General features: G+C 59.3%; 110 protein-coding genes (2 of these 110 cut by a window edge). 48 read left to right on the top strand and 62 right to left on the bottom strand.

Going from position 1 to position 112083, the window contains the following annotated elements; translation table 11 throughout:
* The 3 genes in view from K0B93_RS11305 to folE are tightly spaced (at most 24 nt apart) and all read right to left on the bottom strand, a layout consistent with a single transcriptional unit that may run on beyond the window.
* Positions 1-81, bottom strand: partial view of a CoA-binding protein gene (locus K0B93_RS11305; protein WP_219867307.1) — the 5' portion only. 351 nt of this gene lie to the left of the window's left edge; only the first 81 of its 432 coding nucleotides appear in the window; it begins with the start codon at positions 79-81; its stop codon lies off the left edge, out of view.
* A gap of 21 nt (positions 82-102) precedes the next feature.
* The gene (gene folX / locus K0B93_RS11300; RefSeq protein ID WP_219867306.1) at positions 103-477 is read right to left on the bottom strand and encodes a dihydroneopterin triphosphate 2'-epimerase; all 375 of its coding nucleotides are present in this window, start codon (positions 475-477) and stop codon (positions 103-105) included.
* A 24-nt stretch (positions 478-501) separates the two neighbouring features.
* On the bottom strand, positions 502-1071 hold the full coding sequence (gene folE / locus K0B93_RS11295; RefSeq protein ID WP_219867305.1) for a GTP cyclohydrolase I FolE: 570 nt from the start codon (positions 1069-1071) through the stop codon (positions 502-504).
* A gap of 195 nt (positions 1072-1266) precedes the next feature.
* Between folE and K0B93_RS11290 the strand changes: the two genes are divergently transcribed.
* On the top strand, positions 1267-2202 hold the full coding sequence (locus K0B93_RS11290) for an alpha/beta fold hydrolase (RefSeq protein ID WP_219867304.1): 936 nt from the start codon (positions 1267-1269) through the stop codon (positions 2200-2202).
* Here the strand turns inward: K0B93_RS11290 and K0B93_RS11285 are convergent.
* Complete coding sequence (locus K0B93_RS11285) at positions 2199-3269, bottom strand: GGDEF domain-containing protein (protein WP_219867303.1); 1071 nt, start codon at positions 3267-3269, stop codon at positions 2199-2201. The genes K0B93_RS11290 and K0B93_RS11285 overlap by 4 nt on opposite strands.
* A gap of 180 nt (positions 3270-3449) precedes the next feature.
* Here K0B93_RS11285 and K0B93_RS11280 point away from each other — a divergent pair, with 180 nt between their 5' ends.
* On the top strand, positions 3450-4532 hold the full coding sequence (locus tag K0B93_RS11280) for a patatin-like phospholipase family protein (RefSeq protein ID WP_219867302.1): 1083 nt from the start codon (positions 3450-3452) through the stop codon (positions 4530-4532).
* A 3-nt stretch (positions 4533-4535) separates the two neighbouring features.
* Here the strand turns inward: K0B93_RS11280 and arsJ are convergent, their stop codons facing one another.
* The 4 genes from arsJ to K0B93_RS11260 are packed head-to-tail and all read right to left on the bottom strand — an operon-like array spanning position 4536 to position 8167.
* Complete coding sequence (gene arsJ, locus K0B93_RS11275; protein WP_219867301.1) at positions 4536-5729, bottom strand: organoarsenical effux MFS transporter ArsJ; 1194 nt, start codon at positions 5727-5729, stop codon at positions 4536-4538.
* Between the two features lies 1 nt (position 5730).
* On the bottom strand, positions 5731-6735 hold the full coding sequence (locus K0B93_RS11270) for an ArsJ-associated glyceraldehyde-3-phosphate dehydrogenase (RefSeq protein WP_219867300.1): 1005 nt from the start codon (positions 6733-6735) through the stop codon (positions 5731-5733).
* On the bottom strand, positions 6732-7805 hold the full coding sequence (arsB, locus tag K0B93_RS11265) for an ACR3 family arsenite efflux transporter (RefSeq protein ID WP_219867299.1): 1074 nt from the start codon (positions 7803-7805) through the stop codon (positions 6732-6734). The genes K0B93_RS11270 and arsB overlap by 4 nt, the downstream gene beginning before the upstream one ends.
* Entirely contained in the window at positions 7805-8167 is a 363-nt protein-coding gene (locus K0B93_RS11260; protein WP_228743357.1) for an ArsR/SmtB family transcription factor, read from the bottom strand. Before K0B93_RS11260 ends, arsB begins: the two co-directional genes overlap by 1 nt.
* Positions 8168-8297: 130 nt before the next feature.
* On the opposite strand from K0B93_RS11260, the gene K0B93_RS11255 reads away from it, so the two are divergent.
* On the top strand, positions 8298-8546 hold the full coding sequence (locus K0B93_RS11255; RefSeq protein ID WP_219867297.1) for a CDGSH iron-sulfur domain-containing protein: 249 nt from the start codon (positions 8298-8300) through the stop codon (positions 8544-8546).
* Here K0B93_RS11255 and K0B93_RS11250 read toward each other — a convergent pair.
* The 12 genes from K0B93_RS11250 to pilG form a co-directional block, all read right to left on the bottom strand.
* On the bottom strand, positions 8543-9541 hold the full coding sequence (locus tag K0B93_RS11250; RefSeq protein WP_219867296.1) for a PAS domain-containing protein: 999 nt from the start codon (positions 9539-9541) through the stop codon (positions 8543-8545). The genes K0B93_RS11255 and K0B93_RS11250 overlap by 4 nt on opposite strands.
* A gap of 99 nt (positions 9542-9640) precedes the next feature.
* Positions 9641-10453: a metal ABC transporter permease gene (locus K0B93_RS11245; protein ID WP_219867295.1), complete on the bottom strand. Its 813-nt coding sequence runs from the start codon at positions 10451-10453 to the stop codon at positions 9641-9643.
* Positions 10440-11231 (bottom strand): zinc ABC transporter ATP-binding protein ZnuC, encoded by a 792-nt coding sequence (gene znuC / locus K0B93_RS11240; protein ID WP_219867294.1) that lies wholly within the window; start codon positions 11229-11231, stop codon positions 10440-10442. The genes K0B93_RS11245 and znuC overlap by 14 nt, the downstream gene beginning before the upstream one ends.
* The gene (locus K0B93_RS11235; protein ID WP_219867293.1) at positions 11224-11715 is read right to left on the bottom strand and encodes a Fur family transcriptional regulator; all 492 of its coding nucleotides are present in this window, start codon (positions 11713-11715) and stop codon (positions 11224-11226) included. The genes znuC and K0B93_RS11235 overlap by 8 nt, the downstream gene beginning before the upstream one ends.
* A 70-nt stretch (positions 11716-11785) precedes the next feature.
* Positions 11786-12247: a chemotaxis protein CheW gene (locus tag K0B93_RS11230; RefSeq protein WP_219867292.1), complete on the bottom strand. Its 462-nt coding sequence runs from the start codon at positions 12245-12247 to the stop codon at positions 11786-11788.
* Between the two features lie 11 nt (positions 12248-12258).
* Positions 12259-13311 (bottom strand): chemotaxis protein CheB, encoded by a 1053-nt coding sequence (locus K0B93_RS11225; protein ID WP_219867291.1) that lies wholly within the window; start codon positions 13309-13311, stop codon positions 12259-12261.
* Positions 13311-20873, bottom strand: coding sequence for an Hpt domain-containing protein (locus tag K0B93_RS11220; protein ID WP_219867290.1), 7563 nt, complete (start codon positions 20871-20873; stop codon positions 13311-13313). Before K0B93_RS11220 ends, K0B93_RS11225 begins: the two co-directional genes overlap by 1 nt.
* Positions 20874-20884: 11 nt before the next feature.
* Complete coding sequence (locus K0B93_RS11215; RefSeq protein ID WP_219867289.1) at positions 20885-21784, bottom strand: CheR family methyltransferase; 900 nt, start codon at positions 21782-21784, stop codon at positions 20885-20887.
* 27 nt (positions 21785-21811) lie between these two features.
* Positions 21812-23887 carry a methyl-accepting chemotaxis protein gene (locus tag K0B93_RS11210; protein ID WP_219867288.1) on the bottom strand — a complete coding sequence of 692 codons (2076 nt, stop codon included), beginning with the start codon at positions 23885-23887 and terminating at the stop codon, positions 21812-21814.
* A 91-nt stretch (positions 23888-23978) separates the two neighbouring features.
* Complete coding sequence (locus K0B93_RS11205) at positions 23979-24524, bottom strand: chemotaxis protein CheW (RefSeq protein WP_219867287.1); 546 nt, start codon at positions 24522-24524, stop codon at positions 23979-23981.
* A 20-nt stretch (positions 24525-24544) separates the two neighbouring features.
* Complete coding sequence (gene pilH, locus K0B93_RS11200; protein WP_008939836.1) at positions 24545-24907, bottom strand: twitching motility response regulator PilH; 363 nt, start codon at positions 24905-24907, stop codon at positions 24545-24547.
* Positions 24908-24939: 32 nt separating this feature from the next.
* A complete protein-coding gene (gene pilG / locus K0B93_RS11195) occupies positions 24940-25332 on the bottom strand; it encodes a twitching motility response regulator PilG (protein WP_008175635.1) in 393 nt (130 codons plus the stop codon).
* A 297-nt stretch (positions 25333-25629) separates the two neighbouring features.
* Between pilG and gshB the strand changes: the two genes are divergently transcribed.
* The 8 genes from gshB (at position 25630) to K0B93_RS11155 (ending at position 32627) form a co-directional block, all read left to right on the top strand.
* Positions 25630-26592, top strand: a complete 963-nt coding sequence (gene gshB, locus K0B93_RS11190) for a glutathione synthase (protein ID WP_219867286.1) — start codon at positions 25630-25632, stop codon at positions 26590-26592.
* A gap of 38 nt (positions 26593-26630) precedes the next feature.
* Positions 26631-27497, top strand: coding sequence for an energy transducer TonB (locus K0B93_RS11185; RefSeq protein ID WP_219867285.1), 867 nt, complete (start codon positions 26631-26633; stop codon positions 27495-27497).
* Positions 27494-28060, top strand: coding sequence for a YqgE/AlgH family protein (locus K0B93_RS11180; RefSeq protein ID WP_219867284.1), 567 nt, complete (start codon positions 27494-27496; stop codon positions 28058-28060). The genes K0B93_RS11185 and K0B93_RS11180 overlap by 4 nt, the downstream gene beginning before the upstream one ends.
* Positions 28053-28496, top strand: coding sequence for a Holliday junction resolvase RuvX (gene ruvX / locus K0B93_RS11175; protein WP_219867283.1), 444 nt, complete (start codon positions 28053-28055; stop codon positions 28494-28496). The genes K0B93_RS11180 and ruvX overlap by 8 nt, the downstream gene beginning before the upstream one ends.
* A gap of 32 nt (positions 28497-28528) precedes the next feature.
* The gene (gene pyrR / locus K0B93_RS11170; protein ID WP_219867282.1) at positions 28529-29038 is read left to right on the top strand and encodes a bifunctional pyr operon transcriptional regulator/uracil phosphoribosyltransferase PyrR; all 510 of its coding nucleotides are present in this window, start codon (positions 28529-28531) and stop codon (positions 29036-29038) included.
* 41 nt (positions 29039-29079) lie between these two features.
* Positions 29080-30093 (top strand): aspartate carbamoyltransferase catalytic subunit, encoded by a 1014-nt coding sequence (locus K0B93_RS11165; protein WP_219867281.1) that lies wholly within the window; start codon positions 29080-29082, stop codon positions 30091-30093.
* Complete coding sequence (locus K0B93_RS11160; protein WP_219867280.1) at positions 30090-31397, top strand: dihydroorotase; 1308 nt, start codon at positions 30090-30092, stop codon at positions 31395-31397. Before K0B93_RS11165 ends, K0B93_RS11160 begins: the two co-directional genes overlap by 4 nt.
* A gap of 243 nt (positions 31398-31640) precedes the next feature.
* Complete coding sequence (locus K0B93_RS11155; protein WP_228743497.1) at positions 31641-32627, top strand: putative solute-binding protein; 987 nt, start codon at positions 31641-31643, stop codon at positions 32625-32627.
* A 49-nt stretch (positions 32628-32676) separates the two neighbouring features.
* Here K0B93_RS11155 and K0B93_RS11150 read toward each other — a convergent pair whose 3' ends face one another.
* On the bottom strand, positions 32677-32949 hold the full coding sequence (locus K0B93_RS11150; RefSeq protein WP_219867278.1) for an HU family DNA-binding protein: 273 nt from the start codon (positions 32947-32949) through the stop codon (positions 32677-32679).
* Between the two features lie 297 nt (positions 32950-33246).
* Here K0B93_RS11150 and K0B93_RS11145 point away from each other — a divergent pair, with 297 nt between their 5' ends.
* Positions 33247-34311, top strand: coding sequence for a hypothetical protein (locus K0B93_RS11145; protein WP_228743356.1), 1065 nt, complete (start codon positions 33247-33249; stop codon positions 34309-34311).
* Positions 34312-34318: 7 nt separating this feature from the next.
* Positions 34319-36403, top strand: a complete 2085-nt coding sequence (locus tag K0B93_RS11140) for a TRAP transporter large permease subunit (RefSeq protein ID WP_219867277.1) — start codon at positions 34319-34321, stop codon at positions 36401-36403.
* A gap of 32 nt (positions 36404-36435) precedes the next feature.
* On the opposite strand, the gene K0B93_RS11135 is transcribed toward K0B93_RS11140, so the two are convergent.
* The 8 genes from K0B93_RS11135 to mutM all read right to left on the bottom strand — a co-directional run bounded on the left by K0B93_RS11135 (position 36436) and on the right by mutM (position 43004).
* The gene (locus tag K0B93_RS11135) at positions 36436-37239 is read right to left on the bottom strand and encodes a class I SAM-dependent methyltransferase (RefSeq protein WP_219867276.1); all 804 of its coding nucleotides are present in this window, start codon (positions 37237-37239) and stop codon (positions 36436-36438) included.
* A gap of 125 nt (positions 37240-37364) precedes the next feature.
* Entirely contained in the window at positions 37365-37643 is a 279-nt protein-coding gene (locus K0B93_RS11130; protein WP_219867275.1) for a hypothetical protein, read from the bottom strand.
* Between the two features lie 179 nt (positions 37644-37822).
* Complete coding sequence (locus tag K0B93_RS11125) at positions 37823-39355, bottom strand: phosphoenolpyruvate carboxykinase (RefSeq protein ID WP_219867274.1); 1533 nt, start codon at positions 39353-39355, stop codon at positions 37823-37825.
* Between the two features lie 173 nt (positions 39356-39528).
* A complete protein-coding gene (gene hslO / locus K0B93_RS11120; RefSeq protein WP_219867273.1) occupies positions 39529-40383 on the bottom strand; it encodes an Hsp33 family molecular chaperone HslO in 855 nt (284 codons plus the stop codon).
* A gap of 83 nt (positions 40384-40466) precedes the next feature.
* Positions 40467-40874 carry a ribosome-associated heat shock protein Hsp15 gene (hslR, locus tag K0B93_RS11115; RefSeq protein ID WP_219867272.1) on the bottom strand — a complete coding sequence of 136 codons (408 nt, stop codon included), beginning with the start codon at positions 40872-40874 and terminating at the stop codon, positions 40467-40469.
* Positions 40875-40915: 41 nt separating this feature from the next.
* Entirely contained in the window at positions 40916-41605 is a 690-nt protein-coding gene (gene yrfG / locus K0B93_RS11110) for a GMP/IMP nucleotidase (RefSeq protein WP_219867271.1), read from the bottom strand.
* An 84-nt stretch (positions 41606-41689) separates the two neighbouring features.
* Complete coding sequence (locus K0B93_RS11105) at positions 41690-42022, bottom strand: hypothetical protein (protein WP_218635932.1); 333 nt, start codon at positions 42020-42022, stop codon at positions 41690-41692.
* A 169-nt stretch (positions 42023-42191) separates the two neighbouring features.
* The gene (gene mutM / locus K0B93_RS11100) at positions 42192-43004 is read right to left on the bottom strand and encodes a bifunctional DNA-formamidopyrimidine glycosylase/DNA-(apurinic or apyrimidinic site) lyase (RefSeq protein ID WP_219867270.1); all 813 of its coding nucleotides are present in this window, start codon (positions 43002-43004) and stop codon (positions 42192-42194) included.
* Positions 43005-43234: 230 nt separating this feature from the next.
* Here mutM and K0B93_RS11095 point away from each other — a divergent pair, with 230 nt between their 5' ends.
* Positions 43235-44413, top strand: coding sequence for a fatty acid desaturase (locus tag K0B93_RS11095; protein WP_219867269.1), 1179 nt, complete (start codon positions 43235-43237; stop codon positions 44411-44413).
* Positions 44414-44469: 56 nt separating this feature from the next.
* Here K0B93_RS11095 and rsmD read toward each other — a convergent pair whose 3' ends face one another.
* Positions 44470-45120 carry a 16S rRNA (guanine(966)-N(2))-methyltransferase RsmD gene (rsmD, locus tag K0B93_RS11090; RefSeq protein ID WP_219867268.1) on the bottom strand — a complete coding sequence of 217 codons (651 nt, stop codon included), beginning with the start codon at positions 45118-45120 and terminating at the stop codon, positions 44470-44472.
* Positions 45121-45281: 161 nt separating this feature from the next.
* Here rsmD and ftsY point away from each other — a divergent pair, with 161 nt between their 5' ends.
* The 8 genes from ftsY (at position 45282) to K0B93_RS11050 (ending at position 53273) form a co-directional block, all read left to right on the top strand.
* The gene (gene ftsY, locus K0B93_RS11085; RefSeq protein ID WP_219867267.1) at positions 45282-46439 is read left to right on the top strand and encodes a signal recognition particle-docking protein FtsY; all 1158 of its coding nucleotides are present in this window, start codon (positions 45282-45284) and stop codon (positions 46437-46439) included.
* A gap of 30 nt (positions 46440-46469) precedes the next feature.
* Positions 46470-47159: a cell division ATP-binding protein FtsE gene (gene ftsE, locus K0B93_RS11080; protein ID WP_219867266.1), complete on the top strand. Its 690-nt coding sequence runs from the start codon at positions 46470-46472 to the stop codon at positions 47157-47159.
* The gene (ftsX, locus tag K0B93_RS11075) at positions 47149-48153 is read left to right on the top strand and encodes a permease-like cell division protein FtsX (protein ID WP_219867265.1); all 1005 of its coding nucleotides are present in this window, start codon (positions 47149-47151) and stop codon (positions 48151-48153) included. Before ftsE ends, ftsX begins: the two co-directional genes overlap by 11 nt.
* Positions 48154-48346: 193 nt before the next feature.
* Positions 48347-49207, top strand: a complete 861-nt coding sequence (gene rpoH / locus K0B93_RS11070) for an RNA polymerase sigma factor RpoH (RefSeq protein ID WP_219867264.1) — start codon at positions 48347-48349, stop codon at positions 49205-49207.
* A gap of 115 nt (positions 49208-49322) precedes the next feature.
* Complete coding sequence (locus tag K0B93_RS11065; RefSeq protein WP_219867263.1) at positions 49323-50234, top strand: NAD(P)-dependent oxidoreductase; 912 nt, start codon at positions 49323-49325, stop codon at positions 50232-50234.
* A gap of 3 nt (positions 50235-50237) precedes the next feature.
* A complete protein-coding gene (gene hyi / locus K0B93_RS11060; protein WP_219867262.1) occupies positions 50238-51029 on the top strand; it encodes a hydroxypyruvate isomerase in 792 nt (263 codons plus the stop codon).
* 95 nt (positions 51030-51124) lie between these two features.
* Positions 51125-51805 carry a response regulator transcription factor gene (locus K0B93_RS11055; protein ID WP_219867261.1) on the top strand — a complete coding sequence of 227 codons (681 nt, stop codon included), beginning with the start codon at positions 51125-51127 and terminating at the stop codon, positions 51803-51805.
* On the top strand, positions 51792-53273 hold the full coding sequence (locus K0B93_RS11050) for a HAMP domain-containing sensor histidine kinase (protein WP_219867260.1): 1482 nt from the start codon (positions 51792-51794) through the stop codon (positions 53271-53273). The genes K0B93_RS11055 and K0B93_RS11050 overlap by 14 nt, the downstream gene beginning before the upstream one ends.
* 2 nt (positions 53274-53275) lie before the next feature.
* Here the strand turns inward: K0B93_RS11050 and K0B93_RS11045 are convergent, their stop codons facing one another.
* Entirely contained in the window at positions 53276-53557 is a 282-nt protein-coding gene (locus tag K0B93_RS11045) for a hypothetical protein (protein WP_219867259.1), read from the bottom strand.
* 257 nt (positions 53558-53814) lie between these two features.
* The gene (gene greB, locus K0B93_RS11040) at positions 53815-54294 is read right to left on the bottom strand and encodes a transcription elongation factor GreB (RefSeq protein ID WP_219867258.1); all 480 of its coding nucleotides are present in this window, start codon (positions 54292-54294) and stop codon (positions 53815-53817) included.
* A gap of 371 nt (positions 54295-54665) precedes the next feature.
* On the opposite strand from greB, the gene K0B93_RS11035 reads away from it, so the two are divergent.
* The 7 genes from K0B93_RS11035 to K0B93_RS11005 are packed head-to-tail and all read left to right on the top strand — an operon-like array spanning position 54666 to position 62209.
* Positions 54666-55121: a YfiR family protein gene (locus K0B93_RS11035; RefSeq protein WP_219867257.1), complete on the top strand. Its 456-nt coding sequence runs from the start codon at positions 54666-54668 to the stop codon at positions 55119-55121.
* The gene (locus tag K0B93_RS11030; protein ID WP_219867256.1) at positions 55118-56575 is read left to right on the top strand and encodes an ATP-binding protein; all 1458 of its coding nucleotides are present in this window, start codon (positions 55118-55120) and stop codon (positions 56573-56575) included. Before K0B93_RS11035 ends, K0B93_RS11030 begins: the two co-directional genes overlap by 4 nt.
* A gap of 56 nt (positions 56576-56631) precedes the next feature.
* The gene (locus K0B93_RS11025; RefSeq protein WP_219867255.1) at positions 56632-57108 is read left to right on the top strand and encodes a response regulator; all 477 of its coding nucleotides are present in this window, start codon (positions 56632-56634) and stop codon (positions 57106-57108) included.
* On the top strand, positions 57101-58795 hold the full coding sequence (locus K0B93_RS11020) for a putative bifunctional diguanylate cyclase/phosphodiesterase (RefSeq protein WP_285366947.1): 1695 nt from the start codon (positions 57101-57103) through the stop codon (positions 58793-58795). Before K0B93_RS11025 ends, K0B93_RS11020 begins: the two co-directional genes overlap by 8 nt.
* A 54-nt stretch (positions 58796-58849) precedes the next feature.
* Positions 58850-60574, top strand: coding sequence for a thiamine pyrophosphate-binding protein (locus K0B93_RS11015; protein ID WP_219867254.1), 1725 nt, complete (start codon positions 58850-58852; stop codon positions 60572-60574).
* 13 nt (positions 60575-60587) lie between these two features.
* Positions 60588-61415, top strand: coding sequence for a citryl-CoA lyase (locus K0B93_RS11010; RefSeq protein WP_219867253.1), 828 nt, complete (start codon positions 60588-60590; stop codon positions 61413-61415).
* The gene (locus tag K0B93_RS11005; protein WP_219867252.1) at positions 61412-62209 is read left to right on the top strand and encodes a hypothetical protein; all 798 of its coding nucleotides are present in this window, start codon (positions 61412-61414) and stop codon (positions 62207-62209) included. The genes K0B93_RS11010 and K0B93_RS11005 overlap by 4 nt, the downstream gene beginning before the upstream one ends.
* On the opposite strand, the gene K0B93_RS11000 is transcribed toward K0B93_RS11005, so the two are convergent.
* Positions 62206-64305 (bottom strand): TonB-dependent receptor plug domain-containing protein, encoded by a 2100-nt coding sequence (locus tag K0B93_RS11000; protein WP_228743353.1) that lies wholly within the window; start codon positions 64303-64305, stop codon positions 62206-62208. The genes K0B93_RS11005 and K0B93_RS11000 overlap by 4 nt on opposite strands.
* A 260-nt stretch (positions 64306-64565) precedes the next feature.
* Between K0B93_RS11000 and K0B93_RS10995 the strand changes: the two genes are divergently transcribed.
* Positions 64566-65057 carry a hypothetical protein gene (locus K0B93_RS10995; RefSeq protein ID WP_228743352.1) on the top strand — a complete coding sequence of 164 codons (492 nt, stop codon included), beginning with the start codon at positions 64566-64568 and terminating at the stop codon, positions 65055-65057.
* Positions 65058-65073: 16 nt separating this feature from the next.
* On the opposite strand, the gene K0B93_RS10990 is transcribed toward K0B93_RS10995, so the two are convergent.
* Together K0B93_RS10990 and K0B93_RS10985 are read right to left on the bottom strand one after the other, a co-directional pair.
* The gene (locus K0B93_RS10990; protein WP_219867250.1) at positions 65074-65385 is read right to left on the bottom strand and encodes a site-specific integrase; all 312 of its coding nucleotides are present in this window, start codon (positions 65383-65385) and stop codon (positions 65074-65076) included.
* A gap of 130 nt (positions 65386-65515) precedes the next feature.
* Positions 65516-65776 (bottom strand): acyl-CoA-binding protein, encoded by a 261-nt coding sequence (locus K0B93_RS10985; RefSeq protein ID WP_219867249.1) that lies wholly within the window; start codon positions 65774-65776, stop codon positions 65516-65518.
* A gap of 152 nt (positions 65777-65928) precedes the next feature.
* On the opposite strand from K0B93_RS10985, the gene K0B93_RS10980 reads away from it, so the two are divergent.
* Positions 65929-66420 carry a DUF4442 domain-containing protein gene (locus tag K0B93_RS10980; RefSeq protein ID WP_219867248.1) on the top strand — a complete coding sequence of 164 codons (492 nt, stop codon included), beginning with the start codon at positions 65929-65931 and terminating at the stop codon, positions 66418-66420.
* A 105-nt stretch (positions 66421-66525) separates the two neighbouring features.
* Here K0B93_RS10980 and K0B93_RS10975 read toward each other — a convergent pair whose 3' ends face one another.
* The 9 genes from K0B93_RS10975 to K0B93_RS10940 form a co-directional block, all read right to left on the bottom strand.
* Positions 66526-66780, bottom strand: coding sequence for a sulfurtransferase TusA family protein (locus K0B93_RS10975; protein ID WP_285366953.1), 255 nt, complete (start codon positions 66778-66780; stop codon positions 66526-66528).
* Entirely contained in the window at positions 66758-66883 is a 126-nt protein-coding gene (locus K0B93_RS19355) for a hypothetical protein (protein WP_267460728.1), read from the bottom strand. The genes K0B93_RS10975 and K0B93_RS19355 overlap by 23 nt, the downstream gene beginning before the upstream one ends.
* Positions 66880-68052: a formate dehydrogenase subunit gamma gene (locus K0B93_RS10970; protein WP_219867246.1), complete on the bottom strand. Its 1173-nt coding sequence runs from the start codon at positions 68050-68052 to the stop codon at positions 66880-66882. Before K0B93_RS10970 ends, K0B93_RS19355 begins: the two co-directional genes overlap by 4 nt.
* 86 nt (positions 68053-68138) lie before the next feature.
* On the bottom strand, positions 68139-68747 hold the full coding sequence (fdh3B, locus tag K0B93_RS10965) for a formate dehydrogenase FDH3 subunit beta (RefSeq protein WP_219867245.1): 609 nt from the start codon (positions 68745-68747) through the stop codon (positions 68139-68141).
* 15 nt (positions 68748-68762) lie between these two features.
* A complete protein-coding gene (locus K0B93_RS10960; RefSeq protein ID WP_228743351.1) occupies positions 68763-71648 on the bottom strand; it encodes a formate dehydrogenase subunit alpha in 2886 nt (961 codons plus the stop codon).
* Between the two features lie 86 nt (positions 71649-71734).
* Positions 71735-71923, bottom strand: coding sequence for a twin-arginine translocation signal domain-containing protein (locus tag K0B93_RS10955; RefSeq protein ID WP_219867244.1), 189 nt, complete (start codon positions 71921-71923; stop codon positions 71735-71737).
* 41 nt (positions 71924-71964) lie between these two features.
* A complete protein-coding gene (locus K0B93_RS10950) occupies positions 71965-72576 on the bottom strand; it encodes a TorD/DmsD family molecular chaperone (protein WP_219867243.1) in 612 nt (203 codons plus the stop codon).
* A gap of 84 nt (positions 72577-72660) precedes the next feature.
* Positions 72661-73275 carry a DUF3306 domain-containing protein gene (locus K0B93_RS10945; RefSeq protein WP_219867242.1) on the bottom strand — a complete coding sequence of 205 codons (615 nt, stop codon included), beginning with the start codon at positions 73273-73275 and terminating at the stop codon, positions 72661-72663.
* Complete coding sequence (locus K0B93_RS10940; RefSeq protein ID WP_219867241.1) at positions 73275-73853, bottom strand: DUF3305 domain-containing protein; 579 nt, start codon at positions 73851-73853, stop codon at positions 73275-73277. Before K0B93_RS10940 ends, K0B93_RS10945 begins: the two co-directional genes overlap by 1 nt.
* Positions 73854-73990: 137 nt before the next feature.
* Here K0B93_RS10940 and K0B93_RS10935 point away from each other — a divergent pair, with 137 nt between their 5' ends.
* Genes K0B93_RS10935 through K0B93_RS10920 form a run of 4 tightly spaced genes read left to right on the top strand, consistent with a single transcriptional unit; the run spans position 73991 to position 78009 of the window.
* Complete coding sequence (locus K0B93_RS10935) at positions 73991-75970, top strand: 4Fe-4S binding protein (RefSeq protein ID WP_219867240.1); 1980 nt, start codon at positions 73991-73993, stop codon at positions 75968-75970.
* 19 nt (positions 75971-75989) lie between these two features.
* Positions 75990-76835 (top strand): Mrp/NBP35 family ATP-binding protein, encoded by an 846-nt coding sequence (locus tag K0B93_RS10930; protein WP_219867239.1) that lies wholly within the window; start codon positions 75990-75992, stop codon positions 76833-76835.
* Positions 76832-77536 (top strand): biotin/lipoate--protein ligase family protein, encoded by a 705-nt coding sequence (locus K0B93_RS10925; RefSeq protein WP_219867238.1) that lies wholly within the window; start codon positions 76832-76834, stop codon positions 77534-77536. Before K0B93_RS10930 ends, K0B93_RS10925 begins: the two co-directional genes overlap by 4 nt.
* Complete coding sequence (locus tag K0B93_RS10920; protein WP_219867237.1) at positions 77533-78009, top strand: DUF6505 family protein; 477 nt, start codon at positions 77533-77535, stop codon at positions 78007-78009. Before K0B93_RS10925 ends, K0B93_RS10920 begins: the two co-directional genes overlap by 4 nt.
* Here the strand turns inward: K0B93_RS10920 and K0B93_RS10915 are convergent, their stop codons facing one another.
* The 7 genes from K0B93_RS10915 to K0B93_RS10885 all read right to left on the bottom strand — a co-directional run bounded on the left by K0B93_RS10915 (position 78010) and on the right by K0B93_RS10885 (position 83517).
* Positions 78010-79257 (bottom strand): molybdopterin-binding protein, encoded by a 1248-nt coding sequence (locus tag K0B93_RS10915; RefSeq protein WP_219867236.1) that lies wholly within the window; start codon positions 79255-79257, stop codon positions 78010-78012.
* An 11-nt stretch (positions 79258-79268) separates the two neighbouring features.
* A complete protein-coding gene (gene mobB / locus K0B93_RS10910; RefSeq protein WP_219867235.1) occupies positions 79269-79760 on the bottom strand; it encodes a molybdopterin-guanine dinucleotide biosynthesis protein B in 492 nt (163 codons plus the stop codon).
* Positions 79757-80344, bottom strand: coding sequence for a molybdenum cofactor guanylyltransferase MobA (gene mobA / locus K0B93_RS10905; protein WP_219867234.1), 588 nt, complete (start codon positions 80342-80344; stop codon positions 79757-79759). The genes mobB and mobA overlap by 4 nt, the downstream gene beginning before the upstream one ends.
* Before the next feature lie 12 nt (positions 80345-80356).
* Positions 80357-81229, bottom strand: coding sequence for a formate dehydrogenase accessory sulfurtransferase FdhD (locus tag K0B93_RS10900; protein ID WP_228743350.1), 873 nt, complete (start codon positions 81227-81229; stop codon positions 80357-80359).
* An 82-nt stretch (positions 81230-81311) separates the two neighbouring features.
* Positions 81312-82109, bottom strand: a complete 798-nt coding sequence (locus tag K0B93_RS10895; protein WP_219867233.1) for a substrate-binding domain-containing protein — start codon at positions 82107-82109, stop codon at positions 81312-81314.
* Between the two features lie 9 nt (positions 82110-82118).
* On the bottom strand, positions 82119-82829 hold the full coding sequence (locus K0B93_RS10890) for an ATP-binding cassette domain-containing protein (RefSeq protein ID WP_219867232.1): 711 nt from the start codon (positions 82827-82829) through the stop codon (positions 82119-82121).
* Entirely contained in the window at positions 82822-83517 is a 696-nt protein-coding gene (locus K0B93_RS10885) for an ABC transporter permease (protein ID WP_219867231.1), read from the bottom strand. Before K0B93_RS10885 ends, K0B93_RS10890 begins: the two co-directional genes overlap by 8 nt.
* A gap of 458 nt (positions 83518-83975) precedes the next feature.
* Between K0B93_RS10885 and K0B93_RS10880 the strand changes: the two genes are divergently transcribed.
* The 4 genes from K0B93_RS10880 (at position 83976) to K0B93_RS10865 (ending at position 86913) form a co-directional block, all read left to right on the top strand.
* Entirely contained in the window at positions 83976-84887 is a 912-nt protein-coding gene (locus K0B93_RS10880) for an esterase/lipase family protein (RefSeq protein WP_219867230.1), read from the top strand.
* Positions 84884-85198 (top strand): hypothetical protein, encoded by a 315-nt coding sequence (locus tag K0B93_RS10875; protein WP_219867229.1) that lies wholly within the window; start codon positions 84884-84886, stop codon positions 85196-85198. Before K0B93_RS10880 ends, K0B93_RS10875 begins: the two co-directional genes overlap by 4 nt.
* 61 nt (positions 85199-85259) lie before the next feature.
* The gene (locus tag K0B93_RS10870; protein ID WP_219867228.1) at positions 85260-85517 is read left to right on the top strand and encodes a YdcH family protein; all 258 of its coding nucleotides are present in this window, start codon (positions 85260-85262) and stop codon (positions 85515-85517) included.
* A 100-nt stretch (positions 85518-85617) separates the two neighbouring features.
* Positions 85618-86913, top strand: coding sequence for a glycerophosphodiester phosphodiesterase family protein (locus tag K0B93_RS10865; protein WP_219867227.1), 1296 nt, complete (start codon positions 85618-85620; stop codon positions 86911-86913).
* Between the two features lie 102 nt (positions 86914-87015).
* On the opposite strand, the gene cysK is transcribed toward K0B93_RS10865, so the two are convergent.
* The 4 genes from cysK to K0B93_RS10845 form a co-directional block, all read right to left on the bottom strand.
* Positions 87016-87987, bottom strand: a complete 972-nt coding sequence (cysK, locus tag K0B93_RS10860) for a cysteine synthase A (protein ID WP_219867226.1) — start codon at positions 87985-87987, stop codon at positions 87016-87018.
* A 39-nt stretch (positions 87988-88026) separates the two neighbouring features.
* Positions 88027-90951 carry a transporter substrate-binding domain-containing protein gene (locus K0B93_RS10855; RefSeq protein ID WP_219867225.1) on the bottom strand — a complete coding sequence of 975 codons (2925 nt, stop codon included), beginning with the start codon at positions 90949-90951 and terminating at the stop codon, positions 88027-88029.
* A gap of 79 nt (positions 90952-91030) precedes the next feature.
* Complete coding sequence (gene trxC / locus K0B93_RS10850; RefSeq protein WP_219867224.1) at positions 91031-91468, bottom strand: thioredoxin TrxC; 438 nt, start codon at positions 91466-91468, stop codon at positions 91031-91033.
* A gap of 77 nt (positions 91469-91545) precedes the next feature.
* The gene (locus tag K0B93_RS10845; RefSeq protein ID WP_219867223.1) at positions 91546-91989 is read right to left on the bottom strand and encodes a methylglyoxal synthase; all 444 of its coding nucleotides are present in this window, start codon (positions 91987-91989) and stop codon (positions 91546-91548) included.
* Positions 91990-92074: 85 nt separating this feature from the next.
* Here K0B93_RS10845 and K0B93_RS10840 point away from each other — a divergent pair, with 85 nt between their 5' ends.
* Positions 92075-92863, top strand: coding sequence for an ATP-binding protein (locus tag K0B93_RS10840; RefSeq protein ID WP_219867222.1), 789 nt, complete (start codon positions 92075-92077; stop codon positions 92861-92863).
* Between the two features lie 2 nt (positions 92864-92865).
* On the opposite strand, the gene K0B93_RS10835 is transcribed toward K0B93_RS10840, so the two are convergent.
* The 3 genes from K0B93_RS10835 to pdsR are packed head-to-tail and all read right to left on the bottom strand — an operon-like array spanning position 92866 to position 96939.
* On the bottom strand, positions 92866-94173 hold the full coding sequence (locus tag K0B93_RS10835) for a DUF3422 family protein (protein ID WP_219867221.1): 1308 nt from the start codon (positions 94171-94173) through the stop codon (positions 92866-92868).
* A gap of 15 nt (positions 94174-94188) precedes the next feature.
* Positions 94189-96234 carry an ATP-binding protein gene (locus K0B93_RS10830; RefSeq protein WP_219867220.1) on the bottom strand — a complete coding sequence of 682 codons (2046 nt, stop codon included), beginning with the start codon at positions 96232-96234 and terminating at the stop codon, positions 94189-94191.
* A gap of 3 nt (positions 96235-96237) precedes the next feature.
* The gene (gene pdsR / locus K0B93_RS10825; protein WP_219867219.1) at positions 96238-96939 is read right to left on the bottom strand and encodes a proteobacterial dedicated sortase system response regulator; all 702 of its coding nucleotides are present in this window, start codon (positions 96937-96939) and stop codon (positions 96238-96240) included.
* A 191-nt stretch (positions 96940-97130) separates the two neighbouring features.
* On the opposite strand from pdsR, the gene K0B93_RS10820 reads away from it, so the two are divergent.
* The 5 genes from K0B93_RS10820 to K0B93_RS10800 all read left to right on the top strand — a co-directional run bounded on the left by K0B93_RS10820 (position 97131) and on the right by K0B93_RS10800 (position 101358).
* Entirely contained in the window at positions 97131-99257 is a 2127-nt protein-coding gene (locus tag K0B93_RS10820; protein ID WP_219867218.1) for a marine proteobacterial sortase target protein, read from the top strand.
* Entirely contained in the window at positions 99254-99856 is a 603-nt protein-coding gene (locus K0B93_RS10815) for a class GN sortase (protein ID WP_219867217.1), read from the top strand. Before K0B93_RS10820 ends, K0B93_RS10815 begins: the two co-directional genes overlap by 4 nt.
* A 48-nt stretch (positions 99857-99904) precedes the next feature.
* Positions 99905-100603: a lysophospholipid acyltransferase family protein gene (locus K0B93_RS10810; protein ID WP_219867216.1), complete on the top strand. Its 699-nt coding sequence runs from the start codon at positions 99905-99907 to the stop codon at positions 100601-100603.
* Positions 100604-100708: 105 nt separating this feature from the next.
* Positions 100709-100951 carry a GlsB/YeaQ/YmgE family stress response membrane protein gene (locus K0B93_RS10805; RefSeq protein WP_219867215.1) on the top strand — a complete coding sequence of 81 codons (243 nt, stop codon included), beginning with the start codon at positions 100709-100711 and terminating at the stop codon, positions 100949-100951.
* Between the two features lie 2 nt (positions 100952-100953).
* Complete coding sequence (locus K0B93_RS10800) at positions 100954-101358, top strand: MAPEG family protein (RefSeq protein WP_219867214.1); 405 nt, start codon at positions 100954-100956, stop codon at positions 101356-101358.
* A 55-nt stretch (positions 101359-101413) separates the two neighbouring features.
* Here the strand turns inward: K0B93_RS10800 and K0B93_RS10795 are convergent, their stop codons facing one another.
* Positions 101414-101860, bottom strand: coding sequence for an OmpA family protein (locus tag K0B93_RS10795; RefSeq protein WP_219867213.1), 447 nt, complete (start codon positions 101858-101860; stop codon positions 101414-101416).
* 303 nt (positions 101861-102163) lie between these two features.
* On the opposite strand from K0B93_RS10795, the gene K0B93_RS10790 reads away from it, so the two are divergent.
* The gene (locus K0B93_RS10790) at positions 102164-103609 is read left to right on the top strand and encodes a rhomboid family intramembrane serine protease (RefSeq protein WP_219867212.1); all 1446 of its coding nucleotides are present in this window, start codon (positions 102164-102166) and stop codon (positions 103607-103609) included.
* On the opposite strand, the gene K0B93_RS10785 is transcribed toward K0B93_RS10790, so the two are convergent.
* A complete protein-coding gene (locus tag K0B93_RS10785; protein WP_219867211.1) occupies positions 103606-105060 on the bottom strand; it encodes a hypothetical protein in 1455 nt (484 codons plus the stop codon). The genes K0B93_RS10790 and K0B93_RS10785 overlap by 4 nt on opposite strands.
* A gap of 176 nt (positions 105061-105236) precedes the next feature.
* On the opposite strand from K0B93_RS10785, the gene K0B93_RS10780 reads away from it, so the two are divergent.
* Together K0B93_RS10780 and acnA are read left to right on the top strand one after the other, a co-directional pair.
* A complete protein-coding gene (locus tag K0B93_RS10780; protein WP_416383208.1) occupies positions 105237-107030 on the top strand; it encodes an ABC transporter ATP-binding protein in 1794 nt (597 codons plus the stop codon).
* Positions 107031-107295: 265 nt separating this feature from the next.
* On the top strand, positions 107296-110055 hold the full coding sequence (gene acnA / locus K0B93_RS10775; RefSeq protein ID WP_219867210.1) for an aconitate hydratase AcnA: 2760 nt from the start codon (positions 107296-107298) through the stop codon (positions 110053-110055).
* Positions 110056-110099: 44 nt separating this feature from the next.
* Here the strand turns inward: acnA and K0B93_RS10770 are convergent, their stop codons facing one another.
* Both K0B93_RS10770 and K0B93_RS10765 read right to left on the bottom strand, forming a co-directional pair.
* Positions 110100-112043 (bottom strand): ATP-binding protein, encoded by a 1944-nt coding sequence (locus tag K0B93_RS10770; RefSeq protein ID WP_219867209.1) that lies wholly within the window; start codon positions 112041-112043, stop codon positions 110100-110102.
* 20 nt (positions 112044-112063) lie between these two features.
* Positions 112064-112083 carry the 3' portion of a PAS domain-containing protein gene (locus K0B93_RS10765; protein ID WP_219867208.1) on the bottom strand. The gene runs 2809 nt beyond the window's last position, so only the last 20 of its 2829 coding nucleotides appear in the window; its start codon lies beyond the right edge, outside the window; it ends in the stop codon at positions 112064-112066.

Here is a 112083-nt window from a genome sequence, read left to right as displayed (position 1 = left end):
TTTTTCACTGGCGCCGACAAGTGCGATGGAACGAACACTTTCCAGAATGGCTCGAAGTTGTTCCGGGGAGTTGCTGGGCATGGACAAAAACACCTGATTGGTTTATCGATGTGCCTCGAGGCAGACAGACACGGATTCGGCGTAGCGTAACGCGTGGGGTTTGTCGATTTCCACCTGCGCCCACTGCACGGCTTCATGTTCCATCACGATACTGAGCACCTCGTGGGTAAGGCGCTCGAGCAGGGCAAACCGGTTGCCGTCGACGTGGTGGATAATCTGTTTGGTGATGGTCCGGTAGTTCAGCGCCGCCGAGATTTCATTTTCATTAATGGCGTCGTTGGCGTCGTAGGTCAGACTCACGTTGATCAACACATCCTGCTGGTTGTTGATCTCCTCATCCTTGATGCCGATGTAGGCACGCAGCAACAAATCCTTGATGCGAACCCGGGCCTGGTGATTCCCGATTACGTCTGTCATAGCGTCTCCGTTATCCGGGGTGGATCAGCGGTTATGGCCAATCAGATTGAGGAACTCCGTGCGGGTTGCCTGGGACTTGCGGAACTGTCCCAGCATCATTGAGGTCTTCATCCGAGAGTTCTGCTTTTCCACACCGCGCATCATCATGCACATGTGCTGGGCTTCGATGACCACGGCAACGCCCTTGGCGTTGGTGACGCTCTCGATGGCCTCGGCAATCTGGCGAGTCAGGTTCTCCTGAATCTGCAGGCGGCGGGCGTACATGTCCACGATGCGAGCGAACTTGGACAGGCCCAACACCCGCCCCTGGGGCAGATAGGCGATGTGGCATTTACCGATGAACGGCAGCATGTGATGCTCGCACATGCTGTACAGCTCGATGTCCTGAACCACCACCATCTCATCCATGGCAGATTCGAACACGGCATTATTAACCAGGTCGTCGAGGCTTTGCTGGTATCCCTGGGTGAGGAACTGCATCGCTTTGGCAGCTCGCATCGGAGTGTCCTGCAGACCTTCGCGGCCGGTATCTTCGCCCAGTCCATTAATAATGGCGCTGTAGTGGCCCGCAAGGTCGTCAAGGAGTTTGGTCATAGTCAATTCCGGTCTGCTGTGTCTTACAAGGGCCAAAGCTTAAGGCAATTTGCCCGTCATCTCTACGCTTTACGACCCGGACCCGGGAAAAGACCACTTTGACGCTGGTGCCGCATCTTGACTGCCGGAGGGCTATGGCAGGCACGGCTGGATTGTTTTACAGTCAGGGGTTGGGAGAGTCGCCGAGGATAAAGGATGGAACAGGTGATAGCCGATGCTCGAAACGCCGTGTCTGCCGGTCGCGAGTCCGGCACCCTTGAGGGTTGGCAGCAGGGAGGCAAATGGTTCAGCTACGAAGGCCATGCCATTTTCAGTCGCATGGCCGGGCAGGGCGAACCTCTGGTTCTGATTCACGGCTTCCCGACTGCCAGTTGGGACTGGAGCCGCGTCTGGCCAATGCTGACGCCGCAGTACAGTGTGCTGGCGTTGGACATGCTGGGGTTTGGTTTTTCCGATAAACCGGTGCCTTACCCCTACAGTATCGAAGATCAGGCCGACCTCATGCAGGGCTGGGTAGCTGGGCTGGGCTTGCCGGCCATACACCTGATTGCCCACGACTATGGCTGCAGTGTGGTGCAGGAGTTACTGGCCAGGGAGCAGGAGGGTGTGCTGCCGTTCGATATTGCCAGTGTCTGTTTCCTGAACGGCGCCCTGTTTCCCGAAGTTCACAATCCGCTGCTGATTCAGAAGCTCTTGCGGAGCCCCCTGGGCGGGCTGATCAGCCGCGGCTTGACCCGCCGCACGTTCGAACGGAATTTCCGTCGCCTTTTCGGCAGCCAGAACCCGCCGGACCAACAGGACATGGAAGACTTCTGGCAACTGCTGACCTACAACAACGGCCGGGGGATCCTGCACCACCTGATCCAGTTTATGGAGGAACGGCGCTGCCATCGCAATCGTTGGGTCGGGGCGCTGCAGAAGGCGACTCAGCCGATGCGGTTGATTTCCGGGACGGCGGACCCGGTTTCCGGTGCCGCCATGGCCCGGCGTTATCGTGAGTTGATCGCCAACCCGGACGTCGTGAGCCTGCGAAATACCGGGCATTACCCCCACTTTGAATGTCCTTGGGATGTGTTCAGCGCGTACCGGGATTTCCGAAAGCGGATCGGGTCCGGGAATCCGGAGTACTAGTTGCCGACAGCCGGGTCCACGAGTTCGGGGGCGTCAATTACCCCCGCTGGTGTTGCTCTCCGGGCATTGACCACCTGATTGCGACCCCGGGACTTTGCTTCGTACAGAGCTTGATCCGCCCGATTCAGCCAGACCGACCAGGTCTCCCCTTGACACACTTCCGCCACACTGGCGCTTGCCGTTATTTTGATGTCATCAAGGAACGGGGTTGAGCCGATACCGGTTAACAGTTGGTGGGCCAGGGTGTCCGCATCTTTCTGTCGGGTTTCCGGCAGCACGATCATGAATTCCTCACCGCCTATCCGGAACAGCTGATCGCTCTCCCGAAGGCGCTTGCGAATGCGCATCGCCATCTCTTTCAGAACCCGGTCGCCTGCCAGATGGCCCCATTGATCATTGATAACCTTGAAATAATCCAGATCGAACAGGATCAGGCTGGATACCCGCTCATAGCGCTCCCGCATCTGAATCTGATGGTTCAGAATGTCCGCAAGCTGAGACCGGTTCAGACACCCGGTCAGCGGATCGGTGGTGGCCAACCGGGTCAGTTCCTGCTGGAGTTTGCCTACCAGCCAGGCAAACACCATGGCAAACACGCAGGTCAGCCCCAGCGAGAAGGTGATGCGCCAGAAGTCGGCTTCCGGAAACTTGAGGAAAGAAACAACGGCCATAACGGTCACGAAAACGACGTTGCTCACGGTCGCCTCCCTCAGGGGCAGCAGGAAAAACAGGGCAGTGGCCGCCGGGTATGCCCAGTAGAGCCCGGCGTGCCCGTTTATGCTGGTGGAGTACGCGGCGCAGACCACAGCCAGTAGCGGGAACATGCGCCCCTTCAGGAAGTAGGTGTTGCGGTAATGCAGGAAGGCGATCACCAGCAGCGCGTTGGCACAGAACAGTATCAGCAGCCCGGATAGCAGCTGGTGGTCCTGGTTCCATTGCACCAGGATCAGTGGAGCAACCGCCACAAAGGCCCAGAAATGAAGGTGAAAAACCAGCTGCCGCTTGAACCCGAGGACAGCAAGGGTCGGGTTGGTGGCTAGAGAATCGGGTGGGGCAAAAACATTCACAGCAAACTCCTGCTGCCAAGGAAAATCGGTCCGCTTCCGATGCCGGACTGACGAAAGTCTAGCATGAGCCGCCTGATAGTGAAGCCCATACTGCAATTTATGACCTCTATAAGTTTTCTTCAGTTGGCCGGGCTTCTTCCGCTTGGTTAAACTCCGCCGATTCAAAACAGGGAGTTCGTCATGACCGCAATTCATACCCGGGCACCGGCACTGACCATCCGCGCAGGTCGCCGTGCGTTGGAGCGGCTGAAAGCCCGGCCTCTGACGCCAGCCGATGTCCACGTCGTGCCCGGCGCTGCAGGTGGGCCAAAGGCCCTGGGGATCAGTGGCCTGGACAAGGCCATCTTCGGGGACTGGCTACCCCGGGCTCCACAGGAGCGCTCGCTGATTGGCTCGTCCATTGGCAGTTGGCGGTTTGCGGCGGTGGCTTCGTCGGATAAACCGAAGGAACAGCTTGCGAGGCTGGCCGAGCTATACACGTCGCAGCGATTTGCCAAGGGGGTCAGCCCTGCCGAAGTCAGTCGCAAGAGCGTACTGTTCCTGGAAGAGCTGTTGGGCGGACGTGAAGATTACATTCTCAACCACCCCTGGTATCGGCTCAACGTGGTGGTGGTTCGCAGCCGCGGCATGCTGGAGCACGATACCCGGGGGCGCCTCAGCCTCGGTCTGATGAACGCCATCAGCGCCAACATGGTAAGCCGTCGCCATCTGGGCCGGTTCATGGAACGGGGCATCATTCACGATGCCCGCCTGAAAGCGCCGGTGGCGAAACTGGTCGACTTCCCCAGTCACGAGGTGGCGCTGACCCGCGATAATCTGCTGTCGGCGCTTCTGGCCTCCGCTTCCATTCCCATGGTGATGGCCGGTGTCCGTAACATCCCGGGCGCGCCGGAAGGGGTGTACCGTGACGGAGGGCTGTTGGACTATCACCTGGACCTGCCGTACGAACAGCCCGGAGTCATTCTCTATCCGCATTTCACCGATAAGGTGGTACCCGGCTGGTTCGACAAGACCCTGCCCTGGCGCCGGGGCGACGCCACCCGCTTACAGGATGTTGTACTCGTGGCCCCCTCCAAGGATTACCTTGAGTCCCTGCCGGACCGCAAGCTGCCGGACCGGAAAGATTTCGAGAAATACCTTAACGACGATGATGGCCGGGAGCGCTCCTGGCGCAAGGCCATTGCCGAAAGCGACCGGCTGGGCGATGAGTTCCTGGAACTGACCGAAAGCGGAAAACTTGCGGACGTCATTCGCCCGCTCTGACGTTCAGGCGGGAGTTGAATTACGCTCTGGCAGACCGGTCGCAAACAGGGCGGCAACGGCCACCATGGCGGAGGACGTCCACAGACACGCCTCCAGGCCAAAGGTCTGGTAGATCCAGCCGGAAAGCAGGGTGCCGAGCAGGCGTCCCGCGGCGTTGGACATGTAGTAGAAACCCACGTCCAGAGATACGCCGTCCGAGCGTGCGTAGCTGACAATCAGGTAGCTGTGCAGCGAGGAATTGACGGCAAACAGCCCGCCGAACAGCAACAACCCGATAACCACGGTCAGTTGTGGCGGGATTGGGGTCGCCAGGCCGATCGCGATGGCCGCTGGCACAACGGCAAGCGCCCAGGCCCAGAGTATCGCCGGTGTCTTGCCCGACAGGTCGCCGGTGATCCTGGGGGCCTGGGTCTGGATAACGCCGTAGCCGATGATCCAGCAGGCCATGAAGCCACCCACTTGCCAGAAATCCCAGCCAAACACGGTGTGGAGGTATACGGGCAGGGCGACGACGAACCAGACATCCCGGGCGCCGAACAGGAACAGGCGGGCTGCTGAAAGGATATTGATCGGCCGGCTCTTGGACAGCATATCGGTGAACTTGGGTTTGGCCTTGCTCTTGCCGAGTTCCCGCTTCAGCAGGAACAGGCTGGACAGCCAGATCAGAGTCAGGGCGGCGGCCATGGTGATGACGGCGCCCTTGAAGCCAGCCGTCATGAGCAGAACGCCGCCCAGGAAAAAGCCCACGCCCTTCAGGGTATTCTTGGAGCCGGTCAGCACCGCGACCCATTTGTAGAGCTTGCCCTGTTCGGTATCCGGCACAAGCAGCTTGATGCCACTCTTGGCCGACATCTTGTTCAGGTCCTTGGCGATTCCCGACAGCGCCTGGGCCGCCATGACCCAGGGCACCGTCAGCGCTGCCGCGGGTACGGCCAGCATGGCCAGCGCCACGATCTGCAACAGCAGGCCCAGATTCATGGTGCGGTTCAGCCCCATCCGGGCTCCGAGGTAACCGCCGACAAGATTGGTCACGACGCCGAAGAACTCGTAGAAGACGAAGAGCAGCGCAATGTCCAGGGGCGCATAGCCAAGCTGATGAAAATGCAGCACCACCAGCATTCTCAGGGCACCGTCGGTCAGGGTGAAGGCCCAGTAGTTGCCGGTGATGACCAGGTACTGGCGGATGGCTGCCGTCATATCAGGAAGCGCCAACCTTGCGCATCAGTTCGGCGGTGCGATTGGCGTAGCCCCACTCGTTGTCGTACCAGGCGTAGAGCTTCACCTGGGTGCCGTTGACCACCATTGTGGACAGGGCATCGATGATGGCGGATCGGGGATCGGTCTTATAGTCAATCGAGACCAGCGGGCGTTCCTCGTAGCCCAGAATGCCCTCCAGCTCCCCCTCGGCAGCCTCTTTCAGAAGCTGGTTGACCGTCTCTCGGTCGGTGGGGGTGTCCACTTCAAAGACACAGTCAGTGAGTGAGGCGTTGGTCAGCGGGACCCGCACGGCGTGACCGTCGAGCCGGCCCTTCAGCTCCGGGAAGATCTCGATGATGGCGGTGGCGGAACCGGTGGTGGTCGGGATCAGAGAGCTGCCGCAGGCCCGGGCCCGGCGCAGGTCCTTGTGCGGGGCGTCGAGGATGGTCTGCGTGTTGGTCAGGCTGTGGATGGTGGTGATTGATCCGTGGCGGATGCCCAGCTTCTCGTGAATCACTTTCACCACCGGTGCCAGGCAGTTGGTGGTGCAGGAGGCCGCCGTGACAATCCGGTCCGTAGCGGGGTCGAACAAATGGTCGTTTACGCCCATCACCAGGTTCCGGGCACCGGCTTCCTTGACCGGGGCGGTGACCACCACCCGTTTCACGCCCTGGTCCAGGTAGGCCTGGAGCACGTCCACCTTTCGCATATGGCCACTGGCCTCGATGACCACGTCGCAACCGGACCAGTCGGTTTCGCCGATGGTCCGGTTGTGGGTCACCCGGATGCGGTGGCCGTTGATGACCAGAGCGGTGCCATCGAAGCCGGCCTCCTGGTTCCAGCGGCCATGAACGCTGTCGAAGTTCAGCAGGTGTGCCAGGGTGGCGGCGTCTGCGCCGGGGTCATTGACCGCCACGAATTCGACGTCGGGCCATTCCCAGGCCACGCGCAGCGCGAGCCTGCCGATGCGGCCGAAGCCATTGATGCCTACTTTGATCGTGCTCATTGCGGGTACCTCCCCTCGTTTTCCGGGGTTGTCGAAAGGGTGTCAGGAGAGCCGACGGCCGGAAACCAGCGTCGGGTCCGGTTGGCGAACGCGACCAGCGACAGCATCACCGGGACTTCCACCAGAACACCGACGACCGTAGCCAGGGCTGCCCCGGAGGTGAGTCCGAACAGGCTGATGGCGACGGCAACGGCCAACTCGAAGAAGTTTGACGTGCCGATCAGGCTCGCCGGGGCGGCGATGTCGTGGGGCAGTCTCATTCTCCGGGCCATAAAGTAGGCGATGAAAAAGATGCCGTAGCTCTGGATCAACAGCGGGACGGCGATCAGGGCAATGGCGAACGGGTTGTCCAGGATCCGGTCTGCTTGTAGGCCAAACAGCAGGGCCACGGTCGCCAGCAGGCCCATGATGGTGGTTGGCTTGCTGTGTTGCAGCCAGGCGTCCAGACGCGACTGGCCCTGGCGCAGCAGGTAGCGCCGGGTCAGGACCCCGGCCACGAGCGGCGCAACCACGTAGAGCACCACCGAGAGCAACAGGGTTTCCCAGGGCACCGTAATGGTGGAAAGGCCCAGCAGGAAGGCGGCAATCGGCGCAAAGGCAAACACCATGATGAGGTCGTTTACCGACACCTGAACCAGGGTGTAGGCGGAATTGCCCCGGGTAAGCTGGCTCCAGACGAAGACCATTGCGGTGCAGGGGGCGACCCCGAGGAGAATCATGCCGGCGATGTATTCCGTGGCCGTGGTCGGGTCCACCAGGTCCGCAAACAGCAATTTGAAGAATAGCCAGCCCAAAGCCGCCATGGTGAACGGCTTGATCAGCCAGTTGATGAACAGGGTCAGGATCAGTCCCCGGGGTTCGCGGCGGACATTCCGGATGGCGGTGAAATCCACCTGAACCATCATCGGATAGATCATGGCCCAGATGAACACCGCCACCACAAGGTTCACGTGGGCGTACGTCAGGTTGGCGATGGTGTGGTACACCCCCGGTAGCAGGGTGCCGGTGGTCATTCCGAGTGCGATGGCGAGGGCCACCCACAGGCTGAGGTAGCGTTCGAAGGTTCCCATCAGCTGCAGTCCACACTGACGGGGCGGTCGGGCAGGGCATCCAGCCGCTGGCTGATGGGCGCCAGCAGGCCCGCGCAGGCCTCGGAGGACCTGCCGAGTATTGACTGGACCCATTCGGGCAGCTCCGGATGCAGTCGATAGTACACCCACTGCCCCCGGCGCTCATCCTGCAACAGGTTGTGCTCCCGGAGGTACGCCAGATGGCGACTGACCCGGGGCTGGGACAGATTCAGGGCGGCGGTGAGTTCGCACACGCACAGCTCGGTCTGCTGCCGGATCAACAGCAGGATGGTCAGTCGGTTCTCGTCGCCCAGCGCCTTGAACACGCGAACGGGGTGGTAGTCAGCGTTGGTGGCAATCAATATCTGATTTTCCATATATGCAGAAAAGCGGATGTAAATGTACGGATTCTTGGCGCATGAGGCAAGTCGGGCATGAGGAATTGTCTATACTGCGGGTACTTTTATGCCGAATTGTTTTCCGGGAGGTTCTATGAGTGATGCCAAAGCCCGTGTGGCGAGGACAACGCCGTATTCTGTCCTGGTCGAGGCGGGCAAGAATTACCTGTGGTGCGCCTGTGGCCGGAGTCAGACTCAGCCGTTCTGCGACGGATCCCACAAGGGCACGGGGTTCAAGCCGGTAAAGTACACCGCCGAGAAAAAGGAATGGGTCTGGTTCTGTGGTTGTAAGCAGACGGGAACACCGCCGCTGTGTGACGGCACCCATAAATCACTTACCTAGTGCCCGTTCTGGGCAAAGGCACCGAGCCGGTACCCGCTCAGTCCGTGCACCGGATCCTGGAGTGCCAGAATTCGGATGGCGACATTGAGTACGGTCTCTTCGTCGCGGTGCAGCAATGGTAAATCAATGCGTTCGATGGAGTGGTCCGCTCGCGCGGCCGTAAGGGCCCGCCGGAAGTTCTCCCGTGAGTCGGGCTCGATCAGCCGTTCGAACGGCTCTCCGATCAGGTCGGCGGGGGCCCGTGCCAGCAGTTCTGCAACCTGAGGGGAAATGAAACCGATAAGGCCCATTTCGTCCAGTTCGCTGATGATGGCGCCGGACAGGGCGATCAGATCCCGGCTGCGCTGTTCGCTGTCATTCAGGGCCTGACGCAGTATGGATTTTTCCACCTGAAGGTTGGTGATGTGCTGATCGGCCCCGGTTCCCCTGCGTTCCAGATCAACGATCTGCAGGGACTGCCCATGGAGCCTTCGGCACTGGAACAGGGCCAGGAGCGTCGCCACGAGGGTTAGCGTCCCGCCGGCGAGCCAGACGTTCCTGTGGGCGCTGTTGGCCGATTGTTCCAGCAGGGACCGGGAAGGCACCGTCGTCAGCATCCAGCTGAAGTCGCCGTAGTTCACCTCGGTCCGCAGGGCTCGCGTGGGATCGATCGAGCCCTGCGTGCGGATCTGGAGCAATGGCCGCTTGGTGTGGCGTGAGAGGGTATCGACCCGAACCCCCAGGCTTGGTGGCAACGCCTCATCGAAAACGGAATGCAGCCATTCCTGGGTTGAGGCATTTTCAGACGCCCGTGTTGGCACCCGGGCCAGCAACAGATTGACCAGTGCCTGGTGTTGGGCCTGGTAATGAGCCTCGGCCAGTTCGCTGGCCCGGCTGGATTCGAAGTGGGCCATGGTCGCCGTCGCCGTCAGTCCGACGATCAGTATGACCAGGGGAACCCACAGGCCGGGCCAGAGGCCGGTCTGCCCGGGCGAACGGGGTTTTGAGCTGTCCATGCAGGCCTTCCCGAGTGATGACGGTTTAGCGCCATGCTCATTAAGTGGTGTCCCCTCACTTTAGACCAGGCAGTCGCTTCAGGGAAATCCTCATGCCCCTCATGCCCGGGCCTTGCCGGCGCCTCCGTAGACCAGCAGAAAGGTCAGGAAGGCGGTGACCACCGCCGACGGCCCGGCCGGTGTGTCCAGGTACCATGACAGGCTCAGGCCGCCGCTCACCGCAATAAAGCCGAACACCATCGCCAGACCCACCATATGTTCCGGGTTGTGGGCCAGGCGCCTGGCTGTTGCCGCAGGAATGATCAGCAGGGCGGTAATCAGCAGAACCCCGACAATTTTCATGGCGACGGCGATCACCAGTGAAAACATCAGCACCAGTACCAGCCGCAGCCGTTCTACCGGCAGGCCTTCCACCAGCGCCAGCTCCTGGTGAATCGTGCTCATCAGCAAGCCATTCCACAAGGTCGCCAGCAGAGTCAGGATCACCGCGGCACCGCCGTAGATCCAGATCAGATCGTTACGGCTCATGGCCAGCAGGTCACCGAACAGCAGACCGGTCAGGTCGACCCGTACATCGGGCATGAAACTGAGTGTGACCAGGCCAATGGCGAGGGCGCTGTGGGCGAGTATGCCCAGAAGGGTGTCCGTGGCCAGGGCTCGGGTCCGGGAGAACAGCACCAGAGCCACGGCCAGCACGACGCAGGTCAGTACCACGCCAACGTGCAATGGCACACTGATCAGGAAGCTCAGGGCGATACCCAGCAGCGCCGAGTGGGCGAGGGTGTCCCCGAAATAGGCCATCCGCCGCCAGACCACAAAACAGCCCAGCGGGCCGGCTACCAACGCCACTCCCAGGCCACCGATCATCGCCCGCCAGAAGAAGTCATCGAGAACAGCATCAATGATGGGCATGGCCGGAGCACTCCTGATGGCCGGAAGGTGAAGCGACTGAGGTGTCTTCGACCACATCGCCGTGGAGATCGTGGCTGTGGTTATGGCGGTGGTGGTAGACCGCGAGGGACTCGGCGACCTGGGTACCAAAGGTCTCGATGAAGGCCGGATCGTGGGAAATGTCGGCCGGGTGCCCACTGCAGCAGATATGCTGGTTCAGGCATATGACCTGGTCGGTTGCTGCCATCACCAGATGAAGGTCGTGGGAGATCATGATCACCCCGCAGTTGAGTTCGTCCCGGAGCTGGCGGATCAGTTCGTACAGCGAGGCCTGGCCATTGATGTCGACTCCCTGGGCGGGTTCGTCGAGCACCAGCAGGTCCGGTTTCCTCACCAGGGCCCGGGCCAGCAGCAGTCGCTGTTTTTCGCCTCCGGACAGGTGGTGTACCGAGGCATTGAACAGGTGTCCGACACCGGTTTTCGACAAGGCCGCCTGACAGTCGGGCTCCGAGCGTCCGGTAAGCATCATGAAACGCTTGACGCTCAGAGGCAGGGTTGATTCCAGGGTCAGGTGCTGGGGAACATAGCCGATCACCAGCTTGCGGGCCAGGCTGACAACGCCACGGGTGGGCTTTTGCAGGCCCAGCACGGCTTTGATCAGGGTGGTTTTACCCGCACCGTTCGGTCCGATGATAGTGAGGATGTCGCCCCGATGAACCTTCAGATTGACGTGATCCACCACGGGACGATCGTCAAACGCCACGGTGAGATCGTCCAGAGTGACCAACAGTTCATTCATGGCCGGAGTCCTTCTGGCACCGTGGGCAGAGCCCGGCAATTTCGAGGGTGATGTCATCCAGTTCGAAGGATTCCGCGTCTGCCGCTGCCTGCACGGCCCCCGAGACAGACGGAGCCGTCAGCTCAAGCACATTGCCGCAGGCCCGGCAGATAAGGAACATGCCAGTATGGTGCTCACCGGCGTGAGCGCAGCCAATGAAGGCGTTGAGCGAGGCAATACGATGAACCAATCCGTTCTGTTGCAGGAAATCCAGCGCCCGATAGACCGTTGGTGGTGCAGCATTGTGGCCGTCCTCGGCGAGCTGTGCCAGCACGTCATAGGCACCCAGAGGTTTATGGGATTGCCAGATCAGTTCAAGCACTCGCTCCCGGGTGGGCGTCAGGCGCGCACTGCGTTGCTGGCAGATGTCCCGGGCGTCGGCGAGGGCCTGGGTGACACAGGCGTCGTGATTGTGCGGGCGATAGGGCAGAGCGCGGGCAGGCATGGCGGGAATCCTGGGAAATTTGCAACATTATAACATTTGCATAAATCCCTGCCACGGCCCCGCCGTGGGTTTAGCTGTGGGACTGGTTCGCCAGCGATTCCAGATATTCCAGATTGGGAATCCAGGCGCTTTCGCCGTCCACCTCAACTTGCATGATATCGGCCGGGCCGGCCTCTCCGTCTTTCTGGCTGATCTGATCTTCGGTCAGTCGGGTCTGGCTCGGAATACCCTGGGTAACCAGTGCCATGAAGGGCACCTGCTCGTGGTGTTCACCAATGGTGTTCAACACCACGATGCGACCCCGGTTATCACCGGGCACACTGAGGCTGCCGCCGTTGGCGGCGTCGTAGGAAATCACCGGGAGTGTCAGTCCACGCCAGTCCAGATAGCCGACCAGCCAGTCGGGGGTGTTGGCCCCGGCCTCGGAGCTGGCAAAATCCACCACTTCGGCAATGGTGACGTTCGGCAGCAACAGTTGCCGCTCGCTCATGGGAATCATAACGCAGGAGAGAGTCTGGCTTTTGTCTTTCATTGCATGTGTCCTCAGGCGGAGTCCCGTTTCTGCCGGCTCTTGAGCAAGCAGGATTTTTCAATGGTTTTGACCAGTTCCCGGGCCAGTTCTTCCGGGGTTCCACACAGGGTGGAGCAACCGGTTGCCGCGACGGAGTCTGGCATGGAACTGTTCCCGCAGCTGCTGCTTTCCTGAACCCAGATTCGACTGCCATAGGCCTTCAGTATGGGGGCGGCAATTGCGCCATCGTTGCCCATGCCGGAGAACAGGATAGCATGGCAGCGCCGGCCGTAATGGTCGGCGACGTTGAGCAGGACCTGGTCGATGGAAGGGCCGTAAGGCCCGGGCCAGGGCGTATTGAGTTCGGTCAGTGTCCCGGTCTCACTGACTTTCCATTCGTGCTCGACTGGCAGCAGTACTACGTCGCCGTTATTGACCCGGAGGCCCTCTTCCGCGCGTCGGAGCTGGTAGTGGGCGTGACGGCCGAGCACCCGGGTCAGCACGTCGGTGAAATTGCCATCAATGTGCTGGGCATAGATAAAGCCGACCGGCAGCCCCGGGGGCAGGTGATCGAGAAACGTCTTGACGGCCGCCGGCCCCCCGAGCGAGGCACCGAGAATCCAGACCTCTTCGGCTACGGAGCCCGGCGTAGCGGGTGGAATCCAGTGGGGGAGCGTCGTGGTTGGCGGGCTTGCAGGGCGCTGTTCCTCAAGTTCCTGGATGCTGGCTTCGGAATCGAGCTCCTCAAGGCTGCCAAGCTGCTGCTCCAGCTTGCCCAGCAATCGACGTTCCCAGCGGAAATAGTCCGTTCCCCCCGGTTTGGGTGCCTGATCAAGGCCGAACAGAACCGGAGATTCGGTGTTTTCAAACAGGTGGTCGAACAGCATTGGATGATCGGCTTCATCTGCCAGGGTGACCAGCCAGAGCCCGGCATCCGGAAAGTCCGGGTAGCCGAGAAGGCGCTCGGGATCCCCGGAAAAGCAGACGTCGAGACCGACCTTTGCCGTTGCAGCCTGCAGCCGGTGACGCTGGAGCACAACATCCGAGACAATCCCGACGCTGGGCCGGCCACATTGGCCGGCCATCACCGGTTACCGGTTAGCCGTTCGATGGTTTCAAGAAGCTCGGTTTCCTGGAAAGGCTTGCCGAGATACTCGTTCACACCGATGGCCATGGCCCGTTCCCGGTGTTTCTCACCGGTCCGCGACGTGATCATGCAGATGGGCGTTTCCGACAGGTTGTCGTCGTGCCGCACGAAACTTGCCACCTCGAAACCATCCATCCGCGGCATCTCGATATCCAGCAGGATTACGTCCGGTTTGTGGTCCTGTAGCTGGGCGACCGCATCCAGGCCGTCTTTCGCCAGAATGACCTCCATGCCGTTGCGTTCAAGCAGTCGCGAGGTAACCTTCCGTACCGTAACCGAGTCGTCCACCACCATAACCGTGGTGATCTGCTCCTCGTACCGGGCTGCTTCCCGGGCTTTCTCCAGGCTGGCCAGCCGCTGACGCTCGGACAGGATGTCGGAGCGGATCATCGCCGGCAGGTCGAGAATCACGACCACGTTACCGTCACCCAGGATGGTCGCACCGGAGACGCCGCGTACGGAACCGAATTGCGGGCCGAGGGATTTAACCACGATTTCCCGGCTACCCATCAGGTTGTCGACCTGAAGCGCCATGGGCTGCTCCGCGCCACGCACCAGAATGACTGGCAAGGGCAGAGCCTGACCCTGGAGTTTCGGCTGGTGGTCGCTGTTCAGCAGGCTGCCAAGGTACTGCAGGCGGTATTCCTGGCCGGCGTATTCGTACAACGGCGCATCCGGCTTGTAATACTCTTCGAGTTCGTAGGTGCTGACCCGGACAATACCCTCGATGGTGTTGAGCGGGATGGCGTAGAAGTCCTCGCCGGTGGACACCATCAGGGCCCTGTTTACGGATACGGTAAACGGCAGGCGCACCGTGAAGGTCGAGCCGCGTCCGAGCGCCGAATCAATGTCCAGACTGCCGCCAAGCTGTTTGATCTCGCTGGCGACCACGTCCATGCCCACGCCACGTCCGGAAATCTGTGTCACCTGTTGGGCGGTAGAGAATCCGGGCTGAAGGATGAACTGCAGGATCTCCCGTTCGGTCAGATCCTCATTCTCCCGCATCATGCCCTGACGGATGGCCTTGTCGCGAATGACGTTGGAGGGGATGCCTTTACCATCGTCCATCATCCGCAGAACCACGTCACCGCCCTCTCGGGTCAGGGACAGCACGACTTCCCCGGTTTCAGGCTTGCCCGCAGCGTTCCGGTCCGCCGGTGCTTCAATGCCGTGGTCGAGTGCGTTCCGGAGCATGTGCTCCAGCGGCGCGATCATCCGCTCAAGGATGTTGCGATCCATCTCGCCTTCGGCGTTGCGGACATCAAAGTCCACTTTCTTGCCGAGTTCGCCGCTGATCTGGCGAACAATCCGACGCAGGCGGGGGACCATGGAGGAAAACGGAATCATCCGGGTCTTCATCAGACCTTCTTGAAGTTCCGTGTTGATCCGGGATTGCTGAACAAGCAGCGTCTCCGTATCCCGTACCCGGTCAGACAGGGTTTCCCGCAGGTCTGCAAGGTCAGAGGAGGACTCGGTCAAGGCCCGCGACAGCTGCTGGATCGAGGAGTACCGGTCCATTTCCAGCGGGTCAAAGTCTTCCCCGTAGTCCGGACCGTGTTCCTTCTCGGCACTGAACAGGATTTGCGCCTCGGTTTCGATATCCATCCGTCGCAACTGTTCACGCAGACGCTCGATGGTTGCAGCCATTTCGTCCAGGGTATGGCCGAAATCACTGGTCTGGGTCTCCAGCCGGCCACGGGTGATACTGGTTTCCCCGGCGAGGTTAACCAGTTCGTCCAGCAGCGGTGCCGAGACCCGGATGGTTTCCTGGGCCGCGCGCTGGTTGTCTTTGGCCTTGGTCCGGCTCTTGGCAGCTGACTTGGCGGGCGGCTTGGCCGGCTTGGGTTCAGGCGCAGCCGGTTTTTCTGCCACAGGGGCCGGGGCTGCGGGTTCCGTCGGCTCTTCAGTCCTGGCTTCCGGTTGTGCTTCCGGCTGCGGTGACGGGGCCTGGGTCGGCTCCGACATCGCGTCACCGGATTCGTAGCGCTTCCGGATGTCGGCCACCATGGCGATGATGGCGTCGTGGTCTTCGGTGATGCTCTGCCACTGGGTCTTGTCCGGGGCGTTGCCACCCAGGTCAATCAGCCGGGTCTCGAAAGCGTGCGCCTTGTCTCCCAGCTGCGTCAGTTGCGACAGGCGTGCGCCGCCTTTCAGGGTGTGCAGGGCGCGCTGTGCCTCCTGATTGAAGCCGTGATTGGTCGGCTCCTTGCGCCAGTCATCAAGCAGCTGCTCCAGCTGATCCATAATTTCGCCGGCTTCCTCGAGGAAAATCTCAAGAACTTCCGGGTCTACCTGATCGGCTGCCGGCGCAGGCTCCGACGGTTGCGCGTCGGTTGCGGCCGAGTCGTGGGCCGTTTTCAGGGCATCGACCAGTTCTGTGTCGCCTTCCGGCTTGTTGCCCTCTTCCAGGCTGGCGAGCATCGCCTTCAATGAGCCCAGGGCCTTGGTGCTCAGCGCCAGTAGCGTCTGCTGGTTACTGGCGCCAGCAATCAATGGGTCCAGTGCGTCCGACCAGGCTTCGGCCAGATCGGCGATCGGATCGACATCAGACAGTCGGGCTCCACCCTTGAGGGTATGGAGCTCCTGTTGGAGCTGGGTGACGCCGGTCAACTCGTCGGGCTCGTCGCGCCACTGGGCCAGACACTCGCTGACGGCGGCGTAAATCTCGAGTCCTTCATCGAGGAAAATGCCGATCAGGTCATCATCACTGGCACCGGCCAGGGCGTCGGCCAGACCGGGGCTGGCTTCAACCGTGGCCCGGGCAACGTCCTGTTCCGGCTCATCCTGAACCGGTTTCCCGGTCAGGGGCTTGCCGCGCAGGATGGCCTGAACCTCCGCCACCAGGTCCCTGGCGGGCGGGCAGGGCTTCTGGGTTGCTACCTGTTCAACCATCTGGGCCAGACGGTCATGGCACGCGAACAGCAGATTGTTCATGTCCTCGCTGGCGTCCAGCTGACCTTCCGCCACCTTCTCGAACAAATCCTCGAGAACGTGAGTCAGGTCACCGATGGCTTCGACGCCGGCCATGCGCGCACCGCCCTTGAGGGTGTGTACATCTCGCTGCAGTTCCGCGGCCACCGCCCGGTCGGACGGATCCTCGCTCCAAGTGTGGAGCGCGCTGCCGGTAGAGTTGATCAGGTCATAAGCTTCTTCCAGGAAGATGCCAACCAGCTCGGGATCGAGATGGGAGAGGTCGGTGACGTGGTCTTCCTGTGGTTCGTCCTCAGCCGGTGCCGGTTCAGCCGCCTCGTCCAGTTCCGGAATGGGCAGGGCGTCTTCCTCCGGCTCGTCCGGGGCTTCGGGTTCCCCGGCTGGGCTGACATCGGTGACCGGGCGGATGCCGGTTGCACCGTTCATGTAAGCCTGGATCTCACCGATCAGATCCGGTGCCGGACGCGGTGTTTCCTGGGCCTCGAGGGCCTCGACCATGCCGGCGAGGCGATCGTGGGAACGGAACAGCAGGTCGGACAGCTCATCGCTGATCGACAGACGCTGTTCCGTGAGGCCTTCAAACAGCGTCTCCAGTTCGTGGGAAAGATCACCGATCGACGGAATATCGGCGAGGCGTGCCCCCCCTTTCAGGGTGTGAAGGTCCCGCTGCAACAAACGCAGAATATCGAGGTTGTGCGTGTTTTCGCTCCAGTTCTGAAGCGCATCGGCGGTGCTGTCGATCAGGTCGCGGGCTTCCTCGAGGAAAATCTCGGCAAGCTCCTGGTCCATGTCATCGTCGGATTCATCGGTTTCCGGCAATGCTGGCGGCTCTGGTGTCTCGTCTTCCTTTGTGGCCTCGGGCTCGCCCGTTTCGATCCCGTCCATGTCAAAGCTAAGATCGATGGCTTCGAGGTCCTCGGTAAATTCCTGGTCGAATGCGTTCGGTTCGGCAGCCTCGGTCGGGTGCTGGCCCAGCGCTTCGAGTCGGCTCAGGATATCGTCACTGGATTCGGTCGCCAGCCCGGCGGCAACCTGGTCCATCATGTTGATCAGCTGCTCGTGGGCGTCACGTACGGTATCGAAGAAGTGTTGGTCGGGTGCGCTCTCGCTGGCTGCGGCCGAACGGTAGGCGTCCTTAAGGGCTCCGGACAGTGACGACACGTCGGACAGACCAGCGTCCGCGGCACCTTCGTTGAGCTGTGCCAGTTCATCGCGGAGTTTGTCGAGGGACTCGGTCTGTTCCGGATTGCTGGCCCATTGATCCAGAATGCGGTCGGCGTCTAGGACGATATCCAGACCTTCATTCAGGAACAGCTGGACCAGTTGTGGTGGCGCTTCCGGGGCAGGCTGCTCATCGCCGGTGGTTTCCCGGTGGCCGCGCAGAGTCTGCTGGGAGATCCGGTCGAGCTTCTCAAGGAACTCATCCGTACCCGGCAGCGATGCCTGCGGATTTTTCCGGATCTGGGCCAGCCCCTGGGTCAGGAAATTACAGGCGTCTTCGATGCACGACAGTATTTCGCGATCGGCGCGCTTGTTCTGGCCCCGGGATTCCTTGACGAAGCGTTCAAGCGGGGTAATGACCGCAGCGATCGGCGCTATACCGGCGGTGTGGGCGCTCCCCTTGAGGGTGTGCAGAGCCCGGGACAGGTCATCGGTGTAGGAGATGGCGGTCTTGTCACCGGCTGCCGCGAGATAATCGTTCAGGGTTTGCAGGTGCGTTTCGGTTTCACTCTCAAAGATATCGAGAAGAACCGGATCGACGCCGCTGTCCTCGGCGAACACCTCGGCGGTGTCGCCACTCTCGCTGGAATCGGGCTTAGCAAATGAGTCGCTATCGGCAGAGGGCATGCTGCTGGCGTTGGGGATCTCGCCATTGGCGAGGGCGTTGGCGCGCGCTTCCAGAGTTGAGGTGTCCAGGCTCGGGTCGCGTCGTTTCTCGAAGTCCTCGACCAGGGCCGGCAACGCGCCGGTCACATCGTCCAGCAGATTGGCGATGTCGTCGTTCATGAAAATGCTGCCGTCGATAACCCGGTTCAGCATATTCTCTACCGACCACGCCAGTTCTCCGACGATCAGTGCGCCCACCATCCGGCCACTGCCTTTCAGAGTGTGGAAGGCACGGCGCACTTCGGACAGGGCACTCCGGTCGTCGTGCTGGCGCAGCAACATCGGGAGGTATTCCCGAATGGTTTCGAGCACTTCGCCCGCTTCCTCGATGAAGATCTCGAGGATTTCATCGTCGATCAGGTCGTCGTCCTGGGCCGACCCGGTCTGTGCCTGTTCCTGAACGGCGGGCTCGGAGGCTTCGGAAGAGGCGGTGTCTTCTTCCGGGGCCTCGACGTCCGACTGGGGCTCAGCGGGCGCTTCGTCACCGTCGGAGCGGCGGGTGGTCGCCATGGCTTCGGCGCGCTCAATCAGCGCACTGACGTCGCCACCGGAGTGGCCGTCCCGGAATTCTCGAATCAGCGACGGAATGCGGGTGTTGACCTCATCGATAAGCGAGAATAGGTCATCGTTGGGCTTGATGGTCTGGTCAATCACCCGGTTCAGCAGGTTCTCCACCGACCATGCCAGCTCGCCCAGGCTGGTGGCACCCACCATACGGCCACTACCCTTGAGGGTATGGAAGGCGCGCCGTACTTCGGTCAGGGCCTCGCGGTCGTCGTGATTCTGGCGCAGTTGCGGATAGAAGTCGTGGATGGTTTCCAGGACTTCCTCGGCTTCCTCGACGAAGATCGACAGGATTTCATCATCCAGCAGTTCGTCGTCGGTCGCCTTGTCGGTTTCCACCGCGGCCGGGGTAACCTCCTCGGTGGGCGGTTCCATGACCGGTATGTCTGCCCCGGCCTCGGTCCAGGTGGGCTCGGCGCCAACCGGGAAGCCGAGGGAAGCCAGACTTTCTTCGGCGACCTTCAGCACGGATTCGTTTTCACCGATGCCCTCGGCCAGGCGCTCAAGATAGTACTCGATACTGGTGACCGCATCGGCCAGGGTGTCGAGTTGTTTCCAGTCCGGAACCTGTTTGCCACCCAACAGGACGTCAGTGATGTAACGTTCGGCGGAAGCCAGCATGTCGGCAACGCGATCCAGGGGAATCAGGCCGAGACCGCCACGAATGCTGTGGAGCAGACCCGGCACGTGTTCGATTTCGCGGGTATCCCACTGTGACGCAATGAAATTCACAATGGCTGTTTTGACCTGTTCGAGGGTGTTTCTGGACTCCCTCAAGAGTGCGCTGCTGGCTTCTCCCAGCTCCCGGGAGCCCAGGTTGACCGGTTTGCTGTCGTCGCCCTCGGCGCTGCTCTCATGCTGGCGGTCGCTGTCGAATCCGGCCAGGCTGGCTTCCACGTACAGCAAAGCGCCGGCGATATCCATCATGGTGCCGTCGTCGACCAGATCGCTCTGTTTGCTCAGCTTCTCAACCAGTTCGATTTGCTCGGTCACGACTTTGCGCGGGATTCCCAGGCCCAGCACCGCCAGGGTGTTGGCGACCTGGCGCATGCCGGGTAGCAATTCTTCCAGCTCGCCGTTCTGGCGGAGTTCGGCCCGAACGAACAGGTCGAGCTGATCCTTCAGTTTGGCCAGCTCCTCGTTGAGGGCGCTAACCACCGAATGAATGGCCTCGCGGCCGGGGCCGGAGACCCGGGTACGGGCGGCGTCAACATCGTCCTCGGACGGCAGTGCCTGGTCCAGCTGGTATTCGCTTCTCAGGGCCTGGACCTGTGGCGTATCGAGATCACGGGCCCGGGCGACGTAATAGAGCAGATGCTTAAAGAGGGCTTCCGGTGCCGGTTGCTGAAGGATGTCGGCGTGTTCGTCGGTCAGCCGTCGAATCTCGCTATCCAGTTCACGCAGCAGGGATTTGACCGCTGCGTTGACCGGGTTTATGTGCGCCTGGAGCGTTTCGACAAATGCACTGGCGGCTTTCCAGAGTTCACCCCGCGGTGTTTTCTGGCACAGCCGGGTGAGACGCAGAATGACTTTCTGCATGTAATCAAAGTGGGCGTCCAGATTTTCCTCACGCACGATCCCGGCGAGGGCAAACTGGTACATCTGGCGGAGTTTCCGGATATGGCCCAGAACCTTGGGGTCCTGCAGGCGCTGGGAGGTCTTGTCACTGACCTGAAGCTGGGAACGGCTCAGATCCGGCTTGAACAGGGACGTGTCGGACAGGAGGGCTTCACCACGGGCCGCCCGCAGATCGTTCAGCAGGGGTAGCAGCACCATCGGAAAATCGTCCTGGCTGGTGGCCAGGTGTTCCAGATACTGGGGCAGTTGCAGGATGGCCTGCATCAGGACTTCGACAGCCTCGTCGACGTTGGCAATAGTGTCGTTGAGCACCGCCTGGGTGAGCTTTTCCATCTCTTCGGTCAGCAAAGCCGCGCCGTAAAGCTCAACCATCTGCAGGGTGCCATGCACCTGATGGAGGTAATTCAGGCAGAAGCGCAGGCGCGCGGTGTCGTCACGGTTTTCGACATACGCTTCCAGTGCATGCTGACCCTGGGTCAACGTGTCCTGTATCTCGCCCCGAACCCAGTCGAGGGCGATGCTGTCATGGTGATTGCCCATAACCACTCCGGTTATTCTTCGTCGGTCTGGCGTTTGATCCACGCCAGCACATGTTCCGAGGGTACCCTCTGCAGGCCTGGAGGCTGCCAATCGGTCAGCTCTCCCTGGCCCAGCACCAGCAACCCCCCGGGCGCCAGCCGCTCTGCAAGTCGCTTGACAATTTCCCGCCGGCGCCAGCGGCGGAAATAGATCAGCAGATTCTGGCAGAAGATAATGTTCATCCCGTGCATGGGTGCCTTATCGAGATCCAGTACGTTCAGTCTGGTAAAGCACACCCTGTCCCGGATGTTTTTCACTATTTCTACGGTATTCCGCTCGGCCGGGCGGAAATACCGGGACTTCATCTCTTCGTCCATTCCCATCAGTTTGCGGGGATTGAACTGGCCGACATGGGCCTTTTCGATCGCGGGCTTGCTGATGTCGGAGCCGGTGATGCCGAACAGCGGCTGCAATTCCAGCTGGGTCATGCATTCATTCAGCACCATGGCGAGGGTGTAGGGCTCTTCACCACTTGAACACCCGACGCTCCAGGCTTCCAGGGGGCGTTTTTTCAACAGCTCCCTCGGTCGTGTCAGCACATAATCGGCCACCAGGCGAAACGCATCCGGGTCCCGGAAAAACCGGGTTTCCTGGACCGTGAGTCGATCCACCAGTGTTGACCACTCCCTGATGGCGTCAGGCCCAGATACGATTTTCTCGTAGTAGGCCTGATAGCTGCTGCAGCCGATTTCCCGCATCCGGATCCCGAGATTGGTTTCCAGGAACGAGCGACGCTCAGCCGACAGGGTTATGCCGGTACGATGTTCCAGCAGAGTCTGCCACTGGTTGAACTGCACCTCGTCCATATCGGGGAGTCGGCGCAGCGACCAGATACCTTCGGCGGGTGACAGGTTGTTATGCATCTGTGCCATAAACCGTCAACTGCCCGGGCCGGAAAATCAGCCCACCACCGGAACGTCGGTGTCTTCCTCTTCTTCCTGCTCTGCTGCGTCTTCTTCCGGCAGGGTAAAGCCGGCAACGGAGGAGCGCAGCTCAGACGCCATTTCTGCCAGGTTACCGATAGACTTCGCCGTGGCGTTGGTACCGGACGAGGTCTGGGAGGTGATTTCCTGGATGACGTTCATGGTGTTCGAGATGTGTGCCGCAGACGACGACTGCTGTCGTGCCGCGTTGGAGATGTTCTGGATCAGTTCCGCCAGACTCATGGATACGTTCTCGATTTCCTCGAGCGCGATACCCGCGTCCTGGGCCAGACGGGCACCCCGTACCACCTCAGCGGTGGTGTGTTCCATGGAGATAACCGCTTCGTTGGTATCGGACTGGATCGTCTTAACCAGCGCTTCAATCTGCTTGGTTGCCGCAGAGGAACGTTCCGCGAGGCGCTGAACCTCGTCCGCGACCACCGCGAAGCCTCGACCCGCGTCACCGGCCATGGAGGCCTGGATTGCGGCGTTCAGGGACAGGATGTTGGTCTGGTCGGCGATGTCGTTGATCAGGGATACGATGTCACCGATTTCCTGGGAAGATTCACCCAGACGCTTGATCCGTTTGGAGGTTTCCTGAATCTGCTCCCGGATGTTGTCCATGCCGCGGATGGTGTTCTGTACCACTTCCGCGCCTTTCTTCGCGATCGCAACCGACCGCTCCGCAACCGCCGAGGATTCTGCGGCGTTAGAGGATACCTGGTCGATGGACACCGCCATCTCGTTAACAGCGGCAGAGGCGCCGGCAATTTCCTGGGCCTGGTGCTCGGAGGCGTCGGCCAGGTGCATGGCCGTGGCCTGCGTTTCCTGGGCCGCCGAAGATACTCGAACCGCGGTGCCACGAATCGACTGAACCAGTCCGCGCATCTGGTCGATCGCGTAGTTGATAGAGTCGGCGATGGCGCCGGTGAAGTCCTCGGTAACCGTGGCCTCGGTGGTCAAGTCACCATCCGCCAGGTCGGCGAGTTCGTCCAGCAGTCGCAGGATCGCATTCTGGTTCTGCTCGTTCTGCTCCTGGGTCGTGGACAGGCGCTGCTGCGCTTCCCGGTACAGGGCCAGACCGATGAAGACCACGATGGCAACCATGGCCGCCAGGAAGATAAAGGCCAGGGTCGGGCTGATCAGGCGGGAGCCGGACTGGTTCCGGAAGCCATCTGCCAGTATGGACAGTTCTGACAGCAGAAGCTCGGAGTTCTGGAAGATATCGCTGGCCGCAGTACGCACTTTGAAGAGGTCGGGAGAGGCTTCAAGGATGGCGTCTACGTTCTGGGAAACGAACTCGAACAGTTCGGCAACGGCTTCGAGACCGTAAATGGCGTCTTCATCGTTGACCTTTGAAATGCCCATGGCCTGGTTGCCATTGAGCTGGCCTTCGAGTACCCGGCCGAACAGGCTGGCGTCGCGACCGAACCGGTCGGCGGCGATCACCGCATCTTCGTCACCGGACAGTACGTTGTTGACCGAGCGGACAATCCGTTCCGCGAGCAGCGACTGGCGCTGTGCCAGGGCGATCTGCTCGGCCGGAGCGCCGTTATCCAGCAGGATTTGTACGATGTCATCGTATTCCACCTGCAACTGCGGAATGGTTTCGTTCAGGGTCCGTGCCACTTCGTGCAGGCCCAGTACGGCGTCCTGGGTGGAGAGGATGCTGTCGGCGTTTTCACGCACGGTATTCCAGTTTTCCTGAACGCCGCTCTGCTGAGCCAGTTCGCTGGGCGGGAGGCCGGTTTCGGGGTTGCCCTCAGTGACGTTGCTCCAGAGCTGCTGGAACTCATCCCGTGACCGCCGTAGCTGGTTGAAAGCCTCGGCAGTACCGCCGGCAGCCTCGGTGGCGTTCTTCGCAATGGCCTGCGAGAGAACCCTCAGCTCGGCGGTGTTGGCGATGTACTCCTGATCGTTCTGGCTGTCTTTGTTAATAATAAACAGGACCACAACGAGCAGGACGGTGAGTGCAATCAGTGCGGCGATCAGACCGGCAACGAGCTTGTTGCCTCCCTGTCCCATACTGAGTCTTCCGGCTCTGTTTTTCATTTTCTGGCTCCCGGCCTCTTCATAAAGATTGGCAAGTTTGTTTTTGCGGGTATCAGGCGGTCAGGGTGATGTTCCTGCCAGTTCCACACCCTTACCACTGTGCGACGTCAAGAAAGCGTTCGTCATCGAGCAGGTCGACGGCAGAAAAGACTTTCCAGACTTCCTCGTTGCGTTCGTAGCCGCCTGTGACAAACGGTCGAACGTTTTCAGGTACACCTTCCGGTGAGTCCTTGAAACTGTCTGATGCGAAGTACTGCATGCCCAGCACGTTATCGACCACCAATCCGCTGAAAATGTCTCCCTCTTCGACCACGAGCACGCGTCGTTCACGCAGACTGCGCGACGAGCGGGGGATGTCGAAGAAGCTGGCGAGATCAACCAGGGGGAGGAGGCGACCACGGACGTTGGCGGCACCGAGAAGAAAGGGACGAACCCCCGGAATGTGGGTAAACCGGGGGACATGGAGAATTTCTGTGACTTCGCCCATGGGCGCCACATAACGCTCACCGGCCAGAACAAATCCAATGCCGTTCCACAGCTCAACGGCTTGCTGCTGCTCCGGCAAGCCAGCCGCCATGGACCGGCTGCGCTGGGCGATATCCGTCAGAACGGCATAGGGGGCGGTCTGGGCGGACATGCTTACTCCACGGTTGGGGATCAGGCAATCAGACTGTTGATTGTTTTGATCAGATCGTCTTCGTTAACCGGCTTGACCAGATAACCTTTGGCGCCCTGACGGGTACCCCAGACACGGTCAGTTTCCTGATCCTTGGTGGTGACAATCACCACGGGAATGGAAGCGGTCTCCGGAGCGCGGGTCAGCTGGCGGGTTGCCTGGAACCCGTTCAGGCCAGGCATGACTACATCCATCAGCACCAGGTCCGGCGTTTCGGCTCGGGCTTTGGCAACACCGTCTGCGCCGTTGTCGGCGGTCAGAACTTCGTGCTGGTGCTTTTCCAGAATGGTGGAGATCTTCTTCACCTCGGTGGGGGAGTCGTCAACAATGAGAATGCGAGCCATGGGTTCCTCGATGGTTCTGGGTTTCAGCAGGTTTACTGTTCCGCCTGGGGGACATACTGGCGGATAGTGTTAAGCAGCTCATCCTTGCTGAACGGTTTGGTCAGGTACTGGTCGGAGCCGACAATACGGCCCTTCGCCTTGTCGAACAGGCCGTCCTTGCTGGAGAGCATAATAACCGGCGTCTTCTTAAAAGAGGAATTGTTCTTGATGAGTGCGCAGGTCTGGTAGCCATCCAATCGGGGCATCATGATATCGACAAAAATGATGTCCGGCTGGGAATCGGCAATCTTGGCCAGAGCGTCAAAGCCGTCAGTTGCGGTGATGACCTCACAGCCGACCTTTTTCAGAAGGGTTTCTGCGGTGCGACGAATGGTTTTACTATCGTCGATCACCATGATCTTCAGATTCTCGAAGTTGTCATCCATTGTCCAACTGCCTTGCGCTCAGCGACTGTCATTATTTTCAAACGGGGATTTTTAACACAAACGTTAAGGTTGTTCTATAAACCCCGCTTATTTATAGAGTATCAATGGCTGGATAAAAAGTATTACTTTGTGACCAAATGTACTTGTGCCTGCAACTTCACGTAATCGGCTGAGGATTTCTGCGGATGCATTCGGGGCTCGGGTACAATACCATTCAATGTCTCAGCATAGCACTTATCATCCGGCTCACTCTGCTGACCGGTTCGTGTTTTTAACCCTTGGAGCTCAAGAGACACTATGACAGTCCGACTCGGGATCGTGATGGATCCGATTGAGGATATCCATTTCAAGAAAGACAGTTCCCTGGCGATGTTGCTGGCGGCGCAGAAACGCGGCTGGGAGATCGAGTACATGGAGCTGCCGGACATGTATCTGGATGGCGGCAAGGCCATGGCTCACACCCGGGACCTGACGGTGCACATGGACCCGGAGAACTGGTACAGCTTCGGCCCAAGCCAGGACCGGGCCCTGGGTGAGCTGGACGTGATTCTGATGCGCAAGGATCCGCCGGTGGACCGGGAATTTCTGATGGCGACCTACATTCTCGAGGCGGCCGAGCAGCAGGGCGCACTGGTGGTCAATCCAGCGGCCACCCTGAGGGACTGCAACGAGAAGCTGTTTGCCGCCCAGTTCGAGGATCTCACGCCGCCGTTGCTGGTCAGTCGGTCGGCCACCCGGTTTCGGGAATTCTACGCCCGGCATGGCGATGTCATCATGAAGCCCGTCGATGGCATGGGCGGGCATTCCATTTTTCGCATCAAGGAAAATGACTTCAACCTGGGCGTAATTATCGAGACGCTCACCAACTATGGCCAGCATCAGGCCATGGCCCAGAAATACATCCCGGAAATCGCGGACGGCGATAAGCGCATCCTTCTGATTGAAGGTGAGCCCGTGCCCTATTCCCTTGCGCGTATTCCTTCCCAGGGCGAAAATCGCGGCAACCTGGCAGCAGGTGGCCGGGGCGAAGGCCGTGAACTGACGCCCCGTGATCGGGAGATCTGTAAACGGGTTGCACCGGTGATCAAGGAAAAAGGGCTAATGTTTGTCGGTCTGGACGTCATTGGTGACTATCTCACGGAAATTAACGTAACCAGCCCCACGTGCATCCGGGAACTCGATACCGCGTTCGGGATCGATATTGCCGGTAAGCTGATGGAGGCAGTCGCCCGCCGTCTGGATGGGCGCAAGCGGGCCTAATGCCCGCCTCGGGGCCAACGATTTAACCAGGATCAGGAATGGCAGTTCAGGTAAGCGACTTCGACCGGTTTTCCTTTACCCTCTTTATGGCACTGGCGTTCCACGCCATGGTCGTGCTGGGTATAACCTTCGCACCGGAGTCGCCGCGTTCCTCGGCTCAGACCATGGAAATCACCCTGTCGCAGTTTGAAGACGAAGAAGCGCCTGAAGAGGCCGATTTCCTGGCTCAAACCAATCAGAAGGGCAGCGGCAGTGAAGAGCAGGCCCGGGAAATGACGACCCCGCAGCCGGCAGAGGTCAGTCAGCCCAAGGTTGCCCAGGTACAGCCCGAGCCTCCGTCCCAGACCGCGCCCCAGCCCCGCCAGGAAAAGCAGGTGGTGCAGACCCAAAGCAGCGCCCGCGAGAAAGTCCAGAAACCCAAGGAGCGCACGGAACCGGTGGAAAAGCCGGCCCCGGTCCGCAACAAGAAAAGCCTGATGGAGCGCAGCCTGGAAATCGCCAGTCTGGAGGCGCGCTTTGATGCCCAACAGCAGGCCTACGCCCGGAAGCCCCGGGTGATGCGGGTGACCGCCGCGTCCACGCTGAAATCCACAAATGCCTGGTACGTGCAGAACTGGGTCAGCAAGGTCACGCGGGTCGGCAACATCAATTATCCGACCGAAGCACGGCGTTCCGGTATTTATGGCACGCTGCGAATGCTGGTTTCCCTCAAGAAAGATGGCACAATCAAGGAAGTGGCCGTTCTGCAGTCTTCCGGCAGTACGGTACTCGATGACGCCGCCATCCGTATCGTCCGAATGGCGGCACCGTTTGCACCGTTCCCGGACGAGATGCGGGAAAATGTGGACGAATTGGAAATCATACGAACCTGGTCTTTCCAGCGGCGGGGGCTGACATCCGGATGACAGCATCAAAGCACTCTCCCCACAGCTTGCGACATCATTTCCTGGTGGCGTCCCCCTATCTGGCGGACCCACGGTTTCATGGTGGGGTCATCTATCTGTGCGAACACTCCGACGAGGGCGCACTCGGATTGATGATCAACCAACCCCTGGATATCCACCTCGGGGAAATCCTGGAGCAGCTCGATATGCATGGCGGTGAACTGGATCTTCCGGTCTTCAGCGGAGGTCCTGTCGAGCCCGAACGAGGGTTTGTCCTGCACCCGCCGGGAACCAGTTGGCAGAATACCGCTCAGGTGACCGACGACGTGCTGCTCACCACGTCCCGGGACATTCTGGCCGGTATTGGTAAAAGTGAAGGACCTGAGGAGTTCCTCGTGGCGCTGGGTTACTCCGGCTGGAGCGAGGGTCAGCTCGAGCAGGAGCTGGGAAGCAACTCCTGGCTGACCTGTCCTGCGTCCTCCGACATTCTGTTCCGAACGCCCTGGGAGGATCGCTACAAGGCGGTGCTCAAGAAAATTGGCGTTGATCTGAACCAGCTAAGCGAGTCCATTGGTCATGCCTGAGAAGGGCAACCGACGGGTCCTGGCCTTTGATTACGGAACTCGACGAATCGGTGTGGCATCCGGTCAGGAGATTCTGGGCACCGGACAACCGGTGGCCATGATACCTGCCCGGGACGGCATTCCCGACTGGAGCCAGTTGGAGGCACTGTTGCAGGAGTGGCGCCCGGATCTGGTTGTGGTGGGACTGCCGTTGAATATGGACGATTCCGAGAACGAAATGTGTGCCCGGGCCCGGAAGTTCGGCAACCGCCTGCACGGGCGCTACCATGTACCGGTGGAAATGGTGGACGAGCGTCTCACCAGCTTCGAAGCCAAGGGCGATGTGATGGCCGCCGGAGGCAGCCGGGATTTTGGTCGCCATGGAGTCGATGACCGGGCCGCGGTCCTGATTCTGGAAACCTGGTTTGGTCTACAGGACGAGCGCGCCGGCGAGTGACCGATACCGGCTCTTAAGACAGCGAGGAAGTAATGACCGCACTGCTTGATATGGATCAGTTGCTGAACGAACTGGAAGCTGGCCTGCGCCGGGTGCTGGAAGACCGTGGCGTGGAGAAGCCGGCTTTGATCGGTATTCGTACCGGCGGGGTCTGGCTCGCGGATGTCCTCAGCAAGCGTCTGGGGCTGGAGGAACCGTTCGGCGAGCTGGACATCTCCTTCTACCGAGACGATTTCAGCCGCATCGGATTGAACCCGAAGGTGAAGCCGTCCAGTCTGCCCTTCGATACCGAAGGTCGGGACATCATCCTGATTGACGATGTCATCATGAGCGGGCGGACCATTCGGGCCGCGATGAATGAAATTTTCGATTATGGCCGTCCAGCCAGTATCATATTGGCCACTCTTATTGATCTCGGTGCCCGGGAACTGCCTATCCAGCCCGATGTGACTGGCCGGAGCCTGGCCCTGGAATCGCACCAGCGGGTCAAGCTGCGCGGCCCTGAGCCCCTGCACATCGAGTTTCAGGAAACCGGGCACTGATTCGGCAATAAAAACACCGCAGAACGGCAAACAGGCGACCCATGACCGCAAACGACCCTTCCCCGAACCACTTGCAGCTGACCCGGGACGGTCAGTTGCGGCATTTTCTGACTTTGGACGGACTCGACCGAGCGTTGCTCACGGACATTCTGGATACAGCCGATTCGTTCATCGAAGTGGGGGAGCGCACCATCAAGAAGGTGCCCTTGTTGCGGGGGCGGACGGTGGTCAACCTGTTCTTCGAATCCAGCACCCGAACCCGGAGCACCTTTGAGCTGGCGGCCAAGCGGCTGTCGGCTGACGTGCTCAACCTGGACATCAGCACGTCCGCCACCTCCAAGGGCGAATCGCTCTCCGATACCTTGCTGAACCTGGAAGCCATGGCCAGTGACATGTTCGTGGTACGCCATTCCCAGAGCGGCGCTCCCCATTTCATCGCCGAGAGCGTGACCCCGGGCGTGGCCATCATCAACGCCGGGGACGGCCGTCACGCGCACCCGACCCAGGCGATGCTGGATATGCTCACCATTCGTCAGCACAAGGGCCGCTTTGAGGGGCTGAAAGTGGCTATCGTGGGGGATGTCCTGCACTCGCGGGTGGCTCGCTCGCAGATTCGGGCGCTGAATGTGCTTGGGGTCGACGAGGTCCGGGTGATTGCGCCGGGTACCCTGCTGCCGAAGGATGTGGAGAGTCTCGGCTGTACCGTGGAGTATGACATGGCAAGGGGCATGAAGGATCTGGATGTGGTCATCATGTTGCGGCTGCAGAAAGAGCGCATGGAGGGCGCGTTGCTGCCCAGTGAACGCGAGTTCTACCGCCTGTACGGGCTGAACCAGGACAAGCTGTCACTGGCCCAGCCCGATTGCATCGTGATGCACCCGGGTCCGATCAACCGTGGCGTTGAAATTGAGTCGGCGGTGGCGGACGGCCCCCAGTCGGTGATTCTCAATCAGGTAACCAACGGCATTGCCGTCCGGATGGCGGTGATGTCCATGGCCATGGGCGGGCAGGTTGCCGAGCGTCAACAGAAACAGAGCAAGGGGGCGCAGGCATGAGCATAACGGAAGCAACCAGCGGCGCCAGTCTGAAGATCGTGGGTGGCCGTCTCCTGGATGGCCAGGGCGGTGAGATGGCCAACACCGCGCTGCTGATCCGGGACGGCAGAATTGCCGGCCTTGGTGAGGCCGCGAGCCAGGTCAGCGCCGATGAAACCCTGAATGCCGACGGCTGGGTCATCGCGCCCGGCTTTATCGATCTGCACTGCAACCTTCGCGAGCCGGGTAATGGGCAAAAGGGCAACATCGCCTCGGAAACCCGTGCCGCCGCTCACGGCGGATTCACCACCGTCTGTGCCTCACCGGAAACCTCGCCGGTCAATGATTCCGGCGCCGTCACCCATCTGATCCGGGATGTGGCGGCCAGTCGTTCCCCCATTCATGTCCTGCCGGTTGGCGCCGTCACCCGGGGCCTGGAAGGCGAACTGCTCAGTGATATGGCCGGACTGGCTGCCGCCGGTTGCGTTGCCGTTGGCAACGGCGCCAGAGGGGTGCGCAATTCCCGCATCCTGCGCCGGTGCATGGCCTATGCCCAGACCTTTGGACTGACGGTCATGTTCAGTCCAGAGAACCAGGCCCTGGCCGCGGACGGCTATGCCCACGACGGCCTGGTGACCTCCCGCCTGGGCCTGCTGGGGATACCGGAAGTGGCGGAAACCACGGCGGTCATGGAGATGATCCTGCTGGCAGAGGAAACCGGTGCGCGCCTGCACCTGAGCCAGCTCTCGTGCGCCCGCAGTGTCGAAATGCTGGCCGAGGCCCGCCGCCGGGGCATTGCGGTCACTGCTGATGTCGCCATGCACCAGCTGTTATTCACGGAAGAGGCCCTGGCCGGCTTTGACAGCCGCTTCCATGTACGTCCGCCGCTGCGTAGCGAACGGGACCGCAAGGCCCTGATTGCCGGCATTCGCGAAGGGGTCATCGATGCCATTGTCAGTCAGCACCAGCCTCATGACTCCGCCGCCAAGCAAGCTCCCCTGGCGGCCACTGAACCGGGCCTTTCCACAGTGGAAAGCGTGCTGTCACTGGGGCTTGAACTGGTGGAGCGCAACGAACTGAGTCTGTCCGAGCTGGTGCGTGCGCTGACAGCAGGGCCGGCCTCGGTACTGGGCCGACAGGCGCGGGTGGCGGAGGGCGAAATGGCCGACCTGTGCCTGTTTGATCCGAAGCAACGCTGGACGCCGGATCACACCACGCTGGTCTCGGTCGGGCGCCATGCTCCGATCGCCGGGCGTGAATTGCCGGGCGTTGTTCGTCTCACCCTGGCCGCAGGCAAAGTGGCCTGGCAGCAGCCGGCCAACTGATTACCGGTTGTGGTCAAAATGCGGCAGAGGTGGCGGAACCTCTGTCGACACCATCACAGAATCCCCCCGTATTGCTGAAAAGCCCTTGATGACAGGCACCTGTGCCAACGTATTCTAATAGGTGACGGCCTAACGTCGGCCAAGGAAAGCGGGTCAATCGATACACATGGACGTATCAGGATCCGACAATAATAAATCAGGAGTCATCCCGTGAAATCAGCAACTTTCCCGAAACGGGTGGCCATGGCTGCCACCCTCTGTGCCAGTCTTCTGTTCCCCTCCCTGAGCCAGGCGCAGAATGAGCCGCTGGAACGCAGTTTCTGCGTTTTCGATCCGGTGGGCGCCAATGGCCCCCTGTTCGCCATCACCAAAACCTTCCAGCCCGTTGCCCTGAAACAGGGGATCAAGCTGAATCTGCGTGCCTACACCGATGAAAAGGTTGCGGCTGAAGATTTCAAAGCGGGGCAATGCGATGCGGTCCTGCTGACCGGTACCCGCGCCCGCGAGTTCAACAAATTCACCGGCAGCCTGGAAGCAATGGGCGCGGTCCCCGGAGAACAGGAGATGCGTCTTCTGTACAACACCCTCAGTCAGGCCAAGGCCCGGCCGTTCCTGATCGACGGTCCCTACGAAGTGGCAGGGGTTTTCCCGGGTGGCGCCATTTACCTGCATACCCGAGACCGCAGTATTGATTCGGTGGAAAAACTGCAGGGCAAGCGCATTGCGACCCTGGATTATGACCAGGCCTCCGTGCGCATGGTTCGGCACGTGGGAGCGTCAGTGGTGGGCTCCAATTCCGCCAATTTTGCGGGCAAGTTCAACAATGGCAGTGTCGATCTGGCGTACGCGCCGGCTGTTGCCTACACACCGCTGGAACTCTACAAAGGCGTTGAACCTGACGGCGCCGTGGTGAAATACGCCATTGGTTACATGAACTTCCAGGTCATTATTCACCGCGATCGTTTTCCCGACGAGGCGGCCCAGATGGTGCGGAACGAATCGATCAAGCGTATTGACGAGGCGTACGAAATCATCGCCCAGGCCGAAGCGGAAATTCCCAGGGATGTGTGGATGAATCTGCCTCAGGAAGACACCGCTGAGTACGACAAGATGCTACGCAAGGTGCGTCTGTCGCTGCTGGATGATGGGGTGTTTGACGAACGGGCAATCAAGCTGATGAAGGCGATCCGCTGCCGGGTGGATGCTACGCGTTCGGAGTGTGCTTCCTGATATCGCTGCGCAGTTAATGACGGGCCCGCTGAATGCGGGCCCGTTTGGCTCAGCCAATCTGTTCCTTGAGAGCCTTGCCGGCTTTAAAGCCAACCGTTTTGCTTGCGGGGATCCGGATGGTGGCGCCTGTTTGCGGGTTTCTGCCATCCCTCGCTTCCCGGGCGCGGATGTTGAAGGTGCCAAATCCGATCAGGGTGACATCTTCGCCTCGGGAAGCAGCCGCTGATACCTGGTCGGTAAAGGCGGTAATGACCTCGGCGGCCTTCTCGCGAGTGAGGCCGGTTCGATCAGCGATTGCAGCAGCGAGTTCGGGTTTGCGCATCGGGTACTCCTTTTTTTATTTCTGTTTTTTTGTATGAGTGCTGGCCGCAGGCCCATCGCCTTGCGGTTGCTTCCATCTATAGTGGCTTGGCGCTCATTGTGCAAACCACCGGGGAGCAGATAAGTGTGGTCATTGGCGTCATTTGCGGCGTCGGTCTCATAAAAACGGGATCTTGTAGGCCATAATGCGGATCTGGTTACAGACTGTAACAAATGTCGGTCGGTGATAAAGCAAGGCTGAATGGTGGCGCGACGAGCCCGGATAGCCCGAGAATAAAAAGCTGAAGGTGAAGTAGCTATGACACAGTCCCCGAATCCCTCCCTGAACCAACCCACCGCATGGCCCCGGCTGAAGGCACTGGCGACTGCGCTGATGGCGAGTGCCCTGTTAAGTGGCTGTGGTGTGGTCAACAATATGATTTACAAGACCACCGGCGACGTGATGCAGGGCTTCTCCCGGGATCACACGGTGCCTTACCTGATGGAGAGCAGCGATCTGGCCATGGGGTGCGCCATGAGCGAGGCCACCGCGCCCCTTTTGATGTCCTTTGGCCGGGTCACCTCGGAACCGGATCAACTGGCCGTGATGCTCTACCTCTCCGCCGGTGGCTGTGCCGAGGAAAAGGCCCGGGAATTTGAGTTGGATGGACTGGCGGCGATGCATGCAATGAACGCCAACGAAGCCGAAGACGCCCTGATCCGTCAGAAGCGAGCCTATGTCCTGGCTTCCGAGCGCTATTTCAAAAGCTGGAAGCACCATAACGCCTACTACGGCGAGCCCGGAACCGGTGAGTGTCCGGACTTTGAGGATGACAAGGACGAATTTATCTACATGGCGGGCCTGCTTTCGGGCCTGCAGGCGTTGAACGCACAGATCCAGTCCACTTCATCAATCGGCGTGCCTGCAAATGTCGGTTCGATCGTGGCCCGGGCCACCAGTTGTCTTGAGAACGATAAATGGTGGGGGGCGCCCATGGCACTGAGGGCAACTGTCTGGGCCATGATTCCCGGCGCACAGCCCCAGGGCGAAGATGCTTTTGAGCGTCTTGCCATTGCTGACGAGCAGGGCGAGGCCGCCGGCGTTCGTCTGCCGCACGTGTTCCATGCCATCGCTGCCATTAACAAGGGCGATCAGGACATGGTCAAGAGCGTAATCCGGGAGCATGCCCGGTCGCTGGAAGAAACGCCCGCCGATGCTGACTGGCGCTTTGTCGATGCCATGGCCACCAACATGATCGTCGCCATTTCCGACCGGATGTGGGTCGAGAATACCGGTCACCGAACGCCACTGGGTCAGCTTGGTACCTTCTGGGATGACCAGCGGGAAGAGGTGGAAACCATGAACCTGGACGATCTGCTGTAAGAATCCCATGTCCCAGAATGTCGCTGTATCCAAGGTAGGTTTTCATCGTAGCAGGCTGGAGTGGTTCTCCTCCCTTCCCGCCTGCCTGTTGCTGTTGGCGGTTGTTATCTTCTCCACGAGCAGTGACATCCATAACCAGATGCTGCGGGGTGGTGAACAGCTCTGGAGTGGTTACTACAAGTTGCGCATGGACCCGGTGTCGCCCACCTGCAATCCCAATCGCGACGTCGATGCCGCGGTTGCAGCCGAACTGGCGGAGACACCGGCCGACGATGATCCCATGGCCGCTCTGCTGGGCGCTGCTGAGGAGAAGGATCCCGCGGATGTCCGGCTGGCCATCGAGCGCGCCCTGGCCGACTGCCGGGCTGCCCACGCCAGTTATGAGAGCCTGCAAGGGCAGCTGACGCCCGGGGTAAAAGCTTACCGGGCGGCAGAACTGTTTATTGCCGATTTGATTGCCTTTGGGCTGTCTTCCCAGCGCTACATACTGGTGATTCTCGTGATGCTGTGTGCGGTCACCGCCACACTGACCCGTCATCACATTGCCATGCGCGCCATGGAAACCCGCCTCGACTACACCGTTTCCCACACCCTGCAAACCATAGCCAATGCGATGTTGCTCGGTTCCAGCGTCATTTTCCGCCAGTCGACGCTGGGGGCAGAGACCTCGGTGTCGTCCGAGGAATTATTGCTGCACAACTTCTGGATAACGGGGTTCGCCTGTCTGACCCTGGCGAGCCTGTACCGGCTGATCCGGGTGCCGGAGGACCTCCCTGACGGCGGCAGTTTGAACAAGGCGTTCCTGGCGGTGCCGCTGTACACCGTAATGTGCCTGATTTCCGGTACCTACTTTGCGCTGATTGGTCATGCCTCGGGTATTGGCATATACCTGGGAAAAATGATGGAACTAGCGGACATGTTCCTGAACGTCGGGCTGTATGTTTGGGTGGGCATGATGCTCAAGCAGACACGCCTGGCGACCCTGGTGTTCAATGTGTTCCGGCCCTGGCGCATGCCGCCGGAAATGCTGGCGGTTGTGGCGGTGTTGGTGGCCGCCATTCCAACCGCGTACACCGGCGCTTCCGGCATTTTCGTGATTGCAGCCGGTGCCGTGATCTACAGTGAGCTGCGGGCAGCCGGTGCGCGCCGTCAGTTGGCTCTGGCGGCCACAGCCATGTCGGGATCCCTGGGCGTGGTTCTGCGCCCGTGCCTGCTGGTGGTAGTGATTGCCTACCTGAACCGGGAAGTAACCACCGACGAACTGTTTGGCTGGGGTATCTGGGTGTTTGTCCTGACCGCCACCATGTTCACGCTGGTGGCGCTGGCGGTGAACCGGCAGAGCCGTTTTGATCTGGCGCCGTCGTCGGTGGCGTTCCCGGCCATGATCCGGGAGCTCAGGCCACTGGTTCCCTACGTATTGGTGATTGCCGCGGTCGTCCTGATGTACCGTTTCGCGCTGGACGTGAGCATGGATGAATTCTCCGCGCCACGTCTGCTACCGGTCATCATGCTGGCCATTCTGGTTTATGAGCACGTCAGCCTCAAGAGCTCCCACGGCAAGGCTTCCGGCGAACTCAACCATCAGGGCCTTGAACGAAGCCTCCGTGGGGCCACTAACGATACCACTGCCGAAATCGGGGCGTTGCTCCTGCTACTGGGCCTTTCAGTCAGCATTGGCGGCGTCATCGAGCGATCCCACATCATGCAGAGCTTCCCCCAGGCATTCGACAGTGCCTGGTCGGCCATGCTCCTGATGGTGGTGATACTGGTCATTCTCGGTATGATCATGGATGCTTTTGGTGCTGTGATTCTGGTGACAGCCACCGTGGCCACCATTGCCTATAGCAGTGGGATCCACCCCGTCCATTTCTGGATGGTTACCCTCGTTGCCTTTGAACTCGGGTATCTGAGCCCGCCAGTGGCCCTGAACCACCTGCTCACCCGGCAGGTTGTGGGTGAGGCGGAAGTCATGGCAGCGCAGCAGGAATCCGGAACCTTCTATCAGCGTCACGAGCGCATTATCATGCCGCTCATCGCAATGGGGATCTCGCTGCTGGTGGTGGCCTTTGTGCCATTGATGTTCTACGCCTGAGGGGGCTTGACTGGCGCCAGCGTTGCCACCGATCAGAATTTCTGGGCGCTGAGAACGTGGACAGGTACCTGGAACTCAACCATGCCGCTATCGGTGCAAAAGGGTTCAAGGGCGGCTTCAGCCTCCTCAACGACGGCATTGATGGTGGGTTCATCCAGATGGATATCGGCAAACGGAAACCAGCCCTTGATGTCGGCGAGCGCCATTTCCCGGACCCCGGGAAAGCGAGCGGTGGTTTCCAGCGTTCTGATGTCGGGTGCACTGATACCCGCACTGGCGAACAATGCCGAGAGTCGTCGGGTGTCGCCCAGCGCAAAGGGACCACGGAGTGCTTCACCGACCGCAGGGTCGACCATACGACCAAATACCGTCGACATTGCCTCGTACGCCGGTACGCGGTTGATCGAGTCAAACACTGCGACTACCAATCGGCCCTTGGGCCGTAGAACCCGATACATTTCCTGCAAAGCAAGCGTAGGGGAAGGGAACAGCATCAGCCCGAATTGGCTGACGACAACATCAAAAGACCGGTCTTTGAAGGGAAGCGCCTCTGCATCACCCTTCTGCCAGTCGATGCCCGGCGCTTTGCGTTGCGCCACGGCGAGCATGCCGGGGTTGAGATCCAGGCCAGTGACCGAGCCCAGGTTTTCGTACTGCCTTGTAATTGCTCGGGCGAGGATGCCTGTACCGCAGGCCACGTCGAGAACATCCTGTCCCGTGTGGACTTTAGCTGCCTCCGCCAGGTGCTTCGCGACATCCTGGAACAGAGCAGGCACGAGCCTCTCCTCGTAGGCCTTTGCCGTCTCTTCAGGTTCCGGTCTGCGCGAATGTTCCATGCCCGTCTCCTTATCCGAGACACGACATCAAAACGTGCATTCAGAATAACCTTTTATTCCACACCCAAATATTAGACAGATCGGAGGGTTTCCGGTTCCAGACAAGGCACCAAAGGTGCCGGGCTTTAGCGGTTGCCCCACATTCGGGAAACCGCGGCATCCGTCCCCAGAGTTCCAACGATTAACGAGAGACCGCCAATGCCCAGAAAGACCAGGACCGGAACAAGCGCGCCAAGCTGCCCTGTAAAGACCAGTGCGGCCGCTGAAACCGTCGAGAGCGTCAGGAACAGCGCGCCCACCACGTTGAGGATGGTTCGGTGAGAGGCTTTGTAATTGGGACCAACATCCCCTGACTCCAGCGGCTTGAGTATTGGCGAGCAAAGCTGTCGAAGGGTTTCTTTCATAGCATCACCGTGTTTTGAAATAATGAAGAAGCTGTCCGGCAATGTTCCACTGTGCCATAAACCTGCAGCCCAAGGGTATCGCCAGCTGTTCACTGATTGTGCTCGCCGCGTCGGATGTTCGCTGGCCATGAAAAAAGCGCCGGGCTCTCGCCGGGCGCTTTTCGGAATCAGACTCGGCCTCAGAGCTTCGGGCCAGCCTCAACAATCGCGTCAGAAACGTCGAACTTCTTGAAGTTGTCGACGAACTGGGCAATCAGCTCTTCCGCCTTGCCGTCGTAATAGTCCGGGCTTACCCAGGTATTGCGCGGGTTCAACAACGCGGAATCTACGCCCGGTACGTGCTTGGGAACGTCCAGGTTCAGCGCCGGCAGATGCTCGGTTTCTGCGTCATCGAGATCGCCGTTCTGGATCGCGGCAATGATCGCCCGCGTAGTCGGGATGCTGAATCGGCTGCCTTCGCCGTAAGGTCCGCCGGTCCAGCCGGTGTTGACCAGGAACACCTTGCTGCCGAATTCGTCCATCCGCTTCATCAGAAGCTCTGCGTAGACGCCGGCCGGACGCGGGAAGAACGGGGCGCCGAAGCAGGTGGAGAACGTGGACTTCAGCTTGGAGGACGAGCCCATCTCGGTGGAGCCCACCAGAGCGGTGTAACCGCTCAGGAAGTGGTAGGCCGCTGCTTCCTTGGACAAAATGGACACGGGAGGCAGTACGCCGGTCATGTCGCAGGTCAGGAAGACAATGTGTGACGGCTCACCGGCCCGGTTTTCGAGCACGCGCTTCTCGACGTGTTCGAGCGGGTAGGCGCAGCGGGAGTTCTCCGTGAGGGAGACGTCGGTGTAATCCGGCTCGCGGGTCTCCGGGTCGATGGCTACATTCTCAACGATCGCACCGAACCGGATGGCGTCCCAGATGATCGGCTCGTTCTTCCGGGAAAGATCAATGCACTTGGCGTAGCAGCCGCCTTCAATGTTGAAGACTGTGCCCGGGCCCCAGCCATGCTCATCGTCACCGATCAGGAAGCGGTGCGGATCCGCGGAGAGGGTGGTCTTTCCGGTGCCGGAGAGACCGAAAAACAGGCAGGTCTGGCCGTCTTCACCGACATTGGCCGAGCAGTGCATGGGCAGCACGTCTTTCTCGGGCAACAGGAAGTTCTGCACGGAGAACATCGCTTTCTTCATTTCGCCCGCGTAATGCATGCCGGCCAGCAGGACCTTGCGTTTGGCGAAGTTGATCATCACGCAGCCGTTGCTGTTGGTGCCGTCACGCTCCGGATCGCACTCAAAGTTGGCGGCGTTCAGAATCTGCCATTCCTGTTTGTCAGACGGATTGTAGCTGTCCGGGCGGATGAACAGGTTACGGCCAAAGAGGTTCTGCCAGGCGGTCTCGGTGGTCATCTTGACTGGCAGATAGTGCTCTGGATCTGAGCCGACGTGGACGTTGGAAACGAACTGGTCTTTTTCGGCGATGTAGGCTTCAACACGATCCCAGAGGGCGTCGAACTTGTCGGCGTCGAATGGGCGGTTGATTGGTCCCCAGTGAATATCGTCGGCGGTACTCGGTTCTTCGACGATATATCGGTCCATGGGAGACCGGCCAGTCCGCTCGCCGGTTTTCACAACCAGTGAGCCGTTGGAAGCCAATTGGCCTTCGTTACGTGCCAGTGCCAGCTCGACCAGTCGTGCTGTACTCAGATCATTATAAGTGTTGCTCACTTCGACCTCGCCCTTGGGAATGTCTTCGTGATTGCTCGGGCCGCCCCCCATTAACTTGGCGGAAATCTGAACAATCGGGTCAATTCAGGCGCGCTATTATGCCAGAGACGCCTATAAAAAACGATAACCTTAACGACCCGTCATGACTGGCTTTCGGGCCATCTGGAAAGCTTCTAGTGTAGCGTATGACCGGTGAAAAGATGGTCAATATCATTTCTATCGAAGCGATAGTGAGCGTGGCAGAACTGGCAGTCCATATCGATCTGGCCTTGCTCGTCGAGGATACTGTAGCACTCATCCTTGCCAATCGCCTCCAGGGCACCCAGGGTACGCTCCCGCGAGCAGCTGCAGCGGAACGCAACGGTTTCCGGATCAAACAGGCGTACGGTTTCCTCGTGGAACAGGCGGTGGAGCACGGTTTCGCTGTCCAGTTCCAGGAGTTCTGACTCTTCAACCGTGCGTGCCAGGTGGTTCACGCGATCCCAGAGGTCATTATCACCGTCGGTGGCGCCGGGAAGGCGCTGGAGCAAGAGCCCGGCTGCACGGTTTTCGTCGGCAAACAGGATCAGACTGGTGGAAATCTGTTCAGAGCGTTCGAAGTATTCCTCAAGGCAGCCGGCCAGGCTGCCCTCCTCCCGGGGAACCACGCCCTGATAACGGTTGCCCCTGTTGGGAGTGATGGTGATGGCCATCCGTCCCTCGCCCAGCAGGTTGTGAAAGTCTTCCTCGCTCATGGCGTGTTCATCGAACCGTGCCAAGCCCCGGATGTGGCGGTCGTGACTGCACTCTGCCATCAGGGTTCGAAGAGGTCCTTCCCCCTGTGCCTGAAGTGACAGGGTGCCTTCAAACTTCAGGGTGCTGCTCATCAGGACACTCGCAACGAGCGCCTCACCGAGCAAATCCCGGATCGATTCGGGGTAGGGTGCCTGGCTGCCGATCTCCCGGTAGCTTTCATCCAGCTGTACCCAGGCGCCCCGGACTTGGCTGTCCTCGAAGATAAAGCGCTGGAATTGGTCACGGGATGCCATGGTGTATCTCCTGAAATAATGCTGACTGCTGAATTCGATTCAATCGCGCACCCCGTGACGGTCGCGGGGCATTCTGAAAGGACTCAGATGTTGTTTTGCTCACGGAAGCGCTGGATGTCTCGACGGTCCTTCTTGGACGGTCGACGCGCTGGTGGTAACTGCGCGGCCTGCATCGTTTTCCGTTGCCAGGCCAGATCTTCGCGTTTTTTTACGCTGTCTTCGGTCTCGTGGTATAGCTTCTGGGCTTCGGGCGCAGCCCGGCGACGATCGCTGATGTCATCAATGATCACCACCTTTTCCTGCCAACCCAGCCGCAGGGTCACTCGGGCACCGGTTTCCACTACCTTGCCGGGTTTGCACCGTTGGCTGTTGTAGTGAACCTTACCGCCTTCGATGGCTTCTTTGGCCAGGGTGCGGGTTTTGTAAAAGCGTGCCGCCCAGAGCCATTTGTCGAGTCTTACACGTTGTTCGTCAGCGGTGGATGCCGTCATGTCTCCTCACCTGATGAGCGTATACTGTGATTATAACCCGCTCACTGGCCGGATGGCACAGATTGGCGCTCACGCAGCGCCGGAAGCAGTTCATCAAAGTGATATATGCCTGGAATCTCCGGATGATGTGCGTTTGCCTCCCGCTGGCTGTCTGGCGCCAAAACGGCAAGGCACTGGGCAATGCCGGCTCTGCGGGCGCTCTCCAGAACCGGGAAACTGTCGTCCACCATGAGGGTTGAGCTGGCCCGGTAGGGCACCCGCTGTTGCAGGTCGTGCCAGAATTCCGGGTGTTCCTTTGCCTTGCCCAAATGATGGCTGGATACGATAGCGTCGACGCGGCCATCCAGTCCGGTGCGTTCGAGTTTCAGTCGAAGTGGATCCGGGTGACAATTGGTGACAATCACCGAGTGCAGGCCGGACGCCTCCAGGGCGTCAAGGAAATCAACGACGTGCGGGCGATAGCCAATGCGGTCGCCGACCTCGGCCTTGAGACCGGTAATATCCAATGCGAGCCGGTCGCTCCAGTAGTCGGTGCAGTACCAGTTCAGGGAGCCGCGTTCGGCCATGATCATGGGGATCAGATGATCTTTCGCAGCCTGAGGTGCAAGGTCGTTTTGCTCGGCGTAACGCCTGGGCAGGTGTTCCAGCCAGAAGTAGTTGTCAAAGTGCAGATCAAGCAGTGTCCCGTCCATATCGAGGAACACAGTGTCGAGGGAAGACCAATCCACCATAACCAAAACAGCCTGAAGAATTTACTTCAGGCTGCCGGAGAAGCCCGGCCTTGGCAAGCCGGGATAGTACGGATCCGGGGCGGATCAGTTGCTGGTCTGTTCGACCGATTCCGGTTTGCGGCCAGTTCGGGAGCAGCCCAGGCAACGTACAAACGTCGCTTTGGCCGGGCCCATGACCAGCACTTCGCCCGCTTCACCGGCGTTGCCGCCCAACAGTGAAAACGGCAGGGATACCAGGTACACGGCACTGCCAATAATGGTGGTGGCAAACAGAACCGGGCGGGCGAAAATGGCATCACCGGTCATGGCCAGGGCCGAGGGGGTTTCGTCCACGGCGCGAGCGTGCCCAACGGAAGAGAATGCCATCAGGCAGGCGGCCAGCGTGGCCATCAATGTGCGGGAAATCTTGCGGGTCATTGTACTGTCTCCTGAACTAATCGGCCCTTGGGGTTCCGGCCGCGCCGGTTTGAGCGCTCAATATACTTGCCCAGTGTAAACGAGGGACATGATTTCTCTGTTAACTATGAATCATATTTACGTATTTTCAAACGGTTTTTCGTTGCAAATTGTGCGTTTGTGCCGAGTTTTACCGCTGACAGCGAGGGCAGTAGACGGTGGAGCGGTTGTTCATGCGAATTTCTTTTAGCGGTCTGAGGCACTCCCGACAGGGCTCATCGGGGCGGCCATACACCAGCAGGGACTGGGCAAAATAGCCGGGTTTGCCGTCGCTATTCACAAAATCCCGCAAGGTGGTTCCGCCCATGAGAATGGCGGCACTGAGGGTTTCGCGGATCGCGTCGGCAAGTCGGTGGTAACGGTCCAGGCTGATGCGCCCGGCCTTTCTTTTGGGGTGGATGCCGGCCTTGTACAGGGCCTCGTTGGCGTAGATGTTGCCCACCCCCACGACCACATGACTGTCCATGATAAAGGCCTTGACGGGTGTCTGTTTGCCTCGGGAGAGGCGGTACAGCAGCGGCCCGTTGAACTCGGGTGACAACGGTTCAGGCCCCAGGCTGGCAATCAGCGGATGGTGCTCCGCCGCATCGGCCCAAAGCCAGCATCCGAAGCGCCGTGGGTCATTGAACCGCAGAGTTACTCCCGAAGCTAAACCCAGTTCAACGTGGTCGTGGGCCAGGGGTGGGGTGTCCTCCGTAATCACGCGCAGGCTGCCGGACATGCCCAGGTGCACGATCACGGTGCCGCCGTCCAGGTTCAGGAACAGATACTTCGCCCGTCGGTCGACAGTGCGGATGATCTGGCCTTCCAGCCGTTGGACCAGATCGTCGGGTACCGGCCAGCGCAAGCTGGGATTGCGAACGGTAACCCGGGTAATGGTCTGGCCCTCGCAATGGGGGGCAATGCCACGTCGCGTGGTTTCAACTTCGGGTAATTCAGGCACTCGGCGGTACTCCGGGCGGAAAACGATCGTTGGTCAGCATGCTGGCCGTGGGGCAATAAACAGACTAAGTGTAATTAGTAACAAATTTGCAGCCAAATGCTGTTGTGGCAGCGAACAGGCGTACGCTAAAGTGACAGGGATGGTTTGTTATTTCAGTCGAAAGTCGAATAATCCCTTTCGTCGTGCCTTTCGAGGTGGTGCAAGCCGCTGAATTGAATTGAGGAATTTATATGTGGTTTAACGGTCTTCTTGACCTGTCGGTGATGCAGCTGATTCTTGTTGCCCTGGGCATGACCCATATCACCATCGTTAGTGTTACGCTTTATTTGCATCGCCATTCGGCCCACAATTCGCTGGACCTGCATCCGGTGCTCAAGCACTTCTTCCGGTTCTGGCTCTGGATGACCACCGCCCAGAACACCAAGGAGTGGACGGCCATCCACCGCAAACACCACGCCAAGTGCGAAACCGAGGAAGATCCCCACAGTCCTGTAGTTCTTGGGATCAGGAAGGTCTTGTTCGAAGGTGCCGAGCTCTACGCCACCGCCGCTACTCCGGAAACCCTGGAGCGTTACGGCCAGCGCACTCCGGAAGACTGGATCGAGCGCAACGTCTACAGCCGTTACAAGATGTTGGGTGTCATGTTGATGGCCGGGCTTGATCTGGCGCTGTTCGGTGTTAACGGCATCTGGATCTGGGCGCTTCAGATGATGTGGATTCCGGTCTGGGCTGCCGGTGTGGTTAATGGTATCGGCCACTGGTTCGGTTACCGTAATTTCGAATGCGCCGACAATGCCCGTAATATTTCACCGCTGGGCATCCTGATTGGCGGCGAGGAGCTGCACAACAACCACCACACCTACCCCAACTCCTCCAAGCTTTCCAGGCGCTGGTACGAATTCGATATCGGCTGGGGCTATATCCGCCTGTTCCAGCTGTTCGGTCTGGCCAAGCCCAAGGGTTATCGTCCGATTGCCCACCACGTGCCGGGCAAGCAGGATGTGGATGTGGAAACGGTGCAGGCCATCGCCAATAACCGGTTTGACATCATGCGGCAGTATCGCAAGCGGGTGATGGAACCGGCTCTGCGGCAGCAGAAGGCACTGATGGACGATGAGATCCGGCCCCGGTATCGCAAGCTGAAACAGCTGCTGTCCCGGGAGGTCTCCCTGATCCATCCGAAGGAGAAGGAGACCCTGGAGTCTGTGCTGGAGCGTAACGCCATGCTTCGCCAGCTGTATGAAAAGAGTCATGAACTTCAGGCGCTATGGCGTCAGCGAGGGCTCAAGCCCCAGGAAAAACTGAATGCGCTGATGAAATGGTGCAGGGAAGCGGAAGCCAGCGGCATCCGTTACCTGGAGGAGTTTGCCGAGCACCTTCGCGCCTACTCCCTCAGGCCTGCCGCCTGATTGAAAACCCCGCTTCGGCGGGGTTTTTTGTGGCTGGAGGGCTCATGCTGCGGCGTTTAGGCAGTAGTCTCCGGCTCGGCGGGCTGCACCCGGAACAGGCAGTAGGTGACCTGACCTGCGGTTTTCTCGCGATGAAGGTGCCAGTGGGCGGGCACCGCCGGTGTGGCAATGTCACTTTCGTGTTCGATGTAAATCCAGCCGCGCGGTTTTAGCCAACCCTGCTCATCCAGCAGTGGAAGAATTCGCTCCAGCCAACCCTGCCGGAATGGCGGGTCCATGAAAATGACGTCGAATGGCGGGCGGTCGCGATGAGTGAGGTAGGTGTCCACGCTGGCACAGACCACCTCTCCTTTATCCGATTTGAGCAGGCGAAGGTTGTCACGAAGGGCCCGGGCAAGGGCCGGGGTGTGGTCGACCAGGGTCGCGCTGCCGGCGCCGCGGGACAGAGCCTCCAGTCCCAGTGCGCCGGAACCGGCAAAAAGGTCAAGGCAGTCGGCCCCGGCAAGCTGGAACGACAGCCAGTTAAACAGGGTTTCACGGGTACGGGCGGGCGTTGGTCGCACGCCACCGGCGTCGGGAAACCGCAGTTTCCGGCTGCGCCAGTCACCACCGATGATGCGCAGCTCGCCTACGCCGGCCCCGGTACGGTCTGCTTCGCGGGAAGGCTTGTTCAAGGGGCCCCGGCTAACGGGTTTTCTGCGCGCCATGGTCTCAACTCCAGAAGCAGTTCGGATTCAGTGTTTCCGGACAGCATCTTAGCTGAAACGCTGCCGGGTGGGATAATTCCGATGGCCCTCACTTCAACGGGACAGTCTGCTAGAATGTCGGCTTTATTTGTCCCGCCCATTCAGACTGATGGTATGACTTTATGACGGCAGAGTGGATTTCAATCGGCCTCCTGGCCCTTCTTGTGCTCGTATTTGTTCTGGAGATTGCCGGCAACCGCAGTCGTGCGCCGCGTCCGAAACCGGTGCCCCAGCGCAAGCCAGAGGTGGCCGAGGGTCCAGCACCGGCCAAGCCGGCTGAGAGGGAAGTTCCTGAAGCCCAAGAGGTTGCGGCGGAACCGTCGCCTGCGGAAAAAGTTGAGCCCGCACCCGAGCCGGAGCCGCAGCTCAGCGTTGTCGAGCGCATCAAGCAGGGACTGGGCAAGACACGAGCAAGCCTGACCGGCGGCATGTCCGACCTGTTCTCATTGACCAAGAAAATCGATGAGGACCTGCTGGAGGAGATCGAGACCACCCTGCTCATGGCGGACGTGGGCGTAACGGCGACGTCGGAGATCATCGAATCTCTTACCGACAAACTTGAGCGCAATCAGCTCAAGGATGGTGAAGCCCTGCGCAAGGCCCTGAGGGGCGAGTTGCATGGTCTGCTGAAAGATGTCACCAAACCTCTGGAGATCGATACCGGCAAGCGGCCGTACGTGATCCTGATGGTAGGTGTGAATGGTGTCGGCAAAACCACCACCATCGGGAAGCTCACCAAAAAGTTCCAGAACGAAGGCAAGTCGGTCATGCTGGCGGCTGGCGACACTTTCCGTGCCGCGGCCGTCGAGCAGTTGCAGGTCTGGGGTGAGCGCAACGACGTTCCGGTCGTGGCTCAGCACTCGGGCGCGGACAGTGCCTCGGTCATTTTCGATGCCATCCAGTCCGCCAAGTCCCGGGAGGTCGACGTGGTGATCGCCGATACCGCCGGCCGGTTGCAGAACAAGGACAACCTCATGAACGAGCTGGAGAAGGTGGTCCGGGTGATGAAAAAGCTGGATGACACCGCGCCTCACGAGGTGATGTTGGTGCTGGATGCCGGGACCGGGCAGAACGCCCTGAGTCAGGCCCAGGTGTTCCAGCAGGCTGTGGGCGTGAGCGGGATCACTTTGACGAAGCTGGACGGCACCGCCAAAGGCGGTATCGTTTTCGCCATTGCCCGTCAGTTGCAGTTGCCCATCCGGTTCATCGGCGTTGGTGAGCAGGTGGATGATCTGCGCAGCTTCGATGCGGAAACCTTCGTGGATGCACTTTTTGACTAAACACCGGCTTTACCGGAGCAGTAGCCAGCCATGATCGAGTTTCGTCAGGTCACCAAACGATACGACAGTGATCACACGGCCCTGCGCCAGGTCAATTTCGGCCTTGATCGGGGTGAGCTGGCGTTTCTTACTGGCCATTCGGGCGCCGGGAAAAGCACCCTGCTGAAGCTGATCATGGTAATGGAGCGGCCCAGCGCCGGAGAACTGATCGTTGGCGGGCAGCTTCTGAACCGCCTGCCGCGCCGCCAGATTCCCTACATCCGTCGTCATATTGGCGTGGTGTTTCAGAACCACCAGTTACTGTTTGACCGTACCGTCTACGACAACGTCGCAATGCCCCTGGAAGTTATGGGGGCATCGCCCCGTGAGGCCGGTCGCCGGGTGCGGGCAGCGCTCGATAAGGTTGGGTTGCTGAGCAAGGAAAAAATGAACCCCATGCAGCTCTCCGGCGGTGAGCAGCAGCGTGTCGGGATTGCCCGGGCCGTGGTCAACAAACCGCCGGTACTGCTGGCGGACGAGCCCACCGGTAACCTGGACCCGGAACTGTCGGCCGACATCATGAATCTGTTCGGTCAGTTCAGTCAGGTTGGTGTCACCGTATTGATTGCGACCCACGATATTGCCCTGATTAATGAAATGGGTCGCCGTACCCTGACCCTTGATCACGGTCGGTTGGTCGCCGGCGGTACGCCGCTGGTCGGAGGTGCAAGTGGCCACTGACCCACGGCGAAAAGCCGACGCAACAAGGGGTGCCAAGACCTCCCGGGCAGCCTGGCGGCAGCAGGCGGAAAGTTACCTGACCCACCATCGCAAGGTGGCACGCGACAGTGCCGCGCGCCTGTGGCAAACGCCGGTGGCGAGTCTCATGACGTGGACCGTGATGGGTGTGGCGTTGGCTCTACCGGTCGCTCTGTTATTGTTGCTCACCAGTCTTGAGGGTGTCAGTGCGGGGTGGGAAAGCAGTGCCCGCCTGACCGCTTACCTGCAGCTGGAGGTACCCCTGGAAGATGCCCGCGAATTGCGTGAGGAAATCGGGGTCGACGGGCGGGTCGCCGAGGTGGAGCTGGTCAATCGGGAAGATGCGCTGACCGAATTTCGGGCGTCATCGGGGCTGGAGGACGCACTGGATTACCTTGAAGATAACCCGCTGCCCCACACCTTGCTCATCACGCCGGAGGAAAGTGCCCGTTCAGAGGCCGGCGTGGAGGGGCTGGTGCGCTTTGTCCAGGGTATGGAGGGCATTGAGCGCGTGCAGGTGGACCTCGGCTGGCTGCAGCGACTGAACGCCATGACCGATTTGCTGGCCCGAGCGGTCTGGGCGCTTTCTCTGTTGTTGGCTGCGGCCGTGGTGTTGGTAATCGGTAATACGGTCCGATTAGCGATCGAAAATCGGCGCGACGAGATTCTGGTTGCCAAGCTGGTGGGCGGAACGGATGCCTTTGTGCGTCGGCCATTTCTTTACACCGGTGCCTGGTTTGGATTGGGTGGTGGCGTCGTGGCGTGGGTGCTTCTGCAACTGTCGCTCTGGTGGTTGAGTGGGCCGATTGAACGTCTCGCCGGCCTCTATCGCAGTGAGTTCTCCCTGAATGGATTGAGTGTTGATGGTGCCTTGACGTTGATTATTGTTGCGATGCTGCTAGGCTGGCTAGGCGCCTGGGTCGCAGTAAAGCGGCATCTGGACGACATTGAGCCTGGCGAAATTGCCGGAGGATGATCCGGATTGCGGGAAAACCGTATTGAAAGTGCAGGTGGCCCTGGCGTAGTTTCGGGGTCAGAGAAAGCCACGGTGAATTTTTCAGATGGTTGATTTTAAACGTTTTACTGAGGAATTCGGGAACTTTTCAGGTTCTTGGCAGTCTAATTTTAAGTTGCTATATTAAACGGCTGTCAGGTTCGGAGGTTAAAGCATGGGTACGAGTTTACAGTTGATTGACAGACTGGTTCCGGGTGCCAATCTCGAGTCTTATATTCAGGCTGCGGGTCGCATTCCGGTTCTCACGGCGGATCAAGAGCGGGAGCTGGCCGAAAAGCTCCATTACGACGGTGATGTCGATGCCGCGCGTCAACTGGTTCTGTCTCACCTGCGATTCGTGATTCACATCGCCAGAAGCTATTCCGGCTACGGCTTGGCTCAGGCTGATCTTATTCAGGAAGGCAACGTTGGCCTGATGAAGGCGGTGAAGCGCTTCAACCCGGAATACGGGGTCCGGTTGGTATCCTTTGCGGTGCACTGGATCAAGGCAGAGATCCACGAGTTTATTCTGCGTAACTGGCGCATCGTGAAAGTGGCCACCACCAAGGCCCAGCGAAAGCTGTTCTTCAATCTCCGTAGTCAGAAGAAGAAGCTTGCCTGGCTGAATCACGATGAGCTGAAAGCGGTGGCCGCCGATCTTGGCGTTGAGCCGCGTGTTGTCCGTGAAATGGAAGGCCGGCTGGCCTCCCAAGACACCGCCTTTGATGGACCGATGGACGACGACGAGGATAACGCGTACCAGGCACCGGCCTATTACCTTGAAGATCGTCGCAGCGATCCGGCGACCCAGCTTGAAAACGCCGACTGGACCGAGGATTCCAACGGTCGTCTGATGGAGGCGTTGGACGGTCTGGATGATCGCAGTCAGGATATCCTGCGTGAGCGCTGGCTTTCCGACAGCAAGTCCACGCTGCATGAATTGGCAGCCCGTTACGGCGTCTCTGCCGAGCGGATTCGCCAGCTTGAAAAGAACGCGATGAAGAAGATCCGGAACCAGATGGCCGAAGTGGCCTGAGTCCAAGGCTTCCAGCGAGGATCTCTCGAAACGCCACCACCGTTCCGGTTGGTGGCGTTTTTGTTTGTATAATCGATGGCACCACTCTTCAGACCACTGCATGGAATTTACGGGTATGATCTCAGCACGACCGCACATCGCATTTCTCGGGATTGGCCTGATGGGTGCACCCATGACGCGCAACCTGCTGGATGCCGGATTCCCGATGACTCTCTGGAATCGCACTGCCAGCAAATGCGAACCGTTTTCCGGTGAGGCCGAAATTGCCGACTCACCGTCAGAAGCGGTGCGCGATGCGGATGTGGTGGTTACCATGCTGGAGAACAGCGACGTCGTCGATCAGGTGCTGGTAGGACAGGGTACCCTGAACGCGCTCAAGCAGGACTCACTGTTGATTGATATGAGCTCGGTTCAGCCTTCCGTAGCCCGTCGCCATGCCGAGCTGGCTGCAGAACGGGGGGCTGGCTACGTTGATGCGCCGGTGTCCGGAGGCACGGTGGGGGCAGCGGAAGCCCGGTTGAGCATCATGGCCGGCGGTTCCGAGGATGACCTGACCCGCGCAGAGCCGATCTTCTCAACACTGGGAACCTGCACCAGAATCGGGCCGGTTGGGGCTGGCCAGTTGGCCAAATTGGCCAACCAGGCCATCGTGGGTATCACCATCGGTGCTGTGTCCGAAGCGCTGCTGCTGGCCGCCAAGGGCGGCGCTGATCCGGCGGCCGTCCGGGAGGCGCTGATGGGAGGCTTTGCCGGCAGCCGGATTCTGGAATTGCACGGGCAGAGAATGCTGGATCGGAACTTCTCACCGGGCGCGCCTGCGCGCATTCAGCTCAAGGACATGCGCATGATTCTGGACGAAGCCCGTACAGAGGGGCTCACCCTGCCGCTGTCCCAGCAGGTCCACAACGAATATCTGTCACTGGTCGCCAACGGCCACAGTGATGTCGATCACAGTGGTTTGCTGCTGGAACTGGAACACCTGAACGGTTCGCTTCTGGGTTCCCTTGGCCGCAGCCTGAAGGAGTAAGACATGCCACGTTTTGCCGCCAACCTGTCGATGCTGTTTACCGAGGTGGATTTTACCGAGCGATTTGCCCGTGCCCGCGCGGCCGGCTTTGCTGGTGTCGAATACCTGTTCCCTTATGCTTATCCCAAGGATCTGCTGGCCCGGGCCCTGAGTGACAATAACCTGACCCAGGTGTTGTTTAACCTGCCGCCGGGGAATTGGGATGCCGGTGAGCGGGGCATCGCCTGCTTGCCGGATCGGTTGGAGGAATTCCGGGCTGGTGTGGATCAGGGCATCGAGTACGCCAGGGCTCTGGGCTGCCGGCGACTGAACTGTCTGGCTGGACTGCGGCCCGATTCGGTGTCGGAGGATGTGGCCTGGCAGACATTGGTCGATAACGTGGCTTATGCTGCGGAAAAGCTTGCTGCTGAAGATATCACGTTGTGCCTGGAGGCAATCAACTCTCGGGTTGATATGCCCGGTTTTATCCTGGATACCTCAGGCAAGGTGCTCGCCTTGATCGAGGAAGTCGATGCCGATAACGTTCGCTTGCAGTACGACCTATACCACATGCAGATCATGGAAGGAGATCTGATCCGATCCATGGAATGCCTGTTACCATGGGTCGGTCACATTCAGTTTGCCGATAATCCCGGTCGACATGAGCCGGGGACAGGAGAGATTAACTTTTCGAATGTTTTCGAAGCGATCGACAGTATGGGTTATGAAGGCTGGGTAAGCGCGGAATACCGGCCCTCGGGAGAGACCGGTAGCAGTCTTGGGTGGTTTTCGAGCGGTGCTCGACCGTCGCCATAGGCGACACCCTCTTACAAGATCGTAACTGGCCCGTCCCCTGACTTCTTCGTACCCTTGTCGGTAATTAATGTAATCCGCTATCGGGAGGAAAACCGGTGAAAGCACTGGTAATCGAAGACGATCAGGATGTAGCAAACTATCTGGTAAAAGGACTGAGAGAGTCAGACTTCGTCGTGGACCATGCCGCGGACGGAAAAGACGGAATGCTCATGGCCGCCAGCGAGGACTACGACATCATGATCGTGGATCGTATGCTCCCGGGGATGGACGGACTGTCCATCATCAAAACGGTTCGGGCCACGGGTAACCAGGTGCCAGTGCTGATCCTCAGTGCGCTGGGTGATGTCGACGACCGGGTAGAGGGCCTGCGTGGCGGTGGCGATGACTATCTCACCAAGCCTTTCTCGTTCACGGAATTGCTGGCCCGGATCGAATCACTGGTTCGCCGTAACCGACAGACGGCCGAAACCGAAACGGTACTGCGCGTGGCGGATCTGGAAATGGACCTGCTGGCGCGTACCGTGAAGCGAGCCGGCCAAAGCATTGATGTCCAGCCCCGAGAGTTTCGCCTGCTTGAATACCTGATGCGCAATGCCGGCCAGGTGGTCACCCGCACGATGCTGCTCGAAAAGGTATGGGACTATCATTTTGATCCCCAGACCAACGTGATTGACGTGCACATCAGCCGCCTGCGGGCGAAGATCGACAAGGAATTCGATACACCCTTACTGCAGACCATCCGGGGTGCAGGGTACATGTTGCGTGAAACTGCTTAGTCAACTAAGAACTTCGTCCTTCCAGCTCGCTCTGCTGTACATGGTGGTTTTTGCCACCTCGGTATTTTTGTTACTGGCCTTTATCTACTGGCGTACTGCGGGCTTCATGACTGCCCAGACTGACGAAACCATCGAAGCGGAAATCGCCGGTCTGGCCGAGCAGTATCGCGGCCGGGGTGTGAACGGCCTGATTACCATCATTCGCGAGCGGGTCTCACGCGACCCCAACGCCAAGTCCATCTATCTCCTCACGACCGACGATTTTCTTAAACTCGCCGGTAACATCGAATCCTGGCCTCAAGGCTCCCGCTCCGACAGCGGCTGGATCAACTTCACGCTGGACGAGGCGGTTGGCTGGAATGGCCCGAAACGCCTGGCCCGTGCCCGGATTTTCGAGGTTCAGGGCGGCTTGCGTCTGTTGGTGGGCCGCGATGTCGACGAGCTGACCAACCTCAAGCGGGTAATTGAAACCGCCATCAACTGGGGGATGGGGATTACCCTGGCACTTGCCCTGCTTGGTGGTTTCCTGATGAGCCGAAGCACCACCCGGCGCATCGAAATAATCAACAACACCTCACGGCGGATCATGAACGGCCATCTGTCGCTACGGATTCCCACCCGAGGAACCGACGACGATTTCGATCAGTTGGCAGAGAACCTGAACCAGATGCTCGATCGCATTGTGTATCTGATGGAAGGTATCCGGCACGTGTCCGACAGTATTGCCCACGATTTGAGAACGCCCCTGACCCGACTCAGAAACCAGCTGGAAAGCACGCTGATGTCAGTGGATAACGACGAGGCCCGCGAGCAGGCCGGTCGTGCCGTGGCAGAGGCGGATCAGTTGCTGGCAACCTTCAATGCCCTGTTGCGCATCGCCCGCCTGGAAACCCGTGGCAACACTGCCGACATGAAGCCCGTTTCCCTCGATGAACTGGTGACCGACGCCTGCGAATTGTATGAAGCGCTGGCCGAAGACAAGGAACAGACGTTCGAGCAGCGACTGAACAAGGACGTATTCATTGAGGGCGACCGGGACCTGCTGTTCCAGATGATCAGTAACCTGATCGACAACGCAATCAAGTACACACCGGAACATGGAAAAATTGGAGTCGCTGTCCGAAGGGACGGGGCAGATGCCATCTTCGAGGTGCGGGACAGTGGGATCGGTATTCCCGACGAAGAAAAAGATCAGGTGTTCCAGCGCTTCTACCGGGTTGGCAAGAGTCGGTCTTTGCCGGGTAATGGGCTGGGACTTAGTCTGGTGAGTGCGGTGGCCGAAATCCACCAGGGGCACATTGTGCTGAGCGACACTTACCCGGGCAGCACCCCGCCCGGGCTGACCGTATCAATTCATATGCCGGCCTTCTCGGGTGTGAGCAAACGCATCAAGGCCACCCAGGCTGAGTTGCCTTCCAGTTCAGGCGAGGAGGGCTCCCACAACCCACCCAAGACCAGCGACGTCTGAATTCACTGGCCGGTACGGAACCGGTTGACCCGTTCGCGCACCGGGGCAATCAGCGCGTCGGCACGTGTTTCCAGAGTATGGGTGATGTGTTCGAATTGGGACCGGCGGCGACCCACTCTGGCCTGGATGCTGTCCCATTCACCTTCCAGATACTTCTGTTCCGCCATCAGATAGGCCGCAATGTTGTGGCGGTTGACCTTGCCGGTAATGCCCATCTGATCAAGGCGATAACCAAGAGTATCGATGCCTTCAAGGGCAAAGTTCAGCAATTTCTGAGTGTTCATTTGCAAGCTCCGTGACTGGAAATCGTGGTGGAATTCTTTGCCTGAAAACTAGCGCCAGGCCCTAGAGTGTGCAACCTAATTTTGTCCAGGCCGGTGCGCCCCTGCCCTGTCCAAAAGGTAATTCGCTGGCCACTCTGCTGTAATCCCGGCTGTGCAGAATGGAAGATGAAGATGTTGAGGCAAGTCTCAACCATAGCTTGCTTCTCCCTCCAGCACAGCGCTAGCCTTAACCCCGTTTTTACGGGGTTTTTTTTGGTTCAGGCCTTGTCCGTTTCATACCAGATCTGATCGACGTACCAGGTTTTCTCGCCTACCGGTGTGCGGACAATTACTTCATCATCCGCTTCTTTTTTAAGGCATGCACGGGCAATCGGAGCATCGATCGAGACATAGTCCTTTCGCTCATAGATTTCATCCGGGCCGACAATTCGGAAAGTCAGGGAGGTCTCATCGTCGACCAGCCTGACCCAGGCGCCAAAAAACACGCGGCCCTCCTGAAGCTCGGAATAATCCACGATTCGAACACTTTCAAGCCGTTTCCTGATGTGCCTGACCCTGCGGTCTATCTCGCGCAGGCGCCGCTTGTTGTACTGGTAGTCGGCATTTTCCGAGCGGTCACCGAGGCTCGCCGCCCAGGTCACTTTCCGGGTCACCTCGGGCCGCTCTTTGCGCCAGAGAAAATCCAGCTCTTCCTGCAGCTTGTCGAAACCTTCGCGGGTGATCAGATTTGTTTTCATAAAGTGAGCGATTTACCAGAGAAGCAAGGGGACATGTTGTTATAGAATCGCAAATCGATGGAGATACTGCCACAAGCGTCTCATCCGTAAGGGGTTAATTGGGATCGGTTTATTGACGAGACGGAAACCGGTGCTAACCTTTCGGGGAATATCGGGGGTGTTTGCCAGGGTGTCATGCAAGAGCCTCCGATACGCCAAATCTGGATCGTGATCAATCTAAACACTCCGGGCTAGCTTATCGGTTGCACACGACGTGCGGCCTTCAGGGTAAGGGTTCGATGAAATGGATAGCCGGGGGTTGCCCTTAGGTGTTTTTGAAATTCCTTGTCGCATCGCTTTTGTGCGCCGTCGTCGGAGCCTCCAGTGCTTCCGTGCGCTCGGAGTACGAGGTCAAAGCAGCCTTCCTCTATAATTTCACACGCTTCATCACTTGGGCAGATCCACTGTCGGATGTGCCTGACCTGAAGATCTGTGTTCTGGGGCAGGACCCCTTTGGTGACGTGCTGCAGCAACTGGATGGCCGTGTCTCGCAGGGGCGGCCTCTGGCATTGGGTTATCCGGAATCGCTTTCCGACAGTGACGACTGTCAGGTCCTGTTTGTCGGCAGTGCCAGATCCAGGGATTTGCCGGCCATCATCGGTTATGCACATGACCGTCAAATGCTAACGATCAGTGAGATTCCCGACTTTGTGGAGGATGGCGGGATCATCGGATACGTGAAGGAAGGCAATGTTATCCGGTTCGAGATTAACCTGAAGGCTGCCCAGAGCGCGGGCCTCCATGTCAATTCCCGATTGCTGGAACTTGCCGTGAGGGTCATCCGATGATGGACCGCTGGCGCTGGCAGTACTGGCCACTTAAAACCAAACTGCTCTTGCTCACGCTGTCGATCAGTACGCTGGGTATCCTGCTCGTTTGTACCAGTCTTGTGGTGGTTGAAAACGAGAACTATCAGGAGCAGCTCGAGTCGGAACTGCACGTCATCGCGGACATTCTGGCGGAGCAGTCCGCGGCTGCGCTTCTGTTCGAGGATGATCAGCAACTCAGCACCATAATTTCGAGCCTGCGCCAGATCGGAACCATCGAACAGGTGTGCGTGTATAACGTTGCGGGGCGAGTGGTGAGCGCATTGGACGAGTCGGATGATGCCAGCTGCCCGGCCCTTTCCGTTCCGCCAGAGGTTGGTTTTGTTGGCGACTATTATCGTCTTCTGGAGCCGGTAATGCTCGACGGTGACATCGTCGGTCAATTCTATCTGATGTCCCGGCTGGAGGTGTTGCGTGAGCATATCAGGGCTTTCATCCTGGTGACTTTCAGCATCGGGATTGTGATCCAGATGATTTTGGCCTGGGTCGCGTTGCGTTTGCAGCGACTGGTATCTGAGCCGATCTTTCAGCTCTCGGATGCCGCCGAGCGGATTGCCCGGGACCACGATTATTCCATCCGGGTGCCGGTCTATGGAAAAGACGAACTCGGACGGCTGGGCAGTGCCTTCAACGAGATGATTGGAACCGTCCAGCAGCAGAACCTGAAGATACTTCAGAGTCGTGACGAACTGGAGCGGACCGTGGCTGATCGCACCTCGGAGCTGAGTCTTGCCAACAGGGAACTGGAAGCCTTCAGTTTTTCGGTCTCCCATGACCTTCGGCAGCCGCTGCGGGCGATTGAGGGTTTCGGTCAGGCCCTCGAAGAGGACTGTGGGGACCAGCTAAACGAGACTGGACGGGATTACCTGTCCAGGATACGAACGGCCACCGTAAGAATGGGGGGGCTGATTGACGGGCTTCTGGTACTCTCCCGGGTCAGCCGTCAGGCGATGGAGATCAAACAGCTCGATCTCAGCGCCATGCTTGAGGAAATTGTGGAAGAGCTGAGGGAAACCACTGACCCCCTCCCGACGTATGTCCGGATACAACCGGGTATTCGGGTAGTGGGCGATGGTAGAATGATCCGCGTTGCTTTTCAGAATCTGCTCGAGAATGCCTGGAAGTACACGTCCAAGAACGGCGAGCGCCGCATAGCTGTGACGGCTTGTGAAGCTTCTGACAGTATTACCGTTGCAATTCGGGACAATGGTGTCGGGTTCGACATGAAATACGTGGACAAGCTGTTTGTCGCGTTTAATCGCTTGCACACCCCCTCGGAGTTCGTAGGGACGGGGCTGGGGCTGGCCACGGTTGACCGGGTTGTGCGGCGACACTTCGGTGAAATTTACGCTGACTCCTCAGTCGACAAGGGCGCCTGCTTCTATGTAAGGTTCCCTTCGTCAATACAAAAGTAAGGCATTGTGTATAGCGATGCCTTTGATATTCCAATGGAAATGGAGCGTGTATGGGTATGGATGACTATTCGATTCTGGTCGTGGAGGACAACCCGGATGATCAGGTTCTCACGATGCGCGCGCTCAGGAATGCGAGTAGATACAACCCCATAATCATGCTCGAAGACGGACAGGAAGCGCTAGATTTCCTTTTCGGAACCGAAACCCGTGAGCGCTCCGAGCAAGTCGAATCGATAGGCGTTGTATTGCTCGACTTCAAACTGCCCAAGGTGAGTGGCCTGGAAGTGCTACGTCGAATTCGGTCCTCGCCCAAGACCGACTGGATTCCGGTGGTCATGGTCACCTCGTCGGATGAGCCCCAGGAACTTCGCGAAGCCTACCGGTTAGGGGCCAACAGCTTCGTAACAAAGCAGATCGACTACAGTAAGTTCAGCGAACAGATGAGTTTGCTGGCTCGATACTGGTTAACCGTTAACAGAGTTCCCGTGATGGGAGTAACCCGATCGTTCCAAAAAGGTGGCGATGGTGAGTGAATTCAATGATCGCCTGCGAGTGTTGCTGGTCGAGGATTCGGAGGATGATGCCTTCCTCCTTCTGCGAACTCTGAAGAAGGGTGGGATTGAGCCGGATTACCAGATGGTGGACACGGAGAGCGCGATGGAGGCTGCGCTCACGACGTCGGAATGGGACCTTGTGATTACAGACCACAGTCTGCCGGGGTTTACGTCATTTCGTGTGCTTGAGCTGGCACGTCAGTTTGCCGCCGACCTGCCGGTGATCATCGTTTCTGGCCTTATCGGTGAAGACGTTGCGGTGAAGGCCATGAAGGCCGGTGCGCAAGATTACATAATGAAGAACAATCTTGCCCGGTTAATACCGGCGATCCATCGCGAAATGCGGGAAGTGACCGTCCGCCTTGCCAAGAAGGAGGCCGAATCGACACTCCAGCATATGGCCTACCATGACAGCCTTACAGATCTGGTTAATCGCCGTGAATTCGAGCGCCAGCTGGACGAGGCTCTCCATGATTCCCGGAAATCTGCCCGCGACTGCGTCCTGCTGTACCTGGACCTTGATCAGTTCAAGATCATCAATGATACCTGTGGCCACAGGGCCGGCGATGAGTTGTTGAAACAGTTAGCGAAACTGCTTGGCCAGAATTTGCGTGCGAACGATACCCTGGCACGCCTGGGGGGGGATGAGTTCGGGGTACTGCTTCGCGGTTGTGACGCCATCGATGCTCGCAAGGTTGCCGAGTCCCTGTGCGAGGAAGTCCGGGAATACCGGTTTGTCTGGGAGGGTAAGCCGTTTGCGGTCTCCTTGAGCGTGGGCATGGTTATCATCGGCAGTCGTTACAAGACGGCAAGCGAATTGCTCAGTCACGCAGATCTGGCCTGCTACGCGGCCAAGGATCGGGGGCGAAACAACGTCCAGGTCTACGAATCCAGCGACAAGGACATGCAGCAGCGCCAGCGGGATATGCAATGGACCAGTCGGCTGCAGGGCGCTTTGCAGACCGACGATTTCTTCCTGTGTCACCAGGAAATGATCTCGTTGCAGGAAGCGAGTAACGATGGATTCCGTACCGAATTCCTTGTCCGCTTGCGACAGGGCAACGAGGTTGTTCCGCCCGGAGCGTTCATTCCGGCCGCTGAGCGCTTTGGCTTGATGCCAAGAATCGATCGACGAGTCATCGAACTGGCGTTCGGCTATCTCGACCGCACCGGCTTGGGTCGCGAACCGACTGGCACCTTCTTCATTAACCTGTCTGGCGGATCGTTAAGCGATGGCGAGCTTTTCAGTTTCATCCGCAACAAGGTCGAGGAGTATTCAATTCTGCCAAATCGCGTGTGTTTTGAGATCACCGAAACGTCAGCGATTGCGAATCTGAACGACACCATCGGCTTCATTGAGCGGGCTCGCCACGACGGATTCCAATTCGCCCTGGACGATTTTGGTTCGGGCATGAGTTCCTTCTCCTACCTCAAAGCCCTACCCATTGATTACCTGAAAGTGGATGGCGGCTTCATTCGCAACATGACCGCGGACCCGATCGACATGGGCATCGTTGATGCCTGCAACCGGATTGGACACGCGGCCGGCTTGAAAACCATTGCCGAGTTTGTCGAGACGGACGAGGTAAAAGAATGCCTGCGCCAGCTCGGGCTCGATTACGCCCAGGGATACGGGATAGCGAAGCCAGTTCCCCTGGATCAGTAAACCGGACAGGCGCTGCTTTCACCGTATGCGCCAGCCACCTGTGATGAGTATCCAATGCTTGAGTGTGGTGATCTAATTCTGCGTTACCTGGAACGTCTGGGTGTTGAGTACGTTTTCGGGGTGCCGGGTGGCAGCATCGAGCCTTTTTACAATGCCCTCGCCCGAAGTGAGCGTCGCGGTGGAATCCGCATTGTAACCGCGCGCCATGAAACCGGCGCCGCCTTCATGGCTGACGGTTACGCCCGGGAATCCGGTCGACTCGGAGTGTGTTGTGCCACGGCGGGTCCGGGCGCAACCAATCTTCTCACCGGTGTGGCCACCGCCTACGCCGATAACACGCCAATGCTGGTCATATCTGCTCAGACCTCGCTGAACCGTTTCGGCCAGGGTGCCCTGCAGGAATCCTCCTGCACCAGCGTCAACACCATTGATATGTTCTCCAGTTGCACCCGCTACAACACGCTGGTGTCGCACCCGGAACAGCTAGTTCCGAAACTGCTTCACGCCATAGGCCATGCCATGGGCCATCAGCCGGGCCCGGTGCATCTATCCATTCCTCTGGACGTCATGCGCCACTGTGTTTCAGATGAAGCGGCTTACACTTCCCTGAATGCCTTTTTGGCGAACGAAGTGCTGCCAGCGCCTGAAACCATGCAAAGCCTGATCGGTCATCTTGAGGGCATACGCCGGGCGACGATCGTCCTGGGGGAGGGTGCCATCTCCGCGATATCTCAGCTGACAAAGCTTGCGGAAATCAAAGGCTGGCAGCTGGTGACGACCCCGCGGGCAAAGGGTGTGATTGACAGTTTTCACCCCCTGTACCGGGGTGTCTTCGGCTTTGCCGGACATCGCAGTGCGTCGGACGCCCTGAAACCTGAAAATGCCGACAGGATCATTGTGGTGGGTGCGGCGCTGGACGAGGTGTCGACGGCAGGTTGGGATCCGGACGGCATCCTGTCGGGACGATTGATCCATATCTCCAGAAATCCCGGCCATCTGACACGAGCCACCATGGCGCGCCTCGCCATTCTTGGCGAACCCCGATTGATTTTTGATCGGCTTCTGGACGCGCTGGGACACGACGCCAGCGCGGCGAGTTCGGCACGCTTAACCACCAGCGATGGGCTGGCAGCGATCATTGACGAGCGATTTCGCGAGGGGTGTTACGCCAGTTCCGGGCCAGTCAAACCGCAGGCACTGATGACGTATTTCAGCCGGGCCTGCCCGGAAACGACCCGCGCCCTGTTTGATAGCGGCAACAGTTTCCTGTGGGGAATACACCACTGGAACGTGCGACGGCCCGAGGCACTGGCTCCGGAAAAGAATCTGTTCCACATCGGCATTGGATTTGCGCCGATGGGGTGGGCCATCGGGGCATCGGTTGGCGTCGCCATGGCCGCGAAGGGTGCTCCGGTGTTGTGCGTCACCGGTGATGGCAGCTACCTGATGTCCGGGCAGGAGCTGACGACCGCGGCACAGGAAAATCAGAACCTCCTGATGGTGGTGCTTAACGATGCCTCATTGGGAATGGTTCGCCATGGCCAGGCCCTCGGCGGCGCAGAACTGATCGCCAATACTCTGCCCCGTGTGAATTATGCAAAGCTAGCTGAAGCATTAGGCGTTAAATCGTATAGAATCAATAGCATGGAAGAGCTCTATGCGCTCGATCTCGGGGCCATTTTTGCGCGTCCTGGCCCTTGCCTGCTCGACGTGCTGATTGATGCCGAGGAGGTGCCGCCCATGGGCGCGAGAATGAAGGTACTCACCGGAACTGAATAAACAGGACAACCCAATGGCTACAGAGTATCAGTACCACTCCAACATCTGGCTGGAAGAGCCGGAAGCTGAAAACCCTTTTGCGGCAAGGGCCTGCTACTGCCGTGGGTACGATGTCTACGGCGAAGTCGTCCGGAAGGCCGGTTGGTTCGAGTACCTCTTGCTTATGTTCAAGGGCGAGCGACCGGGCACGGGAGAGCCGGAGTTACTCGAGAAGCTCGCCTTGGTTATCGCGAACCCGGGGCCCCGGGAGGCCAGCGTCCGGGCGGCAATGAATGCAGGAGTGGCTGGGACCAATCACAGCTCCGCCTTGATGGCGGCACTTGCAGTTGGCGCCGGCCAGTACGGTGGTTCACAGGAACTCTCGGTGTGTATCGGGTTATGGCAAGAATGCCGTTTTGATTTTGATCGATGGTGCGCCCGGCTACTGAACCCTAGTGACGACGAACGGGCAGACATCTGGCTGCCCATGGAACATGCACCCGGCTTCGATCCGAATGGCGACGTAACTCCCACGCCCATTCTCCAATCGCTGGACCTGCTCGTCGGATTAGCGCCAGCCAACGGTGCACTCGCCTGGCTGAAAGCCAATCGGCAGGCCCTGGAGCAGCACGTCGGCTACCCTCTGGCAATGAGCGGGCTTGCGGCAGCCGCGCTGGTGGATCTCGGTATGGATCCGGATCAGGGCAGCATGTTGTACCTGATGCTCCGGCTGCCGGGGGCGGCAGCACACGCCCTGGAGCAGAAACAGATGGGCTGGAAAAAGTTCCCTTACTACGGCCCCGCGATCGAGCTTGATGAGAGCGGCTCCAACACGGATTCTCCGGAGGCGACCCGAAAATGAGTCACAAACGGCTTTTGGATACCGAGAAACGTTGGGTAACCCGCAAGGGCAAAGCCTACCTTTCCGACCGGGTTATTGTGCATGGCAAGGATTTGCATAAGGAGCTCGGCGATTACGACTGGATTCATCTATATCTATACGCCATTTTAGGGCGCGATCCGGGTGAAAATGTTGCGAAATTGCTGAGTTCATTCTGGGTTTCCACCAGTTATCCGGACGCTTCGATATGGCCTAACCACGTAACGGCATTGGCAGGGACCGTTCGCGCAACAGCATCACTGTCGTTAATGGCCGGACTGAGCATTTCGGAAGCGTCGATATATGGTCGCCGTCCTGAAGTGCGGGCGCTCGATTTTTTCTATCGAGCCGGTAAGCATCTTGACGCTGGCGGTGATCTCGGCGAGTTCGTTGAAAACGAGAAGTCGGCGGGTCGGACTATCTATGGTTATGGTCGTCCGCTGTCCAGGACCGACGAGCGAATCCCATTCATGTTGGACAAAGCCAGGGAGTTTGAATTGGATGGCGGCCGCTACTTGCAGATCGCACTTAATGTGCACAGCTATCTATATGAAAAGTATGGCTACTCAATGAACGTTGCGGCGGTGCATGCGGGCCTCGCCGCTGACATCGGCCTGAGTTGTCAGGAGTACCAGATTTTCGGGAGTCCGGCTTTTGTCACGGGCTTGGCACCATGCTATCAAGATGCGCGAGATAGGCCTGAGGGAAGTTTCTTTCCTGTGCGATGCAGTAACATCGTTTATGAAGGGCCCGCCAAGCGGAATTGGAGTGCCTAGAACTGGTATTGCGCTTCGACGTAGGCAGATCTCCCCGGCATGGGGAAGTCACCGGGAATCGCCGGTCTCGGGTCCGAATAGGGGCTAGGATCGCGAACGTCGGCATTGAATGCGTTTCTGACCGAAACTGCAATATCAAACCCACGCCACAGGCCGTTGGTGCGGGCAGTAAAGTCAACCGTCGTGTAGTCCGCTACCGGCTCCCTTGAGTCGGTAGCTGCCCGCTTTTGTTCCCCAACCCAGTTGGCTTGAGTGTTCAGGGCCCACGTCTGCGCAACCTGCCATTCAACGCGGGCATAGACCTGATGATTGGGCGCCTGCCCGACTGATTCCTTATTTTCATCATCCTCGGCGGATTGGTAAGCGTAGTTTGCTGTCAGATTGAGATTGTCGAGCGCCTGATACGTCACCTCCAGTTCTCCGCCATGACCTTTTCGCTTCCCTGAATTTTGATACTGGCTGGAAACTGGTCCCGACGTGGGCTCCGCAGTTATCAGGTCATCAATTTCGTAGTAAAAAACATTAAATCCGTAAAAGAGGCGTGAACTGGCCTGGTAGGAAAGAGCCAGTTCCAGAGTGTCAATCGTTTCCGGGTCAAGTTCATCATTACCCGCCGTGACCGGGTTGTTGTCAACATAGAGTTCATTCAAGGAGGGCGCTCGGAACGCACGGCCATAAAGAAACTTGGTAGTCAGATTGTTTGTGGTGGCCCAGACCAATGCTGCTCGCGGGTTAACCGTGTCCCCAAAGTCGGCGTAATAGTCGTAGCGAAGCCCGCTTACCAGTTGCCAGTTTTGGGCAAATTGCCATTCATCCTGTACGAACATGTAGTAATTCTTTCTATCTTCTTCCGGCATCCAGACCTGATCCGGATCGTCGGAAACGTCTTCCACTTGCCCCTTCGGGCTGAAGTCGGCATTGAAGTTTTTACGCTCGCTGACGTCGTATAAATCTGCCCAAAAGGCGCCAACGCCCGACAGAATGCGGTGGTTGTCAAAGCGACTGTAGATAGAGCTCAGATCGAGCCGTGCTTGCCGCTCTTTGTACCCCGGGCTACCAAGAAACCCATCAGGAAACGCACCACCAAAAGCCCCGGGCGGGTACAGAGCGATGTCGTTTTCAGGTTCTTGGGTAAGGTTGTAGTAGCTGATTCGCGACTCAATATCCAATCCATCGATTATTTCCAGCCAATGATAGCTGTAATCCAGGTTGATCCGCTGGGACTCGTAACGCCCTTCAGGGTCGAGTGCCTGTGCCAGGCCAGGACCCGTGGCAAGATTCCTTCGATCTTGCAAGCCGGCCCTCAACTGCCAGCGATCACCGCTGAAATCAATTCGAGCGTCGAAATGGTCTGCGGCCATATTTACCGGTCCAGGAGCCAGGGAGGCAGACGTACCGAATGCTTCGTCGAAGTTGGTTTGGGCATCACGATCGATAGTTTTGCGCCAGCCATCGGTGCTTTGCTGTTCGAGCACCAGACTGATATCGGTGCCATTCCATGCGGTGGAGCCCTCAATCCACGCAGCGTGGGTGTCGAAGCTTCCTGTACGCGCGCCGGCCACCACACCATCTATATCCTGCGCGCTCTTGGTGATGATGTTGATGACACCGGCGTAGGCATCCGCACCGTAGAGGGCTGATCCGGGGCCGCGAATTACCTCTATCCGCTTGATGGCCTTAACCGGCATGCCGCTCCATGCATTACCTCGATTACCGAACATCATTGAGGTGACAGGAACACCGTTGATCAACAGCAGAGCTTGGGGATTGAAGCTGGAGGTAATGCCGCGGAAAATATACTTGGGCGTGAAGCCCTGGTCAGAATGGTTAACATGAAGACCGGGAACGGTCTCCAAAACCTGATCCAGGTCCGTTGCCCCAATTGCAGCTATATCGTCGGCGCTAATGACCGAGGTAATGGCTGCAGCTTTGTCCAGCGGAGTTGCGGTCCCGGATGCGATCGAAACCACCCGGATCTGACCCAGTTCCTCGAGAGGGGTATCCCAGAGTGTGTCATCACTGGATGCTGCGTTTGCCGCCACGGGAATTAACAGCCAAACGAGGACTGAGATCCAGAGTTGCTGGCGGACTTTCAATATGCGCATCCTGTGACCGAGTTGAAAGAGCGTACCTAAGCGCGAGAATTGCTTACCAAACCGGAGTTTAGACGTATTTCTTGCTTAAGCAAACTTGAAAAGGGGAATGAGGCTGTCCTGACAATGCACCGAGCCCATGCTGCTATGTTTTGTGTTCCCGTGTTAGTGAAAAGCGTCACAGAATCGTCGACCAACTGCGCAAACCGTCTTTTTTGACGATAGACTGATCAAAAATTGTCATGTGCGTTTGGCATGGATGAATGAGTCAGCACAGGTTTGTGGTCATGGATATGTTTTCGGGGATTGGGATAGTCGGACGTTTGGTCGGTCGCTCGGTGAGGGGCGCGGGCAGTGTTGTGTTATTTGCGCTGCCGGCACTGGTTTCCGCCCAGAGCGAGGCCCCTGGCGAAGACGATGCCTTTGAATACGAAGAACGTTCTACGATTCACAACATTCCACTGCGCTCGATAGAAGAAGACGTTCTCGCCAATACGGTGATCGAGGGTGGGTTGTCTGCGCCGGCGGTCGGTGTGCCGGTCAAGCCTGCTACAGACGACGATTTTTACCTGGACCCGCTGGCTTTACAGCCTCGGGATAGCCGAACGGACCTGGGGCGCTCCGAAATTCCGGTGGAATTCCGCTTCAGTAATCCCAAGTCCATTCCCGGGCAGACGCACAGCAACAACTACGTTATCCGTCCGCCTGAAAACCGCAATTACGACGCCCTGAACGTCAACATGACTGGGCGTTAAACCACTGCTGCGGCACTCAGGCTGCAGCAGTTTCGCCCATGCTGGCTTTTCCAAGAACATCCTCATAGAAAAACGTCAGGGCCTGGCTGGCCTGGTTCAGCCGTGCACGTGAAATCTCGACGCGGTCGCTCAGATAGCTGAGGAACAGTTGGCGATCCTCGCCGGCGAGGGTTTCCGGGTCTTTCATATCGTGGAACAACACGAAGCGGGTAATCCAGTGCAGGTAATTCTGTTCGGCACGCTGGTTCAGGTGCTGGGTGCGAATGGCGTTTTTTACACGACCAACAAGGCCGGGCTGGGATTGTTCCAGCGCTTGGGTGATATCCATGAATAACTCTTCCGATAGGGTTCTTCTTGTTATGTTGGGCGCATCTTATGACAAACGTTTGAACGTCGCAAAACTTTCTAGGGGAAGAGTGACCCCGATCAACCTGACCGGAGTCCACAGGGAGGAATGCTTATTTCAGGGCGTTGAGCTTGTCGATGTACTTTTGCATGGCCTCGTCGCTGGAAGTGCCCTTGAGCTTGTCCCAGGCGTCGTACTTGGCGCGGCCAACAAAGTCCATCATGCCCGGGCGCTTGCCGGAAACATCGCCCTCAGTGGCCTGTTTGTAAAGCGCATAGAACTCCAGCTTCATCTCGTTGGACGGCTGAAAATCGCCCTCGGCGTTCTGGATGTATTTTACGGCTTCATCGAACTGGGTTTTCAGATCGCTCATCTTGCTCTCCTTGTTGGTATTCGTTGGGTCCTGAGAGGGATTGGGCCGAGTATAGCCAGCACAGGGCCCGTCGTCATTGACCAAACGTTCCTTTCCTTCGACGAATGGGGTATTGTCCCGAGCCGAAAAATTCGATAAGCGGAGAGTTGCCCATGGCCAGCACCAACAAGTTGTCTGGAATCGTAAATAAAATCAACCGACTGCCTGATTTTGCCCGTTCCAGAGCCCTGACCCTGTTCTTCGGAAAGGTCGTGCCGTTTACCGGTACCACCGGCATCCGTATTGAATCACTGGATCAGGCGCGGTGTGTCATCAGTCTGGCCAACAAGCGCCGTGTTCAGAACCACATCGGTGGCGTGCATGCGGTTGCCTCCCTGGTGCTGGCTGAGTCGGCAACCGGCTTTCTGGTTGGCCTGAACGTGCCGGACGACAAGGTGCCGGTGATCAAGACTGCCAAAGCGGAATATACCCGTCGTGCCAAGGGTGACATGACCGTTGAAGCCCACCTGACGGAAGAGCAGCGCGAGCGAATGCGTTCGGAAGAAAAAGGCGACGTTTCCGTCCCGGTCACCATTCGCGACAGTGAGGGCAAGGAGCCCATCGAAATCGAGATGGTGTGGGCGTGGACGCCTAAGCGGGGGTAACTGCGTTTGGGGCTATTTCCACAGATTGACCAAACCAATACATTCAGCCCTTGAACGTAAAACCGAAGTTTTTGGCGGAGGGCTAATAACCTTCTCGAATGCCCGCTATGCCAGACAGATGCGATAACGGAGAACGCCGGCGTTCTCCTCCCGGATCCATTCAATCCGGTGACCGGTTATTTCGCACAGCGCCTGCAAATCCCGACGGCCACTGGGGTCGTCGGCCAGAAATTCGACTTCGGTCCCGCTGGGTAAACCCTGGGTGCGTTTTTTAAACCGTAAAATAGGGAGCGGGCACACTAAACCGACGGCGTCGATTTGGTGTACCCCGGTCTGATCATTCAAGGCGTACGCTCTCACTGCTGGCTTGTTCGGCTGAGGACCAGCCGAACTGGTCAAGAACGACCGGGGCGAGCGAGGCAATCACCAAGGCTGCGACAAATGCGGAAATCATGACCTTCATGATGACTCTCCTTTGCCTTCTTTGGCCTCGACCTCAGCCACCCAGAGATCGTGGTGCTGGCGCGCCCACTCTACGTCAACATGACCGTTGCCCATGGCATCGAATGCCCCTTCCATACCGACCGAGCCGATGTAGATGTGGGCAATGATGGCCAGCATCATCACGAAGGCCACAATCGAATGCCAAATGTTGGCGTATTGCATTTCTTCGTGGGGTGCCAGGTCGGTCGGGAAACTGGTGCCCAGGACGCTGTTGATAACCCCAAAGGTATCGGCAAACATCGGCAATTGAAACGGGAACAGCAGGGACAGGCCGGACAGAGAGACCGAAAAGCCCAGCACCATCACGGTCCAGAAAATTATTTTCTGACCTGCGTTGAACTTCCTGGCTGAAGGGTGGCTCTTGGTAAAGATGCCGCCGCCCGCTTTAAGCCATTGCCAGTCCAGCTTGTTTGGGATGTTGTGCGCCACCCACATGCAGAACGTCATTACCAGCCCCAGCATGAAGGCCCACGAAACATTGTTGTGAAGCCACTTGGAGCCGGCAGCGATCGGCGCAAAGGCGTCGATCCCGATCACCGGGATCAGAAAACTGCGCCCCATCAACGTGACCAGCCCGGTTATACCCAAAACGATAAACGAGCCGGCCAGCAACCAATGGCCAAATCGTTCTACGGCCTTGAATCGCTCGATCGTGGTGCCGGCAGGACCGCCATCAATCATGATTTTGCCGCGAACGAAGTAAAACACCACCAGCAATGCCACGAAGCCAAGGATTGCACCGCCGCCGTAGGTGATCACCGGTCCCTCGCGCAGCTTGTACCAGGGCATGCCTTCGTCCTGAATCATTACGCCATTGGCCGGTCCGGGTGACTGAACGGTGGGATCAATCTTGTTGTAGCGGATAGAGCGCCAGACATCGGCATCAGAGCGCCCTCCCAGCGTGCCCAGTTGGCCACTGGCCGGCGCCGCATTTTCGGGATTACCGAGGTTTTCAGATCGAAAGGACTCATCGATCTCCAACTGTTCCTGACGGCGCATGATGTCTTCGAGGGTTTGAGCTCCCCCCGTGGCAGTTCGATCAACGGTCGAACCATCTTGCGCCCAGGCAGGATTAAACAGCAGTGTCGCCAGCGCAAGGACGGCGGCACTAAATAGTTTTGATTTCATGAGAGCACTCCAGCGGAATCGAAAAGAAGCATTCGTTGCCTTTCTGAATACCGGGGCCCGACGGGCCCCGGAACACTCAGGCCGGTTTATGCACCCTTCTTCTCGTAGGCTGTGCCCCATCCCCAGGCGCCGGAACCAAAACCACGGTTCACCACGCGCTGGCGATAGATATCCGCCACCTCGTTGCCATCACCGGCCAACAGGGCTTTGGTTGAGCACATTTCCGCACAAAGTGGCAATTTTCCCTCCGCAATGCGGTTGCGTCCGTACTTTGAGAACTCCGCTGTCGAGTTGTCTTCTTCAGGACCGCCAGCACAGAACGTGCATTTGTCCATCTTGCCCCGGCTGCCAAAGTTGCCCGCCTGTGGGAACTGAGGTGCGCCGAAGGGGCAAGCGTAGAAGCAATACCCACAGCCGATACACAGATCCTTGGAGTGCAACACTATGCCGTCCTCGGTCTGGTAGAAGCAGTCCACCGGACAGACGGCCATACAAGGCGCGTCAGAACAGTGCATGCAGGCTACCGAGATCGAGCGCTCGCCAGGCTTACCATCTTCGATGGTCACCACGCGTCGGCGGTTGATGCCCCAGGGGACTTCATTCTCATTCTTACAGGCCGTTACGCAGGCATTGCATTCGATGCAGCGTTCGGCGTCGCAAAGGAATTTTGCGCGTGCTTGTCCTTCAAGTGCCATGATCTACACCTCTCATCATGCCGGCATAATCGAACACAGGGTGGCCTTGGTCTCTTGCATCTGCGTGACCGAGTCATACCCGTATGTTTGAACAACATTGGTGGATTCACCCAAGACAATCGGGTCGGCCCCTTCGGGGTATTTGTCCCTCAGAGACTTGCCCTCCAGTTCTCCGCCGAAGTGGAACGGCATGAAGGCGACGCCTTCGCCAACCCGTTCGGTCACCATCGCCTTGACCTTGATGCGTCCGCCTTCCGGACCGGAAACCCAGACGTCGTTGCCGTCACGAATGTTCAGGTTGTTCGCATCGCGGGGATTCACCTCGATGAACATTTCCTGCTGCAATTCCGCCAGCCAGGGGTTCGAGCGTGTCTCGTCACCGCCACCCTCATATTCGACCAGGCGGCCGGAGGTGAGAATGATGGGGAACTCCTTGCTGAAGTCATTCTTCTGAATGGACTCGTACAAGGTCGGAACCCGCCAGAAGGTCTTGTCCTCGTAGGTAGGGTAATCTTTGACCAGATCCCGGCGCGTGGTGTAAAGCGGTTCACGGTGAATCGGCACGGGATCCGGGAAGTTCCAGACCACGGCCCGCGCTTTGGCGTTACCAAAGGGTGCGCACTCGTGCTTGATGGCCACCCGCTGGATACCGCCTGACAGATCGGTCTTCCAGTTGGTCTCGGGACCGGCAACTGTTTCAATGCTGGCGCGCTCTTCATCCGTGAGGTCGCCGTCCCAGCCCAGATCCATCAGCATCTGCATGGTGAATTCCGGGTAGCCGTCCTTAATCTCGGAATTCTTGGAGTAGACGCCTTCTGCAAGCAGGTTCTCGCCGTCGCGTTCGACACCGAACCGGGCCCGGAAGGTGAGGCCGCCCTTGGAGACCGGCAACGACATGTCGTACAGGTTGGGTGTTCCGGGATGATTCATCTCCGCTGTACCCCAGGAAGGCCACGGCAGCCCATAGACGTCACCATCGCAGGGGCCTCCGTTCGCTCGCAGAGTGGTCTTGTCGAAGTGGTGCTGGTACTGCATGTGTTTCTTGAGACGCTCGGGTGATTGACCGGTGTAACCGATGGTCCACATACCGCGATTGAATTCGCGGGTAATGTCCTCGATCGACGGCTCGTCGCCCTCAATGGCAATGTTGCGGAACATACGATCGGTGAAACCGAACTTGTCCGAGAACAGCTTCATGATTTCGTGGTCGACCTTGGAGTCGAACAGTGGCTCAATCACCTTTTCACGCCACTGGAGCGAGCGGTTCGAAGCAGTAACGGAACCGTAGGTCTCGAACTGGGTGGTCGTTGGCAGCAGGTAAGCGCCGTCTTTGCGATCGTGCAAAACTGCCGACACGGTGGGGAAGGGATCCACGACGACCAACAGGTCCAGCTTCTCCATGGCTTCCTTCATTTCGAGCATACGGGTCTGGGAGTTGGGCGCGTGGCCCCACAGAACCATGGCCCGGGTATTGTCGGGCTGCTCCAAGTTTTCCTTGGCCTCCAGAACACCATCGATCCAACGGGAAACCGGAATGCCTTTCTCGTTCATCATGGCTCTGGATTTGCCGTTTTTGTCCCACACGGCAAACCGACCTTTCAGCCAGTCCAGGTCCTCCTCCCAGACGCGCGCCCAATGAGCCCAGGAGCCGGCGGCCAGGCCATAATAGCCGGGCAGGGTGTCGGCCAGGACGCCCAGATCGGTGGCACCCTGAACGTTATCGTGACCACGGAAGATGTTGGTGCCGCCGCCAGAAACGCCCATGTTGCCCAGTGCCAGTTGCAGAATGCAGTAGGCGCGTGTGTTGTTGTTTCCGTTGGTGTGCTGGGTACCACCCATGCACCAGATGACGGTGCCCGGGCGGTTATTCGCCAGAGTACGGGCAACGCGCTCAAGCTGGGCTCCCGGTGCACCGGTAACCCGCTCGACTTCTTCAGGGTTCCAGCGTTTCACCTCGTTTCGGATCTCGTCCATTCCCCACACCCGGGTGCGGAGAAACTCCTTGTCTTCCCAGCCGTTCTCAAAGATGTGCCAGAGAATGCCCCAGACCAAAGCCACGTCTGAACCCGGCCGGAAGCGTACAAACTCATCGGCATGGGCGGCGGTGCGCGTGAAACGCGGATCGCAAACAATGAGCGGCGCGTTGTTTTCTTCCTTGGCTTTCAGAATGTGAAGCAACGACACCGGGTGCGCTTCGGCGGGGTTACCCCCGATCAGGAAAATCGCCTGGGATTTGTGGATGTCGTTGTACGAGTTCGTCATCGCCCCGTAGCCCCAGGTGTTGGCTACGCCCGCGACCGTGGTTGAGTGACAGATCCGGGCCTGGTGATCGACGTTGTTGGTGCCCCAGTAGGCAGCAAATTTACGGAAGAGGTACGCCTGTTCGTTGTTGAACTTGGCGCTGCCGAGCCAGTAGACGGAGTCGGGACCGCTCTCTTCGCGGATCTGCAGCATCTTGTCGCCGATCTCGTTGATGGCGGTTTCCCAGGAGATCTTCTGCCATTGGCCATCGACCATTTTCATAGGGGTCTTGAGGCGACGTTCGCCGTGCGCATGCTCGCGCACAGAGGCTCCTTTCGCACAGTGAGCGCCGAGATTGAATGGGCTGTCCCATCCCGGCTCCTGGCCGGTCCAGACGCCATTTTGCACTTCGGCCTCGACCGTGCAGCCGACGGAGCAATGCGTACATACTGATTTCTTGAGAACGACTTCCCCGCCTTCCGCCGACGGCGTTTCGGCCCGAACCCGCGTGGACGTCAGCGATAGAGCCGCCAGACCACCCACGGTGACACCGGAGGCCGCCAGAAACCCACGTCGGTCCAGAGTTTTTGCGGCGAGGGATGAAAGTAAAGATCCCGCACGGGAGCCTTTCGCTACCCCGTTGGTTTTCTTCCTTAACATGTCAGTTACCTCTGTTTTTTGTTCTCGTTTTTCCGGAGGTGTGATCATTCAGGAGCATCACGCAATCCTGAACGACGCACGCTTCCTCAAAAGCGAGCCGATTCGAAGTATTTCCTTGTGTGCTCAGTGTCACGCAGACCGCGGCTTTTCGGGGCGTCGTTAGCGACCTCGGCTGCGGCGTTCGGTGCAACTGCCATGGCAACGGCAGCTGGTGCTGCGGTTGCTGCCAGCTGCAAGAAACGGCGACGGCTGTTTTCATGTTTGGGGTTGTCCATCGGACACCTCCACCTGAGTTAAGGGATCGGGCAGATCCCGGTTACTGAATTGCAAAAGCATCAGCTTCTACGGTCATGAAAGCCCGACCCAACGAGCCCACAGGAGCGAAGAAGACTGCGCTTTGCGCTTCTTCCAAATCGGTAAAAAATAACGCCGCCCACTTTGCCAGGTGGGCGTCAAAAAAGGCTTTCTGTGAAGGCAAATCGCTGTCGCACTCGAACTCGCCCGTGATGATGCCCGCCATGATTTCGCACAGCGTGCTGATGTGATCTTCGGGCTCTTTAACGTCATCCCTCGATTTGATGCCCCTGACCATCAGATCGCTACGCAATTTCGCGAGGGGCTTCTCATTCAGAAAACCGGTGAGGTAGTAACTGGCGTAAGGCAGCAGTTCACCACGGCCGACGCCCACGAAAAGGTTGTTGTACTCGCGTTCGGCGTCATAAGGAGTAGTGCGTTCGGCAAGAGCTGCGAGATTCTTTGAGGCAGCCCCCAGCGGAGTGTCATCACCCTTTAGCGATGCCAATCCGGTGAGCAGCTCTTTGGAAGGTGGCCCCCCCAGCAAGACGCCCAGCAACTGATACATTTGGGCTCGCGCACGATCTTCGTCGTTGATCGAACGGGGGCATGGAACTTCTACAGCGTTGGCCAAGTTTTATCTCTCTTGTTGTTGTTTAAATTTCCATCACTATTCTATAGACCCGATTTAGCGCGGGAGCAACTTCGGCTTCAGCCGCTAATGGTCAAAACGCATCCTGGGACGATAGCGAGGTGTCGTTTCCAGCTCAGGCTCGGGAGCCACAGGTTCAGAGTGGCGGCTAGCGGTAAGGGGTTCTGCACGCATTTCGGATTCTGAATGGTCGACGATTTCTTCGGCGTCCTCCGCAGAGGAAATCGTTTCCGAAGCGTTGGCCTGTTCCTTAACCGGGATCTCGACTTGCTCATCCACCCTTGCGGTTTTATCAATTAAGCCCTGCCCAACTTTGTACAGGGTCTGCACGACGTTGCCTGCAGTGGCGGCGTCCGAGAAATCTTCGTCGTAGTCATTGAGTCCGTCCAGCACTGCCAGAACGGGGTTTGATTTCCACAGCGCGCGCAGGGCCTTACGACGGAGGAATTCGGGAATTTCTTTTCGCATGAACCCGGTAATGTCGGTGCCCAGCACGATGGTATCCGGGGCGGGCAGGTTGTACTTCTCCAGGATCTCATGCTCGGGCAAGGTCTCATTGATGACGAGTTCTTGCGCTTCGGGTGATGGTTCGGATTCGGCTGGCGAGGGAGGGGCGAGCTCCGCCTCTTTGCGAGCTTCGGCTTTCTGACGCGACCAGCGCTGCAGGCGTGACTCACTCATCAGTGCACCCTGGGTTTTTTGAGGTGGGAGGGAGCACGGTAGACGTCGCTCTGCTGACGGATACGTGGATCGCCTTTGCCCTCCTCGACAGCGTCAACACGGACCTCATCGCGACGGCGTTTTTTGAACGGCTCCTCGATGTAATGCATGTCGATAAACTCTTTGATCCAGGCCGCCAGCGACTCGGGGATCGGAACGGCTTCGACAATGCTTTCGCCACTGTCCAGGGCATCCAACGCCTCGTGGGCACTGGCGGTAATGGTGCTGACCACCCACCCTGAGGGAGAGCGACTGGTCTGGTCTTTATCCATGATGATCCAGACGGAGGGAACGGTCATGTTAAGGGACACAAGGTAACCTTCCACATCGGCGCGAAACAGTTCCATGGGAACGGTGCCTGCGTGAAAATCGACCACCTCGCCCTCGCGAACCAGCTCTTTCCAGAACGCCTCCGGTGCGCCCGGTATGACGGCCACTGGCTTCCAGATATCACGCGCCCACTGGGTCACTCCAGGGGAACGGCGGACGACGGCACCCACTTGTATCTCGCGTTTCCAATGCTCTGTGCGACTGCTCATGACTACATCTCTTTTTTTTAAAAGCTAGCAGAGCCCAAACAATTATCCAGTTGTCTAAAAAGAAAGGGCTGTGCCATGCTCTAACGGAGGCATGATCACGTATACGTATAACAACAACGAAAAGAGTCAAATTCCTGATGACGGCACACAAGACCCTACTGTTATGCACCTGCGATAAATCACAGTCGCTTGATCACAAGGCACTGCAAACGGCAGCGGCAGCTGAGCAGGTGATCGTTGTGGATCAACTGTGCGGCAACGATATGAAAACTGCTGCAGAGCATCTGGGCGGCAGTAGCGAAGTGCTCATTGCCTGCGGCCAACAAGCCGCCTTGTTCGAGCGTTTGAGCGAGGACATATACAGTGAAATTCAGCACTCCGCTCCGCTGAGTTCCATCGATATCAGGGATCGCGCGGGCTGGAGCGCACCGAACGCAAGCCCGAAGCGCATACACGCCAAACAGGCAGCCTTGATTGCCGCCGCACAGTTACCGGCTCCTATGGCGCCGGTGAAAACCATTCAGTCCAGCGGGGTGTGTTGCATTGTCGGTCCTACCGAGCAGGCCATCAGGATGGCTGAACTGGTGCAGGACGAGCTGGGGGTTACGTGCATCGTCAATGATTCGGGGCCGATACAGCTACCCTCCGCTGGCTACGACGTGGCCAGAGGTCAATTGACGGCGGCCCAAGGCGCGCTGGGCAACTTCAAACTGGAGTTTGTCCAACTGCAAACGCTGAATCCCGCGGGTCGTGGCGCCCTCGGTTTTGGCGAGATCAAAGCCACTGCCCGCAGTGAGTGCGACATCTTTATTGACCTGCGCGGTATTGGCCCCGCGTTTCCCAGTCATGAAAAGCGCAACGGCTATTTCTGGGCTGACCCGGCGAAAACCGAAGAGTTGGAACGTATCGCCTTGACCGCCAGGGATCGGGTCGGTGAGTTTGAGAAGACCGTGTTTTTCAGGCTGGAAGAATCACTGTGTGCGCATTCCCGGGCGAACCAGACGGGCTGTACGCGTTGTCTGGACGTCTGTCCGACCGAAGCTATTTTTTCCGCTGGCGACCACATACAAATCGATTCGGATATTTGCGCCGGCTGCGGATCCTGTGCGGCGGTCTGTCCGACGTCGGCCGTGACCATGAATGAAACCCCCTTCGAGGCCATCACCCAGTACCTGGAAGTCATGGCCCGGGTCTACCGCGAGCATACCAGCGAAGCTCCGCGTCTGGTTTTTCACACGTTGAGCGCTGGTGCGGAGGCCATTGTCTATCTGGCTCGATATGACGATGGGCTGGCTGATGATCTGATCCCGCTGGGACTGGAACATGTAGACCGGATCGGTCATGCGGAAATCATGGCCGCGTTCGGGGCGGGTTATGCAGAAGTTCTGATCCTGGCAGATAACGAGATAGACCGCCGGGCGGTTACGGCGGAAGTTGAGTTGGCGCAGGCCATGCTCAAAGGCACCCATAATTCACCCAGCCGGGTCCGGGTTATCGAAGCCATCGAACTCTGCGCCGCTGGTGATAACGCCGGACGGGTCAGTGAGCCGGTTTTGCTGGTTGGCGGTCGCCGTGACATCACCCGGGTCACCGTTGCCGCGATGGCGGACAGGATCGAAGCGCCGATTCCTCTGCCCGTGGGCGCCCCCTACGGTGCGATAGAAATCGATTCTGATAAATGCACACTCTGTCTGGCTTGTGTATCACTGTGTCCGACCGGTGCCCTTGGCGACCACCCTGACAGGCCGGAAGTCCAGTTCACGGAAAACGCCTGCGTTCAATGTGGCGTCTGTGATAGCACCTGTCCGGAAACGGCCATCACTCTGAAACCCCAGTTGGATGTGTCGAAGGATGCGTTGAGTGCCCGGGCATTGCATGGCGAAGAACCGTTCGAATGCATCAGTTGTGGAACGCCCTTTGGTGTCGCCAGCACCATTAACCGGATCGTTGAAAAACTGGAAAACCAGCACTGGATGTACACTAACGCTGACAATGTCCAGCTCATAAAGATGTGCGACGACTGTCGAGTGAAAGCCCAGTACCACACGGATAACTCACCCATGGCAGGGGGCGAGCGTCCTCGGGTTCGCACCAGGGACGACTACCTGGACAGTTAAAAACAAAACAGGACACAACATGGTTCAATACGTTGACGCGGGACAAGCCAATCTGATCGGCACCGACGCGCCCCGGCCCCAGGACAAAAATCCTAAGGGGATTGATCGCATCATCGCCATCGCCTCGGGTAAGGGTGGTGTGGGCAAGTCGACAGTGGCGTCCAATCTGGCGGTTGCGCTGGCCTCGAAAGGTCTCAAGGTGGGTCTGTTAGATGCGGATGTCTACGGGCCCAGCCAGCCCCGTATGCTGGGTGTTTCAGGTCGTCCGTCCAGTCCTGACGGGCATACCATATTGCCCCTGCGCAATCATGGCGTGACCCTGATGTCCCTGGGGCTGATGGCCCCGGACGACGAAGCCATCGTCTGGCGCGGACCCATGCTGATGGGCGCCCTGCAACAGATGATGAATCAGGTGGATTGGGGCAGGCTGGATGTGCTGCTGGTGGATCTTCCCCCGGGAACGGGTGACGTCCAGATGACCCTGAGTCAGAAATTCTTTGTGGCCGGCGCCGTTGTGGTCTCGACACCCCAGGACATCGCTTTGATGGATGCGCGCAAAGGCATCGATATGTTCAACCGGATGGAGGTGCCGCTGTTTGGTCTGATCGAAAACATGGCATCCTTCGTCTGTGACGGTTGCGGGAAAGAACACCACCCGTTCGGATCCGGCGGCGCCAGGGCTGAAGCACAAAAGCTTGGCGCGCCGTTTCTGGGCGAGATCCCGCTCGATCTGGATATCCGTGTGGGCTCGGACGGCGGCGTTCCGATTGTGGTGTCAAAGCCGGATAGCCCGCAGGCAAAGGCTTTCCAGCGTATTGCCGATGAAATTGTTGCTTCTGATGTCTACGCCCGGGCTATGCGATGATCGAGTCACCCCAGTTCCCGCCGCTACTCTCGGGCGAAGTGGTGCCCAAGCACACGGATCCCTTTGACAAGGCCGTCAGCCGAGCCATCGCCGGGGTCGATTCCGGGACGATTTTTTACTCCGACGCGGTCGACACCTTGCGGGCAGCTCTGGTGCTGGCACCGGAAACGAGCCTGGAAGAGGCGATTCAAGCCGTTTACGTGGCCCAGATAGGTCTGGCCGAGAGTCTGGGGGCACTGGCCCCGCCCGAAGTGCCTGTGCACTTTCAATGGCCCGATCGTATCAAGGTCAATGGCGCCCTCTGCGGTGTTGTTCGCTTTGCCGCAGATGTGTCTGATCCCAAAGCGCAACCTAACTGGCTGGTCATCGGCATCAATGTACCCTTCATGCATTTGAGCAACGAGCCAGGCAAAAACCCGAATCAAACCTGTCTGCACGAGGAGGGTTGTGTCGAGATCACCCCCATGGGGCTGCTGGAAAGCTGGTCCAAGCACACCTTGCTGTGGTTGACCTACTTCATGGACAGTGGGTTCGAACGCGTACATAGCGAGTGGCGACCACGTTGTGACACTCTGGGTAAAATGATCGACCAGCCAAAACCCGGAGTCTTTGTTGGTCTGGATGAAAAGGGCCGGATGCTATTGCGTCAGGACGTCATGACCGAGACAGTGAGTTTGATTGAATTCGCGGAGCACCTATGAAACTGGCCAGAACCCTGCGTCTGGATGTATCCGATGAAAATGTCTACGAGGTGCCGGCCCCCAGCGGCGAATGGGCGATCTCAGGCGGATTCGAGTTTTCGAACTGGCGCGAAGCGGATCTGACGGGCAAGGCCCGTCAGGCCTTCAGCAACGGCTGGTACAGTGTAGAGTCGGGTGGCCGCGCCAGTTTTGTTGGGGTCTGTGACATTACTGAAGCGGAACTGGAGCAGTTGTGCAGGACCCTCGCGCAAACTTTCGTTGAGCGCTACGGTGCGCCGGATATCGACGCGGCTTACCCCGTCGCCTGCGAAGAAATTGAGCAGATGCGTAGCATGTGTGAGGACTTCGAAGACAACACCCTGCTGATGGTCAGCCGCACGCTGACCGAGCTGGGAGTTGAGGAAACCTACCGCTCCCGGGCTCCACAAGATGCCTCACTGGAGGCCTTTGCCGTGCACGGCAGCGTCGAGTGATTACAACCCGAAGCTGCCGTAGGGGATGAACTGCACGGGGGTCCCGGGCTCGATTTGCTGCGCAGTCTCATCCAGTTCCACCAGACCCTCAGACCAGGCCAGCCCCGTAACCCGGCCCGAGCCTTCAGAGCCGAACACCTCAACCTGACCGTTACGGACCCGAGCGCGCAACATCTCGCTGCGCCCCGGCTTTTTGTTCTTGGTAAAACTGGCGGGCACGAGATAGCCCTGAGGTTCGAACCACTCCCCCCCTGCCAGCAGCGCCATCGCGGGCGCGCCGAAACGCAGCGCGCAGACCCAGGCGGCCACCGGATTGCCCGGCAACCCCACCACAGGCGTGCCACGGAACATGGCCAGCGCCAGCGGCCGCCCGGGCTTGATCGCGATGCGCCAGTTGCTGATGTCACCGTGGGCTTTCAGCGTTTTCGACACATGATCCTCGTCCCCGGCAGATATCCCGCCGCTGGTCAGGATCAGGTCGCATTGCTCGGCGCCACGCTCTAACGCTGCTTTGACGTCCGTAGCCCGGTCCAGTACATGGCCCAGGTCGACCAACTCGTAGCCAAGCTGTGCCACCAGGGCACTCAGCATCGGGCGGTTCGCGTCGTAAATCTGCCAGTCGGTGACCGCTGAACCGACTGGCTTCACTTCATCGCCCGTGGACAGGACGCCAACGCGCAGTCGCTGATACACATCCACCGACGCCACACCCACGCTGGCGAGGACTGAAACCTGGGTCGGCGTCAGGCGGGTTGCCGCCTTGAGGATGCGATCCTGCGCTTTGATGTCCTCACCCGCTTTTCGCCGATTGGCGCCTGCTTTTAACGTACCATTCAAATGCAGCTGGTCATCGACGACCTCGCAGTCCTCTTCCAGAACCACCGTATCAGTGCCAGCCGGCATCACCGCGCCGGTCAGGATCCGGATCGCGTGGCCTTCGGGCACCTGCCCCATGTAAGGTTCACCGGCGGCACTGCGGCCATCCACCAGGGGCAGGGCGCAGGGTACCCGGGTTAAAGGTCCTGCAAACGCATAGCCGTCGACCGCAGAATTGCTGCTGGGGGGATGGGCGCGAGGCGCATAGACATCGCTCGCCAGTATCCTCCCACTCACCTGTGACAGCGGAACAGCGCGCTCCACGCCCACCACGGGATGCAAACGTGAACGCAAGCGCTCCAGTGCCTCGTCTACGGGTGTCCAGTTTACCCCGGGGGGCAGGGCAAAACAGTCGTTACGAAGCTCGTTCATGATTCTCCCGTTTACGGCCCTCTTGGGCTCAGAATAAAGTCGGCTATCCCGGATACATCGTTCAAATCAAAGCCGGGGCCCGAAAACTCCGAAGGATAATCCGTTGCCACTGCAATAATGCTGGCGTCTTCCAGATGAAGCGGCGCACGGGAACACTCCTGCCTGTGCACTTCGATCTTGGGGTGTTTATGGGACTTGAACCCCTCAACCACGACCCAGTCGCAGGGGCCCAGACGGGCCAGCAACTCATCCATGGTCGGCTCGTTGGCGTCCCGAAGCTCGTGCATGATGGCGAAGCGTTGTCCACCCGCCAGGATGACCTCCCGGGCGCCGGCCTCGCGATGCCGGTAGCTGTCGGTGCCGGGCTGGTCGACATCCACTTTATGGTGGGCATGTTTGATCGAATTGACCGTTAAACCTCGGCTGGAAAGCTCACGGATCAGTGCGCTGGCCAGGGTGGTTTTTCCGCAGTTTTTCCAGCCGACAATACCAATGACATTCACTTCAGATGCTGCTCCGCCCAGGCCAGATCTTCTGGCGTGTTGATGTTGAAAAAGTCATCCTCACCGAAAATCACCAGGGTCTCGCCCTGGGTTTGTGTCCACTGACGAATCTTGCGCACGCCGTCGTTCAGGGCATCTCTCAAATCGTGACGCAATGCAACCCGCCAGCGGCCAAAGGTCGGTTGGGGCACTCGGCCGCGCTCCGGGTCCGGCGTCGCCGCCAATACCACCGGAGTATCGTATTCGGACAAACGCCGGGCCAGGTCTAGAGGGAAGGATGGGGTATCGGCGGCGACACTGATCAGCCAATCGTGGCCCTGTTCCGCCGCCCAATCCATTCCTGCCAGCACACCCGCCAGCGGGCCCGCGTAGCCGGTGACAGAGTCGGCCACCACGGGCAACCCCAAATCGTCGAAACGACTCAGATCCCCATTGGCGTTCAACACCACGGCGTCGACCTGCGGCGTGATTCGATCAATGACACGCTGGATCAACGACCGATCGCCCAGCAACAATCGTCCCTTGTCACCGCCGCCCATGCGGTTTGCCTGGCCACCGGCCAGAATGACTGCGCACTCAGTCATGCTCCGCCTCCGTCAATCACGCTGAGCACCTTTACGGCGCATTTTCTTGTCCTCATCGGGAACCTGCGACAAGTCCTGATCGTAGACCAGACGGTGCTGGCCACTGAGGCAGGTGAATTTCTTGCCGCGCATCCGGCCAATCAGCGTCAACCCGACCTGCCGGGCAATATCGACGCCCCAGGCAGTGAAGCCGGACCGGCTGATGAGGGTAGGAATGCCCATCAGGGCGGTCTTGATCACCATCTCGGAGGTCAGGCGGCCTGTAGTGTAAAGAACTTTATCGGCCGCCTGGATGTCGTTCAAGTGCATCCAGCCAGCGATCTTGTCGACCGCATTGTGACGTCCGACATCCTCCATATAGGCCAGGACCTGAAGCCCCTGACACAGGGCCGTGCCGTGAATGGCGCCGGTTTCCATGTACAGGCTGGGCGTGTGATTAATCTGGTAGGAGAGGTCGTAGAAGGTGCTGGTATGAACCGGTGTGTCCGGTAAGGACAGCCCTTCAAGTCCCGCCATCATGTCTCCAAACACAGTGCCCACGGCGCAGCCTGAGGTCCGGGTTTTCTTTTCCAGCTTGTCTTCCACGTCTGTGACACCCGCGGTGCGAACCACAGCGACTTCCAGCTCTTCGTCAAAATCGATCTTCGTGACCCGGTCGGTCTCTTTCAGCATCCCCTGGTTCAGGAGAAAACCGAGCGCCAGGTACTCCGGGTGATCGCCGATGGTCATTGCCGTGACGATCTCCTGGCTGTTCAGATAGATGGTCAGGGGACGCTCTTCGATCACACTGATCGATTTGGCTTGACCGGTCTCGTCAACGCCTTCAACAGTGCGCGATAGCCGGGGGTCGGTGGGGTTGGGAAGAAGCTTTTCAATCGTCATCATTGTTCGAGCCATTCGGGGTGTTACGCGACATATGATGCCGGTGTCGGATTACGCTTGGCCAACCCGATCATATCCGGTCAACCTAGTTGGCATTCGGAAAAAATAACTGTTTACCATCAACCTGATAGGCGCCAATGGCGGCTTGTCCGGTTTCGGACACCAACCACTGTGCAAAGGTCTTCGCCGCCTCTTGATTCACGCTGGGACACTTGTCCGCGTTGACGGGAATAATACCGTACTGGTTAAACAGGGAGGCGTCTCCCTCGTAGAGAATGGTGGCATCCTGTTTGTTGGCAAATGTGATCCAGGTGGCTCTGTCGGTCAACACATAGGCGCTCAGGGTCACGCCCGTGTTGAGGGTTGCGCCCATGCCGCTGCCGGTTTCAAGGTACCATTGACCGGATCCGGTATCAGGGTCGATACCGGCCGCCTGCCACAGAGATCGTTCTTTCTTGTGTGTCCCCGAATCATCCCCGCGTGACGCAAACTTAGCCCCTGATTGCTTGATCCGCTCCAGAGCCTCAATAACGTTCTGAGCTCCTCCTACATTGGCCGGATCAGTTTCAGGCCCGATGATGACGAAGTCGTTGTACATCAGGTCGCGGCGGTAATCGCCATAACCTTCGGTGACGAATTTTTCTTCCGCGGGCTTGGCGTGAACCAGGAGAACGTCCCCGTCACAATGCATGGCGTTTTTGATCGCCTGTCCCGTGCCCACTGCGACGACATGAACCTCAACACCGGTGTCCTTTTCCTGTATCGGTAACAGGTAGTCATACAGACCACTGTTCTGAGTTGAAGTGGTGGATTGAACGATGATCGTATCCGCCAGAGTTTGAGCGCTTAACATTAAAGCAATGCAGGTGATGAGATGTTTCATGGCAGCCCTCTAAAACAGGATTTCACCGGCCAGATAAGCTTTGGCCGCAGGGGTCTGGGGCGTGGTAAAGAATTGATCCGCCGGACTCTGCTCCGCTACCTTCCCATTAGACATAAATACGATTTCATCGGCCAGACGTCTAGCCTGACTTTGATCATGACTGACCAGGATCACCTTGGTTCCCTGGAGGCTTTGGGCTTTGACCAGGGATTCGATTAACAAAACCGATGCCGGATCAAGGTTAGCCGTCGCCTCATCCAGGAGCAACAATGCGGGCTCACTCAACAGCGCTCGGGCCAGGGACAGTCGTTGCTGTTCCCCACCTGACAGCATCCGGGCGGGTTGGTCGGCGCGGTTAGCCAGGTTGACCGACTCCAGGGCCTGAATCAAACGCTCGGGCGCGGTCTTGGCAATCTCGGGGGCCGCAAAGGCCAGATTCTGCAGCACGGTTCGGCGCAGCAGTACCGGGTGCTGAAAGACCATGGCCTGCTCATCGCGACTGTCCGCGACTGCCAGAGAACCCAGTTTGATGAATCCCTGATCCGGAGTGATCAGGCCATGCAGACAGCGCAAGAGCAGGGTTTTGCCTGCGCCGTTCGGGCCCATAATCACAGTGATACCAGGGTCATCAATCTTCAGGTTCACCCCTCCCAGCACGGGCCGATCGCTTCTGGTCAGGCGCAGATCGCGGATACTTATGGGCAATAGTGGATTAGGCATATTGGCGTTTCGCAGCGTATTCACGGACGCCTATCACCAGCGCGTTGACCAGCAATGACAGCGACAGCAGCACCGCTCCCAGGCCCAAGGCGAGGGTCAGGTTGCCCTTGGAGGTTTCCAGCGCGATGGCGGTGGTCATGACACGGGTCAGATGATCAATATTGCCGCCGACGATGATGACAGCACCAACCTCGGCGATGGCGCGACCGAAGCCCGCCAGAATGCAGGTGGTCAGGGCATAGCGTGCGTCCACCAGATAGGCCACCACAGCCCGGCGTCCGGTGATGCCCATGGAGTAAAAAGTATCGCGGTATTCCTGATGGAGATTCTCAATCACCTGATTCGACAGGGCCGCAATAATCGGGGTGATCAGGACTGCCTGCGCGATGATCATGGCAGAGGGTGTGTACAGAAGCCCCAGCCAACCCAGTGGCCCGGACCGAGACAGCAGCAGGTACACGATCAGCCCCACAACCACCGGGGGCATGCCCATCAGAGCATTGAGCAAAAGGATGCAGAATTTCCGCCCCGGAAATTTGGAGATCGCCAGCCAGCTCCCGAGGGGCAAACCGATGATGGCGGATATGGCCAAGGCAATCAGGCTGACCCGGATGGACAGCAAAAGGATTTCGAAGAGATCTGCATCCAGCGTGATAATCAGTCGAAAGGCTTCAGACAAAGCATCCATTTATAAGGATAGTCCTGCAGCAGTAAAACAAAGATTCAATCCTCTTTGCCTCAGGTTCGCAAGGGCTTTGAGCAGGTTCAACCCGAGTGGAAACGAAACAAAGGTGATTCTGCGAGTCCGGGTGCGTCGAGCGCCGAATGAATCATGGTAAGGCCCGATATAGACGACTTTTATTATTCTACGTAAAGGCTAAAGCTACAGATGTTGATGTTCGGAGGGAAGAGATACTTCGACGAAATCGGCATCGAGGGGGTTGAGCAGGGGCACTGACTATGGACCTCAGTCAGGCCGAGAAGCGGGCCGCCAAACAGGCTTAACTGTGCCAGAAGCTTCGCGCCCGTCTGAAGTACATGGAGAGAGCATTTCCGGCTTCTACAATCTGAACGATCAGGGCAAGCGCGTGTCTGAGCGGCAATGGGTGTAGACTGGGTCGAAATTTCACAGAAGGAAGCTGTTTCATGCCGTCTGCACCGATGCCTCGGTGGCAACGCCAGACCTCTGCTATTGCGAGTGGTTTCCTCGGTGACTGGCTGGAGTCACGCCGAAATCCGCTGGCGGTCTCTCTGGCGTTGCTGCACCAGAATTCCGAGCTGGACCCGGCATATCCCTGCATTGACGAGCCTTCCGGAACCCTGTGCCTTTCCATACATGGCCTGATGGAGCTGGAAACGGTCTGGCGCATGCCGGGTGCCTCGGGTGACAGCTACGGTGCATCGCTCTCGTCGGCCATTCGCGGGGGTGTTACCGATCTTGTGCTGCGTTACAACACTGGTCGGCCCATCTACCGCAATGGCCGGGATCTGGCACAGCTGTTGGAACAGGTTGTTACTTCCTGGCCCGTGCCCGTCACCCGCCTGATCCTGCTTGGGCACAGTATGGGGGGGCTGGTGATTCGCAGCGCCTGCCAGTCGGGGCAAGCAGCCGGGCACCGGTGGTTGAAGGCGCTCAGCGATTGCGTGTACATCGGATCGCCTCATGATGGATCCTGGTTGGCCAGGGGCGCGCGTTCGGTGGCGGGGATGCTTAATGACATGCCCCGCGACTACCTGAAGGTGATTGGTGAGGTGATTGATTTGCGTAGCTCGGGCATTCGTAATCTTTCCCGGGGCGACATTCTGGAACAGGGTGCGGGTGAGGCGCCATTGCTGCCCGGCGCCCGGCATTATGTGGTCTGTGGTTTGTTGTCCCGCTCCAGAACTCACCCCGTGAATGCGTTGTTCGGCGATGCCCTGGTGCATGAAGCCAGTGCGCAGGGTCTGGAACAACCGGGCTGGCAGCTGGCGGGCATGGCGACGTTTCCGGGGATTGACCACATTGGTCTGGCCCATCACCCGGATGTGGCAACTCAACTGCAGGAGTGGTTGGTATGAGTATCCAGATTGATCCGCACCAGCGCCGCTGGTGGCTCGGGATGGGGGACCTGCTCGCGCAGGGGGCGAGTCACAGCGCGTTGAAGCTCGAGCGCGTGCACCTTGCGATAGCTGACGAAACCTTCGGCCTTCTGGAGCGCGTTCCGGTTGCCCGTCCCTGGAGCCGGCTGGTTCGGGTGTCGCATCGTGGTATCTCAAGGGTGAGCTACAGAAGTGTGAGCTTGGCCGCTGCGGGCCTGGGCTTTGCAATTGCGGCATTATCGCCGGATCCGGATCCGGATCAGGCCGTTGATCGGGATCAAGAAGCATAGGGCAGCCGCACTCTAAACTGACGGGGAATAATCCCTAACTCAGCCATGGAGAGTGCTGGCGATGCCTTTGGAAAAACACGATCTTTTGCACGAATTGCCCGAGTCCAGAGAAGCGATACACCTGCTTAAAGCCAACAGTGGCCACTTTGCCCGGCTGTTCGATGAGTATCATGAGCTGGACCATGAGATTCACCGGATTGAGTCGGGCGCTGAAAACACCTCGGACGACTACCTGGAAAACCAGAAGAAGCAGCGTCTGAGCCTGAAGGACCAGCTGTACACGATGGTTCGGGAGTATGAGGCGGCTGCCGCCGGCTGACATAAAACGCCCACACAGTGGTCAACTAACGTTCACGCCATCGTAACGCTCCTTGTGAACACTGAATTGGCAGTATCATTCATTTCACAAGGAGCTGTTTATGATATTACGCACATTGCTGGGCATCGCGCTTTGCTCACTGCCCCTGGCTTGCACGCAGGCTGCGCCGAACACCCAGGCGGGGCAGAACCGGTTGCCGCCCGGACAGGTCGACTGGCAGGGAGCCTTGGAGCATGGTGCCAAAGGTCATGACACCATCGAGATCGGGCCGCGCCCGTTCTGGCTGGTCGACGACATGGATGAAGGCCCGCTGAAAGAGCGTCTGCAAGCCTGCCAAACCAAGCACCTGAAGCGAACCGATTTCTCGATTGGCCACCGGGGCGCGCCGCTCCAGTTTCCGGAACACACCCTGGAATCCTACGTTGCTGCCGCCAAGATGGGGGCCGGTATTGTCGAGTGTGATGTCGCATTCACCAAGGACCGGGAGCTGGTGTGCCGGCACGCCCAGAATGACCTGCATACCACCACCGACATCGTCACCATTCCCGAATTGAATGCCAGGTGTACCCAGCCCTTTGTGCCAGCAGACCCTGCCACGGGCATACCGGCCCGGGCGGAGTGTCGGACCAGCGACATCACCCTGGCCGAGTTCAAAACCCTGAAGGGCAAGATGGATGCCTTCAATCCTATGGCAACCACCCCGGAAGAGTATGTGCGTGGCACCGCAGACTGGCGGACCGATCTGTACACCGCCCGTGGCACCCTGATGACCCATCGCGAGAGCATCGACCTGTTTCAGGCCCTTGGTGTGAAATTCACGCCGGAGCTTAAATCACCGGTGGTCGAGATGCCCTTCGAGGGCGACTACAGCCAGCAGGATTACGCCCGCCAGATGATCGAAGACTACCGCAAGGCCGGGGTGTCTCCCGGGGATGTCTGGCCGCAGTCGTTCAATCTGGATGACGTACTGTTCTGGATTAACGAAACCCCGCGCTTTGGTGAGCAGGCGGTGTTTCTCGATCAGGCCAAACCCACGGATGGCAACACCTCTCTGGCCTATATGGAGAGTTTGAAAGCCCAGGGCGTGAACATTCTGGCGCCCGCGCTCTGGAAGTTGCTGGCGCTGAATGGGCACCAGGAGATCGTGCCATCCGGGTATGCCGAGAATGCCCGTCTGGCCGGGCTGGATTTGATTGCCTGGACGGTGGAGCGGAGTGGTCCATTGGCCAGCGGCGGTGGCTGGTACTACCAGAGCGTCACGGATGCCATCAACAACGACGGTGACGTGCTTACGGTGATCGACGCGCTCGCGAGGGACGTGGGCGTGATTGGCATCTTCTCTGATTGGCCGGCTACCACAACGTTTTATGCCAACTGCATGGGGCTGGCTGAATAGTTATTTCGTCGCTGATGGGGTGGAAGTGAGGCAACTTTAAAATATCAGTGCCTTAAGGAACCGTGGGCGCGGCCGGTGGCCGCGTCCCCGCTAAGCTCTTCGTTACTGCTTGTTCTCCAGATCCCCGAACTGGTCGGCAAACAGGGCCGATGACAGGTAACGTTCCGCCGAATCCGGCAGCACCACGACGATATTCTTGCCCTTGTGCTCCGGCTGCTTGCTGACGCGTACCGCCGCGACCACCGCTGCGCCACAGGAAATGCCGCACAGGATGCCTTCTTCCTGCATCAGCCGATGGGCCATCTCCATGGCCTCTTCGTTGGACACCGTTTCAACCTGGTCCACCATGTCCAGATCCAGGTTCTTGGGTACGAAGCCGGCCCCGATGCCCTGGATTTTGTGGGGTGAGGGCTTTGGCTCTTCGCCACTGAGGGTCTGGGTGATCACCGGCGAATCCGTGGGCTCGACCGCCACGGTGGTGATCTGCTTGCCACGGGTTTCCTTGATATAGCGGGACACACCGGTGAGGGTGCCGCCGGTGCCAACGCCGGAGACAAAGATGTCGACCTCGCCATCGGTGTCGTGCCAGATCTCGGGGCCTGTGGTGTCTTCATGAATGCGCGGGTTGGCCGGATTCTGGAACTGTTGCGGCAGGAAATGGCTATCGGGATCGGAGGCGAAAATCTCCTCGGCTTTGGCAATGGCGCCGGGCATACCCTTGGCGGGCTCGGTCAGGACCAGTTCTGCGCCCAGCGCCTTGAGCACCTTGCGCCGTTCCAGACTCATGGACGAAGGCATGGTGAGTACCAGCTTGTAGCCGCGCGCTGCCGCCACGAACGCCAGGGCAATGCCGGTGTTGCCGCTGGTCGGTTCCACAATGGTCATGCCGGGCTTGAGGGTGCCCCGCTTTTCCGCATCCCAGATCATGGCCGAACCAATACGGCATTTCACGGAATAGGCCGGGTTTCGGCCTTCAATCTTGGCCCAGATAGTGGCCCCGTCGTTTACCCGGTTCAGCTGGATCAGCGGCGTGTTACCGATGGAAAGGGAATTGTCTTCATAGATGCGTGCCATGGGGTGCTCCTTGTCGTTATTCTGGAAGTCTAGCAGCTCTCACTGTTTGATGGCTCGAACCTCGAGCCGGTTCCGCCCGTTCTCTTTGGCGCAGTAGAGTGCCTGGTCGGCAAGCCGCAGGAACGCAGCCGGGGAATCGCTTGGTTCCGGTATGCCGGTGGCGAGCCCGATACTGACGGTGAGGTGAATCTCCTGGCCGGAAAAGACCGTTGGGGAATCGGCGATGGCGTTCCGGAACCGGTCCAGCCGTTCGATGATTTCCCTGCGGTCCTGATAGGTGGTGAAGATAACAAACTCTTCGCCGCCAAAGCGTGACAGACGGTCCGTCTCTCGCCGGAAATGGCGCTTCATCATCTCCGCCAGGGTCTTGAGGCAGTGGTCGCCGGCGTCATGGCCAAAGGTGTCGTTGATGGACTTGAACAGGTCTGCATCGACCATGGCCACCGCGAATCCGTCCCGGTTACGCTGACACCACTGGAAGCTTTTCCGGAACTCCCGGTCAAAGTAACTGCGGTTGCCAAGCTGGGTCAGATCGTCTGTCACGCTCAGGCGTGCAAGGGCGTCATTGGCGCTCGCCAGTTGGCGGTTCAGCCGATTGAGTTTGCGGTTCCAGTAAAACAGCAGGGCAGCGCCGATGATGGCTATGCCCACCAGCTGCCACACCAGCCGGTAATCCACCGACTGCTCGATTTTGATATTGCGCCAGTAGCTTTCCAGCCCGCTTCGTTCCTCCGGGGTCAGGCTGTCGACGAGTTTCTGCATGATGTCATGCAGAACCGGTTCGTCACTGCGGGAGGCAACGGACAGCGACCAGTCGGCCGGGATCCGGCCGATGACCTTGAGGTCCGCCAGGCCAAGCTCCTGCATGTGGTAGCTGGCGGTTGCGAGGGTCGTGACGTATCCGGCAAGTTCATTATCCTGCAACAGTTTCATGCCCTTGGTCTCGTTCTCCACCTCGACCAGTTGCATCCCCGGGTACCGGTATTTCAGGAGTTCGGAGAAGGCATAGTCTTTGACCACGCCGACCCGCTTGTTGCGAAGGTCGCCCACGTTCTCGATGAACGGCGCTTCGATCCGGCCCAGGATGATATTGGGAACTTGCAGATAGGGTGTGGTGAAGTTCAGGTATTGGGCCCGCTCCGGGGTTTTCATCGCCAGTGCCAGCATGTCGCAGCGCCGCTCTCTGACAGCTTCCAGGCTTTCGGGCCAGGAATCTGTTTTTACGAGCTGAAACTGAATGTTGCCCCTTTCACTGAAAAGCCGAAAGGTTTCCGCCGACAGGCCCTCGTGTTCGCCGGATGAATCCAGCCCTTCCAATGGCATCCAGTCGTTGTCGATACAGTAGGAGACGTTTCGGTCGCGTTCGTCCAGCCATGCCTGCTCATCGGGAGAGAGGCTTAGCTTGGCCGGGCCGAGGGATTCCTCGGCAGCCGACGCACCCAGCCAACGATCTTCGATGGTCCTCATTTCCGTCGGGCTGATGGCCGCCAGTGCCTGATCGAGAATCTCTGCCAGCGGCGCCAGGGAGGCGCGCACCCCGAAGCGCAGATCCTCTCCGGGGTGGTCTTCAAACACCAGTTCACCGGCAATCCGGACACCGGGTATCCGCAGTTCCTGAATCCAGAAGTTGCCATTGGGCAGAGCGGCGAGCACGACATCCACACGGTCGTGTTCCAGGGACTGGAACATGGCTTCCTGGGAATCAAACACCTTGGCGCTGTCGCCCAGTGCCTGAACCACTTCTGTCTCGTAGTAGATGTCCGAACTGATGCCAACGGTGTAGCCTGACAGGCTTTCCAAACCGTTGTATTCAAGGCCGCCATCACGAGTGAAGACCACGTTGGGAATGAGGTAGTAGGGTTCGGTAAACCGGGCAAACGTCTGTCGTTCTTCGGTCAGGGACATGTTTCCCAATACGTCGATGGTGCCATCCCGTAGCATGGGGACGAGTTCCGACCAGGCGCCGCTGACGGGGATCACTTGCAGCCCGGTGAGATCTGCCAGACGATTGAGAACATCGACGGACAGCCCCTGCAGTTTGCCGCCCGCCTTGAAACTGAAGGGGGCATAATCCGGCATCAGGCCAACCCGGACCGGCCCCAGCCTGGAGATGAACAGGCGCTCCTCGTCGGTCAGTTTGAAGTTCAGGGTTTCGTTGATGCTGGTGCCGCCGAACTCCCGCCATCGTTGCAGCAGTTCCATTTTCCTGGATTCCGGGATGGCCTTGAGCCCCAGTTGTATGCGCCGGAACAGTTCCGGGTTGTCTTTTCTCACGCCGATGCGAAGGTCTTCCTGGGCCTTGGGGCCCAGCGGTGCCGGACCGGCAATGCTCAGAAAGTACAGGCCTGCAATGTTGGCCTGGTACTTGAGGCTCAGTCGTGGCCCCATGATGACGTCCACCCATTGGAACGCCAGGGCACGGACCAGGCTGGGGATGGAATCGTAGGTCCTGACGTCAATGCCGTTTTCAACGAGCAGGTCCCGGTAATAGACGTCTTCCACAACACCCACGGTGAGATCCTTCAGGTCGGCAAGGGACTCGACGTCTCCAATCGGGTGGGTTCCGTCCTGCATGAGGAAGGTCTGGCGGATATGGTAGGGCTCGGTGAACAGGATCCGGTCGGTCTGATCCTCCCGGTAGGAAATGGCATCGATGACATCAAGCCGGCCGTCCAGGAAGGCCTCGTAGAGCTCGGGCCAGTTGCCGGCCCGATACTCAAACTTGATGCCGCTGTTGGCCTCGATCTCTTTCAGGATATCCGGTGAAAAACCGGACGTGGTGCGGCCTTCGAAAAACGAGTAGGGCTTGTTGTCGGCGACGATGCCAACGGAAACCGTGTCTTCAGAGGCGAGTTCCTCGGCGCTGAGCGTAGAGCGGGGAACGCACAGACCCAAGGCGGAGAGAATGGTAAGCCCCAGCCAGATAAAAATAATGTTTGAACGGGGGGCGAACCAGTCGCTCATTGCGTTGCCGGTGATAGTCAGTCCCTGATAGGGATTCAGTCTAGTCGGTGCAACCGGCTTTGCCCAACGAGCGTGAACGTCAGGTTACAAACTGCTTCAGCCAGGATGAAAGCTGGGATGCGGACATGGCGCCGCTTTTCCGGGCAATTTCCTGCCCGCCGCGGAAGAGAATCAGCGTCGGAATGCTGCGAATGCCGAACTGACCCGAGGCCTGTGGCGCTTCCTCGGTATTCAGCTTGGCAAACGCGACCTTGCCGGCCCATTGCCTGGCAGCTTGCTGGAATTCCGGCGCCATGGCCTTGCACGGGCCACACCAGCTGGCCCAGAAATCCACCAGCACCGGCAGGTCAGACTGCGCCACGACCTTTGTCAGGGTGGCGTCGTTCAGGGTTGCGACCTCACCCGCCAGCAGGGGGCGCTTGCAGGCTCCGCAGTTCGGATTGTCCGCCAGACGGGCGGCGGGTACGCGGTTGGTTCTCAGGCAGTGGGGACACGTGATCTGGCGGACATCGGTCATGAGGTTTCTCCTAAACGGTCTGCCTCTTCAAATGGAGCCCAATGCCGCCGAATTCAAGATGCGCGGGTGCTGGCCGATCAGTCGCTGACCTTTCGCCCGGTGTAATCGGAAAAGTCCGGCTTTTTCGGGTGGTGCTGGTCGTCGGTCATGTAGGCGGACGTCAGGATGAACTCGGCGGTTGCGCGATTGCACGCCACCGGAATGTTCCAGAGGGCCGCTATCCGCAGCAGGGCCTTGATGTCCGGGTCGTGGGGTTGGGGTTCCAGTGGGTCCCAGAAAAACACCAGTAGATCAATTTCACCTTCGGCGATCTTGGCGCCAATCTGCTGGTCACCGCCCAGGGGGCCGCTCAGCAGACACTGGATATCGTCCCGCTGCAGGTTCTCGCGCAACAGGCGGCCTGTCGTACCGGTTGCGTAAAGGGCCAGGGGGGCAAAGCGGGTGCGGTTCTCGGCAACCCAGTCGACCAGCTCCTTTTTCTTGTTGTCGTGTGCCACCAGAGCGACGGATTTCACGGCCATTTGAGGTAAAGTCTCCTTTTTACTGAACGAATCCGGTGGCCAGTGTTTCACAGCCGGCCACCGGACGGAATAGGACAGAAGGGTTATGTCGGTGACCGAAACCGTTGATTGGAGAACCATATCCGCCGCGCTCTGGCGCCGCCACCGGTCCGGTTTGCGGGCCATTCGCCGGCTCGATCCGGTGCAGTGGCAGGACCTGACAGGCATTGATCGCCAGCAGCAGGCACTGGCCCGGAACACCGAGCGGTTTCTGGCCGGCGAACCCTCCAACAACGCCTTGCTCTGGGGGGCCCGCGGGACGGGGAAATCCTCCCTGATCAAGGCCCTGCTGAACCGCTACAGCGATCGCGGGCTGCGGATGATTGAGGTGGACAAGGATGACCTGGTGAACCTGCCGGAAATCGTCGATGACATCTGCGACCTCAGCTTCCGGTTCGTGATCTTCTGCGACGACCTGTCGTTCGACGTGGGTGAATCCGGATACAAGGCACTCAAGAGTGTTCTCGAAGGCTCGCTGGAACTGCCGCCGGAAAATGTCCGGGTCTACGCCACCTCCAACCGCCGACACCTGATGCCGGAGTTCATGTCCGACAACCTCAAGAGCGAGATCCGGGACGGCGAACTGCATCCGGCCGAGGCCATTGAAGAACAGGTCTCCCTGGCCGACCGTTTTGGCCTCCAGCTATCGTTCTATCCGTTCTCCCAGGACGTCTACCTGCAGGCGGTGGACGCGCTGTTCCCGGAGGTGGCCGACCGGGACGCCCTGCACCGGCAGGCCATCCGGTTTGCCACAGGCAAAGGCGTACGTAATGGCCGGACTGCCCAGCAGTTCTATCGCCAGTTTGCCGGTGACGACCTCTCGGACCAGGGCTAGGGCTACTGCCGTTTGGCGAGTTTGATGAACCGGTTATGTATGGTGCGCACGCCAAAGAACACCAGCAGCAGAGTGGCCGGTATGGCAATGCCGAGTACCAGTGACTTGTTGAAATCGAAACCGGCGTCGTACAGGGCCTCAAGTCCCAGCTTGAGGAGCCCGACCAGGTAGTAGGAAATCGCCACCACGGAAAAGCCTTCCACGGTGTGCTGCATCATCAGCTGGATCTTGGAACGGCGATCCATGGAACTGAGCAACTGCTGGTTCTGGCTCTGGATCGCCAGTTCAACCCGGGTGCGCATCATGTCGGAAGCCCGGTCGACCCGCCGTGACAGATCCTCCAGCCGTTCGCTGACCGCTTCGCAGGTCTTGACCGCCGGGGTCAGCCGGCGGGTCATGAATTCGGTGATGGTGAGGTGGCCCGAGAGCTCGTCTTCCCGCAATTCCTCCAGCCTCGTGAGCACCAGGCGGTGGTAGGCGCGGGTCGCTGAGAACCGGAAGGTGGAGTGTGCCCGGAACGCTTCAATGCGGGAGGCGATGTTGGTCAGTTGCGCCAGCAGTTCCTGTTCGTCCACGTCCTGTTTGTCAGCCAGCGCTTGGGTGATGGTCGCCATCTGCTGGTCCATATCGTTCAGTGCGGGGGTGATTTCCCGCGCCACCGGCAGCGCCAGTAATGACATCAGCCGGTAGGTCTCGATTTCCATCAGCCGCTGGGTCAGTCGGCCGAGCTGACTGTCCGACATATGGTGATTCATAACCATGAACCGCCCGAAGCCATCGCTGTGCAGCTTGAAGGTGCCCCAGACCCTTGCTGCGCCCTCCTGTGGGCTGCTGCCAACCAGCCGCATTCCCTCGAAATGTTGTCGCACGTAGGCCAGGTCCCCATGGGCGTCTTCAGTGGCCGGGCGGATTTCCAGATGGAACGCTGCGACAATGGTGCCGGTCAGCTGCTCGAGCCAGCCCTCTGGCAGCAATGAGATGCCGGTTTCGAGAAAGGGGGATTCGTCGCCGCTGGCCAGGTTGGTGAAGGTGTAGGTTGCGAACTCCATGTGCATTTCCCGACGAACCCGGAGATTGCCAAAGGTCTGTTCGAAACAGCCTACCTCGTGCTCTGGCACCGGATAACCCAACTGACGGTGCAGTTGCTGCAGGTGCAGAAACTGTTGCCGGCGCTGCTCCGGGGAAGTCAGTACCGCCATCTGGGTAACCCGGGCCGGGGTAGGCAGTACCTGGAAGGGACGTGAGTGCAGTTCGTTGTACAGATCATCCCGTAGGGGATGGATGTCGAGGCAGTCCAGTCGTGCGCTCACGGCAAGGTCCTGTGGTCAAGAATTGGCTGACGGGATGATAACGCGGAATCGGACCCCGTCAATTCCACTTTGGACGCCATTGGCGGCTTCCACGCTCGCCCCGTGAAAGTCGGCAATGAGTCGGACTATCAGCAGGCCTTGGCCCAGGTGGCCCTCTTCCTGCCCTGCACGCAGGGACACAAAGGGACCGAAAATGTCGGTTCCGGTGTCGCCGGGCAGAGCCGATCCCTCGTTGAACACCGACAGCCAGAGGCCATCGGCATGGCTTTCGAGTTCCACCTGAATCAGTCCGCCCTCGGGGGTGAAGTCCCGGGCGTTGTCCGCCAGCTTGTCGAGCAACTGGACCATGAGTTCGGGGGAACCGATCATGGCGCAACCGTGCTCGGGGCCGACGTACCGGATCCGGTGATGTGGATCCAGTGTCTGATAGGCAGCGGTCGCCTGGGACGCCACTTCGGCGAGATCAAAGCGTTCCTTGTCAGCGTGGTCAAAGCTTTGCTCCAGTCGGGCCGCCTCGCTCATGCCATTGAGGATTTGACGCAGCCGGTCGGTCGCGGCTGAGGCCCGTTCCAGGTATTGCTGGCGCTCGCTTTCGGATTCGCTGTGGCTGAGGTTTTCCAGTGACGAACGGACCACGGCAACCGGCGTTTTCAGCTCATGGGACAGGCGCCGGGAAAAACTTTCCAGATAGCGGTTATACCCGTGCAGGCGATCCACCATCTGGCTGAAGTGGCGCTGGAGCTGCCCGAGTTCATCGTCGGATCTGGAAGCAGGCAGGGAGCCGGTAATCCGGCCGTCCTCATCCACGCTGGCACTGACTGCCCGCTGTAAGCGTGTGATGCGCCAGGACAGCCAGCTGGCGTAGCCCAGCAGGACCAGGGTCAGGCCGACAATGATCAGGGTGCTGCGGGCGATCACCGAACCCAGGGTGGAGCCCGAGAGCGTCAACAACTGGTCCAGGGATTGTTCGAGGATCAGGGTTCGGCCGCCGAAGACCGGTTCGGTGGTCAATAGCCAGATGCTGCCGTCATCGTGCTGGACCAGCCCTTCCGATGGCAGGGTGCCGGGTGCCAGGCGATTGCCACCGTTGACCGCATCCGCCGGCTCTGGCTGGTAAAACCGGATCAGCGCCCGCAGGGCATTGAGGCTGATCTGTTCGGTAACCTGGAGTGGGCTCAATTGGTCGAATTCCGGTGGGGCCTGACCGGGCGTGACCTCTTGCTGTGCCATCACCCAGCCAGCCGGTTCTATGACCCGCACGCTCTGGCCCGGATTCAAGCGGGGCTCCAGTTTCCGCTCCAGGCCATGATCCGGGCGGACAAGCACAGGCATGGGCTTAACCGGCGTGCTGACACCGGCAGCCGGGTTATCGTCTGCCCACCGGGCGGCAAAGCCGAGCCGGCTGCCGTTGGGCGGTTCGGGCATCTGGAACTCAAGCTGCCAGCCCGAACGTGTGGTCTGCCAACTGCCGGTCACGCGGTAGTCGGGGGTGTCGTTGTCGGACCCGTCGAGGGCGTAGAAGGTGCCGGGTGCTGTTGCCCTGATAAGCCAGGACCGGTCCTCAGCGGTTATACCCACGGTGTCGTCCGGCGGTTGCAGCCAGAGTAACAGGCGATCGTGGGGGGCGTCGGTGTTGCCGGGGTCATACAGCGTCGGCTGGCGATTGGTGATGCGAATCAGGAGGTAGAGGTGGCGGCCGTCGGAGGCGGCTTGCCATTGAAGCCCGGGTTGCCCCGAGGCCTTGTCGGCCCCGGTGTTGGCTTCCTGCCACGACTGAACCTGTTCACCTTCTTCGTAGCCGGGCCAGTCGTCCGGGTACCCGTCAAGGTTCAGGGAGCGGTCCAGTGCCTCGACGTAAATGGCCGGCTGCTCAGGCGTGACCGGCGTCTTGCCCACCAGTGCGTCGCCCGTGGTTTCGGCCAATCGCTTGGCCTGCATGCGAAGCTGCTCTCGAGCCTGTTGGCGCAGGGCGTCGTCCAGCTCCAGCACAAACTGCAGGCCCGCCCAGGGAATCAGCAGCATGAGCAGGCTGGCAATCAGGAGCTGACGTTTCAGGGTCAAGTTTCAGGCCTCATGCGCGTTCCAGCGGTACCCCATGCCATAGGCGGTCTGAATCCCGTCGAACTCGCCATCCAGCTGTGTGAATTTGCGGCGAATCCGCTTGATATGGGAGGTCACCGTGTTGTCGTCGAGAACGGTGCTGGCCGCCTCCATCAACTGATCGCGGCTGCGAACGTGCCCGGGATGCTGGACCAGGGAATGCAGCATCCAGAACTCCGTAACGGTCAGGTCCAGGGGGCGTCCGTCCCAGGCCACGGTCATCCGGTCCACATTAAGGGCGAGGCGTCCGCGCTCCAGAACCTCATCCGGCTTTTGCAGCGCTTCCGCCCACGCCTCGGCGCGGCGCAGGAGAGCGGTGACGCGCGCCAGCAGGTGTTCCATGCTCATGTCCTTGGTGACGTAATCGTCGGCACCAAGCCGTAATCCATGCACCGAATCTATGTCGCTGTCCCGAGCCGTCAGAAAGATGATGGGCAGGGTCTGGGACAGGCCCCGCAGGTCCTGGCACAGGGCGAAGCCCCCCTCCGGCTCATCGCCGAGGCCGACATCGATGATGGCGAGGTCGGGCAGTTCCTGCCGCAGCACCTGCCAGGCGGCTGGCCGGTCACCAAAGGCGGATACCCGATAGCCACGGCGCTCGAAGGCGACGCGGTAGTTATCGCGAATGGCGGGTTCGTCTTCGATCAGAACAATGTGTTTCTTCATGGTAAGGACAGTTCGGCTAACCAGTGAGCTTCTATTTAAACACGGCAACCGGCGAGAGCAAGGTTGTCGCCGAGGTTGCCACAATTGATCATTTTTTGCGGCCGGAATGCCCGGATTTGCCACCTCAGGCACTCATGGGATTGCTGAAATGACTGCATCTCGACCAATCATGCAGCAAAAAGGATCCCGACATGATGCTTTCTACCGGTTTACTCAAACTAGCACCCAGGCTCACGGACGGCCAGTTCCGCCGGGCGCGGCGCTGGGCCGAAGGCGTCAGCCTCTGGCTGGCGGTTCTGCTGATGCTGTTCGTGCATCCGCTCTATGCGGAGGCCAACCAGATGGAATTGGAGAACGCGGGCCTGCTGCATTTTGTGGATGCAGGGGGGCGCTGGCAGGAGCCGGCGATCATCCTCGACAGCGAGTTTGAGATCCGGGTTAGCGGTCTGATTGCGGACAGCCAACTGACCCGGCGTTTCCGGAATACCAGTGGCGAATGGCGCGAAGGCGTGTTTGTGTTCCCTTTGCCGGAAAACGCCAGCGTCTATGGCCTGACCATGAAGGTCGGGGAGCGCACCATTGTTGGCAAGGTGCAGCCGAAGGCCGAGGCCCGCAAAACCTATGAAAAGGCCAAGGCCTCGGGGCGTCATGCCGCCAATGTCGAACAGCAGCGCCCGAACCTGTTCACCGCACGCGTGGCAAATATCCCGCCGGGCGAAACCATCGCGGTGGAGCTCCGCTACCAGCAGCCGGTGGATTACCGGGCAGGTGAGTTCGAGTTGCGCCTGCCAACCACACTCACGCCCCGTTACATGCCGGGTCAGCACCTGGCAGAGCAGTCCGGGCAGTGGCAGGGAGGCTGGGCCGTGCCCACGACCGAGGTGCCGGACGCCGATGCCATCAGCCCGTACACCGTTCGGGCCAGCGACGTGGACGCCGGCAGCCACCGGGCGTCGGTCCGGATGACGATCGACGCGGGGCTCCCGCTGGCCCGGGTGATCAGCCCCACGCACCGGCTCGAAACCCGTCTCGATGGCCAGACCGTGCAGGTACAGCCAGAGCAAGGGCGACTGTTGATGAACCGGGATTTTGTGGTGCGCTGGCGCCCGCTGGCGGGGCAGGAGCCCACGGCTGCTGTGTTTCATCAGCGCTGGCAGGAAGAAGACTACCTGCTGACCATGATTGTGCCCGGCAGTGGCAACGCCCGGGTCTTGCCTCGGGAGCTGGTGTTCGTGATCGACACCTCCGGCTCCATGGCTGGCGAGTCCATTCGCCAGGCTCGATCTGCGCTCCAGCGCGGTCTCGACACCCTGAAGCCCGAAGACCGGTTCAACATCATCCAGTTCAACAACCAGACTCACGCCCTGTTCATGCAGCCGGTACCAGCGATCGGTAACAACCTGGCCCGTGCCCGTCGCTATGTCGACGCGCTGAATGCGGATGGCGGCACCGAAATGGCCCCTGCGCTCGAGTTGGCGCTGGCTACGCCAACCGACGGCGGTGGGGCCGAGGACCCAGCGGAACGGGTGCGTCAGGTCGTGTTCATCACGGATGGCGCGGTAGGCAACGAAGCGGCGCTGTTCAACCAGATTCGCCAGCAACTGGGGCGCCAGCGCCTGTTCACCGTGGGCATTGGTTCGGCGCCCAACCTGCATTTCATGCGTGAAGCGGCCCGCTGGGGCCGTGGCTTGTACACCGCCATCCAGGATCCGTCGGATGTCGGCGGCCCGCTTGAAACGCTGTTCAACGCCATGGAGGCGCCGGTACTGACCGACGTCCGGGTCGAATGGCCAGCCCAGACCGGTCAGGTCGAGAGCTTTCCGGCTCGCCCGGGGGACCTGTTTCAGGGGGAGCCGCTGATACAGGTGGTGCAGGGCAGCGCGCCGGAGGGGGTCCTGAAGGTGTCTGGCAAGCTGCCGGGGGGGCAGAAATGGGAGCGCTCGCTGGACCTGCAGCAGGCGGCCGAGGGCACCGGTGTGGCCCGCCACTGGGCGAGGCAGAAAATCGACAGCCTGCTCGATACGGCACGACTGGAGGGAACACAGCCGGACAAATCCCGTGTGACCCGCCTCGCCGTGGAGCACGGTCTGATGTCGCCCTACACCAGTTTTGTCGCCGTCGATGATACCCCCGTCCGGCCGTCCGGTGCGCCGCAGGGGACGGACCATCTTCCCACCTTGCTGCCGGCGGGCAGCAAGGCCGGTATGTTGCGCTACCCGCAGACGGCCACGGTGGCCCCATTGCTGACCGCCCTGGGCCTGACCGGCCTGATGTTTGCGGCGGCCATTGGCCTGTTGCAACGGAGGCAATCCGTATGAGTCGCTTCTTTCTTTTACTGGCCACCTCGTCAGCCACACTGCTGGTGTTCGGGCTCTGGATTCCGCTGAAAGCGGTGGTTGCCCAGGAATTGCTGGAACTGGCCTGGGCCGAGAGCCAGGCCAGACAAACCGACACCCGGCCCTGGCCCTGGGCTGACACCTGGCCGGTGGCCCGTCTGACCGTGCCCGAACTGGACCAGTCAATGATTGTGCTGGCGGGCGGGCACGGTGAGAGCCTGGCGTTCGGGCCGGGACAGGTGCTGGGCAGTGACGACGGCCGGGGCCCGAAGGTCATCGCGGGACATCGCGATACCCATTTCGACCAGCTACAGTACTTGAAGACGGGCAGTGAATTGCGGCTGCAGGATCGGGATGGCGATTGGCGGACCTACCGGGTGCTGGCTACACGCATCGTCGACAGCCGGTCTGAGCAGATCGATACCCGGCTGCTGTCCGAAGATTCCCTGCTCCTGGTGACCTGTTACCCGTTTGACAGCATGGATGCCGGTGGCCCCCTTCGTTACGTGGTGGAGGCCCGCGCAGGCAGGTCCGGCAACGGCAATGATATGGAACAAATTGGTACTGTTGCCGGAACCTGAGGTTGGCGTACACTTGTGCGCCAAAATTCGGCGACAGAGTTGTGTTACATGGGTGCACTGAGAAAACTGCTGGCGTGGGCGAGCGTACCGGTTATCTGCCTGTTTGCGCTGGTGCTTTACCTTGCCCGACCGTTCAATCCGGACAACAACCGTCTGCTGGCCCTGGCAGTAGCGCGGGTGGGGCGTGCCCTGTTGGGCATGGAACGCCCCCTTGAGGGCCTTGAAAACATGCCGACCGATCGCCCGACGGTGGTGATTGCCAATCATCAGCACAACGATGATCTGTTCGTGGTCGGTGACCTGCTGCCGCCGCGGACCGTGACGGTCGGCAAATCGTCGCTGGTCTGGATTCCCTTCTTCGGCCAGGTGTTCTGGCTCGGGGGTAACGTGATTCTGAATCGTGCCCGCTCCCACAAGGCCATCGCCACCATGCGGGCCACCAGTGAAGCCATCACGCGTGAGCGCAAGAGCCTCTGGGTCTTTCCCGAGGGTACCCGCAGCCGCGGTCGCGGACTGCAGAAGTTCAAGAAAGGTGCCTTTCATGCCGCCGTTGCCTCCGGCGCCCCGATCACCATGGTGTGTGCCCGCCAGTATGAGGACAAGACCCTGGGCTGGAGCGGTCGACGGGAACCGGTTCCCGTCCGTATTTTGCCGCCGATCGAAACCGCGGGTATGACCACTGAGGACATCCCCGAGCTGATGGTCCGCTGTTACAGCCAGATGGCCGAGGCCATCGCCGAGTTGTAGAGGAGCCACCGGGTTCTACGGGAAGTTCTTGAAGCACCTGCAGAAACAGGGCAGTCTTGGCGGGTCTGAACACGTTGTTGGATGACCCTCAGGGAGATGCAAGCAATGAATCTGATTCTGTTTCTGATAATCGGTGGTGTCGCCGGCTGGCTGGCCGGACTGATCATGAAAGGCCGTGGCTTTGGTGTGCTGGCCAATATCGGTATCGGTATTGTCGGCTCGTTCATCGGCGGGTTTCTCTTTCGCCTGCTCGGCCTCATGGCGCAGGGCGCGGTCGGTGAACTGGTCACGGCGACCGTTGGTGCGGTGCTTCTGCTTGCTATCGTCAGCAAGATCAAGAAGGGCTGAGCATGATCATACCCGTAACTGGAGTGTTTGCCGCGGTTATCGGCATTCTATTGCTGGTGTTGTCGGGCCAGGTGGTGAAGTTTCGCCTCAAGTACAGTAAGGGCATGGGAATCACTGATGACCGGGACTTCGAGGCGGCGGTCCGGGCCCATGCGAACCTGGTGGAATACGCTCCCATTGGCCTGTTGATGCTGGCGGTCGCTGAACTCAACGGTGTCCCGTCGGGTCTGGTGTACTGGAGTGGGATGACCCTGGTGGTGGGGCGGGTATTACACGCCTGGGGCATGATCAATGGCCGGGGCAAGCCCCACTGGGCTCGCATGATCGGCATTATCATGACCTGGCTGGCGATTCTTGCGACCGCCATTCTGCTGGTCTGGAATGTCTGGCAGGTGTACGCCGGCTAGAACCGGTCGCAGTAAAAAGGGGCCATCTGGCCCCTTTTTTGTGGCGATGTTGTGCTCAGCCCTGCATGGCGTGGGGCAGTTCCTGGGTCAGGTATTCCAGTTCGACCCGACGGTTTGCAGCGTGATCCTCCGGTGTGGCCAGCGGCCGGCTGGAACCCCATCCGGTCAGAACAAGTTGGGACTCCTGCACCCCTGCCTGTACCAGCAGGCGGGCTACGGCGTTGGCCCTGAGGCGGGACAGAAACTGGTTGTAATCCTCACCGCCAAAATTGTCGGAGTGACCGTGAATCCGAACCCTGACATCGGGGTGCTGCCTGAGATAGGCGGCGTGTTGCTGGAGCATGGCGTCATCGGCAGCATCCAGCGCGTGCTTGTTGAAGCCGAAATGAAATTTCAGACGGTGAGGGCGTTTGGCTTCGGTGGCCAGCGCGGCCGGGGCGAATCCGGACGCCAGGGCGAACTTGGCAATGAGATCCGGGTTGTCCAAAACGAGTACGGTCATTGGCAGTATCCTTGATTCCAGTATCCGGTTTTTCTTGTTATTCCCACTCAATATTGTCTGGGGCGGGAATAACGGCAATTGGCGAATGGTCGATAAGGCATGTCCGCTCCCTGATGGCCTGATTAAATGGCATTTCTGTGACCCTTCCGTGACAGGGGCAGCGAGAAACCATCGAACCGGACACATTTCCGGGCTTGCATCGGCTTTGCCTTGACGCCGGATACTATTTGAGCGCGAAAAGAAGGCCTTACTGTGGTAAAAAACAGGTTTTCAGGGACAGATTGTGATGAATTGTGACCGCCCATGCTGATTATTCCCGCCGAGAACGCCGTTAACTGGAAACGCCCGCCCTGGGTCACCCTTGGGTTGATGCTGACCTGCCTGCTGGTTTTCCTGTTTTACCAGGGCGGCGATAGCCAGAAGCTCGAGCAGGCCGTGTCTCAATACCTGGAGTCCGAGCTTCAGTCACTCGAGGCACCGGTGTATGAGGATTACCTCCAGCGCCAGATCCGATTTGAAGGCGCCCAGGACCGGGTGTATGAACTCCAGCAATTCCAGGAACTGCGGGACGACAACGAGCAGTTCTGGCTGGCGGTGAACCTGCTGATGGACCGGGAGTTCTACCAGTACCTTCAGGAAAATCAGTCGGTTATCTGGTCCGCCGGCGACCGGGCCCGCTGGAACGAGCAACGGACGCCGATCGAGGACCGATTCATCCAACGGCTGAGCTCCTTTGAACTCGGGCTGGTCCCGTCTGAGCTGTCCCTGTACACGTTGATCACCTATCAGTTCCTGCACGGTGGATGGGGGCACATTATCGGCAACCTGGTGTTCCTGTTCCTGCTCGGATTCACCGTCGAAAAAGCCCTGGGACCGGCCCGCTACCTGGTCGCCTACCTGCTTTGTGGTGCCCTGTCCGGGCTGGTCTTCACTGCCTTCTCCTCGGGCAGCCCGGTGCCCCTGGTGGGCGCTTCCGGTTCCATCTCGGGGCTGATGGGGATGTATGTGGCCATCTACGGCCTGCAGAAAATCCGGTTTTTCTACTTTCTCGGAGTCTATTTCAACTATTTTCGGGCGCCGGCCCTGGCCATGCTGCCGGTCTGGCTGGGCAAGGAAATCTACGACTACTGGTTTGCCGGGGCCACTGGCATCGCCTACATGGCCCACGCCGGTGGCCTGATTGCCGGCGCGGGGCTGGTCTGGATGCTGGGGCGCAGCTGGTTGCAGGTTCGGGATGAGTTCTTCGAGCCTGAGGCGGAGGAGCAGGATGCCCGTTTCACCAATGGTTATGCCCAGGCCATGGCCAGTCTCGGGCGTATGGAGTTCGATCTGGCGCGCCGGCAGTTCGAGGCGCTGCGTGAGCATTATCCGGACCGTCCGATACTGCTGGAGCATCTGTACCGGTTGGCGAAGCTTCGTCCCGATCTGCCGGAATATCGGGACCGCACCCGCGAGCTGATGAACGATGCGATGGCGCGACGGCAGCCGGAACAGATGATCGAGGTCTGGCAGGACTACCTGGGTAAAGGCGAATGCCACCAGCCGCTGAGCGCCGAGGATCACAACCGGGTGCTGTTCACCAGTCTCAAACAACAGGACCTGAAGGCTGCCGAGAAGGCGTTCGAGCGCCTGCGCAGCACCGGAGAAGAGGTGCTTACCGCAGAGGCCTGCCGGCTTCTGGTAGAAGAGTTCGAGAAACGCCAGATGGCGCCCAAGGCCCGGCATTACCGGCAGTTGCTTCAGGCCTAGTCGTTTACTGCGAAGGTTGCCTTCGGTCCTTTCAGGGGCTCGCGCTTTGCCGCCTGTTCCAGGTAAGTCGCCATCTGTTCGTGCAGCGGATGGTTCAAACAGCGTTTCTGAATGAACGTCAGGAACGCGGTCGCTTTCTCCCACTGATTCAGCCCGTTTGCGAGTGTCTGTGCCACCAGCAGGTAGGCCGGCGCCAGCTGGTCGCTGTCCGGGAAGCGCTTGTGGAAGTCCTGTAGCAGTTTCAGCGCTGGCCTGAACTGGCCGCGATGGTAGAGGGCTCGGGCGCAACGTACGGCCAACTCCGGATCCTCCAGGCGGAACTGGGGCTCGGCGGTTTGCAGGGATGCCAGCATGGCTGCCATGCCATCGCCGTCGTTGCGGTCGGCCAGCCAGCCAAGGATTCGCGGGTGGTAGCGATAGAGCTCGGTCAGGTCGTTGCGGGCGGTCAGCAGCTGGTACAGCTGGCTGATACGAAGGGCGTTGTCGCGGTCGCGTTTGAGCGCTTCTTTGAGCATGGACTGCACCCGGTCGTAGTTGCCGTCCTTCAGGTTCATGTCGATGTCGGCGTCGAAACGCGCGCTGCGATCACGCTCACGGTTGTCCTGGCCTGTGGGCCCGTCCTGCAGGTCGGAGGCGAATCCCAGCTCCTCCTGGTACTGGAACAACAGGTAACCGAGCATGTGGAACAGGATGAGGGTGAAGGTACTGTTCAGGAAACCGGCCAAGGGCTGGGAGACCCAGAACGGAAAATGATTGACGGCGAAATCCTGGGCAGCGCCCGAGGCCAGGGTCAGGAGGATCAGGTAGCCGTAGAGCAGGAAATAGGGGCTGCCGATCCGGGAAATGAGCATCGCCAGGTTCATCGGATTGACGGCCGCGCCCACCGAGCGTTCCATGGCCAGTACCATGATGCTCGCGGGCATGGCGAGCACCACGAAGGCGAGGGCGAGCATCATCAGGAGCGGCCCCCCCACCATGCCCGCCGCCGCCACCAGTCCGCCCATCAGGACAAACACCAGCAATTGCAGGATGACAATGTCGAAGCCGCTGCCGGTGAATGCGACGGAAACCGGGGGCGGTTTCAGGTGGCCTTCGGCAGTATGGTTGATCACCGCGTAGGTATACTTGAACAGGGCGAAGGCGAGCACCAGCCAGATCAGGATGCCAATCAGGTTGGCCGGAGCGACCACCGGAACCAGGGTGCAAACGGCGATGACGATCAGCGGATCGCTATGGAACGGGTAACGGAAAAACGCACCGACGCGGTTCCAGAACGGCACCACTTCGGTGGCAGCGCCCAGGTACCGCATGGCCTTGCTGCACTGGGGGCAGAGGGCCCGGCGGTTACGGGTGTCGGCATCCGGCATGCAGCGACTGCAGTAATGCATCTGGCACTCGCCGCAGTGCCATTTGGCGGGGGAGCCCGGGTGGTAATCGCAATCGTGTTTCACGGTTGGCCTTTGTCCTGGTCCGTCAGAAGAGATCGAGGGCCAATGATGACAGATGTTATTGGCAATCGCAGCAAACCGGTTAACAGGTAGACTATTGTCAGAACCCCGACGTATGGGTCAGGGCAGGCAGTCAAACCGGAGGAGTCTTGGACCAGCAACCACGCACCAGCCGTTCCATCGATATCGACAGCGCGCAGCGCCATTACCAATGGCGTGATGTCTTCGCGCTGGCGCTCAAGCATAAGCCGCGCCTGGTCAAGGCGAACCTGCTGGCGATCATGGCGACGGTGATGAGTGTGCCGGTGCCCCTGCTGTTGCCGGTGCTGGTGGACGAGGTGTTGCTGGAGGAAGCGGGGCCGGTGCTGCCGGTGATGAACCGATTGCTGCCGGAAGCCTGGCAGCAGCCCGTGGTCTACATTGGCCTGATGGTGCTGGCGGCGTTTGCTCTGAGGTTGGCGGCGCTTTCCTTCAATGTCTTGCAGTCCCGGGAATTCTCCAAGGTGTCGAAGGACGTGGTCTTCCGGATCCGGTCCCGGTTACTCGGTCGTTTGCAGCGGGTGGCCATGTCTGAATACGAAACCCGGGGGTCCGGTGGAATCAGCAGTCATTTCATTACCGACCTGGACACCATGGACCAGTTTCTGGGGACCACCATCAGTCGCTTCCTGGTGGCAAGCCTGACGGTAACCGGGACGGCGCTGGTCCTGTTGTGGGTGCATTGGCAGTTGGCCCTGCTCATTCTGTTGTTCAACCCGCTGGTGATCTTTGCCACCATCCTGATTGGCAAGCGGGTCAAGGAACTCAAGCGCCGGGAGAACGCGGCGTATGAGGCGTTCCAGGGCGATCTCACCGAAACCCTGGATGCCATCCACCAGCTCCGGGCGGCGAACCGGGAAAAACACTACCTGCGCCAGCTGATCGATCGGGCCCGCACGGTTCGGGACCATGCCATCCAGTTCGAGTGGCGCAGCGATGCGGCTTCCCGGGCCAGCTTCGCGCTGTTCCAGTTCGGGGTTGATGTGTTCCGGGGCGCGGCCATGGTGACGGTGTTATTCAGCGATCTGAGCATCGGCATGATGTTCGCCATATTTGGCTACCTCTGGTTCATGCTGACCCCGGTGCAGGAGATGCTGAACATGCAGTATGCCTGGTTCGCCGCCAACGCGGCCCTGAGCCGCATCAACCGTCTTCTGGAACTGGAAGAGGAGCCTCGTTATCCGGCGCTGGAAAACCCGTTCCGGGGTCGCCACACAGTGGGGCTGACCCTCAGGGATGTTCATTTCAGCTACGACGGCGAGCCCGTATTGAGGGGCATAAACCTCGACCTGAAACCGGGCGAAAAAGTGGCGGTGGTGGGGGCCAGCGGCGGTGGCAAATCCACACTGGTTCAGGTCATCCTCGGTATGTATACGCCCCAGCGGGGGGAGGTCCTGATCGACGGCGTGCCGGTCCAGCGCATCGGGCTGCCCTGCCTGCGGGAGCACGTAGCCACCGTGCTGCAGCACCCGGCACTGTTCAATGACACCGTGCGCCAGAACCTTACGTTGGGGCGTGACAAGCCCGAGTCCGAGCTCTGGGAGGCCCTGCGCATCGCCCAACTGGATAAAACCGTTGCGATGATGCCCGACCAGCTCAATACCATGATCGGGCGCCAGGGCGTTCGCCTGTCAGGCGGCCAGCGGCAACGATTGGCGATCGCCCGGATGATCCTGTCGGACCCGTCGGTGGTCATCCTCGACGAAGCCACGTCGGCCCTGGATGCCGAGACCGAGTTCCAGTTGCACCGGGACCTGGAAGCCTTCCTGCGCCAACGCACCACCCTGATCATCGCCCACCGCCTGAGTGCGGTGAAACGGGCCGATCGTGCTTGCGTGTTTGAAGATGGCCGGATTATCGAGGAAGGCCATCACGACGAGCTGATCCAGCGCGAAGGACTTTATGCCCAGCTCTACGGAGAACGGCAGATGTAGTCATCGACCTTGGTCGGACATTCACTGGACGAATGCCGAACATTCACCGGGCGCAGTTGAACTCTGGTCAATCGGTGCAATAGTTATAGGTGACTTCACATCTCCGAGTCCTTGCACCAGTCTGTCCCGTATTGTGTATGAACCAATGTCGCGCGCACACTGATGCAAGGGCTTGCGCATGGCTCCTTGGCGCCCGTATAGCGGGGTTTGCCATGCTCAATCAGCCTTCCGGTATGTTCGGATAACGACGAAAAGGAGGCACCACATGTCGAACGACAGTCCCAGCAAAGACAGCCTGAATACCTTGTCCAGCCTGGATGCGGGTGGCAAGACCTACCACTACTACAGCTTGCCAAAGGCGGCGGACACCCTGGGTGATCTCAACCGGCTGCCGTTTTCCCTTAAGGTCCTGATGGAGAACCTGCTCCGCAACGAGGACGATACCACGGTCGATCGCAGCCACATCGACGCCATGGTGCAATGGCTGAAGGACCGCCGTTCCGAGACTGAGATCCAGTTTCGTCCGGCCCGTGTGCTGATGCAGGACTTTACCGGTGTGCCGGGGGTGGTTGACCTCGCTGCCATGCGCGAGGCCGTGAAGGCTGCGGGCAAGGACCCCGCCCTGATTAATCCGCTGTCACCGGTGGATCTGGTGATCGACCACTCGGTGATGGTGGATCATTTTGGCGATCCGTCGTCGTTCAAGGACAACGTCGCGATCGAGATGGAGCGCAACGAGGAGCGTTACGAGTTCCTGCGCTGGGGCCAACAGGCCTTTGACAACTTCCGGGTGGTGCCGCCGGGCACGGGGATCTGTCACCAGGTCAACCTCGAGTACCTGGGCAAGACCGTGTGGTCGAAAGACCAGGACGGCAAGACCTTTGCGTACCCGGACACCCTGGTTGGCACGGATTCCCATACCACCATGATCAATGGTCTGGGTATTCTGGGCTGGGGCGTTGGTGGTATCGAGGCCGAAGCCGCGATGCTGGGCCAGCCGGTGTCCATGCTGATTCCCGAAGTGGTCGGCTTCAAGGTTACCGGCAAGCTTCGGGAAGGCATTACCGCCACCGATCTGGTGCTGACGGTGACGGAAATGCTGCGCAAGAAAGGGGTCGTGGGCAAGTTCGTGGAATTCTACGGCGACGGTCTCAAGGACATGCCGGTGGCGGATCGGGCCACCATTGCCAATATGGCCCCCGAGTACGGGGCGACCTGCGGCTTCTTCCCGGTCGATGAGCAGACCATCAAGTACATGCGCCTGACCGGCCGCGAGGACGATCAGCTCGAGCTGGTGGAGGCCTATGCCAAGGCCCAAGGCCTCTGGCGGGAGCCGGGCCATGAGCCGATCTATACCGACACCCTGGAACTGGACATGGGCGAAGTCGAGGCCAGCCTGGCAGGTCCGAAGCGTCCCCAGGACCGGGTGGCCCTGAAGAACATGAAGGCGTCGTTCGAGTTGCTGATGGAGACCGCCGAGGGGCCGGCAGACTCCCGGGAGAGCAATCTGGAATCGGAAGGGGGGCAAACCGCTGTGGGCGTGGAGGACAGTTATGAACACCACGCCAGTCAGGATGTCGAGATGAATGGCGAATCCTTCCGCCTGCATCCCGGGGCGGTGGTGATTGCGGCGATTACCTCGTGTACCAACACCTCGAATCCGAGCGTGATGATGGCCGCTGGCCTGATCGCCCAAAAAGCCGTCCAGAAAGGCCTGAAAACCAAACCCTGGGTAAAGACTTCGCTGGCGCCGGGCTCCAAGGTGGTGACCGACTACCTGAGAGTTGGCGGGTTCCAGGACGATCTCGACGAACTGGGCTTCAACCTGGTCGGCTATGGCTGCACCACCTGCATCGGTAACTCGGGTCCGTTGCCGGATGCCGTTGAGAAAGCAGTCAACGATGGTGATCTGACCGTGGCATCCGTGCTCTCCGGTAACCGTAACTTTGAGGGGCGGGTGCATCCCCAGGTGAAGACCAACTGGTTAGCATCGCCGCCCCTGGTCGTAGCGTACGCGCTGGCCGGTAACGTCCGTCTGGATCTGGTTAAAGACCCTCTTGGCGTCGACAAGGACGGTAACCCGGTTTTCCTGAAGGACCTGTGGCCGAGCCAGCAGGAAATCGCGGAGGCTGTCGAAAAGGTAAAAACCGACATGTTCCGCAAGGAATACGCCGAAGTATTCGATGGCGACGCCACCTGGAAGGCCCTCAAGGTGCCCGAGAGCAAGGTGTACGAGTGGTCCGACAAGTCCACCTACATCCAGCATCCACCGTTCTTTGAAGGCATGGGGGAAGAGCCGGAAGCCATCGAGGACATCCGGGACGCCAACATCCTGGCGCTGATGGGGGATTCGGTGACCACCGATCACATTTCGCCCGCCGGCTCCTTCAAGCCGGATACACCGGCCGGCAAGTATCTGCAGGCGCAGGGTGTCGATCCGAAAGACTTCAACTCCTACGGCTCACGCCGCGGCAACCACGAAGTCATGATGCGTGGCACCTTTGCCAACGTCCGCATCCGCAATGAAATGCTCGACGGCGTAGAGGGTGGCTTCACCCGGCATGTGCCTTCGGGCGAGCAAATGCCCATCTACGATGCGGCCATGAAATACCAGGAAGAGGGTACGCCGCTGGTGGTCATCGCCGGCAAGGAATACGGCACCGGGTCCAGTCGCGACTGGGCGGCCAAGGGAACCCGCTTGCTCGGTGTCCGGGCGGTGGTGGCGGAATCCTATGAGCGGATTCACCGGTCCAACCTCATCGGTATGGGCGTGATGCCGCTGCAGTTTCCGGAAGGCACGGACCGCAAGAGCCTGAAGCTCACGGGTGAGGAAACGATCAGCATCGAGGGTCTGTCTGGCGACATCGAGCCCGGGCAGACCCTGACGATGACCGTGACCTACAAAGACGGCTCTACCGACACCTGCAAGCTGAAGTCGCGTATCGATACGGCCAACGAGGCGGTCTACTTCAAGCACGGAGGCATCCTGCACTACGTGGTGCGGGAAATGCTCAAGTCCGCGTAAACCCGCGTGACAGTGTGGGGCCCGGCGGAATGTTCCGTCGGGCCTCAGTGCGCTTCCTGCCTGACTGCCTGCGAAATAACCGGTAATTCCAGCCAGAACAGGGCACCGGCTCCCGGTGTCGAATGGTAGTCAACCGTGCCATCCATATGGGCCATCAGTTCCCGCGTGATGGCGAGCCCGAGCCCGGTGCCGCCCTTGGCTCTCCGGTCTGACGCATCCGCCTGGGAGAACTTCTGGAAAATCTGTTCCCGGAATCCCGGGGCCACCCCTTCTCCATGGTCCCTTACGCACAGCCGGATCCGGTCACGGTAGTTTTCGGTAAAGACTTTGACTTTGGCGCCGTCGGGAGAAAACTTGATGGCGTTGGAAAGCAGGTTGGTAAAGGCCTGGTCAAACCTTTGCCGGTCGACGCGGACTCCCACCGGGGCGATGGTATCGACGACCAGTTTTATCCGGCGTTCCTGGGCCAGTGGGTCGATGTTTTCAGCGCATTCCTGAACGAGCTCTGGCAGCCGGTGATCGCTGAATTTGAAGGTCATTTTTCCGGCCGCAAGTTTCTCGATGTCCAGCAAATCGTTGATCAGCATCGCCAGTTGCCGGCTGTTGCGGTAAGCGATCTGCGCCAGCTTGGAGGCCCGTTCCGGGAGTTCGCCCGCGGCGTTGTTGGCAAGCAATCCCAATGAGCCCGAGATGGAGGTAAGCGGGGTTCGCAGTTCATGACTGACGGTGGAAATAAACTCGCTCTTCAGGCGATCCACTTTTTTCTGTTCCGAGATGTCTTCGGTTATGAGCCAGATGACGGATTCACTGTCGCGGGCATCGAGCCGGAGCCCATGGAGCATCATCGGCACCAACTGCTGTTCCGCATTGGGGAAAAAGCCCTCCAGTCCACTGAATCGGACTTTCTTTTTCAGGGTGTCCCGAATGCCCGGTCTGGCAGCCTGAGGCCTGCCGTGGTGATCGAGGGGGCTGTCGAAAAAGGTCAGCGATTGCGCTGCGATGCCAAAGCTGCGTTTGAAAGCCTGGTTGGCCTGAAGCAGCACCCCGCGATGGGCACTGTAGAGCGCTATGCCAATCGGCGCGAGCTCAAACAGCCCCTTGAACCGGCGCTGCATTTTCCGGTCTTTCAGCAACAGGTTGGTGAGCCAGAAAGTGCCGGCGGTCACCACCAGAACCGTCAGGGCCAGCAAACCACGCACGAGCCAGGGCGCTTCGGGATGACTGGGCCAGCCGCGGACCGGTTCGGCGAAGAGGGTCCAACGGGTGCCGGGCATGTTCAGACTGGTCGTTACCGGGCTTTCCCACCGGTTGGAGCCTGTCCCCAGGAAGAAAGCGTCGCGGTTATCGGGGTCATCGGACGTCGACAGTCCGAACTTGAGGTCGTCGTCAAACGGGACCACACCGGCGGCCCGATAGAGTCGCTTCAGGTCCAGGATGACCGAGACGACCCCCCAGAACTCACCGGTCTGACTGTCGAAAATGGGAATGCGGCCCGCCAGCCCCTGGCCGCCCTGAACCAGGTTGATGGGGCCACTGAAAACCGCCCGGCGGGAATCGAGCATCAATTTGATCTGGTCCGGCGGCATGCTCTGGTGTGTCAGATTGAGTCCCAGTGCGGCCTCATTTCCCTCCATCGGGTAGATATTGCGAATGACGAATTCGGGAGCGAGGCCGATATTCCTCAGTTCCGGTGCCAGGCTGAAGATCACCGCGGCCAGTTCGCGAAAACGCTCTTCGTCAATGTCGGGCTGCACGGACACGTTGGCCGCCAGCCCCCAGACGGTCTGGATGTTCTGCAGGATGGTGCCCTGAAGTTTGAGGCTGAGATCATCAAGCCGCGCCTGCCACTGGTGGCGTACATCGGTTTTATGACGGCTGGTCCAGGAAGCATCGAGCGACACGGCCACGGCGACCATCAACAACAGGACACTAAGCCGGGAAGCCCAGATCAGCGAATGAAACAGTTTGTCCCGATTTTTTGAAGGCATGGCGTTCGTCTCACTGTCCGTTAGCTGGTCGGGATCTCGA

It is taken from the genome of Marinobacter sp. F4218 (assembly GCF_019443085.1).
Taxonomy (GTDB): domain Bacteria; phylum Pseudomonadota; class Gammaproteobacteria; order Pseudomonadales; family Oleiphilaceae; genus Marinobacter; species Marinobacter albus.
Note: the sequence above shows the minus strand (reverse complement) of the source record. Positions and strands in the feature narration are given on the sequence as shown.

What these genes read in the sequence shown, in the direction of transcription:
- trxC (WP_219867224.1), bottom strand. Translation starts at nt 91,468, where the DNA reads ATGACCGATGTCCGCCAGATCACGTGTCCCCACTGCCTGAGAACCAAC.
- K0B93_RS10815 (WP_219867217.1), top strand. Translation starts at nt 99,254, where the DNA reads ATGAGTCGCTTCTTTCTTTTACTGGCCACCTCGTCAGCCACACTGCTG.
- arsB (WP_219867299.1), bottom strand. Translation starts at nt 7,805, where the DNA reads ATGGGAACCTTCGAACGCTACCTCAGCCTGTGGGTGGCCCTCGCCATC.
- cysK (WP_219867226.1), bottom strand. Translation starts at nt 87,987, where the DNA reads ATGGCACGCATCTATGAAGACAATTCCCTTTCCATCGGTAACACGCCG.
- pyrR (WP_219867282.1), top strand. Translation starts at nt 28,529, where the DNA reads ATGACCGCACTGCTTGATATGGATCAGTTGCTGAACGAACTGGAAGCT.
- K0B93_RS11210 (WP_219867288.1), bottom strand. Translation starts at nt 23,887, where the DNA reads ATGAAAAACAGAGCCGGAAGACTCAGTATGGGACAGGGAGGCAACAAG.
- K0B93_RS11250 (WP_219867296.1), bottom strand. Translation starts at nt 9,541, where the DNA reads ATGGACAGCTCAAAACCCCGTTCGCCCGGGCAGACCGGCCTCTGGCCC.
- greB (WP_219867258.1), bottom strand. Translation starts at nt 54,294, where the DNA reads ATGAAAACAAATCTGATCACCCGCGAAGGTTTCGACAAGCTGCAGGAA.
- K0B93_RS10935 (WP_219867240.1), top strand. Translation starts at nt 73,991, where the DNA reads ATGACGGCACACAAGACCCTACTGTTATGCACCTGCGATAAATCACAG.
- K0B93_RS11160 (WP_219867280.1), top strand. Translation starts at nt 30,090, where the DNA reads ATGAGCATAACGGAAGCAACCAGCGGCGCCAGTCTGAAGATCGTGGGT.
- K0B93_RS11095 (WP_219867269.1), top strand. Translation starts at nt 43,235, where the DNA reads ATGTGGTTTAACGGTCTTCTTGACCTGTCGGTGATGCAGCTGATTCTT.
- K0B93_RS10960 (WP_228743351.1), bottom strand. Translation starts at nt 71,648, where the DNA reads ATGTTAAGGAAGAAAACCAACGGGGTAGCGAAAGGCTCCCGTGCGGGA.
- K0B93_RS19355 (WP_267460728.1), bottom strand. Translation starts at nt 66,883, where the DNA reads ATGAAGGTCATGATTTCCGCATTTGTCGCAGCCTTGGTGATTGCCTCG.
- K0B93_RS10865 (WP_219867227.1), top strand. Translation starts at nt 85,618, where the DNA reads ATGATATTACGCACATTGCTGGGCATCGCGCTTTGCTCACTGCCCCTG.
- K0B93_RS10885 (WP_219867231.1), bottom strand. Translation starts at nt 83,517, where the DNA reads ATGGATGCTTTGTCTGAAGCCTTTCGACTGATTATCACGCTGGATGCA.
- K0B93_RS11105 (WP_218635932.1), bottom strand. Translation starts at nt 42,022, where the DNA reads ATGACCCGCAAGATTTCCCGCACATTGATGGCCACGCTGGCCGCCTGC.
- K0B93_RS10790 (WP_219867212.1), top strand. Translation starts at nt 102,164, where the DNA reads ATGCTGATTATTCCCGCCGAGAACGCCGTTAACTGGAAACGCCCGCCC.
- K0B93_RS11025 (WP_219867255.1), top strand. Translation starts at nt 56,632, where the DNA reads ATGGATGACTATTCGATTCTGGTCGTGGAGGACAACCCGGATGATCAG.
- K0B93_RS11150 (WP_219867278.1), bottom strand. Translation starts at nt 32,949, where the DNA reads ATGCGCAAACCCGAACTCGCTGCTGCAATCGCTGATCGAACCGGCCTC.
- K0B93_RS10955 (WP_219867244.1), bottom strand. Translation starts at nt 71,923, where the DNA reads ATGGACAACCCCAAACATGAAAACAGCCGTCGCCGTTTCTTGCAGCTG.
- hslO (WP_219867273.1), bottom strand. Translation starts at nt 40,383, where the DNA reads ATGGCATCCCGTGACCAATTCCAGCGCTTTATCTTCGAGGACAGCCAA.
- K0B93_RS10925 (WP_219867238.1), top strand. Translation starts at nt 76,832, where the DNA reads ATGATCGAGTCACCCCAGTTCCCGCCGCTACTCTCGGGCGAAGTGGTG.
- K0B93_RS11065 (WP_219867263.1), top strand. Translation starts at nt 49,323, where the DNA reads ATGATCTCAGCACGACCGCACATCGCATTTCTCGGGATTGGCCTGATG.
- K0B93_RS10770 (WP_219867209.1), bottom strand. Translation starts at nt 112,043, where the DNA reads ATGCCTTCAAAAAATCGGGACAAACTGTTTCATTCGCTGATCTGGGCT.
- K0B93_RS10920 (WP_219867237.1), top strand. Translation starts at nt 77,533, where the DNA reads ATGAAACTGGCCAGAACCCTGCGTCTGGATGTATCCGATGAAAATGTC.
- K0B93_RS10795 (WP_219867213.1), bottom strand. Translation starts at nt 101,860, where the DNA reads ATGACCGTACTCGTTTTGGACAACCCGGATCTCATTGCCAAGTTCGCC.
- K0B93_RS11235 (WP_219867293.1), bottom strand. Translation starts at nt 11,715, where the DNA reads ATGCCTGCCCGCGCTCTGCCCTATCGCCCGCACAATCACGACGCCTGT.
- ftsY (WP_219867267.1), top strand. Translation starts at nt 45,282, where the DNA reads ATGACGGCAGAGTGGATTTCAATCGGCCTCCTGGCCCTTCTTGTGCTC.
- K0B93_RS10995 (WP_228743352.1), top strand. Translation starts at nt 64,566, where the DNA reads ATGAGTCAGCACAGGTTTGTGGTCATGGATATGTTTTCGGGGATTGGG.
- K0B93_RS11185 (WP_219867285.1), top strand. Translation starts at nt 26,631, where the DNA reads ATGGCAGTTCAGGTAAGCGACTTCGACCGGTTTTCCTTTACCCTCTTT.
- K0B93_RS11220 (WP_219867290.1), bottom strand. Translation starts at nt 20,873, where the DNA reads ATGGGCAATCACCATGACAGCATCGCCCTCGACTGGGTTCGGGGCGAG.
- pilG (WP_008175635.1), bottom strand. Translation starts at nt 25,332, where the DNA reads ATGGATGACAACTTCGAGAATCTGAAGATCATGGTGATCGACGATAGT.
- K0B93_RS11130 (WP_219867275.1), bottom strand. Translation starts at nt 37,643, where the DNA reads ATGAAAGAAACCCTTCGACAGCTTTGCTCGCCAATACTCAAGCCGCTG.
- K0B93_RS10875 (WP_219867229.1), top strand. Translation starts at nt 84,884, where the DNA reads ATGAGTATCCAGATTGATCCGCACCAGCGCCGCTGGTGGCTCGGGATG.
- K0B93_RS11280 (WP_219867302.1), top strand. Translation starts at nt 3,450, where the DNA reads ATGACCGCAATTCATACCCGGGCACCGGCACTGACCATCCGCGCAGGT.
- pdsR (WP_219867219.1), bottom strand. Translation starts at nt 96,939, where the DNA reads ATGAAGAAACACATTGTTCTGATCGAAGACGAACCCGCCATTCGCGAT.
- gshB (WP_219867286.1), top strand. Translation starts at nt 25,630, where the DNA reads ATGACAGTCCGACTCGGGATCGTGATGGATCCGATTGAGGATATCCAT.
- K0B93_RS11230 (WP_219867292.1), bottom strand. Translation starts at nt 12,247, where the DNA reads ATGAAAGACAAAAGCCAGACTCTCTCCTGCGTTATGATTCCCATGAGC.
- arsJ (WP_219867301.1), bottom strand. Translation starts at nt 5,729, where the DNA reads ATGACGGCAGCCATCCGCCAGTACCTGGTCATCACCGGCAACTACTGG.
- folE (WP_219867305.1), bottom strand. Translation starts at nt 1,071, where the DNA reads ATGACCAAACTCCTTGACGACCTTGCGGGCCACTACAGCGCCATTATT.
- mobA (WP_219867234.1), bottom strand. Translation starts at nt 80,344, where the DNA reads ATGACTGAGTGCGCAGTCATTCTGGCCGGTGGCCAGGCAAACCGCATG.
- rpoH (WP_219867264.1), top strand. Translation starts at nt 48,347, where the DNA reads ATGGGTACGAGTTTACAGTTGATTGACAGACTGGTTCCGGGTGCCAAT.
- K0B93_RS10800 (WP_219867214.1), top strand. Translation starts at nt 100,954, where the DNA reads ATGATCATACCCGTAACTGGAGTGTTTGCCGCGGTTATCGGCATTCTA.
- K0B93_RS10870 (WP_219867228.1), top strand. Translation starts at nt 85,260, where the DNA reads ATGCCTTTGGAAAAACACGATCTTTTGCACGAATTGCCCGAGTCCAGA.
- acnA (WP_219867210.1), top strand. Translation starts at nt 107,296, where the DNA reads ATGTCGAACGACAGTCCCAGCAAAGACAGCCTGAATACCTTGTCCAGC.
- K0B93_RS10805 (WP_219867215.1), top strand. Translation starts at nt 100,709, where the DNA reads ATGAATCTGATTCTGTTTCTGATAATCGGTGGTGTCGCCGGCTGGCTG.
- K0B93_RS10915 (WP_219867236.1), bottom strand. Translation starts at nt 79,257, where the DNA reads ATGAACGAGCTTCGTAACGACTGTTTTGCCCTGCCCCCCGGGGTAAAC.
- ruvX (WP_219867283.1), top strand. Translation starts at nt 28,053, where the DNA reads ATGCCTGAGAAGGGCAACCGACGGGTCCTGGCCTTTGATTACGGAACT.
- K0B93_RS10900 (WP_228743350.1), bottom strand. Translation starts at nt 81,229, where the DNA reads ATGATGACGATTGAAAAGCTTCTTCCCAACCCCACCGACCCCCGGCTA.
- K0B93_RS10985 (WP_219867249.1), bottom strand. Translation starts at nt 65,776, where the DNA reads ATGAGCGATCTGAAAACCCAGTTCGATGAAGCCGTAAAATACATCCAG.
- K0B93_RS11215 (WP_219867289.1), bottom strand. Translation starts at nt 21,784, where the DNA reads ATGGCACAGATGCATAACAACCTGTCACCCGCCGAAGGTATCTGGTCG.
- K0B93_RS10880 (WP_219867230.1), top strand. Translation starts at nt 83,976, where the DNA reads ATGCCGTCTGCACCGATGCCTCGGTGGCAACGCCAGACCTCTGCTATT.
- K0B93_RS11290 (WP_219867304.1), top strand. Translation starts at nt 1,267, where the DNA reads ATGGAACAGGTGATAGCCGATGCTCGAAACGCCGTGTCTGCCGGTCGC.
- K0B93_RS10930 (WP_219867239.1), top strand. Translation starts at nt 75,990, where the DNA reads ATGGTTCAATACGTTGACGCGGGACAAGCCAATCTGATCGGCACCGAC.
- K0B93_RS11030 (WP_219867256.1), top strand. Translation starts at nt 55,118, where the DNA reads ATGATGGACCGCTGGCGCTGGCAGTACTGGCCACTTAAAACCAAACTG.
- K0B93_RS10980 (WP_219867248.1), top strand. Translation starts at nt 65,929, where the DNA reads ATGGCCAGCACCAACAAGTTGTCTGGAATCGTAAATAAAATCAACCGA.
- K0B93_RS11145 (WP_228743356.1), top strand. Translation starts at nt 33,247, where the DNA reads ATGACACAGTCCCCGAATCCCTCCCTGAACCAACCCACCGCATGGCCC.
- K0B93_RS10890 (WP_219867232.1), bottom strand. Translation starts at nt 82,829, where the DNA reads ATGCCTAATCCACTATTGCCCATAAGTATCCGCGATCTGCGCCTGACC.
- K0B93_RS11045 (WP_219867259.1), bottom strand. Translation starts at nt 53,557, where the DNA reads ATGAACACTCAGAAATTGCTGAACTTTGCCCTTGAAGGCATCGATACT.
- K0B93_RS11015 (WP_219867254.1), top strand. Translation starts at nt 58,850, where the DNA reads ATGCTTGAGTGTGGTGATCTAATTCTGCGTTACCTGGAACGTCTGGGT.
- fdh3B (WP_219867245.1), bottom strand. Translation starts at nt 68,747, where the DNA reads ATGGCACTTGAAGGACAAGCACGCGCAAAATTCCTTTGCGACGCCGAA.
- K0B93_RS11180 (WP_219867284.1), top strand. Translation starts at nt 27,494, where the DNA reads ATGACAGCATCAAAGCACTCTCCCCACAGCTTGCGACATCATTTCCTG.
- folX (WP_219867306.1), bottom strand. Translation starts at nt 477, where the DNA reads ATGACAGACGTAATCGGGAATCACCAGGCCCGGGTTCGCATCAAGGAT.
- hyi (WP_219867262.1), top strand. Translation starts at nt 50,238, where the DNA reads ATGCCACGTTTTGCCGCCAACCTGTCGATGCTGTTTACCGAGGTGGAT.
- K0B93_RS11140 (WP_219867277.1), top strand. Translation starts at nt 34,319, where the DNA reads ATGTCCCAGAATGTCGCTGTATCCAAGGTAGGTTTTCATCGTAGCAGG.
- K0B93_RS11245 (WP_219867295.1), bottom strand. Translation starts at nt 10,453, where the DNA reads ATGCCCATCATTGATGCTGTTCTCGATGACTTCTTCTGGCGGGCGATG.
- K0B93_RS11155 (WP_228743497.1), top strand. Translation starts at nt 31,641, where the DNA reads ATGGCTGCCACCCTCTGTGCCAGTCTTCTGTTCCCCTCCCTGAGCCAG.
- K0B93_RS11165 (WP_219867281.1), top strand. Translation starts at nt 29,080, where the DNA reads ATGACCGCAAACGACCCTTCCCCGAACCACTTGCAGCTGACCCGGGAC.
- K0B93_RS11205 (WP_219867287.1), bottom strand. Translation starts at nt 24,524, where the DNA reads ATGTCCGCCCAGACCGCCCCCTATGCCGTTCTGACGGATATCGCCCAG.
- K0B93_RS10820 (WP_219867218.1), top strand. Translation starts at nt 97,131, where the DNA reads ATGATGCTTTCTACCGGTTTACTCAAACTAGCACCCAGGCTCACGGAC.
- K0B93_RS10970 (WP_219867246.1), bottom strand. Translation starts at nt 68,052, where the DNA reads ATGAAATCAAAACTATTTAGTGCCGCCGTCCTTGCGCTGGCGACACTG.
- K0B93_RS11135 (WP_219867276.1), bottom strand. Translation starts at nt 37,239, where the DNA reads ATGGAACATTCGCGCAGACCGGAACCTGAAGAGACGGCAAAGGCCTAC.
- K0B93_RS11005 (WP_219867252.1), top strand. Translation starts at nt 61,412, where the DNA reads ATGAGTCACAAACGGCTTTTGGATACCGAGAAACGTTGGGTAACCCGC.
- K0B93_RS10845 (WP_219867223.1), bottom strand. Translation starts at nt 91,989, where the DNA reads ATGGCCGTGAAATCCGTCGCTCTGGTGGCACACGACAACAAGAAAAAG.
- K0B93_RS10810 (WP_219867216.1), top strand. Translation starts at nt 99,905, where the DNA reads ATGGGTGCACTGAGAAAACTGCTGGCGTGGGCGAGCGTACCGGTTATC.
- hslR (WP_219867272.1), bottom strand. Translation starts at nt 40,874, where the DNA reads ATGACGGCATCCACCGCTGACGAACAACGTGTAAGACTCGACAAATGG.
- znuC (WP_219867294.1), bottom strand. Translation starts at nt 11,231, where the DNA reads ATGAATGAACTGTTGGTCACTCTGGACGATCTCACCGTGGCGTTTGAC.
- K0B93_RS11270 (WP_219867300.1), bottom strand. Translation starts at nt 6,735, where the DNA reads ATGAGCACGATCAAAGTAGGCATCAATGGCTTCGGCCGCATCGGCAGG.
- K0B93_RS10895 (WP_219867233.1), bottom strand. Translation starts at nt 82,109, where the DNA reads ATGAAACATCTCATCACCTGCATTGCTTTAATGTTAAGCGCTCAAACT.
- K0B93_RS10990 (WP_219867250.1), bottom strand. Translation starts at nt 65,385, where the DNA reads ATGGATATCACCCAAGCGCTGGAACAATCCCAGCCCGGCCTTGTTGGT.
- K0B93_RS11225 (WP_219867291.1), bottom strand. Translation starts at nt 13,311, where the DNA reads ATGGCCGGCCAATGTGGCCGGCCCAGCGTCGGGATTGTCTCGGATGTT.
- K0B93_RS10840 (WP_219867222.1), top strand. Translation starts at nt 92,075, where the DNA reads ATGTCGGTGACCGAAACCGTTGATTGGAGAACCATATCCGCCGCGCTC.
- ftsE (WP_219867266.1), top strand. Translation starts at nt 46,470, where the DNA reads ATGATCGAGTTTCGTCAGGTCACCAAACGATACGACAGTGATCACACG.
- yrfG (WP_219867271.1), bottom strand. Translation starts at nt 41,605, where the DNA reads ATGGTGGATTGGTCTTCCCTCGACACTGTGTTCCTCGATATGGACGGG.
- K0B93_RS10855 (WP_219867225.1), bottom strand. Translation starts at nt 90,951, where the DNA reads ATGAGCGACTGGTTCGCCCCCCGTTCAAACATTATTTTTATCTGGCTG.
- K0B93_RS11255 (WP_219867297.1), top strand. Translation starts at nt 8,298, where the DNA reads ATGAGTGATGCCAAAGCCCGTGTGGCGAGGACAACGCCGTATTCTGTC.
- K0B93_RS10940 (WP_219867241.1), bottom strand. Translation starts at nt 73,853, where the DNA reads ATGAGCAGTCGCACAGAGCATTGGAAACGCGAGATACAAGTGGGTGCC.
- rsmD (WP_219867268.1), bottom strand. Translation starts at nt 45,120, where the DNA reads ATGGCGCGCAGAAAACCCGTTAGCCGGGGCCCCTTGAACAAGCCTTCC.
- pilH (WP_008939836.1), bottom strand. Translation starts at nt 24,907, where the DNA reads ATGGCTCGCATTCTCATTGTTGACGACTCCCCCACCGAGGTGAAGAAG.
- K0B93_RS11010 (WP_219867253.1), top strand. Translation starts at nt 60,588, where the DNA reads ATGGCTACAGAGTATCAGTACCACTCCAACATCTGGCTGGAAGAGCCG.
- K0B93_RS10945 (WP_219867242.1), bottom strand. Translation starts at nt 73,275, where the DNA reads ATGAGTGAGTCACGCCTGCAGCGCTGGTCGCGTCAGAAAGCCGAAGCT.